Source organism: Curtobacterium sp. ABR8, assembly GCF_057812125.1.
Map to the genome: position 1 here is coordinate 1,068,552 of NZ_CM173818.1, position 112,541 is coordinate 1,181,092.

Here is a 112,541-nt window from a genome sequence, read left to right on the forward strand (position 1 = left end):
AGGGTAGTTCACGCGTCGCTGTGCACTTCCCGTCCCCGCTCGCCCACGCTCACCACACGTGAGGAAGTCCTGTGCCGTACCGCTTGCTGGCCGTCCACGCCCACCCCGACGACGAGTCGAGCAAGGGGGCGGCGACCGCGGCGAAGTACGTGGCCGAGGGGCACGAGGTGCTCGTCGTGTCCTGCACGGGCGGTGAGGCCGGCGACATCCTGAACGACCAGCTCGGCGAGCCGGCGACCAGCCGCGCGCACCGCGACATGGCCGGGTACCGCCGCACCGAGATGGCCGCCGCGCAGGCGGCCCTCGGCATCGACCACCTGTGGCTCGGCTACCACGACTCCGGTCTGCCCGACGCCGACAAGGGTGAGACCGTCCGACCCGGCACCTTCTCGACCGTGCCGCTCGAGTACAGCACCGAGGCGCTCGTCCGGGTCGTCCGACGCTTCCGCCCGCACGTGCTCGTCACCTACGACGAGAACGGCGGCTACCCGCACCCCGACCACATCCGCACGCACGAGGTGTCCGTCGCCGCCTGGACCGCCGCGGCGGACCCCGCTGCGTACCCCGGCGCCGGCGAACCGTGGTCGATCGCGAAGCTCTACTACGAGCGCACGATGAACCCGCGACGCTTCAGCACCATCTTCGAGGCGCTGCAGGAGCGCGACCCGGACAGCCCCGCGATCGAACAGCTGCGCGAGTGGGTCGAGCGGTTCGCCGACCGACCCGACCTCGCCACCACGCACGTCGACGTGCACGAGTACTTCGACCACCGCGACGCCGCGCTCCGTGCCCACGCCAGCCAGGTGGCGCCGGACAGTGCGTTCTTCTACTGGCCGAACGACCTCCTGGCCACGGTGTGGCCGACCGAGGACTACCAGCTCGTGGAGGCCCGCGTGCCGACCGAGCTCCCGGAGACCGACCTGTTCGCCGGGATCCCAGCCGACAAGGAACCGACCCCGTGAGCTCCATCGCGGCGGCACTCGCCGCCACCCCCAGTCCCAGCCCCAGCGTCGTGCCGGACGTGAACGTCACCCCGGGTGTCGTCGGCTTCATCGCCATCGCGCTCGTGGCCGTCGCGACGATCGTCCTGGTCGTCGACATGACCCGGCGCATCCGGCGGACGCGCTACCGGTCGGAGATCCGCGAGCGTCTCGAGGCGGAAGCGAACGGCACCGCGGTCGACGGTCCGGCGACGGACGAGTCGGAGCGGCGTGCGGCCGAGGACGGCCGAGCCGACGTCGGGGACGACACCGAGCGCGGTTGACGCGACCGCACGGCGGACGGGAGGCCCGGTGCCAGCTGGCACCGGGCCTCCCGTCCGTCAGCGCACCGGGTCCAGGGCGACGATGAGCACGCCGACCCACTGCGCGCCGAAGGCCACCACCGTCAGGGCGTGGAACACCTCGTGGAAGCCGAACTGGGTGGGGACCGGGTTCGGCCGCTTGAAGCCGTAGACCAGCGCCCCGATGATGTAGGCGACGCCGCCGGACAGCACGAGCACCGTCATCGGCACGCTCGCCGCGAAGAACTGCGGCAGCAGCCCGAGCGCCGCGCACCCGAGCACCAGGTAGATCGGCACGTACAGCCACCGCGGCGCGTTGATCCAGAGCACGCGGAAGGCGATCCCGAGCGCCGCCCCGGACCACATCACCCAGAGCACGACCACCATCAGGGTGTGCGGCAGGGCGCAGATCGCGATCGGCGTGTAGGTGCCGGCGATGAGCAGCAGGATGTTCGTGTGGTCGATGCGCTTGAGCACCGCCTTGACGGTCGGCCCCCACGGGAACCGGTGGTACGTCGCGGAGACCCCGAACATCGCCAGCGACGTCGCCATGAACACCGCGCTGCCGACCTTCGCCGCCGTGCTGTCGGCGAGGGCGATGAGGACGATGCCCATCGCGATGGCGAACGGGAACGCTCCGAGGTGGATCCAGCCGCGCCAGGCGGGGCGGGTGTCCTCCGTGGTCGTCGCGGCCTCTTCGGTGAACGGGACGTGGGGGAGGGTGGCGGTCTCGTGCTCGTCCTGCATGGTGCGACTGTAAGCCCCGCGCCCGAACGGATGCCACGAGTTCCGGGGGAGCCGCACTCGGGACGCTCCGACCGACGGTGCACTACGCTCGGTGCGTGACCGGCAGGGTGGGATGGGCAGGACGAGGGATCCTCTACCGCGCCTACCAGAGCCGCATCCGCCGCCAGATCGAGGGCAGCGCGAAGCCGAAGCACGTCGCCATGATCGTCGACGGCAACCGTCGGTGGGCGAAGCAGCTCGGGCTCGAGTCCGCCGCGCACGGCCACCGCGCCGGGGCCGCGAAGATCCCCGAGTTCCTGACCTGGTGCGACGAACTCGGCATCGAGGTCGTGACGCTGTACCTGCTCTCCGCTGACAACCTGACCGGGCGTGCCGGAGCGGAACTCAGCGAGCTCGTCGGGATCATCGGTGACCTGGCCGGGGTCCTGGCCGACACCACGGACTGGCGCGTCCAGCACGTCGGGTCGAACGAAGGCCTGCCCGACTCGCTCGTGTCCGCACTCGCCCGGGCCGAGGAGCGCACCGCCGGCCGGACCGGCCTCCACATCAACCTGGCCGTCGGGTACGGCGGACGCCGCGAGATCGCCGACGCCATGCGCAGCATCGTGGAATCGCACGGCGCGGGCGGCGGCACGATCGACACCCTGGCCGAGGTCCTGACCCCCGAGCTCATCGGTGACCACCTGTACACGCAGGGCCAGCCCGACCCCGACCTGGTGATCCGGACCTCGGGCGAGCAGCGGTTGTCCGACTTCATGCTGTGGCAGAGCGCGCACAGCGAGTTCTACTTCGTCGAGGCGCTCTACCCCGACCTGCGCGAGGTCGACTTCCTGCGCGCCGTCCGCGACTTCGGCCTCCGCTCGCGACGCTTCGGCGGCTGACCGACGGACGTCGCCCAGGCTGCTGACGGGCTGGCCACGTCCCGCGTCGGTTCGGCCACGGCAGCCCCGTCCCAGTAGGCTCACAGGGTTCCACCCCGCGAAAGGTGCACCACCTGTGAACATCGACGAGTACGCCGCCGGCTTCTCCGAAGACCCCGGCTACCTCGACCACGCTGCGTTCGGCCCCGTGCAGACCGCCGTGCTCGAGGAGCAGCGCGTGCTCGGCACGATCCAGGAGCACATGCGCTTCGGCGCCATGGAGACGCTCGACGAGCAGGACGCCCGCGTCCGCACCGTCGCCGCCCGGTTGGTCGGTCGCCGCGAGGACCAGGTCGTCTCGCAGACCGCCACCACCCCCGGCCTGCTGCACACCGCCTTCGGCCTGACCGGCGGGGTGCTGGTGTCGGCGGACGAGTACCCGTCGCTGCCGCTCGCGCTGGCGAGCGCCGCCTCGGCGACCGGCGGCCGGGTCCAGCCCGTCGTCATCGAGTCCGGTGTCGGGTGGATGACGCCGTCGCTCATCCAGGAGCGCCTGACCGACGACGTGACGGCCGTGGCGGTCTCGCTGGTCGACTGGCGCACCGGTTACCTGGCCGACCTCGCCGGCATCCGCGAGGTCATCGGCGACCGCCTGCTGATCCTCGACGCGATCCAGGGCTTCGGGGTCGTCGACGCCCCGTACGAGATCGCGGACGTCGTCGCGACGGGCGGCCAGAAGTGGCTGCACGCCGGCTGGGGCACGGGCTTCACCGCGTTCAGCGACCGTGCCCTGAACCGCCTGCGTCCGGCGTTGTCCGGCCCGCACGGCACCACCGGCTGGCCCGTCGACGTCCCCGCCGTGCGCCCCGGTGCCGCCGGGTACCAGATGACCCGCATCGACCCGATCGCGCAGGCCCGCCTGGCGGTGTCGCTGGACCGGCTGACCGCCGTCGGTGTCGCCGCCGTGCAGGAGCGCGTCACCGAGCGCGTCGAGCGTGTGTTCGCGATCGCGGACGAGTTCGGGCTCGAGGTCGAGTCCAGTCGCGACCCGCGCGAGCGCGCCGGCATCGTCGTGCTGCGGCCGGCCGAGGGGCGCCTGACGGCGCTGTCCGCGGCGCTGCACAACCACGGTGTCACGGCGACCACGCGGCTCGGCGTCGCGCGGGTGTCGGTGTTCGCGTCGACCACCGACGAGACGCTCGACATGTTCCGCGACGCCTGCGTCTCGTACGCCACGCTGCAGTAGCAGCGTTCCGCCAGAGCGACAGATCTCCGCGAACGGTTCGCGGAGATCTGTCGCTTTCGCGGGTCGGACGTGCAGAACGCCGCGTTGTTCACGTGACCGTAACGCCGGGGACCGCGTGTCGCTGGCGGGGTGTCGGAGGCCGGACGTACGTTGTCCCCATCGGGCACCGCGCCCGATCGAAGCGGCCACAGTCGGTGCTTCGGGACCCGCTCCACGGCCGCGTTCGAGGACATGGACCGGGCTGCTCGCGGCCCGGGGATGGAGTGGTCGTGACCTCTCAGAACGTCTCTCGCGGAACCCAGCACCAGCCCACCGCGGACTCGTCCACATCGGTCGCCCAGCGCACGTACGTGCTCGACACATCGGTGCTCCTCAGCGATCCGCGGGCGTTGTTCCGCTTCGCCGAGCACGCGGTCGTCCTGCCCGTGGTGGTCGTCAGCGAACTCGAGTCGAAGCGCAACGACCCGGAGATCGGGTACTTCGCACGGCAGGCCCTGCGGCTGCTCGACGAGATGCGCATCGAACACGAACGGCTCGACTTCCCGATCGCGCTCGGTGACGGTGGTTCCTTCCGCGTCGAGCTGAACCACTCCAACCAGTCCGTCCTGCCGTCCGGGCTGCAGCTCGGCGACAACGACTCCCGCATCCTCGCCGTCGCCTCGAACCTGCAGAACGACGGGCTCGACGTCGTCGTCGTCTCGAAGGACCTGCCCCTACGCGTCAAGGCATCCTCGATCGGCATGGCGGCGGAGGAGTACCGCGCCGAGCTCGCGGTGGACTCCGGCTACACCGGCATCGCCGACCTGCAGGTGTCCGGTGAGCAGATGGCCGACCTGTACGAGAAGGAGGAGATCCGGTCCGTCCAGCTCGACGGCGTGCCGGTCAACACCGGCGTCGTCATCCACTCCGAGCGCGGTTCGGCCCTCGGCCGCGTGCACACCGCCGGGTCCGTGGCGCTGGTGCGCGGCGACCGCGAGGTGTTCGGGCTGCGCGGCCGGTCCGCCGAGCAGCGGCTCGCGATCGACGCACTGCTCGACTCCGAGATCGGCATCGTGTCCCTGGGCGGCAGCGCGGGCACCGGCAAGTCGGCGCTGGCCCTGTGCGCCGGGCTCGAAGCGGTGCTCGAACGGCAGCAGCACAAGAAGATCATGGTGTTCCGGCCGCTGTACGCCGTTGGTGGCCAGGACCTCGGCTTCCTGCCCGGTGACGCCGGCGAGAAGATGAACCCGTGGGCGCAGGCGGTCTACGACACCCTCGGTTCGGTGGTGTCCGACAACGTCCTCGACGAGGTCGTCGAACGCGGGCTGATCGAGGTGCTGCCGCTCACGCACATCCGCGGCCGGTCCCTGCACGACGCGTTCGTGATCGTCGACGAGGCCCAGTCGCTCGAACGGAACGTCCTGCTGACGATGCTCTCCCGCATCGGGCAGAACTCCCGCGTCGTGCTCACCCACGACGTCGCGCAGCGCGACAACCTGCGGGTCGGCCGCCACGACGGCATCGCGAGCGTCATCGAGCGGCTCAAGGGCCACCCCCTGTTCGCCCACGTCACGCTGACCCGGTCGGAGCGCTCCGCGATCGCCGCCCTCGTGACGGACCTGCTGGACTCGCCCGAGCTGGTGTAGCGCCCGGCAAACCCCTCGTGAAAGCGACAGATCTCCGCGAACGGTTCGCGGAGATCTGTCGCTTCGGCGGAGGGGTCAGCGCGGAGGCGTCAGCGCTGAGGCGGACGGGTCAGTTCGGGTGGGTCATGGACAGGACGTCCAGTGCCGCGTCGAGCTGCTCCTCGGTGACCTCGCCACGCTCGACGTGCCCGAGCGCCACGACCGCCTGCCGGACGGTGATGCCCTCGGCGACGGCGTACTTCGCCACCTTCGCGGCGGCCTCGTAGCCGATGACCCGGTTGAGCGGCGTGACGATGGACGGCGAGGACTCGGCGAAGGCCCGGGCACGTTCGAGGTTCGCCTGCAGGCCGTCGATGGTCTTGTCGGCCAGTACCCGCGAGCTGTTCGCCAGCAAGCGGATCGACTCGAGCAGGGCCGTGCCCATCACGGGGATCGCGACGTTGAGCTCGAACGAGCCGGACGCACCCGCCCAGGCGATGGTGGCGTCGTTGCCGATGACCCGCGCGCCGACCATCAGGGTGGCCTCGGGGATGACCGGGTTGACCTTGCCGGGCATGATCGACGAGCCCGGCTGCAGGTCGGGGATGTGCAGTTCGCCGAGCCCCGTGTTCGGGCCGGAGCCCATCCAGCGCAGGTCGTTGTTGATCTTCGTCAGGCTGACCGCGAGCACCTTGAGCGCCCCGGAGGCCTCGACCAGCGCATCGCGCGCACCCTGGGCCTCGAAGTGGTCGACGGCCTCGGTGATGGGCAGGTCGGTGTCCGCCGCGAGCTGGGCGATGACCCGCTGCGGGAAGCCCTTCGGGGTGTTGATGCCGGTGCCGACGGCGGTGCCGCCGAGCGGGACCTCGGCGACGCGGGGCAGCGTCGCGGTCACCCGCTCGATGCCCAGGCGGATCTGGCGCGCGTAGCCGCCGAACTCCTGCCCGAGGGTGACCGGGGTGGCGTCCATCAGGTGCGTGCGGCCCGACTTCACGGCGTCGGCCCACAGCGTCGCCTTGGCCTCGAGCGAGTCGGCGAGGTGCTCGAGCGACGGCACGAGCGTGCGGAGCAGGGCCTCGGTCACGGCGACGTGCACCGAGGTCGGGAACACGTCGTTCGAGGACTGCGAGGCGTTGACGTGGTCGTTCGGGTGCACCGCGGTGCCGCCGATCTCCGACGCCAGGGTTGCCAGGACCTCGTTCATGTTCATGTTCGACGACGTGCCGCTGCCGGTCTGGTAGACGTCGACGGGGAACTGGTCGTGGTGCTGCCCACCGATGATGAGGTCCGCCGCGCCGGCGATGGCGTCGGCGACGGCGGGCTCGACGATGCCGAGTTCGCCGTTGACGAGCGCCGCCGCGCGCTTGATGCGTGCGAGCGCGACGATCTGCGCCGACTCGAGCCCGGTGCCCGAGATGGGGAAGTTCTCGACCGCACGCTGGGTCTGGGCGCGGTACAAGGCCGACTTCGGCACCCGCACCTCGCCCATGGTGTCGTGCTCGATGCGGAACTCGGTCTCGGTGGTGTCGGTCACGTCGTCGTGGTCCTTCCTGGGGTGCTCGCCGGACGCGGTCGCGTCGGGGGACTGCGCCGGTGCACGAGGTCTCCGTGGGTCACGGAACCGGCGCCGGGCGTCGCGTTCGACTGTACCGGTGCGTCGGGTGTGGGGACGTGCGGGTGCGGCGCCGAGGCGGCGTCAGGCGTTGCCGACGACCGTGTCGATGGTGACCTCGCCCGTGCCGAGGTCGTAGGTCGCGCCGACCACGGCCAGCCGACCCTCGGCGATCGCGTCGGAGACCGCACCGGAGCGCTCGAGCACCTGGCGCAGCGTGGCCTCGAGGTGGGCGGCGCCGATCGCCTCCTGCGGGAGCTCGGCGTCGGTGGCGCGGACCTTCTCGACGCTGGGGGCGATGGCGTCCACCAGGGCCTGCAGGTGCGGCGCGGGGACGGGCTCACCGGAGCGGGCGGCGGCGACGGCACCGCACCGGGTGTGGCGCAGGACGACGACGAGCGGGGTGCCGAGCGCGACGACCGCGAACTCGATCGAGCCGAGCACGACGTCGTCGACGATCTGCCCGGCGTTGCGGATGGCGAAGAGGTCGCCGATGCCCGCGTCGAACACGTGCTCGAACGGCACGCGTGAGTCGGAGCAGCCGAGGACGGTCGCGAACGGCGACTGCGAGCCCTGGAGCTCGGTGCGACGGTCGGGGTCCGTGCGGCCCATGCGGCGCTTGTCGGCGGCGAAGCGGGCGTTGCCGTCGACGAGCAGGCGCAGGGCGTCGGACGGGGTGGAGGCGGCGCGGTCGGGCATGGGGCTCCTCGGATCGGGTCGGGCGGTGTCGGGTTGCGGGGGTGTCCGGCGGTGCGGCGTCCGGCGGTCGTTACCGGGCGAACTGCTCGGCGACGGCCTTGGCCACGGTGCGGTACGACGAGTCGTCGGCGGTGCCGGAGAGCACGACGGTGTTCGCGCCGAACGTCGACACGAGCGAGTACGCGTGATTGCCGGCGTCGGAGCCTTCGTCCCGTCGGTCGTAGACGGTCCACTTCGTGCCGTCGATCACGCGGCTGCCGGTGGACGGGCGCTGGTCGAGCTGGTTCGACACCCACGAGCCGTTGGCGTCGATGCCCTGCTGCAGGCTGAGGTACTGCTTGTCCGGCGTCACGAACCCGACGGTCCAGACGTCGACGTCGTCCGAGGCCTTGTCGGAGAAGTCGGCGCGGTTCGACGTGAAGCCGCTCGGCAGGTCGGGGGCGGCCAGGGTGATGTCCCCGACGTGGGCGTCGGCCGCGATCTGCTGGTAGTCGACGGTGCGGTCGACCGTGGTGTCCGGCCGCACGACCACGGCGACGAGGAACAGGACGATGCCGAGCGATGCGATGAGCGCGATCACGAGGTTGAAGGCGGTCTGGTGCTGGCGGCGAGCGGTCCGTGCGGCGTCCTTGCGCGCCCAGGTCTCCTCCGCCGTCTCGGGGCGACCGAGCTCGGCGACGATCGGACGACCGTTCGCGTCGGTCATCGGGCGGAGCCGTCCTCGGCGCTGCTGGCCGCGCGCGCCGCGTCGAGCCGTGCACGGGCGCCCACGAGCCACTCTTCGCAGCGCGCGGCGAGGGCTTCGCCGCGCTCCCAGAGCGACAGCGAGCGCTCGAGGGTCGCGGAGCCCTGTTCGAGCTCGCTCACGACGCGCACGAGTTCGTCGCGGGCGGCTTCGTAGCTCAGCGACTGGACGTCGGTCTGCTCGGGTTCCTGCTGGGATGGCACGACCCGATCCTACCGAGCGTCCACCGACGCACGGTCCCGCCCGCTGCGCCTGGGGAGAACACCGGCCGGTAGGGTCGCGCCATGGCTGATCTCCCCGAGGGCGTGGACTGGTACCCGGCACCGGGAGCAGGATCCGGAGCGGAGCACGGCGGACGGGCGGGCCGCCCCGCGCTCGCGGTCGTCCTGCCCGGCGGCGGGTACGGCATGCACGCTCCGCACGAGGGGGAGGGGTACGCCCGCTGGCTCAACGGGATCGGCATCGACGCGGTCGTGTTCGCGTACCCGCTCGCCCCGCACCGCCACCCGGACGCCGTGGTGGCGACCCGCGCGCTCGTCCGCGACCTGCGTGCCGGACGCTGGGCGGGCCTCCCGTCCGATCCGCGGATCGTCGTGATCGGGTCGTCGGCGGGCGGGCACCTGGCGGCCCTCGTGTCGAACGCACCGACGCCGGCGGAGCGCGCCGTGTCGGACGTCGACGACCGACCCGACCTGACGGTGCTCTGCTACCCGGTGACGTCGATGACGGACCACCCGCACGTCGGCAGCACCGACAACCTGCTCGGACCGGGCGCGAGCGTCCGCGAGCGGTCCGCGGTGGACGCGGACCTGCTCGTCGACGACCGGACCCCGCCGACGTTCCTGTGGCACACGGCCGAGGACGAGCACGTGCCCGTGACGCACTCGCTGTCCTACGCACACGCGCTGGCGCGACACGGGGTGCCCTTCGAGCTGCACGTGTTCGAGCGCGGTGTGCACGGCATCGGGCTGGCCGAAGGGCTCGGGCCGGCCGAGGCGTGGAGCACGCTGGCGACGACCTGGCTGCGCGACCGCGGGTGGTGAGCAGACCGTCGGTGACCCCGACGCGTCAGGCGGCCGACCCCGACCCCGAGCCGTCCGGACCCGGCCCGTCCGGCTCGAGCGTTCCGGTCGCCGTCCCCGCGCCGAGCGTGACGTGCACCGGCGTCTGCCCGGACAGGTCGTCGGACGACCGCACCACGCCACCGTCGGCCCGCTGCACGATCGCGTAGCCACGACGCAGGGTGTCCCGCGGCGAGAGCGCTCGGAGCCTGGCGGTCAGGTGCCCGACCTCGGAGTGTCCCCGCTCGAGCCGGCGGTCGAGCAGCTCCCGCGACCGGGAGAGGTCGCGGGCGACTTCTTCCGCACGGGTGTCCACGAGCCACGCGGTGGACGCGAGTGCGGGCCGTGAGCGGAGTGCCGCGATCCGGTCGGCCTCGACCGCGAGGGTCTGCGACAACCGCAGGCCGATGCGGGCGCGGGCCTGTCGGACGTTCGCGAGCTCTTCCGCGACGTCCGGCACGACGCGCTTGGCGGCGTCGGTCGGGGTGGAGGCTCGGAGGTCCGCGACCTCGTCGAGGATCGGACGGTCGGCCTCGTGCCCGATGGCCGACACGATCGGGGTGCTCGCCGCTGCTGCTGCGCGGACGAGCCCTTCGTCGCTGAAGCCGAGCAGGTTCTGGAAGTCGCCGCCGCCGCGGGCGATGATGATGACGTCCACCGTCGGGTCGGCGTCGAGCTCGAGGATCGCCGCCGTGACCTCGCCGACGGTGCGCTCGCCCTGCACCGCGGTGTGGACGGTGCGGAACTCGACCTGCGGCCACCGGAGCTGCGCGTTGCGCTTGACGTCCTTCTCGGCGTCGGAGTCCTTGCCCGTGATCAGGCCGATGCGGTGCGGCAGGAACGGCAGGCGCTTCTTGCGTGCGGGGTCGAACAGGCCCTCTTCGCCCAGGGTGCGGCGCAGGCGTTCGAGTCGTTCGAGCAGGTCTCCGAGGCCGACGTGCTTCATCTCGACGACCTGCATGGTCAGCGAGCCGCCCTTGACCCAGTAGTTGGGCTTGACGGCCGCGACGACCCGGTCGCCCTGCTTGATGTCCGCCGGCACCCGGGACCGCACGCTCGACCAGATCGAGAACGACACCGTGGCGTCGACCTCGAGGTCCTTGAGCTTGCCGTAGACGTTGCCGCCGGCGACGTTCCACTGCGTGATCTCGCCCTCGATCCACGCGGTGCCGAGCCGGTCGATCCAGTCGCGGAGCTTCGCGCCCAGGAGTGCGACCGGCCACGGGTTGTCGGCCGTCGGCGGGCCTTGTTCGATCGCCATGTCGCTCCTTCTCGTGCGGGACGTCCATCGTGCCCGACACCGGTGACAGCGGGCGAGCGGCGGGATCTCCACAGATGGTGCCCGCGCCCAGGTCGCGCGCGTCCCGCTCACCTATCATCGGGGACGTGACGATCACCAACGGCCACACGGTCCCGCTCGCCCCGCCGCGTGTGCACGCGGCGCGTGGGCGCCTGCGGGACGAGCCGGTCGCCGGTCCGAAGAAGGTGCTGCTCGCAGCCCCGCGCGGCTACTGCGCCGGGGTCGACCGGGCGGTCGTGGCGGTCGAGAAGGCGCTCGAGCAGTACGGCGAGCCCGTCTACGTCCGCAAGCAGATCGTCCACAACGTCCACGTCGTGTCGACCCTCGAGCAGCGCGGCGCGGTGTTCGTCGACGACGTCGCCGAGGTCCCGCGCGGGTCACACGTCGTCTTCAGCGCCCACGGCGTCTCGCCGGCCGTCGTGGCAGGGGCTGCCGAACGCGACCTGCACGCCATCGACGCCACCTGCCCCCTGGTCACGAAGGTCCACCGCGAGGCCACCCGCTTCGCCAAGGCCGAGCGCACCATCATCCTCATCGGGCACACCGGCCACGAAGAGGTCGAGGGCACCATGGGCCACGCCCCCGACCGCACGATCCTGGTCAACGGACCGGACGACGTCGCGGCGCTCGACGTCCCCGACCCCGACAACCTGGTCTGGCTGTCGCAGACCACGCTGAGCGTCGACGAGACGATGGAGACCGTCCGCCTGCTGCGCGAGAAGTACCCCACGATCGCGAACCCGCCGTCGGACGACATCTGCTACGCCACCCAGAACCGCCAGGTCGCGATCAAGAAGGTCGCACCGGGCACCGACCTGGTGATCGTGGTCGGCTCCGCCAACTCGTCGAACAGCGTCCGCCTGGTCGAGGTCGCGTTGGAGCACGGCGCGAAGGCCGCGCACCGCGTCGACTACGCGGAGGAGATCCGCCAGGAGTGGCTGGACGGCGTCGCCACCGTCGGCGTCACGAGCGGTGCGTCCGTCCCCGAAGAGCTCGTCGCCGAAGTCCTCGAACAGCTCGCCGACGCCGGGTACGGCGCCGTGGAAGAAGTCGTGACCGCACACGAAGACCTGATGTTCTCGCTCCCCAAGGAGCTCCGCACCGACGCGTCGGGCAACCCGACGCGCGCGCTCGGCGGGCGTCGGGCGTGAGCGGCGCGGACGGCTGGGGCTCGGTGCCGCGACGCGAGCCGGGTCACGTCGACGACACGGCAGCTGCCGGCCAGGAGGCCCGGGGCACGTCCCCGACGACGGCCGACGGTGCCGCGAGCGGCCGGGTCCACGGCCGACCCGCCCCCGCGTACGGCGAGTACGCGCCCGAGGGATGGGTCAACCCGGTCCTGGTCGAACGGGAACGACAGGAGCGCGAGCAGCAGGAACGCGACCGCCGCCAGCAGGCAGCGAGCCAGGCCGGGCGGGACGGTGCGACCGCGTACCGGTCCGGTGCCGGCGCGCCGACCGGCACCGTGCCTCCGGGTCGACCCGGCGCAGCCGACGACCCGACCGCGGGCGGGCCGCAGCGTTCGGTGGCGACGAGTCGGTTCGGGCGCACCCCCGCCGACTTCGTCCTGACGGTCGGGCTGCTCGCCTTCGGACTCATCTCCGTCGTGCAGTCGCTCGCCGTCACGAACGTCGCTTCGACGGTCCGGCGGACCCTCGAGACGCAGTACACGGCGCTGAACGACCCGAGTGCACTGAGCGGTGCCGCGATCATCGGTGCGATCACGAACGTCGTGGTGTTCGCGCTCGTGGCGTGGTGGTCGATCCGCCGGCTCCGGGCACGGAAGCGCACGTTCTGGGTGCCGATCGTCGGCGCGGTCGTGGCCACGTTCGTGAGCACCATCGCGTTCGTCGTCGTGGTGTTCCAGGACCCGCAGTTCGTCGAGTTCATGATGCGCCAGACCGGCGCCTGACCGCAGCCAGCCGGGGCTCAGCCGGCCAGGGCTCAGCCCGCCAGGAACGCCGCGACGGCGCCGTGCAGTGCCGCCAGGTCCTCGACGTGCACGAGCTCGCGGATCGAGTGCATCGAGAGCAGTCCGACGCCGATGTCGATCGTCGGGATGCCCAGCCGGGTCGCAGCGATCGGGCCGATGGTCGAGCCGCCGGGGATCGTGTTCACGTTGACGAACGGCTGCCACGGCACCCCGGCCGTGTCGCACGCGGCGGCCCAGACGGCCTCGCCCTTCGCCTCGGTCATGTAGCGCTGGTTCGCGCTGATCTTCAGCAGCGGGCCGCCACCGGGGCGCGGACGGTTCGTCGGGTCGTGCTTCTCCGGCTGGTTCGGGTGCACCAGGTGGCCGGCGTCGCTCGACAGCAGCCACGAGGCGCGGAACGCCCGGGCGGCCTCGGAGCGGGTGGCGCCGAGGCCCTCCTGCACGCGGCTGAGGACGTCCTCGAGGAACGGACCACCGGCACCGGACGGGGTCGAGGAACCGATCTCCTCGTGGTCGAACGCAGCGAACACCGGGATGTGGTCGCCGTCGACCGGGGCGTCCACGATGCCGCGGAGGCCGGCGTGCACGCTCGTCAGGTTGTCCATCCGGCCCGAGGCCAGGAACTCGCGCTCGATGCCGAGGCGGGCGGGGGCCTGGGTGTCGGCGAGGAAGAGGTCCCACGACACGGCATCGTCTCCGAGGCGGGCGCGCAGCCACTCCACGACCGAGGTCCCACCGGCGTCGCCGTCGACCCCGACGATCGGCAGCGTGTGGCGCTGGCGGTCGATCTCCTTGCCGTCGTTCACCCCGCGGTCGAGGTGGATGGCGAGGTTCGGGATGCGGGCGACGGCGTCGGTGCTGACGAGTCGGACGCTGCCGTCGGCGTCGACGACGCGGCCGGCGATGCGGAGGTCGCGGTCGAACCAGGTGGACAGGAGTGCGCCGCCGTAGACCTCGACGTTGAGCTGCTCCCAGCCCCCGGTGCGGACGCCGGGGTTCGGCTTCACGCGGAAGCCGGGGGAGTCGGTGTGGGCGCCGAGGATCCGGAACGGGGTCGTCGCCGATGCACCGTCCGGCAGTCGCCACGCGATCACCGCACCGTCGCGGACCACCACGTACGCGCCGGGTTCGGTCGGCCAGGCGTCGAGCTCGGACAGCTCGGTGAACCCGGCTGCGACGAGGCGGTCACGGGACGCCGCTGCCGCGTGGAACGCGGTGGGCGACTCGGTGACGAACTGGGCGAACTCGGAGGCGATGGCGTCGACGGTCACCCGCCCATCGTGGCATGCGGTGTCGGCGACCGGACGCAGAACGGGGCACGTCCGTCGGACGCGCCCCGTTCCTCCCGGCCGGTGGACCCGACCGGACGGACCTGCTCAGCCCTTGGTGTGACCGGCGGAGCCGAGCACCTTCGCGGCCTCGCCCACGCGAGCCGCCATGGCGGACTCGGCGACCTTGCCCCAGGCTCGGGGGTCGTACTGCTTCTTGTTGCCGACCTCGCCGTCGATCTTCAGGACGCCCTCGTAGTTCCGGAACATCGAGTCGGCGATCGAGCGCGTGAACGCGTACTGCGTGTCCGTGTCGATGTTCATCTTGATGACGCCGTTGCGGACGGCCTCGTGGATCTCGTCGTCGGTCGAGCCGGAGCCGCCGTGGAAGACGAGGTCGAGGGGGTTCTCGCCGGTGCCGTGCTTGGCCGCGACCGACGCCTGGATCTCGCCGAGGAGCTCGGGGCGGAGCTTGACGTTGCCCGGCTTGTAGACGCCGTGCACGTTGCCGAAGGTGAGCGCGGCGATCCAACGACCCTTGTCGCCGAGGCCGAGCGCGTCGACGACCTTCTCGACGTCGTTCGGAGTCGTGTAGAGCGCGTCGTTCGTGCCCTCGTGCTCGACGCCGTCCTCTTCGCCGCCGACGACGCCGATCTCGACCTCGAGGATCGCGTTGATGTTCCGCGTCTTCTCGATCATGGTCTTCGCGATCTCGATGTTCTCGTCGAGCGGCACGGCCGAGCCGTCCCACATGTGCGACTGGAAGATCGGGTTGCGACCGGCGCGGACCTCTTCCTCGCTCGCCGCGATGAGCGGCAGGACGAAGCCGTCGAGGGCGTCCTTCGGGCAGTGGTCGGTGTGCAGCGCGACCGTGATGTCGTAGTTCTTCGCGACTTCGTGGGCGAACTTCGCCATCGCGAGGGCACCGGCGGCGCGGTTCTTGACCGTCTGCCCGGCGAAGTAGTCGGCACCGCCCGTCGTCACCTGGAGGATGCCGTCCGAGCCGGACTCCTGCAGGCCCTGGAGGACCGCGTTGATGGTCTGCGACGAGGACACGTTGACCGCGGGGTACGCGAACTTGCCCGCCTTCGCGCGTTCGATCATCTCGGCGTACTGTTCCGGCGTTGCGATGGGCACGTGGATCTCCTTCGACTTCGGTGATGTCCCCGCCGATCGTAGTCAGCCGGACTGGAGTGTGACTCGACGGCGGTCGGTAAGCTCGGGTCGTGACTCCCTCTACGGAAACCGGCTCCCTGTTCCTCCAGCCCGACCGCAACCTGGCCCTCGAGCTCGTGCGTGCGACGGAGGCCGCCGCGATCCGTGCGCAGCCGTGGGTCGGGCGCGGCGAGAAGAACCTCGCCGACGGCGCCGCGGTGGACGCGATGCGCAAGTTCCTCGGCACCGTGAACTTCGACGGCGTCGTCGTCATCGGCGAGGGCGAGAAGGACAACGCCCCGATGCTCTACAACGGCGAGCACGTCGGCAACGGCCACGGCCCGGCCTGCGACATCGCGGTCGACCCGATCGACGGCACCTCGCTCACCGCCGCCGGCCGCCAGAACGCCATCTCCGTCATGGCCGTCTCGGACCGCGGCTCGATGTACGACCCGTCCGCCGTGTTCTACATGGACAAGATCGCCGCCGGCCCCGAGGGCCGCGGCGTCCTGGACCTCGAGAAGCCGATCGGCGACAACATCCGCGCGCTGGCGAAGGCCAAGGGCAAGGACCTCGAGGACATGGTCGTCGCCGTGCTCGACCGCCCGCGCCACGACGAGCTCATCCGCGCGATCCGCGCGACCGGTGCCGGCACGCGACTGCTGCTCGACGGTGACGTCGCCGGTGGCATCGCCGCCGCCCTGCCCGGCTCGACGATCGACATGTGCGTCGGCGTCGGCGGCACCCCCGAGGGCATCATCACCGCGTGCGCGATCAAGGCGCTCGGCGGCGTCATCCTCGGCAAGCTCCAGCCGAAGGACGACGAGGAGCGCGAGCGCGCCATCGCCGCCGGCCACGACCTGGACAAGGTCCTCGACCAGGACGACCTGGTCACGGGTGACAACACGTTCTTCGTCGCCACCGGCGTCACCGACGGCGTCCTGGTCGACGGTGTCCGTCGCTCGCGCGGCGTCATCCACACCGACTCGCTCGTGCTGCGGTCGCGCTCGAACACGATCCGCCGCATCCAGGCGGACCACCGTGCGGAGAAGTGGTTCTAGGCCGGACGCTCGTCTGCTGCTTCGGGGCGTCGCCGGTCTTCCGGTGGCGCCCCGTTGCACACCCCCTTGCGTAGGCTCGACGCATGACTGCGACAACGGCACGGATCGTCGGGCTGGACACCGCGGGCATCCGCACGCTGCACGCGGAGGCGGACGGCACGGGACCGACACGCCAGTGCAGGCGCGCGCACACGAACACCACGAACCGTTGACCGCAAGAGAGGTTGAACGCTTCACGAAGCGTGGCCACGCCGAGCCCAGAACGTGGGGCGAGGCCGCTGAGGTTCGGATGAAGTCGCAAGGCACGAATTGGTCGAAAGCGAATCCAGCTGGGTCTCACGACCTCCCGAAGCTCACCGGAGCACCACAGTGAGGGAACGTCGACTAACAACCGTCGAGGAACGGCAAGTCGAGGCGCGCTTGATCGCGCCCGAGGGATTCCAGTACCCCGAGCGCTTCCAACGTGCCCTTGCACAAGACCCGCTTCCCGACATCGATCCCTTCATGTGGACGTCTGAGTACGAGAGCCAGACAAAGAACTGGGCTGACATCGTTGGGGAGCAGTATCCGACCCGTTCCCTCGTGCCCTTCGCGAAGCACCAGGACACGGACGACGTGTTCTGTTTCGACGGTGGCGACCGTTCGGGCAACCCTCCTGTCCTGATCATCCACACGTTCGCTTCGCCCGGGACGGAGTACCGGGGTCAGTGGACGTCGTTCGACGTCTGGTGGGAGGAAATGGAGGAGCACCGAGCAGTGTGGCTCGCGGAGCAGGAAGAGGACTGAGACATGCCCCGAAAGGACACGTCGATCAGCAAGGCGATGTCGCACGCGTTGCGGCACGAACCGGGTGCGTACGGGCTCGAGCTCGGCGCCGACGGAAGCGTCCCGCTCGCAGATCTCGCCGGAGCCTTGGCGCGGTCGGGCGTGGACGCAACGGTGGAAGACTTGCGCCGCATCGTCGCCGAGTCTGACAAGCAGCGCTTCGCGGTGGAGGGTGACCGGATCCGCGCACAGTACGGCCACTCGACCGACGAGCGCATCGTGAAGCCAACGATCGTGCCGCGACCGGTGCTCTGGCACGCGACTTCTCCCGCGGCGGCTGAGTCGATCCTGCGCGATGGTCTCCTGCCCATGGGGCGCCAGTACGCGCATCTGACGACTGATCGAGAGCTGGCGATGCAAGCGGGTCGACGCAAGTCTCCCGCTCCCGTCCTGCTGCGGGTCGATGCGGGTCGCGCGCACCGGGAAGGCGTCGAGTTCTCGGAAGGCCACGACCGCGTCACGCTGGCGTTGGTCATCCCGCCGCGCTACATCACCGCAGCTGACGAGGCCTGATCCACGGGGTGACGGTCAGTCCTCGTCGACGGCCCACACCAACTCCGGCGCCGTGAGCAACCGCGGCTCGTCCTCGATCGACGCCGGGTCGGCGATCACCTTCGACTCGTCGAGCAGCGACAACCGACGGGCGCTCGGCAGCACCTGCCGCTCGAGCGACCCCACGAACCGGTTGTAGTCGACGACGGAGCCCCGGATCGAACGACCGAGCTTGTCGACGTGCCCCGCCATCGTGGACAGCCGGCCGTAGAGCTCGCGCGAGACCCGGAAGAGCTCGTGCGCCTCTTGGGAGACGACGTCCTGCTGCCACGAGAACGCGACCGTCTTCAACACGGACCACAGGGTCACGGGAGAAGCGAGTGCGATGCGCTTGCGGAAGGCGTGGTCGAGCAGGCCGGGGTCGGCGGCGAGGGCGCTCGAGATGAGCGACTCGGACGGGATGAAGGCGACGGTGAGCTCGGGGGAGGCGTCGTAGCCGGTCCAGTACTCGCGCGCGGCCAGGGCGTCGACGTGCGCGCGGAGCGCCTTGACGTGCTGCCCGATGAGCGCGTCGCGGCGGGCCCCCTCGGCTCCGGTGGCGGTCGCCGGGATCTCGGCGGCCTGCAGGTAGGCGCTGAACGGCACCTTGGCGTCGACGGCGATGGTCTTGCCGCCGGGCAGGTGCACGACCATGTCGGGTCGGGCGGTGCCGGCCGAGGTGGTGACCGACGACTGCACGTCGAAGTCGACCCGCTCGAGCAACCCGGCGGCCTCGACCACGTTGCGCAGCTGCGTCTCGCCCCACACCCCGCGGGTGCTGTTCGACGACAGGGCACTGGCCAGGGTGTCGGCCGTGGCACGCAGACGTTCCTCGGACTCGGCGGCCGACCGCAGCTGCGCGGACAGGGCGCCGTACTGCTCGCTGCGGGACTGCTCGAGCTCGGCGATCTTCGTGCGCATCACGTCGAGGGTCTGCGCGACGGGGCTGAGCGCGGACAGCACCTTGGACTCGTTCTGGTTCCGGGCCGAATCGGCGCCGTGCATGCGCTGCACCAGGTGCTCGAGCTCGGCGGCGCGGCGTTCGAGGGAGTCGACCTGGCGGCGGTACTGGGCGTCCTGTGCGTCGAGGCGCTCCTCGGCGTCGCGGCGGACCTCGTCGAGCCGCGTGCGGAGCGCCTCGGCGCTCGCGCGCGCCGCTGCGGCGTCGACGCCGGCGCGCGACCGTGCGAGCGACCAGGCGACCACCGCACCGACGGCGATGCCGATCACGAGACCGATGACCAGGGCGAGGATCTGCATGTCGTGACCTTGGCAGGACCCACCGACACCGTGCCTCCCGGCACACCGACGCGCCCGCAGAACCGGCGGGACCGGCGACACGGGACCAGTGCAGCAGGCTCCGAATCCCATGTCATGACATTAGGGCAAACAGGGTGTACAGTCGTGAACGTCCGCCGATGAAGCCGCACGGAAGGTCCACCACGTCGCATGACGAATCCCGCTCCCCACGCCTACGACGTGATCACGATGGGACGCGTCAGCGTCGACATCTACCCGCAGCAGACCGGCCCGCTCGAAGACGTCACGACGTTCTCGAAGTCCGTCGGCGGCAGCGCCACGAACGTCGCCATCGCCGCCGCTCGCCACGGCGCGGACGCCGCGGTCATCACCCGCACCGGCAACGACCCGTTCGGCCGCTACATCGCCCGCGCCCTGCCGGAGTTCGGCGTCGCGAACGCCTTCGTCGAGACGGTCGAGGGGCTGAACACCCCCGTCGCGTTCTGCGAGATCTTCCCGCCGGACGACTTCCCGCTGTACTTCTACCGGGCCCCGAAGGCGCCGGACCTGATGATCACGGCGAAGTCCCTGCCGCTGCACGAGATCGAGCGGGCGAAGATCTTCTGGACCACGGTGACCGGCCTGAGCGAAGAGCCGAGCCGCAGCGCACACCACACCGCGTTCCAGGCGCGGAGCGCCGCCGACGCCCCGACAGCACTGCACACCGTGGTGGACCTGGACTACCGCTCGATGTTCTGGTCGAGCCCCGAGGCCGCGACGCGCGAGGTCGCCGTCGCCCTCGAACACGCCACGGTCGCCGTCGGCAACCGCGAGGAGTGCGAGGTCGCCGTCGGCGAGACCGACCCGGTCCGCGCCGCCGACGCCCTGCTCGAGCGCGGGGTCGAGATCGCCATCGTCAAGCAGGGCCCCAAGGGCGTGCTGGCGAAGACCCGCGACGAGTTCGTCGAGTTCCGCCCGCACCACATCGACGTCGTCAACGGGCTCGGCTCCGGTGACGGCTTCGGCGGCGCGCTGACCCACGGCCTGCTGCAGGGCTGGGGCCTCGAGCGGATCCTCGCGTTCTGCAACGCCGCCGGCGCCATCGTCGCGACGCGGTTCGAGTGCTCGACGGCGATGCCCACGAGCGACGAGATCGAGTCGTTCATCGCCAGCAACCCCGCCGACGGCACGAGCCACACGAGCACGGGTGCGACCAAGACCGAGGAGAAGACCCATGCCTGAGATCAGCCCCGCTGACTTCCAGCGCCTCCGGGACATCCGCGCCGGACAGCCCGAACTGGTGCGGTCCGTGCTCGACGCTCGGCACAAGCGCTCCCTGCTCGCCGACGACGGCAAGCTCTTCATCGTCGCCGCGGACCACCCGGCACGCGGTGCCCTGGCGGTCCGGAACGACGAGTCCGCGATGGCCGACCGCTACGACCTGCTCGAGCGGCTCGTCACGGCGCTCGGCCGCCCCGGGGTCGACGGGGTGCTCGGCACGCCCGACATCCTCGAGGACCTGGCACTGCTCGGCGCCCTCGACGGCAAGGTCGTCGTCGGGTCGATGAACCGCGGCGGACTGCGCGGGGCGACGTTCGAGATGGACGACCGCTACACCGCGTACTCGGCACAGGCCATCAAGGACTCCGGGCTCGACTTCGCCAAGCTCCTCGTGCGCATCGCCCTCGAGGACGCGGGCACGGCACCGACGCTCGAGGCCACGGCCCGTGCGGTCAGCGAGGCCGCCGCGCTCCAGCTGCCGATCATGCTCGAGCCGTTCATGTCCGCGTGGCAGGACGGCCGGGTGGTGAACGACCTGACCGCCGACGCCGTCATCACCTCGATGGCGATCGCCGCGGGCCTGGGCGAGTCCAGCGCCTACAGCTGGCTGAAGATCCCGGTCGTCGACGACATGGAGCGGGTGATGGCGGCGACGACGCTGCCGACGCTCCTGCTCGGGGGCGACCCGTCGAGCAGGCCGCTCGAGACCTACGCCAAGTGGGCCGACGCCCTCGCGCTCCCCGGCGTGCGCGGCCTGGTCGTCGGCCGCACCCTGCTCTACCCGCCGGACGGCGACGTCGCCACCGCGGTCGACGTGGCCGCGGGTCTCGTCCACACCGGCAGCGCCGGCGCCACGCACGCAGCAACCACCACACTCGAAGGAAGCAACGCATGACCACCACGGAGACCGCCACCACCACCGTCGGCCACTGGATCGGCGGCAAGCACGTCGAGTCCGCGTCGGGCAACAGCGCCCCCGTGTACGACCCGGCCCTGGGCGTCGCGACGAAGCAGGTCGCCCTGGCGAACGAGGACGAGATCCAGGCCGCCATCGCGAGCGCCAAGGCGGCGTTCCCGGCGTGGAGCAACCTGTCGCTCACCAAGCGCCAGCAGATCCTGTTCTCGTTCCGCGAGATCCTGAACCGCGACAAGGGCGAGCTCGCCGAGATCATCACGAGCGAGCACGGCAAGGTCATCGACGACGCCCTGGGCGAGATCGCCCGTGGACAGGAGGTCGTGGAGCTCGCCACGAACATCCCGAGCCTGATGAAGGGCGAGTTCTCCGACCAGGTCTCCACCGGCATCGACGTCTACTCGATCCGGCAGCCGCTCGGTGTCGTGGGCATCATCAGCCCGTTCAACTTCCCGGCGATGGTGCCGCTGTGGTTCCTGCCGATCGCGATCGCAGCGGGCAACACCGTCGTGCTGAAGCCGTCCGAGAAGGACCCGAGCGCCGCCATCTGGCTCGCCGAGAAGTTCACCGAGGCCGGTCTGCCCGACGGCGTCTTCAACGTGCTCAACGGCGACAAGCTCTCGGTCGACGGGCTGCTGACCAGCCCGGACGTCGAGTCGATCTCGTTCGTCGGTTCCACGCCGATCGCGCAGTACGTCTACGAGACGGGCACGAAGCACGGCAAGCGCGTGCAGGCCCTCGGCGGCGCGAAGAACCACATGCTCGTGCTGCCGGACGCGGACCTCGACCTGGTCGCGGACAACGCCATCAACGCGGGCTTCGGATCCGCCGGTGAGCGCTGCATGGCGATCTCGGTCGTCGTCGCCGTCGAGCCGGTGGCCGACGAGCTCATCCAGAAGATCACGGACCGCGCGGCGACCCTGCGCATCGGCGACGGTCGTCGCGGGTGCGACATGGGCCCGCTCGTCACGAAGCAGCACCGTGACAAGGTCGCCTCGTACATCGAGGTCGCAGAGCAGGACGGTGCGGTGGTTGTGGTGGACGGCCGCACCGTCCGACCCGACGGCGACGAGAACGGCTTCTGGCTGGGCCCGACGCTGATCGACCAGGTCCCCACCACGAGCCGCGTCTACACCGAGGAGATCTTCGGTCCGGTGCTCAGCGTCGTCCGCGTCGCCACGTACGAGGAGGGCCTCGAACTCATCAACTCGGGTGCGTACGGCAACGGGACCGCCATCTTCACCAACGACGGCGGCGCCGCGCGCCGCTTCCAGCGCGACGTGCAGGTCGGCATGATCGGCATCAACGTCCCGATCCCCGTGCCGGTCGCGTACTACTCGTTCGGCGGCTGGAAGAACTCGCTGTTCGGTGACCACAAGGCGTACGGCGCCGACGGCGTGAGCTTCTTCACCCGCCAGAAGGCGATCACGAGCCGCTGGCTCGACCCGTCGCACGGCGGCATCAACCTCGGCTTCCCGTCGAACAACTGACCCGCAGCATGGCGAACGAACAGCACGAGCACGACCAGTGGTTCATCCCGGCGGGCTCCCGGCCCGAGGCGGGCTGGACCGACGTCGTCGACGGTCGCATCGCAGGATGGACGCACACCGGGCTCCGGACCGGCACCCTGACGGACGGCGACCCGACCGGCACACGCGAGCTGCGCCTCCCGGCCGACGCCGTGGAGCGCATCGTCGTGCCGCTCGCCGGGGCGTTCCACGTGACCTACGCGGGCGCCGCCGGTGACGGCGAGCAGGCCCTGCAGGGGCGCGCGAGCGTGTTCGAGGGTCCCACCGACGTCCTGTACCTGGGGTCCGGATCGCAGGCGACGATCACCGGCAGCGGCCGGTTCGCGGTCGCCGAGGCGCCCACCGACACCGTCAAGCCGACCACCTACGTGGCCCGCCAGGACGTGCCGGTCGAGCTCCGCGGTGCCGGGCAGTCCAGCCGGCAGGTGCACAACTTCGGGACCCCGGCCGCCCTCGACGCCGTGCAGTTCATCGTGTGCGAGGTGATCACGCCGGCCGGCAACTGGTCGTCGTACCCGCCGCACAAGCACGACACGAACGTGCCCGGCGAGGAGTCGAACCTCGAGGAGATCTACTACTACGAGTCGGCGGTCGCACGCGGCCTCTCCGCTCCGGCCACCGCCGATCCGTTCGCGCTGCACCGGACCTACGCCTCGGACGACCGTCCGATCGACGAGTTCCGCGAAGTCCGCACCGGCGACGTCGCGCTCGTCCCGCACGGGTGGCACGGCCCCGCCGTCGCCGCGCCGGGCTACGACATGTACTACCTCAACGTGATGGCCGGGCCCGACCCGGAGCGCGTCTGGAACATCACCGACGACCCGGCGCACGGCTGGGTCCGCCAGGTGTGGGAGAGCGAGCAGCTCGACCCGCGCCTGCCCTACGAAAGGAAGCAGGCGTGACCACCACCACGCGCCGGATGACCGTCGGTCAGGCACTCGTCGAGTTCCTGGCCAACCAGTGGACCGTCGACGGCGACGTCCGCGAACGCACCATCCCGGGGATCTTCGGCATCTTCGGGCACGGCAACGTCGCCGGCGTCGGACAGGCCATCAAGCAGCTCCACGTCGAGCAGCCCGGACTGCTGCCGTACCACCAGGCCCGCAACGAGCAGGCGATGGTGCACGAGGCCGTCGGCTTCGCCCGCATGCACCGCCGCCGTGCGACCTTCGCCGCGACGGCGTCGGTCGGCCCGGGTGCCGCGAACATGCTCACCGCCGCCGCGCTCGCGACGACGAACCGCCTGCCCGCACTGCTGCTGCCGTCGGACACGTTCGCGACGCGGACCACCGACCCGGTGCTCCAGCAGATCGAACTGCCGCACGACACCTCCCTGCAGGTGACCGACGCGTTCCGTCCGCTGTCGCGCTACTTCGACCGTGTCGAGCGCCCCGAGCAGCTGTTCTCGATCGCCCTCGCGGCGATGAGGGTGCTGACCGACCCGGCCGAGACCGGTGCCGTGACGATCGCCCTGCCGGAGGACGTGCAGGCCGAGGAGTTCGACGTCCCGGTCGCGTTCCTGCAGCCGCGCGAGTGGCACATCCGTCGGCCGCTGCCCGAGCACGGGCCGCTGGCGCGTGCGGTCGCCGCGATCCGGGCGGCGAAGCGCCCCGTCATCGTCGCGGGCGGTGGCGTGCTGTACTCCGGCGCGGAGCACGAGCTCTCCGCCTTCGTCGAGGCCACCGGCATCCCGGTCGGCACCTCGCAGGCCGGCGGCGGCTCGCTCGTCTGGGACCACCCGCAGTCCCTGGGTGGCATCGGCGCGACCGGCACGGCCGCCGCGAACGCGGTCGCCGCGCAGGCGGACGTCGTGATCGGGATCGGCACGCGCTACAGCGACTTCACGACCGCGTCGCGGACCGCGTTCCAGAACCCGGACGTCACGTTCGTGAACGTCAACGTGGCCGCGTTCGACGCCTACAAGCACGGTTCGCAGCTGCCGCTGATCGCGGATGCCCGGGAGGCCCTGGTCGCGTTGACCGCGGCGCTCACGTCGACCGGGTCGTCACCCGCAGAGCCCGCGTACGTCGTCGAGGCCGCCTACGCTGCGGAGATCGCGTCGCTGAAGGCGGCGTGGGACGCAGCCGTCGACGGCGCGTTCGCGCCGTCCGGCGCGGACCTGCCCGGCCAGCCGGAGATCATCGGCGCCGTGCAGTCGGTGTCCGACCCGCGCGACGTCGTCATCCAGGCGGCCGGCTCGCTGCCCGGCGACCTGCACAAGCTCTGGCGCGTGCGGGACGCCCTCGGCTACCACGTCGAGTACGCGTTCTCGTGCATGGGCTACGAGATCGCGGGCGGCATCGGCGTCCGTCGTGGCGCCCCGGACCGCGACGCGATCGTCATGGTCGGCGACGGCAGCTACCTCATGCTGCACACCGAGCTCGTCACCGCCGTGGCCGAGGGCATCAAGATCATCGTGGTGCTCATCCAGAACCACGGGTACGCGTCGATCGGGCACCTGTCCGAGACCGTCGGGTCCGAGCGCTACGGCACGAAGTACCGCTACCTGGACGAGACGCAGTCGTTCGACAACGGCGACCCGCTGCCCGTCGACCTCGCGGCGAACGCGCGGTCGTACGGCGTCGACGTGATCGAGGTCCAGCCCGGCCCGGACAGCATCGAGGACCTCAAGGCCGCGCTGCGTCAGGCGAAGGCGAACGACCACACCACCCTCGTGCACATCAACTCGGACCCGCTGGTCTACGCGCCCGAGGGCGACGGCTGGTGGGACGTGCCGGTCGCGCAGACCTCGACGCTGTCGAGCACGCAGACCGCCCGCACCGAGTACGAGCAGCAGGTCGCCGCCCAGCGCCCGCTGCTCGGCTGAGCACCACCGTCCACCACACGCACCACACCAAGAGAGCAGACGACGACGTCATGACCGACACCGCCACCGCAACCGACGCCATCCGGATCGGCACCGCCCCCGACTCGTGGGGCGTCTGGTTCCCCGACGACCCGAACCAGGTCCCGTGGAAGCGCTTCCTCGACGAGGCGGCCGCCGCCGGGTACGAGTGGATCGAGCTCGGACCGTACGGCTACCTGCCGACCGACCCGTCGCAGCTGTCGGACGAGCTCGAGTCGCGCGGGCTGAAGCTCTCCGCCGGCACCGTGTTCACCGGGTTCCACAAGGGCGAGGACCAGTTCCAGCGCGCCTGGGACCAGGCCGTGGCGGTCGCGGGTCTGGCGGCCAAGCTCGGCGCCCAGCACCTCGTGACGATCCCGGACCTCTGGCGCTCGGACGCCACGGAAGAGGTGCTCGAGTCGCGCACCCTGACCGACGAGCAGTGGGACCGCCTCGGCAAGGGGCACGACCAGCTCGGCAAGGCGCTGCTCGAGGAGTACGGCGTCCACCAGCAGTTCCACACGCACGCCGACAGCCACGTCGGCACCTACAAGGAGACCGTGCGGTTCCTCGAGGTGACGAACCCGGAGTACACGAACCTCTGCCTCGACACCGGTCACTTCGCGTACTACGGCGGCGACAACCTCAAGCTCATCGCCGCGCACCCGGAGCGCATCGGGTACCTGCACCTCAAGCAGGTCGACACCGACCTGCTGTTCGACGTGCTGAAGAACGACGTGCCGTTCGCCACCGCCGTGTCGCAGGGCATCATGACCGAGCCGCCGCACGGTACCCCGGAACTCGCCCCGATCATCGAGGCCGTCGCGAAGATCAACCCGGACGTCTTCGGCATCGTCGAGCAGGACATGTACGGCTGCTCGGTCGACGCCCCCGGCCCGATCGCCGAGCGCACGTTCCAGCACATCTTCGGTTCCACGTCCGCCGCCCGCGTGTCCTGACCGGCCACCAACAGCCGTCCACGCAGCGTCATCTACCCCAGGAGCACCGCCATGAGCACCACTGACAACCTCCGCGTCGCCGTCGTCGGCGCGGGCGCCATGGGCAGCGACCACATCCGTCGCATCACCTCGACCATCGCCGGCGCCGACGTCGTCGCCATCGTCGACCCCGACAGCGGCCGCGCGACCGCCGCCGCGGCGAAGGCGCCCGGCGCGATCACCGCAGCGTCGTTCGAGGAAGCACTCGACGCCACCGCGATCGACGCCGTCATCGTCGCGACGCCGGGCTTCCTGCACGAGCCGGTCCTGGTGCCGGCGCTCGAGCGCGGCCTGGCCGTCTTGTGCGAGAAGCCGCTCACCACGTCGGCCGAGGACTCCCTGCGGATCGTCGAGCTCGAGCAGCAGCACGCCGACCGCCCGAGGATCCAGGTCGGCTTCATGCGCCGCTTCGACAAGGGGTACCAGGAGCTGCGTGCCCTGCGGGAGTCCGGTGCCAACGGCGCCCTGCTCGCGCTGCACCACGCGCACCGCAACCCGACCACACCGCCGAACTTCAGCGAGTCGATGCTCATCCACGACTCGGTGATCCACGAGATCGACATCATCCCGTTCATCACGGGCGAGGCGATCACGAGCGTCGAGGTGAAGAAGCCCCGCAAGAACTCGCTCGCGCCGGCCGACCTGCCCGAGCCGCAGTTCGTGCTGTTCACCACCGAGTCCGGCACCATGGCGATCGTCGAGATCAACGTGAACGCCCAGTTCGGCTACCAGGTCACGACCGATGCGGTGTTCGAGTCCGGGGTCGCCTACATCGGCCGCGAGACCTCGTTGAACCTCGTTTCGCAGGGCGTCTCCGGCCAGGGCGTCACCCCGTCGTTCGTCGAGCGCTTCGGTGCCGCCTACGACGAAGAGGTGCAGCGCTGGGTCGACGCCGCGCGGGCCGGCGGGATCGACGGGCCGAGCGCCTGGGACGGGTACACGGCGTCGGTCGTCGCCGAGGTCGCCGTGCGTGCGCAGCAGTCCGGTGCGCTCGAACCGATCACGTACGCGACCGCGAAGCCCGCCTTCTACGAGACGGCCTGATCGATGCCGAAGATCGCACTCGACCCCACGCCGTACCACCACGACCTGTCGCTGCTGGAGTTCCCGCAGAAGGTCGCCGACCTCGGCTACGAGTACCTGCAGCTCACCCCGCACAAGGACTTCATCCCCTTCTACCGGCACCCCACGGCCGACGACGACCTCGTCGACGCGTTCGCCGCGGCGTGCACGACGGCCGGGGTGCAGGTCGCATCGGTCCTGCCCGTCCTGCGCTGGGCCGGTCCGGACAAGGAGGCCCGCGAGGCCGCCGTCAAGAAGTGGAAGCGGGTCATCGAGATCACGAAGCGCCTCGGCGTGGACACGATCAACACGGAGTTCTCCGGCCGCCCCGAGCGCGCCGAGGAGTCCGAGGACCAGTTCCACTGGGCGATGGAGGAACTGCTGCCGATCATCGAGGACTCCGGCATCCGGGTCCTGATCGACCCGCACCCCGACGACTTCGTCGAGGACGGGCTCGAGGCGCTCCGGGTGATCCGTGGCCTGAACTCGAAGAGCATCGGCTTCGTCTACGTCGCCTGCCACACGTTCCACTACGGCGGCAACATGGACGAGATCATCGACGCCGCGGGCGACTCCCTGCAGCTCGTGCACGTCGCCGACGCCTACGACCACCACCGGTCGCACGGGCTGCGCTACATCACGAACCCGCCCGGCAACCCGGTCCGGGTGCACCAGCACCTGCCGGTCGGGCAGGCGGACGTCGACTTCGACGCCTTCTGGGCCGCCCTCGACCGGGTCGGCTTCACGGCGCGCGAGGACACCGTCGCGGTGTCGAGCGTCTTCGCGGAGGACGAGAACGCCGACGAGGTCTCGCGCTTCCAGCTCGACACGATCAAGAAGGGACTCACACGATGACCGACACCCTCGAGACCACGACGCCCACCGGCGCCGACCCCCGACCCGTCACGCTGCAGGCCGCGTCGCAGACCGTGACCGCCCTGTGGAACGACTCCGCCGACCCGCGCGAACTGTCGACCGCGATCCACGAGTACGGCGCCGTCGGGGCGACCTGCAACCCGGTGATCGCGTACACGTGCATCAAGCAGGACCCGGAGACCTGGGTGCCGCGCATCCGCGAGATCGCCGCCGAGCACCCGACGGCGGGGGAGTCCTGGATCGGTTGGAAGGCCGTCGAGGAGCTCTCCATCGCCGCGGCCGAGCAGCTGCTGCCCGCGTTCGAAGCGTCCGGCGGCCGCAACGGTCGCCTGTCGATGCAGACAGACCCGCGGTTCCACCGCGACGCCGACGCCCTGGTCGAGCAGGCGGTGCGGTTCTCGCAGCTCGCCCCGAACATCATCGTGAAGATCCCCGCCACCGAGGTCGGCATCGCCGCGATCGAGGAGGCCGCGTACCGCGGTGTCTCGATCAACGCGACCGTGTCCTTCACGGTGCCGCAGGTCGTGGCCGTCGGCGAGGCCATCGAGCGTGCGCTCGACCGTCGTGCCGCCGACGGGCTGCCCGACCAGGAGTTCGGCCACGTCGTCACGTTGATGGCCGGCCGCTTCGACGACTGGCTGAAGACCGTCGTCAAGCGCGACCACGTCCTGGTCGACCCCGGCATCCTCGAGTGGGCCGGCGTCGCCGCGGTGAAGAACGCCTACCGCGTGTTCCAGGAGCGTGGTTTCCGGTCGCGCGTGCTCGTCGCCGCCTTCCGCAACGCGCTGCAGTGGTCGGAGTTCCAGGGCGGCGACCTCGTCGTCTCCCCGCCGTTCCAGTGGTCGAAGGACATCAACGCGAACGCGTTCCCGTTCCGTCCGGACGCCATCGACGACGAGGTGCCGGCCGACGTCATCGCGGCCCTGCGTGCCGCGACCCCTGAGTTCGCGCGCGGCTACGACGTCGACGGCATGACGATCGACGAGTTCGACCGGTTCGGCGCCACGGTGACGACCCTGCGCCAGTTCCTCGACGCCGACGCGCAGCTCGACGCCCTGGTCCGCGACATCATCGTCCCCGCCGCATGACCGCCGGGAACACCGTCGCGCCGGACACCATCGGCGTCGGCCTCATCTCGGTCGGCTGGATGGGGCGGCTGCACTCGCGTGCCTACCGCGCCCTGCCGGACCACTTCCCCGAGCTCGGCGTGCACCCCCGGCTCGTGGTCGCCGCGGACCCGATCGAGGCCGCTCGCGACCAGGCCGTCACCCGCCTGGGCTACGAGCGGGCCGTCGCCGACTACCACGAGGTCCTCGTCGACCCGGCCGTCGACGTCGTCTCGATCTGCTCGCCGAACTTCCTGCACCGCGAGATGGCGGTCGCTGCTGCCGAAGCGGGCAAGCCGTTCTGGATCGAGAAGCCGATGGGCCGCTACGCGAGCGACTCGCGCGAGATCCACGAGGCCGTGCAGCGCGCAGGCGTCATCACGAGCGTCGGGTTCAACTACCGGCACGCGCCGGCGATCGAGCGGGCGCGCGAACTCGTCCGCAGCGGCCGCCTCGGTCGGATCACGAACGTGCGGGGTTCGTTGCTCGCCGACTACTCGTCCGACCCCGCGGCGCCGCTGACCTGGCGCTTCGAGCGGGAGCGTGCCGGTTCGGGCGTGCTCGGCGACCTGCTCTCGCACGGCCTCGACCTGGCGCAGTACGTCGTCGGTCGGATCGCCAGCGTGAGCGCCCTCGCCGAGACCTTCATCCAGGAGCGCCCGAAGCCGGCCGCGGGCATCGTCGACCGGAGCGCCGCAGCCACCGGTGCGCTCGGCCGCGTCGAGAACGAGGACTACGCCGCCCTGCTCTTCCGCTTCGAGGACGGGGCCGTCGGCACCATGGACTCGAGTCGTGTCATGCGGGGACCGCACGCCGAGTACACGCTCGAGATCTACGGCACCAAGGGCTCGGTGCGGTGGGACTTCCAGCGGCTCAACGAGCTCGAGGTGTACCTCGACGGCCAAGAGGTCGACGGCTACGCCACGCACTACGTCGCCGCGGGTGACGGCGAGTTCGCGCGCTTCCAGCCCGGCGCCGGCACGGCCATGGGCTACGACGACCTGAAGACGATCGAGGCCGCCCAGTTCATCGCGAGCGTCCGTCGCGGGGAGCAGCTCGCCCCGTCCGTCGCCGACGGACTGGCCGCAGCGTCCATCGTCGAGGCGGCGGAGGCGTCCCTCGCCGACGGTGCGTGGCACGACGTCGCGCGCGTCGACGGGCCGCTCACCTACGCGGCGGCGACCCCCGTGCTCTAGACGGTCGCGGACGACGGACGGGAGGCGCGGTGCCAGCTGGCACCGCGCCTCCCGTCTCGCTGTTATGGGCTCTCAATCCATGTTAGTTTGTCAGTACAAAGTCCCGAACTGCAGGAGGCACCATGCCGCTCGTCCGTATCGACCTCGCCACCGGCCGCACGCCGCAGGCGGTGCGCGCCATCGCCGACGCCATCCACCAGGCCATCGTCGACGTGTACGCGATCCCCGTGCGCGACCGGTTCCAGGTGATCACCGAGCACCCGGCGCAGCAGATCATCGCCGAGGACGCCGGCCTGGGGTTCGAGCGCACCGAGGGTGTCATCGTCATCCAGGTCTTCACGCAGCGCGGGCGCACCGACGAGGCGAAGACGACGCTGTACGCGGCCATCCACGACGCCCTGGCGGCGATCGGTGTCGCGTCCGAGGACGTCTTCATCGGCTACGTCGAGAACGGCCCGCAGGACTGGTCGTTCGGCTTCGGACGAGCGCAGTACGTGACGGGCGAGCTCGGCGTGCCCTCGCTCGCCTGAGCGCCCGCGCGAGCCCGCTCGTCCCGTCCCGTCCGCCCCGAGGTTCCGAAATCTCGGCATCTCGAGGCGTTCAGCGGCCATCCGTGGAACCTCGGCGTCACGCGCGCGGCGGTTCGTGGAACCTCGACGTCACGCGGACCGCGCGGACTTCCTACTTGTCGACGAGGGTGACCTCGAACGAGTAGCGGTCGGGGCGGTAGCAGTGCACGCCGTACTCGACCGCACGGCCCGAGGCGTCGTACGCGGTGCGGCTCATCGTCAGGACCGGGTCACCGTCCTCGATCTCGAGCAGGCCCGCCTCTTCGTCGGTGACCGCGCGGGCACCGATCCGCTGCTTCGCCACCCGCATCGTCACACCGCGACCGCGGAGCAGCTGGTACAGCCCGTGGTCCTGCAGGTCCTGGTCCGTGATCTCGAGGAACTCCGGCGGCAGGTAGTTCTCGAGGATCGCCATCGGGACGTCCTCGGCGAACCGCACGCGGCGGATGTGCGCCACGGTCGTGCCGGGCTCGACGCTCAGCGCGGCTGCGACATCGTCCGGAGCCGGCACGTCGTTGCGCTCGAGGAGCTTCGTCGCCGGGGCCTGCGACCCCTGGGCCAGGTCGTCGTACAGGCTCGTGAGCTCGACCTTGCGGGTCACCGGGCCGTGCACGACCTGCGTGCCGATGCCGCGGCGACGGACGAGCAGCCCCTTGTCGACGAGGTCCTGGATCGCCCGACGGATCGTCGGGCGGGACAGTCCGAGGCGCTCACCGAGCGCGATCTCGTTCTCGAGACGGGCGCCGGGCGGCATCACGCCGGAGCGGATCGACTCCTCGATGCGCGAGGCCACCTGGAAGTAGAGGGGCATGGGACCCGACCGGTCCAGGTCCATGAACAGGTCGGACGGCAGCTGGCCTTCGTTGGTCATCGCGGTCCTTCGGGGAATTGCGGGTTCGGCAGCGGTGCCGAGGGATTGTCGTGACAATACCACCGGGTACCCTGCTCCCCGGTGTGCCACTCCCGTCAGCGCTCGACGACCGCCTTCAGCTTGGCGAGGCCCTTCTCGAAGTCGCCGCCGAGGAACTCGTCCATGTTGACGAACACACCCATCACGCGCGACATCAGGTTCTGCGGGCTCGTCATCGACCACACGACCCGCGTGCCACCCTCGAGCTCTTCGAGCCGGAACACCACCGCGCTCGACGACCGGAACGGTGCGGTGAACTGCAGGTCGACGTCGACCTCGGCGGCATCGACCCGGGTGATCGCCATCGAGCCGGCGCCGGCCTTGCGGTTGCCCTTCCAGGCGTACGTCGAGCCGACCGTCCCCGGTTCACCGGTGTAGGTCCGCTGCAGCGCGGGATCCCGCCCCTCCCACGGCGACCACTCGACCCAGCGCTGCAGGTCCGCCAGGTACGGCGTGATCTCCGCGGCGCGAGCCGTGATGACGGTCTCGCGTTCGATCGTGGTGGGCGCAGCCATGCGCTGAGCGTAGTGTCGCGGGCGAGGCCGCGACAGGGACCTTCGGCTCGGCCGGCTCGGCCGGTCCGATCAGCTCAGTCGGCGAAGACCATCGGGCGGTTCGACAGGCGCGGCTGCGGCGTCGACGCCTTGGGCTTCTCGGCGCGGGCCCGGACCGGGGCGATCGTCACCCGGGTCGCCGCACCCAGGGCCTCGACCGTGTCGGTGCCGTGGTGGCCGGCAGCGTGGATGACGATCGCAGCACACGCCTCGGCATCGGCCGCGGCGTCGTGGTGCTGGAACCCCTCGAACCCGGCGGCCATCGCGGCGACCGGCAGTCGGTAGGAGTCGAGCGTGTAGGTCTTGCGGGCGACCGCGAGCGAGCACATCGAGTGGTGCTCGGCGAGGTCGATGCCGGTCGCGGAACACCCACCGGCGATGACGCCCATGTCGAACCGGGCGTTGTGCGCCACCAACACGTCACCCTCGGCAAACGCCACGAGGTCGGGGTACTGCTGCTCCCACGTCTTCGCCCGGACGACGTCCTCGGCGACGATCCCGTGAATCCGGGTGTTCCACTCGAGGAACGCGTCGTGTCCGAGGGGCGGGCGGATGAACCACGACGCCCGGTCGACGACCCGGCCCGCGCGGACCTTGACGAGTCCGACGGAGCACGCACTGGCGGGCGAGCTGTTCGCGGTCTCGAAGTCGATCGCGGTGAAGTTCAACGGCACGGTTCCGATCGTCGCACGGGGCGCCGACATCGCCGGAAGCCGCCTCGGCGTTGCGGCCGGACGCTCAGCGGCGGCGTGCCGACCGGGAACCGCTGCGCCGACGTCGTGCCGTCGCGCGCCACGTCGCCGTCCGACGCGCACGTTCGCGCTTCCAGTAGGGCGCGAGCAGCGTACCCACCATCTCGAACGCCACCGCGACGCCGTCCAGTCGCCAGCGCAGCGGCAGGCTCTCGACGTGTTCGGTGAGTCCGGCGGTCAGGTCGCCGGTGACGACCGGGAACCCGAAGTCCCGGGGGAGGGGGATCCCGCGGAACCGGTCCTCTTCGGCGTAGTCGATGGTGTCGTCCTCGGGGTCGTAGACGACCAGGACGTCGGCCTCGAGCTCGGCCATCGCATCGTGCAGCTGCTCGAGCTCAGCGCGAGAGGCCTGCTCGAGGGCGGCGAGGGTCTCCGGGGCGAAGCGCTGCCGCAGCGCCGGCGCTCCCATGCCCACCGAGTGCACACCGCGCTCGTCGCGTTCGAACCACATCGACGTCCTCCTGTCCCGTCGCCCGGTCCGGACGACGGGGACCACGCTGCCAGATGCCGTCGGGGCGCGTTCCGCGCGGTAGCGTGCGCGCATGGGGAACGACGGAGACGATCGGCCGCTCGTGCTGGTGCTCGCCGGGGCCGGCTACGGGCAGCAGGCGCCATTGCTGTGGTGGTCACAGGCCATCGCGTCGGCGGCCGGGTGCGAGGTCGTGGCGCCGGCCTGGACCATCGACGACGACGCCGGGGCCGACCCGGTGGCGTTCGTCGAGGCCGCGATCGGGGCTGCGCTGGACGATCGCCTGCCCGACCTGGTCACCGCGAAGTCGTTCGGGTGCTTCGCCCTGCCGTGGGCGATCCGGAACGACGTCCCCGGGGTCTGGCTGACGCCGGTCCTCACACACGACGACGTGGCCACGGCGCTCGCCGCCGCCACCGACGCGCACGACGCGATCGGGGGTGGAGACGACACCATGTGGCGGCCCGAGCGGGTCTCGGGGACTGCTGCGCGCCTCCAGACCGTCGACCGTGCCGACCACTCGCTGCAGGTGGCCGGTGACTGGCGACGCTCACAGCGGTTGCAAGCCGACGTCTTCGACGTCGTCGAGGGTCGCATCGCCGCCCTGCGGCCCCGGATGGGCGGGTCGCCACCGCTGGACCGACGGACGGACTGGAGGCCCGGGTCGGCTCCGGCAGGTCGCCGCCGGTAGGCTGTGCTTCCGTGGCTCTCACCATCGGAATCGTCGGTCTCCCGAACGTCGGCAAGTCGACCCTGTTCAACGCCCTCACCAAGAACCAGGTCCTCGCCGCGAACTACCCGTTCGCGACGATCGAACCGAACGTCGGCGTGGTGAACCTGCCGGATCCGCGACTCGACCAGCTCGCCGAGCTGTTCCACTCGGAGAAGACCGTGCCCGCGCCGGTGTCGTTCGTCGACATCGCCGGCATCGTCAAGGGTGCGAGCGAGGGTGAAGGACTCGGCAACAAGTTCCTCGCCAACATCCGCGAGGCCGACGCCATCGCGCAGGTCGTCCGCGGCTTCACCGACGACGACGTCGTGCACGTCGCCAACAAGGTGTCCCCGAAGGACGACCTCGAGGTCATCAACACCGAGCTGATCCTCGCCGACATGGAGACGATCGACAAGGCGCTCCCGCGGTACGAGAAGACCGTGAAGCTCAAGCAGGCCGAGCCGATCGTGCTCGAGACCGCTCGCGAGGCCCGTGCCGCGCTCGAGCAGGGCACCCTGCTGTCCGCGACGAAGATCGACCTCGCGCCGATCGCCGAGCTCGGACTCCTGTCCGCCAAGCCCTTCATCTTCGTGTTCAACGTCGACGAGGCGATCCTGACCGACGACGCCCGCAAGGCCGAGCTGGCCGCGCTCGTCGCCCCGGCCCAGGCCGTGTTCCTCGACGCCCAGGTCGAGTCGGAGCTCATCGACCTCGACCCCGCCGACGCCGCCGAACTGCTCGAGTCGACCGGTCAGACCGAGTCGGGACTCGACCAGCTCGCCCGCATCGGCTTCGACACCCTCGGGCTGCAGACCTACCTGACGGCCGGTCCGAAGGAAGCCCGCGCGTGGACGATCGGCAAGGGGTGGAAGGCGCCCCAGGCTGCCGGCGTCATCCACACCGACTTCGAGAAGGGCTTCATCAAGGCCGAGGTCATCTCGTTCGACGACCTGGTCGAGACCGGCTCCATCGCCGAGGCCCGCGCTGCCGGCAAGGCCCGCATCGAGGGCAAGGACTACGTCATGCAGGACGGCGACGTGGTGGAGTTCCGGTTCAACAACTAGCAGGCCTGGGACGACGCGGATCTAGCGAGATTCAGCGTTCGCAGTCCGCAAGGAGTCCGCAGAATCTCCGGCAACGGCTCGCATGAGACCCGCAATTGCGGACCGGGGGCGGTCCTCCGCGTTCGGCCACAGGTGGCTGTATGTGTTCAGCGTGACCGACGCGGACCGATAAAATTGGCAGCGGTGAGATCGTGAGGGGCACCCCCTGGGTGCTGCTCGGTGTTGGTAGCGACCATCAGGGGTGTTAGTCGTCGGGCTCGGGTACGTCTTCGGTCCATCGGTCTTGCCACGACGAGTCGTCGCTGCCGTCGTAGTGCGACCACTGGTGACCAGGGCGCAGCGTGCACCGTGTCCCGTACGGTCGGGCTCGTTGCGTGGCGTATACGCGTGTCCCTCGTCGGACCAGGTGACGCGCTCAGGTGATTCGTCGAGGTAGTCCATGCTCGGCTCCCTCAGTCTCGGTCGTGCGTGGCGCCGTCCAGTACCTGGTTGATCTCGGCCATGGTGGCGGGGTGCAGTGGTGGGCCGGGGCGTCGGTTGGTGCGGTGTGCGCTGGGCCCGTCGTTGTCTGTGCTGCTCGGTAGCATCTGAGTTCCCTTCACCTACCAGCAGAGGAGCATTCACATGCCCACAGAACATGAAGTAGCCGAAGCCAAGCGCAGCACTCAGAAGGTGCTGTTCGAACGGATCGAGAAGGCGGCTGGGAACAGCAGCCTGCAGTTCCCGCAGCTCGAGTCCCTCGCTCGTGCCTACCGATACGTCGCAGGTGGCTCGCAGCCCGGTGGCAGTGAGTCGTCCACGAAGTAGCTATACGAAGGCCGGGCACCTCACGGTGTCTGGCCTTCATCGCGTTCAGGAGGCGGGCCGGATCTCAACGTCGGCGGTGTCGCCCTTGCTGGCGTTGCAGTGCCGGTGCATCGGCTGCAGCTGCTGGCCAGCGAGGCGGCCGCCGTTCGCGAGCTCGTCGGGGTGGTCGGCGGTGAACGAAATGCGGTCCGTGTCGGGCAGCGTCGTGTCGATCGCGTTGCCGCACCACCAGCAGGGCAGGTTCTCGGCAGCCGTGCGGCGCTTCAGCGCAGCCTGCGCACGACGGTAGGCGCGGTGGCCGTGGCCGTTGCGGACCGTGCTTGTCACGGTTCGACGGGCAGGTAGGCGACGGCGCCGTCGGTGAACATGACGTCGATGCCGATGATCTGCCCGGCTGCCCGCTTCACGTCGAAGCGGTCGAGCTGGGGGGGGCTTTGTAGCCGTGCGCCTTGAGGTGTGCGCGGACTTCGGTGAGTGTCATCGGTGCGGTCCCTCGATGGTCTCGGCCTGATGGGGTTCCCCGTGCTCGCGCCGAGATCGTTGGTTCGCTGTGCGGCCGGTCCCAGAGCGGGGTGCGGGACCGGCGGCTAGGTGCGGTGCTGGTACGTGTCGGCGGGCACGAGGAAGTGGTGGGGGTGACTACGCTCGGCTCATGCAGAGCAGCATCACAGTCAATAGCGTCGAAATGTCGATGCGGGGGGAAGCCAAGCCTTGATGCTTGGGCAGTCATCGAGCGCATCGTCGAATCAGGCGATGTGCGTCAGCTTCGTGTCAGCGGTACCGATGCGTCCGGTACGCCCTTCACGACCGCGCACCTGATCACTCCGGTGAGCACGTACGTCATCCACCTTGTTCACGGCGAGCAGGAGTTCGGCGACACCGAGTTCTTTGAACGGCTGAAAGACAACACTGGAGCGCTCGCCGTGGAGTACGGGCTGCTGGACGCGCCGAGTTCGGAGGATTCGGGGGATTCGCACGAGTCAACCTCCTGAGCCATCGCTCCGCTACGGTCTTTCCATGGTTGCTTGGATCGCTCTGGCGCTGAGCGCCCTATCGCTGGTGTACTCCGGCTGGAACGAGGTCACTAAGCGGCGGCTGCAGTACGAGGCTCGCTTCGTGCACTCGATAGCGGAACGCGATGAGGACGCCGACTGGAACGCCGCTCGCGAGCTCACCCTCGAGAACGTCGGCTCGGGCAATGCCCACGACGTTGTCCTGGTCTTCGAGTATGACCCCACCAGCGTCGGCTTTGGCGACTTCAAGTGGTCGAAGATCGCAGCTGGTGCAAGCGTCACCCAGATGCCTACGGCAGCGCTTCCCGACGAACTCTCCATGATGGTTGTGGGCCACCAGCTGCGCGACCGCTCGCCGTGGTGGCGCCGGGAGATCCTCATCGCGACTGTCTATTGGTCGACACCCATGGGGAAAGCTCGCCGTCAGCGGATCACTCGGTCGCGTCGGTCGATGCGGTGGTGAAGAGAACCGCGGTTGTTGTCGCAGGCGCGATGTGCTGCGGGTGGGTGCAACCGCCATCTGGTCGGAGCCAACCCGAAGTGACTCCGACAGCCCCATTCCAGGGCGCTCATGGAAGAAGCCCCGACCGGTGAGGATCGGGGCTTCTTGTTGACACAGCTCAGAAGGAAATGATTTCGCGCGAATCTCGAATCAGGATCAGTTCGTTCATCCGCGCCTCGATCGCCGGATCTCCAGCGATGTCAGCGAGCCACTGCTCGACGCCAACGCAGACGTCCTCGCAGAAGACGTCGACTTTCAGCATCACCCGAGTGCCAGTCCGGACACGGTGTCGTCCCACGTCCTCAGTCGGGAGAACGAAGATGATCCTGTCCAAGGTCTCCCGCGCCCTCTGCTGAGAAATGTCGTCGCCGCCTTCATGTAACAGCGCGCACCGCAAGGCGTAGGTGTCTGCGGCGCTGAGCCACCACCATTCATCCCGGGTAGGCCCGAAGTCCGGATCGTAGTACTTCGGCTCCAGGTACTTACGGCACCAGTCCTTGTACCGGGTGCTTCCTTGCACTGCGGGGTTCTCGAGCTTGGAAGCGATGTCGGGGAGCGTCAGGGCGAGCGCTAGCGCCGCGTAGTAGTTCTTGTCACTGATCGCACTGCGGACCGCGTCGACGAATCGCTTCATGACCCGACGTTAGTCCCGATTGGCATCGTTCTTCCACCGGCAAGGAGTGATCGTTGACGGGATTTCCGCGAAGCAGAAGCCCGCCATCTCGGGCGGGCATGCGGTGTCGACGCAAGTCGATCAAGAAGCCCGGCGATCCTTGTCAAGTCACTTCTCAGGGCATGTCGCGGGTGCGCTCGTCACCGCCGGTAGCCCACCGCTCATCAACCCGGGGCCAGACCACGGACCCCCTTGGGTTCCTTCGGGAGGTCGAGGAGGGCTCTCGCTCCGACACAACAAAGCATTGCCCCTCGATGCGAGGGGCAAGGCTTTCCCTAGTTCTGGGGGCCGCGCCCTCGCCCGCGAAATTAGTAGAGTCTGATGGACTCCAAGGGGGAACCACCATGTACGAAAACTCCGGCACGAGCGGTCTCGGCAGCCTCATATTCATCATACTGATCATTGCCGTCAGCTTGACGATCTCGTTTGTCTTGATCCGCGCAGCCGTTACGCAGGGCATGAACGCGCACTACAAGACCGTCCGCCGGTACGAGGCGACCGGGGAGTGGCGGTACATGACAGACGGCAAGCGTGGGCCGCGCCCGGCCGACCCGTCTTCGGGCGACACCCCGGCGTAACACGCCCGCTGCGAAGCATCACCTCTGGGCGGGGTCGGCGAGGTCGGACTGCGAGAACCCGATGTCCTCGCGAGTAGCGCGGATCAGTTCCGTGGCACGGCCGATTCGCGTCGTCACTTCCGTCACGATCATCGACTGTAGGTGGACCGCGGCGGCTTCGGGCGGGAATCGAAGGGCTAGATTCAGACCGTCCGAGCGCCCGAGGAGGCCCCATGTCGTACGTCGTCGACTTCGTGAACGTGTCCACGGTGGGTCTGGAGTCCTCGCCGGTCGCCGACGCACTCGCCGGGCTCCGGGCCAACGAGGCGCGGTACTTCGCGAACAAGTACGACCACGTGTTCACCACGCACGCCGCGGGTGATGTGCCGGATCTGGTCGCCTATGTGCGACGGGTGCTCGAAGAGGAACGCGGGCTGGTCATCGCGTCGCCGCCGCTCGAAGCGACGGAAGCCCTGGTCGGGGGCGTGCGCTGGACGTACGTGTTCTACGAGTCCGGTCTGGCGATCAACGTGCTGTACACGCTCGAACCCGGCGGCAAGCGTGCGGTCGGCTTCAAGCTCTCGGACGGCATGGAGGTGCCCGAGGAGCTCGCCGACAAGTTCAAGTTCGCGCGGCAGAAGTCGAAGCTCGCCGGCACGATCCGCGGCTCGTTCTTCGTCGTGAAGGGCGAGTACTGACGTCGGTCCGCTCGAACGGTGCGAAGTCCCGTGCATGGTGCGACGGTCACGGCCCCGCACCATGCACGGAACCTCGCACCGAAGCGTGGCGCCGCATGCGCCACGCACGACGAAGCGCCGCCGAGTAGCCCGGCGGCGCTTCGCGTTCGTCCTGGTGGAGCCTAGGCCGCGAGGGCCATCTCGCCCGCCTGCACGGACTGAGCCTGCAGCAGGGTGCGGCTGGCCTCGCCCGCCCAGGAGCGGCCGGGGACGGTCCAGCCGGCCTCGCCGACGGCGTCCAGACGGGTGCCGCGGGTGACGAAGGTCTGCAGGTCGTCGGCCGCGATGCGGACGAGGTACTCGCGCTGCGAGCGGTCGTCACGCACGGGGAACTCGGCGATGCGGTCGGGGGTGATCGTCGGGGCCGCGAGTGCGGTCCCGAACACGGTGATTCGTTCGTTGCTGGTCATGGTGCTGTACTTCCTGGTCATTCGGCGCCAGGGCGACTCGGTGTCGGCGGACGTCTCAGTCCGGCGCGACGCATCGAGTGCGGGGCGCGCACGTCGAGTTTCAACGTGCTGCTGATCCGTTCGGATCGAGCGGTGGTCTCGCTTGGAATGCGACTCGGGTGAGTCGGTGTCGAGACGTTGGTGTGCGCGAGTCAGATGGGTTCGCGGCAGTGCACCAACCAAGAACTATACGCACTCGAAGTGAAGAAGTCCAGCGACGGCCGGAAAGACGATTCAGGACGCCAGGAACGCGTCCCAACGGGTGCCACCGGCAGCCACGTTCCCGGAGTTGTCAAGTCGTGCAGCGGCGGAGGCCGGCTTGCGGGACGCCTGCGCGTGGATGAGCTCGTCGAACGAGCCGGAGAACCCGAGGCGGGGCAGTGCGGTGGCGACGGCGTGCAGGTCGTCGGTGGACCACCGGGAGAACCCGGCACCGGAGACGTCGAGCGAGGTGGCGACCTCGAGCAGGTGCCCCTCCACGTCCATCGCGGGGTCGACGGAGGTCCACATGTGCCGCTCGATGACCTCACCGACGCGTCGAGCGCGGGCTGCGTCCCACCCGGCGCCGAGGGCGAAGACGGAGCCCACGGCGCCGCCGGCGTCTTCGAACGGTACGGCGTGGGCGTCGAACGACGGTGTCACGCCGAGGTCGTGCAGCATCGTGGCGACGAAGAGCAGCTCGCGGTCGGGCTCGAGGTCGATGGTCGGGGCGAGCAGGACCGCCCACGCCCACGAGCGCAGGCAGTGGTTCACCAGCGCGGGCGAGGACCAGGTGCGGACGACGTCCAACGCCCGTGCGGCGACGGGGGAGGGCGGGGTGAGCAGGGCTTCGACGTCGAGCGACATGGCACGACAGTAGCGGTGCGGCGGAGCCGTAACGGCTCGGAAACGTGCCGGGCCCGAGCCGGAAACAGCGCACCGTTAGCTTTCGGATCACTGAGTACCCGCTCAGCACCCGACCTCCTCCCGAAGGACCTGCACCCATGCAGCACCGCCTCCGGCTGCGCCCCCGCGCGACGATCGTGTCCTCGACACTCGTCGCCGCCGGGGCGATCGGCCTCGCCGCCCTGACCGCCGCACCGGCACAGGCAGCACCGACCGCGACGACCGCTACCATCGACGCCCCCACCACCGCGACCGTCGGCACCGCGTTCGACGTCGACCTGACGATCCCGGCGACGACCGACGTCTACGCGTACGAGATCACGCTCGACGCCGACGCGGACTCCGTGGCGTACGTCGACGACAGCGTCAGCGGTCCCGACGGCGGGTTCGACAGCGTCGAGCAGGACGGCGACGCCCTGACGGTCGTGCACACCCGCCTCGGGACGTCCCCGGCACTCAGCGGCGACCTCGCTGCCTCGATCGGCCTGACGCCGACCGCGCCGGGCAGCGTCGACCTGGCGGTCACGAGCATCACGCTCGTCGGCTCCGACGGCACCTCGACGACCCTGACCGACCCGGCGAGCACCTCGATCTCGATCGCTGCAGCGGCGACGGCCACGCCGACGCCCACCCCGACGGCCACGCCCACCCCGGGCGCCACCGCCACGGCCGACCCGGGCACCGGCGCGGGCGACCCCGACCCGACGGCCACGGCCGGCCCGAGCGACCCCTCCGACCCGACCAACGGCGCCACCGCCGTGGCCGCAGCGGGTGGCGACCGTCCGACCGGCGGCGAACTCGCCTGGACCGGCGCCGACGTCGCCCCGTGGATCGCCGCGTCGCTGGCCCTCCTCGCCGCCGGCGGGACCCTGATCACCCTGCGTGCGCGCCGCGCCCGCCGCGAGCGCACCGGAGCAGCCGAATGACCGCCAAGAAGCCGGCCACAAGCAAGCAGGTCGCGGCAACGCCCACGACCAGCCGGAAGCGCACCGCCGTCGCGGGCGCCTCGCTCATCGCCCTCGTCGGCACCGTCCTCGCCGCGACCCCCGCGATCACGGCAGCAGCCGCTCCGGCAGCCGTGGACGCCAGCCCCGCCGCGATGCTCGCGCCGTACTACACGGACCTCGACCTGACCGGCGACGACCAGGTCACGAAGTCCGACCTCGCGGTGCTCACCGACCACCTGGGCACGACGAGTGCCAGTGACGACTGGGCGACGGTCAGCGCCGCGGACACCGACGCCGACGGCACGATCACCGTCGCGGACCTCGCGGCGCTGTCCCAGCGGATGATCTACGACGACGGCCCGTTCACGCTCGTCGAGGCGTCCACCATCGACATGCAGGCCGCCATGAACGCCGGGGTCACCACCTCGGTCGCCATCACGCAGGACTACCTCGACCGCATCGCCGCGTACGACCGCACCAAGGTCGACACCGCGTCGACCGGCCGTGCGCTCAACTCGATCGTCACGACGAACGCCGAGGCCCTCGCCGCGGCGAAGACGGCGGACGCCGAGCGGGCCGAGCACGGCATGACGAGCATGCTGCTGGGCGTACCGATCGCCGTGAAGGACAACTACGACACCAAGGACATGCCGACCACCGGCGGCTGCGGCTGCTGGGACGACAACCAGACCGACACCGACGCCACGATGGTCGCCGGCCTGCGCGGTGCCGGTGCGGTGATCCTCGCCAAGGCCAGCCTCGACGAGTTCGCCTACGGCTTCGTCTCGGAGTTCTCGTCGAACCAGCCCGCCGGTTCGTCGTTGCTGGTCGCCAGCCCGTACAACACGGCGCAGAGCGCCGGCGGCTCCAGCGGCGGTACCGGTGCGGCGATCGCGGCGAACCTGGCCGGCATCGGGTTCGGCACCGACACCGGTGGCTCGATCCGCATCCCGTCCACCTACAACCAGCTCGTCGGCATCCGTCCGACGGTCGGCCTGGCCAGCCGCGACGGCATCATCCCGCTCGCGCTGTCGCAGGACACCGGCGGGCCGATCGCCCGGTCGGTGACCGACGCAGCCGTCGCGCTCGACGCCGTGACCGGTGTGGACGCGGCCGACCCCGTCACGAGCGCGCAGTCCGGCAAGGTGCCCACCTCGTACACGTCGTCGCTCGACGCCGACTCGCTCGAGGGCGCCCGCATCGGCTACGTCACGAGCATGGTCGGCACGAACGCCACGGCCAAGCGGCTGTTCGACGCGTCCGTCGCGAAGCTCGAGGCCGCCGGCGCGACCGTCGTCCCGATCACCGCGACGACCGCGTTCAACCGGGTCCTGTCCGAGGGCAGCGGCAGCACGAACGAGTTCAAGCACGACCTGGAGGAGTACGTCGCGAAGCACCTCGACCCCGACGTGACCGCCCGGTCGCTGCAGGGCATCCTGGCCTCGGGCGAGTACGTGCCGAGCCGCAAGTCGACCTACGAGTCCCGCGACCTGATCACCGACGCGCAGTACCAGGCGTGGGCCGGGCCGACGGGTTCGCACACGACGCAGCTCGCCACCGGCAAGCAGCTCGTCACGCAGATGCTCGACGACCAGGACCTCGACTCGCTGATCTACCCGTCGGGCACGCCGTACGGCACGCAGTCGACGAACATGCGTCTGAGCCCGAACACCGGCATGCCGGCGATCACCGTCCCCATGGGGCAGGCGACGGCGGCCGACGGCACGATCGCCGGCGCCGGCGTGAACCTCGAGTTCCTCGGCCGCTCGTTCGACGAGAGCACGCTGATCGGCCTCGGTTACGCATTCGAGCAGGAGACGAGGGCGCGCACCACGCCCGCGCTGTACCCGGCGCTCGGTTGAGCTGAGCGGGTCGCGTGACGCGACCAGAGAGATGACGGGAGGCCCGGTGCCAGCTGGCACCGGGCCTCCCGTCCGCCTGTTCCGTCAGTTCAGGGTCGGGGTGTCCTCCGGCACGACGCCGTCGGCGTACAGGTCGGTCGCCAGGTCGCGGAGCGCGCGCAGCGCGACGCGCTGCGTGAGCGGACCGTAGGAGATGCGGGCGACGCCGAGCGCTTCGTACTCGGCTGCGGGCAGGGCACCCGGCAGACCGATGACCGACAGCTTGCCGCGGCCGAGGCCGGCGACGAGCTGCTCGACGACGTCGCGCTGGATCGCGCCGGGCACGAAGACGAGCGCCGCGCCGTTGTCGAGGAACGCCTTGCCGCGTGCGATGGCGTCCGCGATGCTCTCGTCAATCGGACGGTCGCCGCCGCGGGCGATCGCGTCGGTGCGGGCGTTCAGCTGGAAGTCGACGCCCTCGGCCCGGGCAGCGGCCGTGATCGCGGCGACCCGGGCGACGGCCTCGTCGAAGGGGCGCAGACGGTCCTCGACGTTGGCGCCGACGATGCCGGAGGCGATCGCGCGCCGGATGGTCTCGGCGGGGTCCTCGTACCCGTCGTCGAGGTCAGCGGTGACCGGCAGGTCGGTCGCGGCGGCGACGATCGCGGCGCCCGACAGTGCGAGGTCGAGGGGCATCCCGCCGTCCTCGTACCCGTACGACGCGGCGATCGAGTGCCCGGCGGTCGCGATCGCCTTCGTGCCGGGCAGGTCGCTGACGACCTTCGCGGTGATCGCGTCCCACACGTTCACGACGCGGAGGATCTCCGGGGCTTCGTGCAGCTGCTTGAGGGTGGTGGCCTTGTCGGCGATGCTCGTGCTCATGGGACCGACAGTAGGCGGGGCGACGCCCCGCGTCCCAGGGTGCGCGGAAGACGACGCTCGATGACAGCCGGGCTCGCGCCGGGCCTCCCGGTCGGTGCATGCTGGGACGCATGGCGAGCGACGAGCAGGACCCGGTCGGCACGCTCCGCGGGGTCCGGACGAGCATCAAGTGGACGCGGTACGCACCCGACGTGCTGCCGCTGTTCGTCGCCGAGATGGACCACGACGTCGCGCCGGAGATCCGGCAGGCCCTGATCGAACGCGTGTCGCAGTCCGACCTCGGCTACCTCGACGGACCCGGACCGCTCGCGCCGGCGTTCGCGCAGTTCGCCCTCGACCGTTGGGGCTGGGAGATCGACCCGTCCCGGATCCACCTGGCCACCGACGTCAGCGTCGGCATCGTCGAGTCGCTGCGACTCGCGCTGCCCGACGGCGGCCGCGTCGCGATCACGCCGCCGGTGTACCCGCCGTTCTTCGAACTCGTCGACGAGGCCCGATGTCAGGTGGAAGAGGTCCCGCTGCTCGAGCAGTGGGGGCAGTACCGGCTCGACCTCGACGGACTCGAGCGGGCGTTCGCCAGCGGGGTCGGCGTCTTCCTGCTCTGCAACCCGCACAACCCCGTCGGCCTGGTGCACGACCGGGCCGACCTGCTCGCGATCGCCGAACTGGCCGCGAAGTACGACGTCCTCGTCATCTCCGACGAGATCCACGCGCCCCTGACGCACCCGGGCGTCCAGTTCACCCCGTTCGCGGCCGTCGCCGAGCCGGTCGGTGCCCGCAGCGTCTGCGTGACCTCGGCGAGCAAGGGGTGGAACCTCGCCGGTGTGAAGTGCTCGATCATCGTCGCCGGCGACGACCGGACCGCCGCGCTCCTCGACACCCTGTGGGAGGAGGTCGCCTGCCGCACGAGCATCCTCGGGCTGCACGCGAACCTGGCGGCGTTCACCGTCGGGACCACCTGGCTCGACGAGGTGGTGTCCCAGATCGTGGCCAACGACCGGCTGCTCGCGAAGCTCCTCGCCGAGCACCTGCCCGGTGTCGTCTACACACGGCCGCGCGCCGGGTACCTGGCGTGGCTCGACTTCCGCGGGATCGGGCTCGGTGACGACCCGGCCGTACCACTGCGTGAGCACGCCTACGTCGCGCTGAACTCCGGGCTCGGGTTCGGGAGCGAGGGGCGTGGGTTCGTGCGCCTCAACCTGGCGTGCTCACCGGAGACGCTGCGCGAGGCCGTGTTCCGCATCGCCTCGGCGTACCCGTCGAGTGCGCAGGAGGGGCTGGTCTGGCACGTCGCGTGAGCGCGTGGGTCAGTCGATGTACTGGTTGCGCCCGACGACGCGGATCTGCAGGTCGTCGGTGCGGTCCATCGCCAGGATCTCGCGCGCCACGAAGCCGAGAGCCGGCCAGCGGCCGACCTCGGTCACCATGAAGCCGTCGATGAACACCTGCCACGCGCCGCGCTCACGGACCGCCTGCACCTCGTACGTCGCCATGCGGCGAGCGTACCGAAGCGGGCCGGTCCGCTCGAACGTCAGTGCAGCTCGAGTGTCATGTGGACGTCGGCACGGACGTAGGGGCTCGGCACGAGCTCGTCCTCGCGCAGGTGCCGGAAGCCGAACGCCTCGTACAGGTGCACGGCGCTGGCCAACTGCGCGTTGCTCTCGAGGTCGATGCGCTGCGCGCCGAGCTCCCGGGCGCGGTCGAGTGCGGCGGCGATGAGCTTCCGACCGGTGCCGTGCCCCTGGTGACCGGGCGCGACGGCCATCTTCACGAGCTCGAACACCCCCGGAGTCGTCGGCACGATGCCGATGCACCCGATCACCTGGTCGTCGAGTCGCGCGACGAAGACGGCGCCGCCGGGCTCGACGACGTGACCGACGGGGTCGCCGAGGAACTTGCGGTCCTCGTCCTCGTCCTCGAGCGCGAAGAACTGCGTGATCCAGGCCTCGTTGAGGACGCGGAACGCCTCGGCGTCGGCGGGGGTGGCGAGGTCGGCGATGGTGACGGTGGAGGTCGCTTCGGGCATGGCTCCATCCTGCGATCCGGATGGGGTCACGTCCAATACTCGTTCGCGTTGATCGATACGCTGCATGCATGGATCGGGAACCGGACGTCGACCTCCGCCAGCTCCGTGCGTTCCTCGCAGTGGCTGACGAACTGCACTTCGGCCGCGCTGCCGAGCGCCTCCGCATCGCGCAGCCCGCGCTGTCCCAGCAGATCCGCCGCACCGAACGCGAACTCGGCGTCGACCTGTTCGTCCGCACGAGCCGCAGCGTCGCCCTCACCGCCGCCGGCCAGACGCTGCGGGGGCGTGCGCGGTCGTTGCTCGGGCAGGTGCGCCGCGACCTCGACGAGACGGTCCGGGTCGGGCGGGGCGAGGCCGGCCGGCTCGACGTCGGCTTCGTCGTGTCGGCGCTGCCCCTCGGGCCGATCGAGCGGGTACAGGCGTTCCGCGAGCGCTACCCCCTGGTCCGGGTGGACCTCACCGAGGGGTACTCGTCGACGCTCCTCGCCCGGATCGTCCGGGGCGAGCTCGACCTGGCCGTCGTGCGCGACCCGGATCCGGAGCCCGCCGTACGGCTGCTGCCGTTCCGGACCGAGGCGTTCGTCGCGGCGGTTCCACGCGGACACCGGCTCGCCGATCGTCGAGCCATTAGTGGCACCGAGCTCGTGGACGAGCCGTTCGTGTTCTTTCCCGCCGTGGCCGGTTCGCTCGCGACCGAGCGCAACCTCGCACCGGTCACCGCCGGCGGTCGACGACCCACGGTCGTGCAGGAGGCCACGACCTGGGCCACCGTCCTGCACCTGGTGGGGGCGGGACTCGGCGTGACCGTCGCTCCGGAGAGCGCCGCGCTCGCCGCACCGGACACCGTCGTGCTGCTGCCGCTGACCGACAGCGATCACCTTAGCGAGTTGTCGTGGGCGATGCGCGCCGACGACGACCGCGAGATCCTGCGGAACTTCGTCGAAGCCGACTGAGCGACGCCGACTGAGCGACGCCCGGCGGGAAGCGCTCCGCTCAGCCGAGCGCGAGCGCGAGCACGGGTGCCCGGTGGTCGCCGAGCTCGTCGACGTGCCACGGTCGTGCGCCGCGCAGGGTCAACCCGAGCTGCACGAGCACGAACCCGACGTGGGGCTCGACGTCCGGGTCCCACGGCCCCTCGACCCCGAGGCCGAACGCACCGAGCTCGTCGTCGGCCTCGTCGCGAAGGGTCAACCGCCAGCGTCCGTCGCCGAGCTCCTCGACGACGGCCCAGCGGGCGGTGCCGAAGCGGCTCACGCCGACTTCATGATGTCCGCGGTGAAGTTCTGCACGCGCTGCAGCAGCGAGGCGCCGCGCATCGCGATGGTCGCCGGCGGGTTGAGGTGCGGGGGCGCGGTGCGGATGAGCATCGAGCACCCGAGGTCCTCGCAGATGTAGGTGCCGATGGTGTTGCCGTTGCGTCCGGCCTCGCCCGCACGGGGCGCCGAGAACAGCCGCACCTGCGTCGCCGGCTGCGGGGAGTGGCAGAACGAGCACATCGCGGCGATGCCGGCGCGGAGGGACCCGCCCGCGGACCGGACGATGATGCCCACGGGGCGGTCGTCGATCCAGGACACGATGTACCCGCGGCGGGCGGCCTGCGGGTCGCGCCAGCCCAGGAACTCGCGCTCGTCCCAGAGCATCTCGTGCAGGCCGGGGATCGGCAGCTGCTCGAGCTCGTCGGGGGTGGCGTTGACGAACGAGGATCGGATGTCGGCTTCGGTCAGTGGCTTCACGGTCCGATCACCATATGCCTCGCCTCCGACACGTGCTCGCTCAGGAGAGACGTGCGGGCGACGGCGCGGTCGCGGATCGCCCCGCTCAGGAGAGACGTGCGGGCGACGGCGCGGTCGCGGATCGCCCCGCTCAGGAGAGACGGGAGGCGCGGATCGCCCCGAGCGCGCTGCTCTCGTCCGCCACCAGGACGGCCCGGCGCAGGGCGTCGCGTCCGACGCGTCGGGCTGCGGCGTCGTCGGCGGCGAACTCCACGAGGACGCGCGTCGAGCGCGCCATGGCGCGCGCACCGGGCACCCACGGGACCGCACGCTCGATCGATTCGGCGACCGCGACCGCCGCCGCGTGGTGCTGGGTCAGGTGGGCGCGCTCGTGGGCGACCACGGCCTCCAGTTCGTCCGTCCGCAACCGGTCTGCCAAGCCGGTGCTGACCAGCACACCGCCGCTCCGCCCGGGCACCGCGCAGGCCAGGGCGTGGTCCGCGTCGACGACGGCCACCGGGGTGCCGTCGATCTCGCGGTGCGGCGCGACGCCGGAGCGCATCGCCTGGCGGACGGCCTCGTGCTCGGGCCCGGGGCGGACGCGGACGGCGACGACGAACGCGATGACCGCGAGCAGTGCGACGCCGACGTTGAAGCCGTGGGTGGGGGAGCCGTCGCCGCCCAGGAGGTCGGTGAGCGGGCGGTCGGCGAGCACGACGAGGGCGATGCCGGCGACGAACCCGACCACGCCGAGCAGCACGGCGAGCGACCAGCACACCAGAGCGGTGCGCGGGCGGTCGATGGTCCAGGCGGAGCGGGTCAGCACCCTCGGGGCGAACACGACCACCAGCAGGGCGAGGACGATGAGCGCGATGCCGGCGACGACCACGGAGCGACCCCGGTCAGGAACGTGCGCGGGCGTCGAGGGCGCGGCGCAGGGCCTCGAGGTCGTCGGAGGCGAGCGAGCCGGTGAACTGCAGCAACGCTGCTTCACGGTCGGCCGAGGCGGCGAGCGCACTCGACATGAGGGACGCGGTCTGCTCGTCGCGACTGTGCACGGCGCGGAAGCTCAGCGGGGCGTCGTCGTGCTCCTGCCGCTCCACCTGCCCCTTGCGGCCGAGCCGGTCGAGGACGGTGAGCACCGTGGTCAGTGCCGGACGGGGCTCCGGGAAGGCGTCGAGCACCTGGCGGGCGGTGAGACCGTCGGTCACGGAGCGGAGCGCGTCGAGCACCGCTTGCTCGAGCTGCCCCCTGGGGCGTGATCGCTGTCCGGCCATCTCCGCATTCTACGAGATGTCGAAGGCCGGCACGCGACACACGTTCGTAACGCGGCCTCGGTATGCTCGGCGCGGACAACTGAACACACCGGCCGCTCATCCGTCGCGGGAGACGCCGTGCAGTGCCCACGGGTACATCGTGCCCTCGGGCGCACGCACGGCACCGAAGGAGCAATCCCCCCGTCAATCTCTCAGGTCCCACACCGCAGCGGACAGGCCACTCTGAAAAGCAGACGCTCAGTCGTCTCGCCCACGGTGAAAGCCGCCGGACCTCACGGGCCGCGGTGAAACTCTCAGGCCCATGACAGAGGGGGAGTTCCACCCGGCGATCGTCGCCGGGTCCTGCTGATGCCAGGAGAACTCCGCCATGAGTCCGACGCCACTGCGTTCGTCCCCGCTCGAACCCGCGCACGAAGCCGCCGGTGCGACCTTCACCGACTTCGCCGGGTACCGCATGCCCGTGCGCTACTCGTCCGACCTCGCCGAGCACCACGCCGTCCGGCAGTCGGCCGGGGTCTTCGACCTGTCGCACATGGCCGAGATCGGGGTGACCGGTCCGGACGCCGTCGCCTTCCTCGACCACGCGCTCGCCGGTTCCTTCGGCGCGATGCCGCTCGGCCGCGCGAAGTACTCCCTGCTGCTCGCCGAGGACGGCGGGATCCTCGACGACCTCGTCGTGTACCGCACCGACGACGACGTGTTCCTCGTCGTCGCGAACGCCTCGAACCGCGAGGTCGCCGTCGCCGCGCTGTCCGAGCGCACCGACGGCTTCGACGTCGCGGTGTCGGACGACTCGGACAGCACCGCACTCGTCGCGATCCAGGGCCCAGCGGCCGCCGGCACGCTCGACGCCCTCGTCGTCGCCGACCGCCTGCAGCCGGAGAGCCCCCTCGACGACCTCGGCTACTACCGCGCCCTGCACGCCGTGTTCGACGGCTCCGAGGTGCTCGTCGCCCGCACCGGGTACACCGGCGAGGACGGCTTCGAGCTGTACTGCGCCCCCGAGGTCGCCCCGGCGATCTGGGACGCGCTGCTCGAGGCCGGCGCCGACCGCGGTGTCGTCCCCGCCGGACTCGCTGCACGCGACACCCTGCGGCTCGAGGCCGGCATGCCGCTGTACGGGCACGAGCTCAGCACCGACGTGCGCCCCGCCCAGGCCGGACTCGGCCGCGTGGTCGCGAAGACCGGTGACTTCGTCGGCGCGGCCGGTGCCGCACCGTCGGACGACGCCCGCGTGCTCGTCGGGCTCGTCACCGATGGGCGCCGCGCCCCACGTGCCGGCTACGACGTCGTGCACGACGGCGCGGTCGTCGGCACCGTCACCTCGGGCGCCCTATCACCGACCCTCGGCCACCCGGTCGCGATGGCCTTCGTGGACCCGGCGCTCGCCGCCGAGGGACAACTCCTGCACATCGACGTCCGCGGAACGGCCATCCCCAGCACCGTCACCGCGTTCCCCTTCTACCGCCGCGCCTCGAAAGGCTGATGTCATGACCGACCAGACCGCACTCCAGTACACGGCCGACCACGAGTGGCTCCTCGTCGAGGGCGACACCGTCACCGTCGGCATCACCGACCACGCCGCCGAGCAGCTCGGTGACGTCGTCTACGTCGAACTCCCCGCCGTCGGCACCGCCACCACCGCCGGCGCGCAGATCGGCGAGATCGAGTCCACCAAGAGCGTCGGCGAGCTCTTCGCGCCGATCGAGGGCGAGGTCATCGCGGTCAACGACGCCGTGGTCGACGCCCCCGACACCGTCAACCAGGACCCGTTCGGCACCGGCTGGCTCGTGAAGATCAAGGTCGAGGGCACCTCGTTCCCCGAGGACCTGATGGACCACGACGCGTACCGGGCGTCCATCGCATGACCGGCCCCGACGACCAGCAGGTGTCCCAGAACCTGCAGACCTCCTTCGCCGACCGCCACATCGGCACCACCCCGGCCGACCAGCAGACCATGCTCGACACCGTCGGCCAGACGTCGCTCGACGCCCTGGTCCGCGCCGCGATCCCCGAGTCGATCCACGCGGCACCCGTCACCGACTCGGTGATCCCCGCCGCCGTCGGTGAGACCGAGGCGCTCGCCGAGCTGCGGGCGAAGGCCGGACGCAACACCGTCCGCCGCGCCATGATCGGCCTCGGCTACCACGGCACCCACACGCCCGCCGTGATCCAGCGGAACGTGCTCGAGAACCCGAGCTGGTACACGGCCTACACGCCGTACCAGCCGGAGATCTCCCAGGGCCGGCTCGAAGCGCTCATCAACTTCCAGACGATGGTCTCCGACCTGACGGGCATGGCCACCGCCGGTGCCTCCATGCTCGACGAGGGCACCGCCGTGGTCGAGGGCATGCTCCTCGCCCGCCGCGCGTCCAAGGTGAAGGGCGACGCGTTCCTCGTCGACGACGACCTGCTGCCGCAGACCCGCGCGCTGCTCGACCACCGCGCGGACGCCGTCGGCATCACGCTGCGTGCGTTCGACCCCGTCGCCGGACCGACCGACGAGCAGCTCGACGGCGCCTTCGGCGTGATCGTGCAGTACCCCGGTGCCTCCGGCCGGATCGTCGACCCGTCGTCGATCATCGAGCGCGTCCACGCCGGGGGCGGCATCGCCGTCGTCGCGGCCGACCTGCTCGCCATGACCCTGCTCGCCAGCCCCGGCGACCTCGGCGCCGACGTCGCCGTGGGGACGAGCCAGCGCTTCGGCGTCCCGCTCGGCTTCGGCGGCCCGCACGCCGGGTACCTCGCCGTCCGTGCCGGACTCGAGCGCCAACTGCCCGGACGCCTGGTCGGGGTGTCCTTCGACGCCGACGGTGCGATGGCCTACCGCCTCAGCCTGCAGACCCGCGAGCAGCACATCCGCCGCGAGAAGGCGACGAGCAACATCTGCACCGCGCAGGTCCTGCTCGCCGTCATGGCCTCGATGTACGCCGTGTACCACGGACCCGAGGGGCTGCGGTTCATCGCGAACCGGGTCGCCCGGACGACGTCGGCGCTCGCCGCGGTCGCCCGTGACGCCGGCCTCCAGGTGGTGCACGACGCGTACTTCGACACGCTCACCCTGCGGGCCACCGGTCGCGCCGGGGCGCTCGTCGCCGCAGCGCAGGACGCGGACTTCCTGCTGCACCAGGTGGACGAGGACGTGTTCCAGCTCTCCGTCGACGAGACGACCACGCCCGACGACGTCGCCCGACTGGCGGGCGTGTTCGGGGCGGTGGACGTGACCGTCCCCGCGACCGAGGCTGCCGTGCGTGACGCGGCCACGAGCCTCCCCGCCGGGCTGCAGCGCGAGAGCGAGTACCTGACGCACCCCGTGTTCAGCGCACACCGCAGCGAGACCCGCATGATGCGGTACCTGAAGCACCTTGCGGACAAGGACTACGCGCTCGACCGTGGCATGATCCCGCTCGGCAGCTGCACGATGAAGCTCAACGCGGCGACCGAGATGGCGGCCGTGACGTGGCCGGAGTTCGCGAACATCCACCCGTTCGCGCCGCGCGGCGATGTCGAGGGCTACCTCGACATGATCGGTGACCTGGAGTCCTGGCTGGCCGAGGTCACCGGGTACGACACCGTGTCCTTGCAGCCGAACGCGGGCAGCCAGGGCGAGCTCGCCGGCCTCCTCGCGATCCGCGGGTACCACCAGGCCAACGGCGACGCCGAGCGCACCGTCTGCCTCATCCCGTCGAGCGCGCACGGCACGAACGCCGCGTCGGCGGTCCTCGCCGGCATGAAGGTCGTCGTGGTCGCGTGCGACGAGAACGGCAACGTCGACCTCGCCGACCTCCGCGCGAAGACGGAACAGCACGCCGACACCCTCGCGGCGCTGATGATCACGTACCCGTCGACCCACGGCGTGTACGAGCACGACATCCGCGAGATCTGCGACGCCGTGCACGACGCCGGCGGCCAGGTCTACGTCGACGGCGCGAACCTCAACGCGCTGCTCGGTCACGCCCGCTTCGGCGACTTCGGCGGCGACGTCTCGCACCTCAACCTGCACAAGACCTTCTGCATCCCGCACGGCGGCGGCGGACCGGGTGTCGGTCCGGTGGCAGCGAAGGCGCACCTCGCGCCCTACCTGCCGGGGCACCCGTTCGCGCAGCAGGCCGACCGCCGGCCCGGCTCGACCGCGGCCGACGCCGACGGCCGACTGGCGCACGCCGGTGGCCCGGTCAGCGCGGCCCCGTACGGCAGCCCGAGCATCCTGCCCATCACGTGGACCTACGTCCGGTTGATGGGGCTCGAGGGCCTCACCCGTGCGACCGAAGCCGCCGTGCTCGGGGCGAACTACATCGCGGCACGACTGCGCGACGCGTTCCCGGTGCTCTACACGGGCGACGACGGGCTCGTGGCGCACGAGTGCATCCTCGACCTGCGGCCCCTGCGCGACACCACCGGCATCACCGTGGACGACGTCGCGAAGCGTCTGGTCGACTACGGCTTCCACGCCCCGACCATGTCGTTCCCGGTCGCCGGCACCCTGATGGTGGAGCCGACGGAGAGCGAGGACCTGGCCGAGCTCGACCGCTTCGTCGACGCCATGCTCGCGATCCGGGCCGAGGCCGCGGCGGTCGAGCGCGGGGAGTGGCCGGCGGACGACAACCCGCTCGTGCACGCCCCGCACACGGCGTCGTCGGTGATCTCGGGGGAGTGGGCGCACGCCTACACCCGCGAGCAGGCCGTCTACCCGCTGCCCGGCATCAGCGGCCGCAAGTACTGGCCGCCGGTCCGCCGGATCGACCAGGCGTACGGCGACCGCAACCTGGTGTGCGCCTGCCCGCCGGTGGAGGCGTTCGCGTAGCGACCCGCGTCCTCGACGCACCACCGAGACGACGGGAGGCCCGTGGCGGATCCGCCACGGGCCTCCCGTCATCCCTCGGTCAGGTCACGCGACCGGCGTGACGGGCAGGTGCTCCGCCCACCACGCGAGGACATGCTCGAACCGCTGCACGCGGTGCCACGGCGAGCCGGAGCGGGAGAGCTCGTGGCCCTCGCCCGGGAACACGAGGAACGACGCGTCGACCCCGGCGCGCCGGAGCGCGACGAACTGGCGCTGCCCCTGCTCGATGGGGCAGCGCCAGTCCGCTTCCGAGTGCGCGACCATGAACGGGATCGTGACCTGCGCGGCGTACGTCAGCGGGCTCCGGCGACGCTGCTCCTCGGGGTCGGCGCCGACGTAGGCGTCGGCGAAGTACCAGCCGATGTCGGAACTGCCCGCGAACGAGTCCCACGCGTTCACGGCGCGTTCGCTCCACGCGGCGACGAACCGGTCACCGTGGTGGGCGGCGACCCAGCTCGTCATGAACCCGCCGTACGAGCCGCCCATGATGCCGACGCGGGCCGCGTCGAGGTCGGGGCGCTCGAGCGCTGCGTCGAGCAGGGCGAGCACGTCGTCGACGTCGACGGTGCCCATCGCACCGATGACCGCGCGGCCGTGGTCGAGGCCGTGGCCGGCAGACCCGCGCGGGTTGCCGAGGACGACGGCGTACCCGGCACTGGCGTACACCTGCGCCTCGTCGAAGAAGGCCCAGGTGTCCTGGCCGAACGGTCCGCCGTGCACCACCCGGAGGACGGGGTGCGGGCCGTCGCCCTCGGGCAGGACGACCCAGCCGTGCACCGGGGTGCCGTCGGCAGCGGTGCCCGTGAGCTCCTCGATGCGGCGGACACCGGGGACGGACGCCTCCGTCCGGAGCGGAGCCGCGTAGTCGGTGAGGACCGTCGGCAACGCATCGTCGGATGCCGTGAGGTCGACCACGTGCACCTCGCCGGGCGAGTCCGTCGTGGCCGCCGTGGCGACCAGGACGTCCCCGTCGACGTCGAAGCCCGAGACGACCAGACGGCCCCCGAGGACGACGCCGAGCTCGTCGAGCTGGAGCGGCGCCGTCGTTCCGGCGGGGACACGACGCACGGTGACGGTCCCGCGGTCGAGCACCGCGACGAGGACGTCTCCGCGGTGGAGCACCGGCGTGCCGGTGACGTCGACCGTCTCGCGGGCGGTGAGCCGGATCGGTTCGGAGCCGTGCGCCGCGACCCAGAGGCCCTCGGGCTCGGCGACCAGGCGTCCGTCGAGGTGCGACGCCCCGACGTAGTACACGGTGCCGTCCGGGGCCGTCGCGATCGCGCTGACGGAGCCCTCGGTCCGGACCGCGAGCGTCATCGTGCCGTCGGACGCGTCGACGCGGTACAGGTCGTCGTCGTGGTTCTCTCGTGCACCGAGGTCACGCGGGGCCACGACGAGGAGGGCGCCGCCGTCGGGGTACCAGGCCGGAGCGGAGACCGAGCACGGCGCACTCGTCAGCGGGGCGTCCACCGGCGCCGCGGCGGGGTCGGTGACGTCGACGACCACGATCTGCTGCAGCTTGTCGAGCAGGTACCCGGTGCCGTCGACGTGGAAGTCGAGCCGGGAGACGAGCCGCGGCGCCTCGGCGTCCGGGGCCGGACGACGGTCGGCCCCGGGGACCGTCGAGCCGTAACGGCCCGGTTCGGGGAAGCGTGCGGTGACCGCGACGCGCGTCGAGTCGGGCGACCAGACCGGGTCGCCGGCGCCGAGCGGCAGGGCGGTGACGACGCGGGCCTCGCCGCCGTGCACCGGCGCCACGGCGAGCTGCGGGTGCGCGACCCCGCGGTCGTCCTCGACCGACCGGAGGAACGCGAGCGCCCGCCCGTCGGGCGACAGGACCGGTGACGAGTCGCGGTCGCCGGAGGTCCAGCGGACCGCGCCCGCAGCGGTCACGCGCTCGATGGTGCTGCGGGAGGCGTCCTGCTCGAGGTCCGGACGGGAGACCGCGACGAAGGCCGCTCCGGCGTTCCCGGGATCACCGCTCACGGAGGGGGAGGAGGGGACGTGGAGATGGGGGATGTCGTTCGCGAGCACGTGTTCACGGTACGGCTGGTGGACGGTGGATGCCCGGGTCCTGAGGGGGACTCGGCACAGGTGTTCCTTGCACAGAACTGTGTCGCAGTGCAACGAATTTCATGCAGATGCAACAAAAGCGCGAGGGCGTTCAGCGAGCGCGCGAATCTTGCATCCTCTCGCAAGGATCGTGCAAGTTGGTTACCGGCTTGTAACCGTTCGCTCCAGGGTTTGGAGGCTGCTGTCCACCTTGCCTACAGTGCAGATGTCAAACGCGCCCGGGCGACACCGCTGTGCCCTGCGCGTCCCATGCACCAGGAGGAACCTTGATCAAGAAGCGCGCCGGGCTTTCCGCCCTCGCCGTGCTCGGGGCCACAGCACTCGCCCTGACCGCCTGCTCCAGCAACAGCTCCGACGGGGGTGGCTCGGGCTCGGCGAACGCGTCCGGGATCGTCACCACCAACGGCAGCGAACCCCAGAACCCGCTGATCCCGTCGAACACCACCGAGACCGGTGGCGGCAAGATCATCGACTCGCTCTTCGAAGGCCTCGTCTCGTACGACGCCGACGGCAAGCCGGTCAACGAGGTCGCCAAGAGCATCGACACCGATGACTCGAAGACGTTCGACATCACGCTGAACACCAACTACACCTTCACGAACGGCGAGAAGGTCACGGCCGAGTCGTTCACCAAGGCGTGGAACTGGGCAGCCCAGAAGTCGAACGCCCAGGGCGCCAGCTACTTCTTCGAGAACATCGAGGGCTACAACGCCGACAAGGACTCGGAGCTCACGGGCCTCAAGGTCGTCGACGACGACGAGTTCACCGTCACGCTCAAGTCGGCCCAGTCGGACTTCCCGCTGTCGCTCGGCTACTCGGCCTTCGTGCCGCTGCCGTCCTCGTTCTACGACGACACCAAGGCGTTCGGTGAGAACCCGATCGGCAACGGTCCGTACAAGCTCGACGGCAAGAAGGCCTGGACGCACAACCAGTCCATCAAGCTCGTCACCAACAAGGACTACGAGGGCAAGCGCAAGCCGAAGAACGGTGGTCTGACGATCACGTTCTACGCCTCGCAGGACACCGCGTACTCCGACGCGCAGGGCGGCAACCTCGACGTCCTCGACGCCGTGCCGGACAGCGCCTTCAAGACCTACAAGTCCGACTTCCCGGACTCGAACGTCAACCAGCCGGCCGCCATCTTCCAGGCGATCTACCTGCCGTACTACCTCGACCACTGGAAGGGCGAGGAAGGCACGCTGCGTCGTGAGGCCGTCTCGATGGCCATCAACCGCAAGCAGATCACCGACAAGATCTTCGACGGCACGCGCACCCCGGCGAAGGACTTCACGTCGCCGGTCATCGCGGGCTGGAACGACGACCTCGACGGCTCCGACGTCCTGGACTACAACGAGTCCGAGGCCAAGAAGCTCTGGGCCGAGGCCGACAAGATCTCGAAGTACGACGACACCCTCACCATCACGTACAACGCCGACGGTGGGCACGAGGCGTGGGTGACCGCGGTCACGAACTCGATCTCGAACACGCTCGGCATCAAGGCCGAGGGCAACGCGATCCCGACGTTCCAGGAAGCCCTGGACCTCCAGACGAACGACAAGCTCACGGGCGGCAGCCGCACCGGTTGGCAGGCCGACTACCCGTCGCTGTACAACTTCCTCGGCCCGACCATGGGTGAGGGCTCGTCGAACAACTACTCGCGGTACGACTCCAAGGAGTACAACGAGCTGCTCGCCGAGGGCCGTTCGGCCGCCACGGTCGAAGAGGGCAACAAGGCCTTCGACCAGGCCCAGGAGCTCCTGTTCAAGGACCTCCCGGAGATCCCGCTCTGGTACTCGAACGTCACCGGCGTCTGGAACGCGGACAACGTGTCCAACGTGAAGTTCGGTTGGAACTCGGTGCCGCTGTACTACGACATCGAGGTCAAGAACTGATCTAGGTCTCCCAGAGACCAAAGCGCGAGCAGGTATCCTGCCTCGCGACCACCGGACGGGGGTTCGGGGACCGCACAGGTCCCCGAACCCCCGTACCTCGGCGGCAACACCTTCCCCCACCACATCGGGCGCCGCCGCCCGAACCGGACATCCGTGCCGACCCTCGGAACGTCCACCCCTCACCACAATGAACCTGATCGACATCGCTCCGGACCGGGCAGGGATCTGATGCTCTGGTACCTCGGCAAGCGCCTCCTGCAACTCATCCCCGTGTTCTTCGGGGCCACGTTCCTCATCTACTTCATGGTGTTCTCGCTGCCCGGCGACCCCATCGCAGCGCTGTTCGGCGACCGCCAGCCGTCGCCGCAGGTCATCGAGACCCTGCGCCAGCAGTACAACCTGGACAAGCCGTTCATCGTCCAGTACCTGCTCTGGATCGGCGGCGTGTTCCGCGGCGACCTCGGCGTGACCTACTCGGGCCTGCCGGTCAGCCAGCAGCTCGCCTCGGCGTTCCCGATCACCGCGCGCCTGGCGATCCTCGCGCTCGTCTTCGAGGCCGTCGCCGGCATCGTCGTCGGCGTCATCGCGGGTCTGCGCAAGGGCAAGCTGTTCGACGCCACCGCGCTCGTCGTGTCGCTCCTGCTCATCTCGGTGCCGACCTTCGTCGTCGGGTTCGTGCTGCAGTACGTGTTCGGCATCAAGCTCGGGTTGTTCCGGGTCACGGTGTCCGGACAGGCGCCGTGGGACGAGCTCGTCCTGCCGGCGATCGTGCTCGCGTCGGTGTCCTTCGCCTACATCGTGCGGCTCACCCGCGCGAGCGTGGCCGAGAACACCACGGCGGACTTCGTGCGCACGGCGACCGCGAAGGGCCTGCCCCGTCGTCGTGTCGTCGGCGTGCACATCTTCCGGAACTCGCTCATCCCCGTGGTGACCTACCTGGGTGTCGACATCGGCAACCTGATGGTCGGCGCGATCGTGACCGAGGGCATCTTCAACATCAACGGTGTCGGCGGCACGGTGTTCCGCGCCGTCAAGCTCGGCGAGGGCCCGACGGTGGTCTCCTTCGTCGCCGTGATGGTCATCATCTTCATGCTCGCCAACCTCCTGGTGGACCTGCTCTACGCCGTCCTGGACCCGAGGATCCGCTATGCCAAGTAACGCCGCACCGCGCTCGGCGACGCACTTCGTCGCCCCGCTCGAGGAAACGCCCCTGCAGGCGATCGACCAGGTCAACGAGGACGAGAAGACCCGTTCCCTCTGGACCGACGCCTGGGAGTCCATGCGGACCCGCCCGACGTTCTGGATCTCCTCGATCCTGATCCTGCTGATCATCGTCGTCGCGGTCTTCCCGGGCCTCTTCGCCCATGTCGACCCGCGTGCGTCGAACCTCGACAACAGCGACGGCGGACCCGAGGCCGGGCACATCCTCGGCTTCACGCGTCAGGGCTCCGACGTCTACGCCCGCGTGATCTGGGGCGCCCAGAACTCGCTCATCGTCGGCATCGTCGCGACGGTCCTGGTGTCGCTCGTCGGCATCGTGATCGGCGCGTTGGCCGGCTTCTACGGCGGCTGGCTCGACACGATCGTGTCCCGCATCGGTGACATCTTCTTCTCGATCCCCACCGTCCTCGGTGCGATCGTGATCATGTCGGTCATCCCCGCGCGGAACGCGATCACCGTCGCGCTCGTGCTCGCGGCGTTCGCATGGCCGCAGATCGCCCGCATCATGCGTGGTGCCGTGCTGAGCGCCAAGCAGGCCGACTACGTCATGGCGTCGGCGGCCCTCGGCGTCAGCCGGTTCAAGACGCTCGTGCGCCACGTCATCCCGAACTCGCTGGCCCCGGTCATCGTGGTCGCGACCGTGTCGCTCGGCACGTTCATCGTGGCGGAGGCGACCCTGTCGTTCCTCGGCATCGGACTGCCGCCGTCGGCCCTCAGCTGGGGTCTCGACATCGGAACGGCGCAGACGTCGATCCGCACCAACCCGTCGACGATCTTCTGGCCGTCGGCAGCGCTGTCCATCACCGTGCTCGCGTTCCTGCTCCTCGGTGACGTGGTGCGCGACGCGCTCGACCCGAAGGCGAGGGCCCGCCGATGAGCGAGACGCTGACCAACCCCACCGGCCGACGCACCAACGCCGGCGGTGCCCCGCTGCTCGAGATCCGCGACCTGCAGGTCGGGTTCAAGACGCAGTCCGGTCTCGTGCAGGCCGTGCGGAGCGTGGACCTCACCCTCGAGCAGGGCGAGCGCCTCGCCATCGTCGGCGAGTCGGGCTCCGGCAAGTCGACGAGCGCCCAGGCGATCATCAAGCTGCTGCCCGGCACCGGCCAGGTCACCGGCGGATCGATCAAGTTCAACGGGCGTGAGCTCGTCGGGCTGAGCGACAAGGAGATGTCCGAGATCCGCGGGAAGGAGATCGGCTACGTCCCGCAGGACCCGATGTCGAACCTCAACCCGCTGTGGTCGATCGGCTTCCAGGTCGAGGAGGCGATCCGTGCGAACGGCATGGCCACCGGCAAGAAGGCCGTCCGCGACCGTGCGATCGAGGTCCTGAAGGAGGCGGGCCTCGGCGACGCCTCGAACCGTCTCAAGCAGTACCCGCACGAGTTCTCCGGCGGCATGCGGCAGCGCGTGCTCATCGGCATCGGTCTGTCGAGCCGCCCGCAGCTGCTCATCGCCGACGAGCCGACGAGTGCGCTCGACGTCACCGTCCAGCGGGTCATCCTCGACCACCTCGAGAGCCTGACCCGCGACTTCGGCACCTCGGTGCTGTTCATCACGCACGACCTCGGCCTCGCCGCCGAGCGGGCCGAGAAGCTCGTCGTGATGTACAAGGGCCAGGTCGTCGAGGCCGGTCCCTCGAAGGAGATCCTGGCGAACCCGCAGCACCCGTACACGCAGCGCCTCGTCGCCGCGGCGCCCTCGCTCGCGAGCCGCCGCATCCAGTCGAAGGTGCAGCACGAGCGGGTCGAGATCGCCGACGCCGGCAGCGACGACGCCGAGCTCATCGCCCGGGCGCAGGAGCGCGAGCACCGTCCCGCCGAGGACCTCATCGTGGTGAAGAACCTCGAGAAGGTCTACAAGCTGCGTGGCAAGAGCCTCGCCACCCGCGAGCTCAAGGCCGTCGACGACGTGTCCTTCGCGATCCCGAAGGGCACCACCACGGCGCTCGTCGGCGAGTCCGGTTCGGGCAAGTCGACCGTCGCCAAGCTGGTGCTGCAGCTCGAGAGCATCACGAGCGGCACCGTGCAGTTCGACGGCATCGACATCGGCGCGCTGAAGGGCAAGGACCTCTTCGACTTCCGCCGCCGCGTGCAGCCGGTGTTCCAGGACCCGTACGGCTCCCTGGACCCGATGTACAACGTCGGGAACACGATCGCCGAGCCGCTCGCCACGCACAAGGTGGGCGACAAGGCATCGCGTCGGGCCCGCGTGCTCGAGCTGCTCGACCAGGTCGCGCTGCCGAAGTCGATGGTCAACCGCTACCCGAACGAGCTCTCCGGTGGGCAGCGGCAGCGCATCGCCGTCGCCCGCGCGCTCGCGCTCAAGCCGGAGGTCATCGTCCTCGACGAGGCCGTGTCCGCGCTCGACGTGCTCGTGCAGGGGCAGATCCTCGACCTGCTGACGGAGCTGCAGACCGAACTGGGCCTGACGTACCTGTTCATCACGCACGACCTCGCGGTCGTCCGCCTGGTCGCGGACAACGTGTGCGTCATGCGCCAGGGCAAGATCGTCGAGAAGGCGACGACCGACGAGGTCTTCGCCGCCCCGAGGGAGCAGTACACGAAGGACCTCCTGGCCGCCATCCCCGGCGCCGGGTTCGAGTTCGGACGCTGATCCTGCTGGACACCACGAACGAGGCCGGTCGTCCCGTCGTCCTCCGCGCTGGTCGCGGAGGCGCCGTGGCGGCCGGCCTCGTCGCCGTCCTGGGCCTCTTCCTGCTGGTCGACGCGGCGGTACGCGGCAGCTGGATCGTCGTGCTCGACGCCGTCGGTCCGATCGCCGTGCTGGTCTGGGTCCTGTGGGTGCTCACCTACCGACCGTGCATCCGCATAGACGACACGGCCGTCACCGTCGTCAACCCGCTCCGCCGCACGGTGGTGCCGTGGCACGCGGTCGCCGACGTCACGCTCCGCTGGCAGATCGTCATCGAGACGGTCGCCGGCCGTCGCCTGCAGTGCTGGGGCGGCCCGTCGCTGCCCCGGCCGAAGCCGGCCCGGCGCGGTGAGCGTGCGGTGCTGCGCCAGCCGGACGAGATGGTCGTGCTGCTCGACCGCTGGGCGGAGCGGCGTGACGTCGCCACGGGCGGCGACGTCGTGCGTGGCTGGGACCGCCCCGCCGTGGTCGTCGGGGCGGTCGCCCTGGCGCTCCTCGTGGTCTCGCTGCTCAGCCTGTGGCTGGGAGCCTGACGCGGCTCGCGATCGCGACCACAGACGGACGGGAGGCCCGGCGCACGACGTGCGCCGGGCCTCCCGTCCGTCTGCTGGTCACGTCCACCACGTGACCAGCGTCCTCAGACGACCGCGCCGACCCGCTCGGTGAGCAGGTGCTCCTGGTCGGTCTGGATGCAGGCGACGCCGCGGCCGCGCACGTCCTGCAGGCGCGGGTCCACCGTGCGGCACTGCTCCTGCCGGCCCTCGTCGAGGAGCTGGTAGAGCGGGCAGCGGGTGCGGAACCTGCAGCCGTCGATGCGCTCGGTGGGGGAGGGCAGGTCGCCGTCGAGCAGGATCCGACCGCGGGCGGCCTCGGCGGACGGGTCCGGCACCGGCACGGCCGACAGCAGGGCCCGCGTGTACGGGTGCTGCGGGTCGGAGAACACCTCGTCGCCGTCGCCGTACTCGACGATGCGCCCGAGGTACATGACCGCGACGTCGTCGGCGATGTGCCGGACGACGGACAGGTCGTGCGCGACGAACAGGTACGACAGGCCGAGGCGGTGCTTCAGGTCCTCGAGCAGGTTGATGACACCCGCCTGCACCGAGACGTCGAGCGCGGACACCGGCTCGTCGAGCACCAGGATCTTCGGCTCGACGATGAGCGCGCGGGCGATGCCGATGCGCTGCCGTTGGCCACCGGAGAACTCGTGCGGGTACCGGTCGATGTAGCTCGGCTCGAGCCCGACGAGTTCGAGGACCTCGCGGACCCGTCGCCGGATCTCGTCCTTCGCGACGCCGTGCACCGTCAGCGGCTCACCGATCACCGAACCGATGTCGAGCCGGGGGTCGATCGACGCCATCGGGTCCTGGAACACGACCTGGATGTCGCGGCGGATCGCCAGACGGTCCTTCTTCGACAGCGACGCCGTGTCGACGCCGTTCACCCGGATGGTGCCCTGCTGGGCGCCGGCGAGCTCGAGGATCTCCATGATCGTGGTGGTCTTGCCGCAGCCGGACTCGCCGACCAGGCCGAGCACCTGCCCGCGCTTGAGCGTCAACGAGATGCCGTCGACCGCGTGCACCTCGCCGATCTGCCGGCGGAAGAGCGCGCCCTTGGTGAGCGGGAACGTCTTGACGACGTCGGTGAGCTCGAGGACGACGTCGTCGCCGTGGTCGATCGTCGCCTCGGGGACGTCCTCGGGCCGGGGGAAGATCTCCGACCGTTCGAGGGTGCCGGCGGCGATCTCGTCGCGACGGATGCACGCGGCGGTGTGGTCGACGAGCACGGCGGGTGCGGAGACCGCTGCGCCGGTGGCGATGTCGGCGACCGTGTCACCGCCGGCGTTCGTGATGGCGCCGGCACCGGCCTGCGTGATGGTCGGGGCGATGAGCGCCGGTTCGCCGTCGCGGCAGGCGTCGATCACGGCGGGGCAGCGGTCGGCGAACGGGCAGCCGGTCGGCTTCTGCGTGAGCAGGGGCGGGCGGCCCTCGAGCGGGACGAGCCGTTCGGTGCGGGCCGCGGTCATGTTCGGCATCGACCGGAGGAGCCCGATCGTGTACGGCATGACCGGCTCGCGGAAGAGCGGCTCGACCGGTGCCGTCTCGACGATGCGGCCCGCGTACATGACGGCGACGCGGTCGGCGTTGCCGGCGACGACCCCGAGGTCGTGCGTGATGAGCACGACGGCCGCGCCGGTCATGTCCTTCGCCGTCTGCAGCACGTCGAGGATCTGCGCCTGGATGGTGACGTCGAGCGCGGTGGTCGGCTCGTCGGCGATGATCAGCTTCGGGTCGTTCGCGATGGCGATGGCGATCATGGCGCGCTGGCGCATGCCGCCGGAGAACTCGTGCGGGAACGCGTCGAGGCGTCGTGCGGGGTTCGGGATGCCGACGACGCGCAGGAGCTCCTCGGCGCGGGTGCGGGCGGCGTGCTGGGTGAGGGAGCGGTCGTGCAGTCGCAGCCCCTCGATGATCTGCTGGCCGATCGTGTACACGGGCGTCAGGGCGGACAGCGGGTCCTGGAACACCATCGCGATGTCGCGGCCGCGCAGGCGGGACATCTCACGGTCGTTCTTGCCGAGGAGTTCCTGACCGTCGAAGCGGATGCTGCCCTCGACGTGGGCCGATGACGGGAGCAGGCCCATCACGGCCATCGAGGACACCGACTTGCCCGAGCCCGACTCGCCGACGATCCCGAGGAACTCGCCGGGGGCCACCGTGTAGTCGACCCCGCGGACGGCGTGGACGGGCTTGGTCTTCGGGTTGAACGTGACCGACAGGTCGGACACGGTCAGCAGCGGCTCAGTCACGGTTGGCTCCGGAGGTGGGGTCGATGGCGTCGCGCAGGGCGTCGCCGAGCAGGCTGGTCGAGAGCACGGTCGCGACGAGGGTCGCGGCGGGCAGGACGAACAGCCACGGGCGGGTGACGGCGGACTGGCTGCCCGCGGCGAGCAGTGTGCCGAGCGAGACGTCGGGGATCTGGATGCCGAAGCCGAAGAAGCTCAGCGAGCTCTCCGCCAGGATCGCGGCCCCGACGCCGAGCGTCGCGTCGATGATGAGCAGGGACGCCACGTTCGGCAGGATGTGCCGTCGGATGATCGTGAACGCCGGCACGCCCATGAACCGGGCGGCCTTGACGTAGTCGCGTTCGCGCAGGGACATCGTCTGGCCGCGGATGACCCGGGCCATGACCATCCAGCTGAACACCGCGAGTCCCACGATGAGCGCCACCCACGTCAGGTTCTTGAAGACCGGGCTGAGGAGGACGAGCGCGTAGAACGACGGGATCACGAGCAGCAGGTCGATGACCCACACGAGTACGCGGTCCACGGTGCCGCCGAAGTAGCCGGCGATCGCACCGACGATGCCGGCGATCAGCGTGGCGGCCGGACCGGCGATGAGGCCGATGAGCAGCGACTTCTGCAGGCCGACGAGCGTCTGCGCGTAGATGTCCTGGCCGATGTCGTTCGTGCCGAACCAGTGCGCGGCGCTCGGCGGCATGCCGAACGCCAGACCGTCGGAGTCGACGGCGTTCCAGTGGTACAGGTGCGGGCCGATGAAGGCCCACAGCAGGATGAGCAGCAGCGCGCCCCCGCCGATGCGGGCGCGCCAGGTGCCGAACACCTTGCGCCAGAGCGGCGTGCGGCCGCCCTTGACCTCGATGACGTGTGCCGGGACACCGGCGTTGCCGTCACCGGGGTCACCGGCGGTGGTCGTGGTTGTCGGGTCGAGAACAGACACGGGTCACACCCTCACTCGCGGGTCGAGCGCGGCGTAGAGCAGGTCCGCGAGGGTTCCTGCGATGAGCACGAGGATCGCCGTGAAGAGGATCGTGCCCGATGCCGCGTTGATGTCGTTGTTGGTGATGCCCTGGACGAAGTACTCGCCCATGCCGTGCCAGCTGAAGACCAGCTCGGTGATGCTCGCGCCCGTCAGGATCAGCCCGAACGAGTACGCGAAGAACGTCGACATCGGGATGAGGGCGACGCGGACGCCGTGGCGCATGATGGCCGATCCGCGCGTCCGGCCCTTCGAGCGCGCGGTGCGGATGAAGTCGTTCGACAGCACGTCGAGCATCGCGGATCGCTGGTACCGCGAGTACGTGGCGACGGCGCCGATGGTCAGCGAGATCGTGGGTAACAGCAGGTGGATCAGCCGGTCGCCGAGCACCGGGAAGAACCCGTTCACGCCCGGCGTGTACTCACCCGTGAACCGGATCACCTGGGTGCCGAGGCCCTGGTTCATCGCGGTCGCCAGGATCATCAGGACGACGGCGATGACGAAGGTCGGGGTGGCGAGCACCGCGAACGACAGGTACGTCGAGACCTGGTCCGACGTGCGGTACTGGCGGACGGCGTTCCACACGCCGAGCAGCACCCCGAGGATCGCGCCGAGCAGCGTGCCGATGACCAGCAAACGCAGGCTCGTCCCGGAGCGGGCGACGATGTCGGCCGTGACCTCGGTGCCGCGCGTGCTCATGCCGAGCGACCCGTGCGTGACGAGGTTCGACCACCAGGTCCACGTCCGGACGATCAGCGGGGTGTCCGGATCCGCGCCGAGCTTCCGCAGGGACGCGTCGATCGTGCCCTGCGGTACGGCCGGGTTGCGGCCCAGGAACCGGGCAGCCGGGTTCAGCGTGGTGCTGGCGAGGATGTAACCGAGGGTCGTCGCCACGATCGTCAGGACGATGTAGTTGACGATCCGCTTTGCGATGAAGGCAAGCATGTACTGGGACCTCGTGGGGTGCGGCCATCCGTCCGGACGGCGTTGTCGGTGGCGACAGGTTAGCCGTTCGCGGCGGGCGGGTGGGACATCGGAAGTGACGCTATGCAACATTCGTTACGAGCATGTTTCGATTCCCCACATCAACCCTTGTGGTGCCTTCGGATGTGACTAGGGTTCTCAACCAACAGGCGTGGCGGCGGGGGTCGTCGCGTTCCAGCGCGAAGAGCGCGAACCACAACGAAAGGGAATCCTCGCCATGCGAAAGAGGATCAAGGGCATCGCCGTGCTGGCCACCGCTGCGGCTGCGGCCGTCGTGCTGGCCGGCTGCTCCGGCGGTGGACAGGCGGGCAACAGCAGCTCCGCAGTCGCCGAGTCGTCGCTGAAGTCGACCGGCTGGACCGTCGCGGACCGCGCGGACGTCAAGGACGGCGGGTCGATCACCCTGCCGATCGACACCGCACCGGCGAACTTCCAGATCAACAACCTCGACTCCGGGACCGTCGACGACCAGACGATCTCCGGGACCTACCTGCCGAGCTTCATCCAGTTCAAGGAGAACGGTGAGTGGGAGGCGAACAAGGACTTCGCGACCTCGGTCGAGCTGACCAAGGACTCGCCCCAGACCGTCGAGATCAGGATCAACCCGAAGGCCGTGTGGTCCGACGGCACCCCGATCAGCGCGAAGGACGTCATCGCCAACTGGAAGGCGCTGAACGGCACGAACAAGGCCTTCGCGCCCCTCGCCACCAACGTGTGGGAGGACGTCGACTCGGTCAAGCAGGGCTCGGACGAGCGCGACGTCATCATGACGTTCTCGAAGACGAACGCCGACTGGGCGAGCGTCCTCGGCACCATCTACCCGTACTGGGCGGTCGACACCCCCGAGCACTTCAACACCGCCTGGGCCAAGGGTCCGTACGCCGCTGACGGCAAGACCTACGTCTCCGGTGGCCCGTACATCGTGAAGTCCTTCGACGCCAACGGCGGCGTGCTCACCTTCGAGAAGAACCCGAAGTGGTGGGGCGACGAGGGCAAGCTCGACACCATCGTCTTCAAGACGGTCTCGCGTGACGGTGTCGCCCAGGCATACGGCAACAAGGAACTCGACGCGTTCAACCTGAACGGCAGCGCCGACAACCTCAAGACGGCGAACTCGCGCTCGGACTCGAAGATCGAGCGCTCGCTCGGCACCACGCAGCGGCAGATCACGCTGAACGGCACGTCGGACGTCTTCAAGGACCAGGACGTGCGCCAGGCGTTCGCGCAGGCCATCAACCGCAAGGTCCTCGCCCAGGCGATCCTGTCGCCGGTGAAGAGCCCGGGTGACGTGCTCAACAACCTGACGTACCTGCCCGGTCAGGACGGCTACCAGGACGACGTGACGAGCGTCTACGGCTACAGCACCGACAAGGCGAAGTCGAAGCTCGAGGACGCCGGCTGGAAGGTCGGTTCGGACGGCTACGCGACCAAGGGCGGCAAGGAACTCGACGTCCGCTTCGTGATCCCGTCGGACAACCCGAACTCGGCGAACGTCGCGCAGCTCGTGCAGCAGCAGACGAAGCTCGCCGGCTTCAAGGTCACGATCGACACCGTGCCCTCGGACGACTTCTTCACGAAGTACATCACCACCGACGGCCGTGACTTCGACGCCACGTACTTCGCGTGGCAGGGCACGCCGTTCCCGATCTCGTCGCTCAAGTCGATCTACTACCCCGCCGACGCCGGCCAGAACTACACCGGTGTGACGGACGACTCGCTCGGCGCGGCATGGGACAAGGCGAACGCCGAGCTCGACCCCGATGCCCGCATCAAGGACGCGCAGGCGATCGACAAGAAGATCGTCGCCGTCGCCGGCACCATCCCGCTGTTCGCCGAGCCGTACGCCTGGGGTGTCCGCAAGGACCTCGTGAACTACGGTCCCGCGCAGTTCCAGCAGTACTCGGTCAAGTGGCAGGACGTGGGCTACACCAAGTAGTCCCGCGGTCGCACGACCCGCAACGACACCCCCGACGTCGCACGACGTCGGGGGTGTCGTTCTGCGTCGGCGGGGGAGTGGACGTCGGGATCTACAGCCGGGCCGCCGCGAGCGACGCCGCGATCCCGAGCACGACGAACGCCAGGATCGTCCAACCGTGCACCCGGTGGGTGATCGGCGCCGCGACGACGGTCGCCGGAGGCGGGCCGTCCTGCGGTGCCGGTGCGGGCACGAGGGCCAGCACCAGCGCGGCCGCAGCGTCGACGTCGAGGTGATCCGGGCCTCCCGGTCGGCCCTGGACCTGCGCGGTGAGCCGCGCGGTCGGGCGGGTCGCGATCCACACGCGGCGGACGCCCTCGCTCGAGACGACCTCGATGCCGTACTTGGTGCGCACCTCGGTGACGCGCGACCACGTGTAGGTGCTGGTGCGGCGGACGTCCACGATCCGCAGGTGCTCGGGCGTCAGCTCGATGCGCGGACGCCAGAGCGCGGCCCAGGCCACGAACGCGATGCAGATGCTCGGGATCGGCACGAGCCAGGGGTTGCTGCCACCGAGCAGCGCCAGGGGGACGAGCGCCACCGCGACGACCCAGAGGACGAGGGCGAGGCGGCGAAGACCCGGGGCGACGATGGTGGTGTGCACCGGACGAGGTTACGAGATGCCTCCCCGGGAACGCCCGGGGAGCGGGTGTGACACACCAGCGCGTATCTCCGGACGACCCGATTCCCCGGGGAGGCGGATCCTGTTCGGACCTCTCGTGCCGACAATGGTCGTCGCCCCCAGTTCGGGTGTCAATACCCCATGGCGACGGATTCGGGAAACCCCCACGCCGGGAACGGCGTCAGCCGCGGGATCCGGTCACGAGACGAGCAGTTCGATCTGTTCGCGGATCGTCTCGGCCTTCGGGAACCGGAGGCCGACCAGGCCGACGTGCCGCCAGCGCACGACCCCGTCCGGGCCGATCACGAACACCGACCGGCGCAGTCCGATCCCCGGCGCACGCACGCCGTAGTCGCGGATCACCGAGCCGGCGGTGTCGCTCAGCAGGGGGAACGTGAGCGAGGAACCGCGCGCGAACGTCTCGTGCGAGTCGAGCGCCTGCGGGCTGATGCCCCACACCACGGCGCCGAGGTCGTCGAACTCGTCGAGCTCGGCCTGGTAGCTGCAGAGCTGTGCGGTGCACACGGCCGTCGCGTCGCCGGGGTAGAAGGCGAGCACCACGGTCCGGCCGATCTCCGACGACAGGTCGTACTCGTCGTCGGTCCGTACCCCGTCGCGGACGATCATGCCCGGCAGGGTGAACGTCGGCGCGGACTCGCCGACCTCGGGGATGCTCATGTGCTCACGGTAGGGGTGCGTCTAGGAGAACAGCTGGGGGAACGCGTTCGCGACCCAGGGGTAGCCGATGAACACTGCGGCGTCGAGCAGGCAGTGCGTGACGATCAGGGGCATCAGTCGGCCCCACTTCGTGTAGATCCAGCCGAACACGATGCCCATCACGGCGTTGCCGACGAACGCGCCGAAGCCCTGGTACAGGTGGTAGCTGCCGCGCAGCAGTGCCGTCGACAGGATCACCTGCCAACGGCCCCACCCGAGTTCACCGAGCCGGGCGTAGAGGTACCCGATCACGATCACCTCTTCCTGCAGGCCGGAGCGGATCGCCGACAGCAGCAGGACCGGCACCGTCCACCAGTAGGAGTTCAGGGCGGCCGGGTCGACGTCCACCGTGATGCCGAGGGCGCGCCCGGCGAAGTAGAGGGCGAGCCCCGGGATCCCGATGCAGAGTGCGATGAGCGCCGGGCCGCCCAGGTCGGGCTTCACGCGGAAGCGGTCGATGCCGAGCCGAGCCAGGTGCGGGCGCGAGGTGCTCCACAGCAGGAAGCAGACGAGCGCGACCGGCGCCAGGTCCACCGCGATGCCGAGCAACTGCCGGGCCAGGTCGACGTACTGCACCGTCGTCGTCGACGTGTTGAGCGCCGTCGACTGCTCACCGAGCGGGGTCGTCTGCGACAGGTCGTCGATGATCTGCAGGATCGAGTACAGCGCGCTCGCACCCAGCGACAGGAGCAACACGATCGTGATCTCGGCCCACGTTCGCCGTCGGCTCATGCGGAGTACTCCTGTCGGTTGCGAACTACCGGTAGACTGGCGTGTCGGGCGTTCTGCCCACGGGTGCGGTGCTGAATCACTGGCCCGACACTCTCCCAGAAATTGAAGGATGTCCTGTATGGCGCTCGCCACCCGGTCCGACCTGCGCAACGTCGCCATCGTGGCACACGTCGACCACGGCAAGACCACCCTCGTCGACGCGATGCTCACGCAGACCAACTCGTTCGACGCCCACTTCGAGGGCGAAGACCGCATGATGGACTCGAACGACCTCGAGCGCGAGAAGGGCATCACGATCCTCGCGAAGAACACGTCGGTGCTCTACAACGGCAAGCACGCGACCGAGTTCGGCGCGGACGGCCCCATCACCATCAACGTGATCGACACCCCCGGTCACGCCGACTTCGGTGGCGAGGTCGAGCGCGGCCTGTCCATGGTCGACGGCGTCGTGCTGCTGGTCGACGCGTCCGAGGGCCCGCTGCCCCAGACGCGCTTCGTGCTCCGCAAGGCGCTCGCCGCCAAGCTCCCGGTGATCCTGCTCGTCAACAAGACGGACCGCCCGGACTCCCGCATCGACGAGGTCGTCTCCGAGTCGCAGGACCTGCTCCTCGGCCTGGCGTCCGACCTGTCGGACGAGGTCGACGACCTCGACCTCGATGCGATCCTCGACGTCCCCGTGGTCTACGCCTCGGGCCGTGCCGGTGCCGCGTCGCGCAACAAGCCGGCCGACGGTTCGCTGCCCGACAACGACGACCTCGAGCCGCTGTTCGAGGCGATCCTGCAGCACGTCCCCGCGCCGAAGTACGACGACCAGCACCCGCTGCAGGCCCACGTCACCAACCTCGACGCGTCGCCGTTCCTCGGTCGCCTCGCGCTGCTGCGCATCTTCCACGGCACGATGAAGAAGGGCCAGACGGTCGCGTGGGTCAAGCGCGACGGCACCGTCGCGAACGCCCGCATCACCGAACTCCTCATCACCAAGGCGCTCGAGCGCTACCCGGCCGAGTCGGCGGGCCCCGGTGACATCGTCGCCGTCGCCGGCTTCGACACGATCACCATCGGTGAGACGCTGACCGACCCCGAGGACGTCCGTCCGCTGCCGACCATCACGGTCGACGACCCGGCGATCTCGATGACGATCGGCACGAACACCAGCCCGCTCGTCGGCAAGGTCAAGGGCCACAAGCTGACCGCCCGCATGGTCAAGGAGCGCCTCGACCGCGAGCTCATCGGCAACGTCTCGCTCAAGGTCCTCGACATCGGTCGCCCCGATGCGTGGGAGGTCCAGGGCCGTGGTGAGCTCGCGCTCGCCATCCTGGTCGAGCAGATGCGTCGTGAGGGCTTCGAGCTCACCGTCGGCAAGCCGCAGGTCGTCACGAAGCGTGACGAGAACGGCAAGCTGCAGGAGCCGTACGAGCACATGACGATCGACACGCCGGAGGAGTACCTCGGCGCGATCACGCAGCTCATGGCGGCGCGCAAGGGCCGCATGGAGAACATGACGAACCACGGCACCGGCTGGGTGCGCATGGAGTTCATCGTCCCGTCGCGTGGCCTGATCGGCTTCCGCACGTCGTTCCTGACCGAGACCCGCGGCACCGGCATCGCCAACGCGATCTCGCACGGCTACGACGAGTGGGCCGGCCCGATCCAGACCCGCATCAACGGCTCGATCGTGTCCGACCGCTCGGGTGTCGTCACGCCGTTCGCCATCACGAACCTGCAGGAGCGGATGACGTTCTTCGTCAACCCCACCGAAGAGGTCTACGAGGGCATGGTCATCGGCGAGAACTCGCGCGCCGACGACATGGACGTCAACATCACGAAGGAGAAGAAGCTCACGAACATGCGTTCGGCGAACGCCGACTCCTTCGAGTCGATGACGCCGTCGCGCCAGCTCTCCCTCGAGGAGTGCCTGGAGTTCGCGCGCGAGGACGAGTGCGTCGAGGTCACCCCCGACGCCGTCCGCATCCGCAAGGTCGAGCTCGACGCGCAGGCCCGCCAGCGCTCGTACGCCCGCCTGAAGCGTCAGGACGCGTAGCAACAGCACGACCTGAGGAGGTCGGGGGTTACGGTGGATGCCGTGACTCTCGACCTCCTCTCGCTGTACCAGGACCTGCACGCCCACCCCGAGCTCGGTTTCCAGGAGCACCGCACCGCGGGCATCGTGGCCGACCGGCTCGCCGAGATCGGTGGCATCGAGGTGACCACCGGCGTCGGCGGCACCGGGGTCGTCGGCGTGCTGGCGAACGGCGAGGGCCCGGTGGTGTGGCTCCGCGCCGACATGGACGGCCTGCCGGTCCAGGAGCGCACGGGTCTGCCCTTCGCCAGCCAGCACCGCGGTACCGACGAGGACGGCAACGACGTCCCGACGATGCACGCCTGCGGCCACGACATCCACGTCACCTGGCTGCTCGGCACGCTCGAGCGCCTGGCGGCGACCACGGGCGACTGGCACGGCACGGTCGTGGCGGTCTTCCAGCCGGCCGAGGAAGTCATCTCCGGCGCCCGCGCGATGGTCGAGGACGGCCTGGTCGACCGGTTCCCGAAGCCCGACGTGGTGCTCGGTCAGCACTCGGCTCCGGCGCCGGTCGGCATCGTCGCGATCGGTTCCGGTCCGGTGATGGCGTCGAGCGACCGACTGACGGTCACGTTCAACGGCCGCGGGGCCCACGGTTCCGCACCGCAGGCGTCCCTCGACCCGGTCGTCACCGCCGCGTCCGCCGTCGTCCGGCTGCAGACCGTCGTGTCGCGCGAGGTCTCGCCGAGCGACGCCGGGGTCGTCACCGTCGGCAGCTTCCACGCCGGCACCCGCGCCAACATCATCCCCGACCAGGCCGTCATCGAGATCTCGACGCGTGCCCGCAACGAGGAGACCCGCGCGCGGATCATCGCGTCGATCGAGCGGATCGTCCGGGCGGAGAGCGACGCCGGTGGCCTGCCCGAGCCGACGATCGTGCGGTCGCCGGGCGCCGAGGTGACGGTGAACGACGCCGAGTCCGCCGCTCGGGTGTTCGCGGCCGTGAGCGCTGCCGTGCCGGGAGCGCGCGAGCTCGAGATCGGGCTGGCGATGGCGTCGGAGGACGTCGGTCAGCTCGCGACGGCGGCGGGCGTCCCGCTCGTGTACTGGTTCACGGGCATCACCGACCCGGAGCTGTTCCGCCGTGGCGAGGACATCCCGAGCAACCACTCGCCGTTCTACGCCCCGCAGGCCGAGACCGCGATCCCGGTGGGCGTCGACGCACTGGTCGCCGCGACGCGCGCCTACGTCGCCTGACGGACGGGAGGCGCGGGGCGGCCCCGCCGCGCGGGTGACCGGTCCGGGGACAGGACGTTCACAGCCAACTCGCGCCGTGCCTCCCGGCTCACCCGTTACCGTCGGCGCATGCGTTCCCTCCGTACCCCGCTGATCGCCGCCGTCGCCGCCGGCATCGCCCTGGCCGGACTCACCGGCTGCTCGTCCGACTCCGTGAAGCAGGCGACGAACCTCGGGTCCTCGGTCGCCTCGACGGTCGCGGACGGCGTCGCCGGCATCGACGGCAAGGCGATCCAGGACGGCATGTCCTCGGTCGCGGGCGGCATCGACGGCGCGCTCGACACGGCGCTCAAGGGCGCGAACGTGACCTCCGACGGCAAGGTCCCCGACGGCTTCCCGTCGTCCGACGTGCCGCTCGTCGACGGCACGGTGCTCGGCGGGGGAGCGGGACCGAACGGCTCCGGGTGGGTCGTGCAGGTGCGTGCCGGGTCGGTCGACGACTTCACCGCCGCTGCCCAGCAGCTCGCCGACGCCGGGTACACCGAGTCGGCGAAGCGCGCCGACTCGTCGAGTGCGTTCGGGATGTTCCGCAGCGACGGGTACCGCGTCGTGCTCACGTTCTCGGACGGCGACGACGGCGTCACCGCGACCTACATCGTCACGGCCCGCTAGTCCCGTACCCTTGGGGGCGATGTCGAAGGCCTCCGTCACGCGCCCCGAGCGCGTCCTGTTCGTGCACGCCCACCCCGACGACGAGACCCTGTCGTCCGGTGGGACGATCGCCACCCTGCTCGAGCTCGGCGCCGAGGTCACCGTGTTGACGGCGACCCGTGGTGAGCGCGGCGAGATGCTCACCGAGCGCCTCGCGCCCCTCGCCGGTGACGCGCAGCGCGTCGCCGCACACCGCGAGACCGAGATCGACGCGGCGCTCGCGGCCCTCGGCGGCCCCGTGCACCTGTGGCTCGGCGGTCACGGGGCGCGTCCGACCGACCTGCCGGAACGCCGGTACGTCGACTCCGGCATGCAGTGGGGACCGGACGGCCGGGCGATCGCCGCCGCCGACGCCCCCGCCGACTCGCTGACCGCCGCAGACCTCGGCGAGGTCGTCGACGACGTCCGTGCCGCGATCCGCTCCACCGGGGCGGACGCGGTCGTGAGCTACGCCGACGACGGCGGGTACGGACACCCCGACCACGTGCGCGTGCACCACGCCGCCCGGTACGCGGCCCGGGCGGAAGAGGTCGCGTTCTCGATGATCGTCGCCCCGGACGACGCAGAGGCCGACGTCACCGTCGACGTCCTGCCGGTGCGGGCGAAGGTGCGCGCCGCCGTCGAGCAGTACCGCTCGCAGGTGACGGTCGACCCGGTGGACCCCGCCGACCCGACGGCGCTGTCGTGGGTGATGCCGCACGGCGTCCGCCAGCACGCCCCCGCGGTCGAGGCCTTCCGGCACGACGCCGACCCGCAGCCCCCGGCACCGCAGACCTACGCCGAGATGTCCGGCCAGGGCAAGGTCGCGGCGGTCGCCGTCGCGCTCGTGCTCGGGCTCGTCACCGGTGGACTCGGCACGGTGACGCACCAGCAGACCATCGGTGCCGCCGCGTTCCCGATCGGCATGGTGATCACCACGCTGCTCGTGGTCGGGCTCACGGTGGGCATCCGGCTGCTGTACCGGTCGCGGGCCATGGTCGCCGCGATCGGCATCGGCATCCTCGTCGCCACGCAGGTGCTCGTCTCGGTCGGTGGGCAGGGCTCGCCGCTCGTACTGGCGAACGCCGCCGGGTACGTCTGGACGTTCGCACCCGCCGTCATCGCCGCCCTGGTGCTCGCGTGGCCGGACCTGTCGGGGCTGCGGTCCCGGACGGCCCCGGGCCGCGAGTAGACTCGAACCCGCTCGTCGAAGGGAGCACCCGAACCGTGACCTACGTGATCGCCCAGCCCTGTGTCGACGTCAAGGACCGCGCCTGCATCGACGAATGCCCCGTCGACTGCATCTACGAGGGCGACCGGTCGCTGTACATCCACCCCGACGAGTGCGTCGACTGTGGTGCGTGCGAGCCGGTCTGCCCGGTCGAGGCCATCTACTACGAGGACGACCTGCCCGACGAGTGGGCCGACTACTACAAGGCCAACGTCGAGTTCTTCCAAGAGGTCGGCTCGCCCGGTGGTGCCGCGAAGGTCGGTGTGATCCACAAGGACCACCCGGTCGTCATGGCCGAACCGCCCCGCGGCTGAGCCGGACACGCACGTGGCGCTCGACCTGCCCGACTTCCCCTGGGACCAGCTCGTCCCGTTCAAGCAGCGTGCGGCGGAGTACGAGGGCGGCATCGTCGACCTCAGCGTCGGTTCGCCCGTCGACCCCACGCCCGAGGTCGTCCGACGGGCACTCGCCGACGCCACCGACGCGCACGCCTACCCGCAGGTCGCCGGCACCCCGGCCCTGCGGCAGGCCATCGCCGACTGGTACGGCCGCCGACACGGGGTGACCCTGACCGAGGCGCACACGCTGCCGACGATCGGCTCGAAGGAGTTCATCGCCGGGCTGGCGCTCTGGCTCGGCATCGGCGACGGCGACACCGTGGTGTTCCCGGCGGCCGCCTACCCGACCTACGAACTCGGGGCCGCCCTGGTCGGCGCGGACGCGCTCGCCTCGGACGACCCGGCGGCGTGGCCGTCGACGACGAAGCTGGTGTGGCTGAACTCACCCGGCAACCCCGACGGCCGCGTGCTCTCGATCGACGACCTGCGCGTCGCGGTCGCCCGGGCCCGTGAGCTCGGCGCCGTGATCGTCGGCGACGAGTGCTACGCCGAGCTCGGATGGGACCCGGAGTACGCGACCACCCCGACCCCGACGATCCTCGACCCCCGTGTCGTCGGCGACTCGGTCGACGGCGTGCTCAGCGTGTACTCGCTGTCGAAGCAGTCGAACCTGGCCGGGTACCGCGCGGCCTTCGTCGCCGGTGACGCCGAGATCCTGGCCGACGTGCTCGCCGTCCGGAAGCACGCCGGGCTCATGCCGCCCCTGCCCGTGCAGGAAGCCATGATCGTGGCGCTCGCGGACCAGACCCACGTGCAGCAGCAGAAGGCCCGCTACCGTGCGCGCCGGAACATGCTCCGACGGGCACTCGAGGGTGCCGGCTTCCGCATCGACCACAGCGAGGCCGGGCTGTACCTGTGGGCGACCCGCGGCGAACCCGCGCTCGACACCGTGTCGTGGTTGGCCGACCGCGGGATCCTCGTCGCGCCGGGCACGTTCTACGGTGTGGCCGGGGGACAGCACGTCCGGGTGGCCCTGACGGCGACCGACGAGCGCATCGCGGCTGCGGCACAGCGGCTCGCTAGCAGCCGACGGCTCGGCACCGCCCAGCCCGGAGCGCAATCGGTGGTTCCCACCAAGTCGTGACCTCCGAGGTGTGCACGAGCGACAGACGCCGCGATTAGGCTGTCATCGTGACTGACACTGCCAACGACGCTCAGAAGACGGCCACACCGCCCACGACGCCCGTGCCCGTGAGTCCCGCCGCCGAACAGACGGGCGAGACCGCGACGCTGACGTACCCGGGTGGCAGCGCGGAGTTCCCGATCCTGCCGAGCGTCGACGGCGCGTCCACGATGGACATCTCGACGTTCAAGAAGCAGACCGGCATGAACACGCTCGACTACGGGTTCGTGAACACCGGGTCCACCAAGAGCGCCATCACGTACATCGACGGCGACCAGGGCATCCTGCGGTACCGCGGCTACCCGATCGACCAGGTCGCGTCGAACTGCACGTTCCTCGAGGTCGCGTGGCTCCTGATCTACGGCGAGCTGCCCAGCGAGTCCGAGCTCGCCGACTTCGACGCCCGCATCCGTCGGCACACCCTGCTGCACGAGGACCTCCGTCGCCTGTTCGACGCGCTCCCACACTCGGCGCACCCGATGTCCGTGCTGTCCAGCGCCGTCAGCGCCCTGTCGACGTACTACGAGGACGACATGGACGTCGACGACCCGGAGAAGGTCGAACTGCAGACCGTGCGGCTGCTCGCGAAGCTGCCGGTGATCGCCGCCTACGCGCACAAGAAGTCCATCGGCCAGGCGTTCCTGTACCCGGACAACGGTCTGTCGTTCGTCGACAACTTCCTGCGCCTGAACTTCGGCACCATGGCCGAGACGTACCAGCCGAACCCGGTGCTGTCGAAGGCCCTCGACCGGCTCCTCATCCTGCACGAGGACCACGAGCAGAACGCCTCCACGGCGACGGTGCGCATGGTCGGCTCGACGAAGGCGAACATGTTCGCGTCGATCTCCGCCGGCATCAACGCCCTGTACGGCCCGCTGCACGGCGGCGCGAACGAGGCCGTGCTCGAGATGCTGCAGCAGATCAAGGACTCCGGCGAGCCCGTGCAGCGCTTCGTCGAGCGGGTGAAGAACAAGGAACGCGGCGTGAAGCTCATGGGCTTCGGACACCGCGTCTACAAGAACTACGACCCCCGCGCGAAGCTCGTCAAGGAGTCGGCGGACGAGGTCCTCGAGTCCCTCGGCGTGCAGGACGACCTGCTCGACATCGCGAAGGAGCTCGAACAGATCGCGCTGAGCGACCAGTACTTCATCGACCGCAAGCTCTACCCGAACGTCGACTTCTACACCGGCATCATCTACAAGGCGATGGGCTTCCCGCCGCGCATGTTCACGGTGCTGTTCGCGATCGGCCGCCTGCCCGGCTGGATCGCGCAGTGGCGCGAGCTGAACAACGACCCGCTCAACAAGATCGGCCGCCCGCAGCAGCTCTACGTGGGTGCCCCGAAGCGGGATCTCCCCACGCGCTGACGCGCTCGGTGACGGACAGGAGGCACGGTGCCAGCTGGCACCGTGCCTCACTTCCGCAACGGGGGCACGCTGAGCCCGTCGCCTCCTCGCTGACGCCTCGGGCTCAGGGCCGCTTGCGGTGGCGGCGAATCGCGGTCCCGGTGAGCAGGATGGCCGCGAAGAGCGCGACAGCACCCAGAGCGTTGCTCGTCCACAGTCCGGCCGTCGCCGGCGACGTCGTGATGACGACGCCGAAGGCGACCAAGCAGATGCTGACGACGATCGCGACGAGTACGCGCATCGATTCGCTCCGATCTGTTCTGGTCTCACACACAACGAGGGTTCCGTGAACCGTTGAAGGGGTAGACGCGGAGTGACTTCGATCCGCATCGGATCCCGTTGGTGGTCACCGCCCACGTCGCGGCGGCGATGATCGCTCCGGCCACCACGCAGAACGTCCCCGCGCTGATCGCGCAGACGGCCGCGCCGAGTGCCCAGCCGGCACCGCTGATGATCGCGGATTGATCAGTCGCGTTGAAGGAGACGTACGTTCCGTACTCGTCGCTGCCCGCACCCAGACGCGCTCGGGGATCGCTCCGCACGAGGTCGAACGAGAAGCCGTCTCCGAGCTCGACGGTCGTCGTGCGCGCGCCGTCGCTCCCGACGCGCTCGTCGGCGACGTACCCGCCTGCGCGGGCTTCAGCAACGGCGACGTCGAGCTGCTCTGACGTGATGTTCGCCAGCGGTTGCGACATCGAGGGCTCGGCCGTGCTCCTCAGTACTGCGCGGCCCTCTGCGTGTGCAGACGGAGCGATGAGCACGCTCGACGTGATGATTGCGACAGCTGATCCGATCGCCGTACCGGTGGTGCGAAGTGACATCTTCTTCCCCTAGATCTCGAGACGTCGCGACAGTGCGGCGCCGATCCCACCGTAGGGGCGACGATGTGTGAAGCACAAGAGGTCACATATCAGGCGATCGAGCCGGTATCCAGAGGATGACTACGCGTGCAGCGCGGTGTTGAGCTGGATGCCCTCGCCCGCGCGCTGCAGGGCCTCGACCGCACCGGACAGGCTGTTGCGGCGGAACAGGACGTTCGGGGCGCCGGAGAGCTCCGCCGCCTTGACGGTCTTCGGCGTGCCGTCCGGGTTCGGGACGGCACCGACCAGGACGACCTTCGTGCCGGCCGTGACGTACAGACCGGCCTCGATCACGGAGTCGTCGCCGAGCGAGATGCCGAGGCCCGCGTTCGCGCCAAGCAGTGCGCGGTCGCCGAGGGAGACCCGGTGCGTGCCACCGCCGGAGAGCGTGCCCATGATGGACGCCCCGCCGCCGATGTCGGTGCCGTGTCCGACGACGACGCCCTGCGAGACACGGCCCTCGATCATGGCGTCGCCGAGGGTGCCTGCGTTGAAGTTCACGAAGCCCTCGTGCATGACGGTCGTGCCCGGCGCCAGGTGCGCGCCGAGGCGGACGCGGTTGGCGTCGCCGATGCGGACGCGGTCGGGCACGACGTAGTCCAGCAGGCGTGGGAACTTGTCGATGGCGTGCACGGCGATGCCCGCGCGCTGCAGCGACGGGCGCAGTCGGGTCAGGGTCTCCGGGTGCACCGGCCCGGCGTTCGTCCACGCGACGATCGGCAGGAAGCCGAAGACCCCGTCGAGGTTGATGGTGTTCGGACGCACGTGCAGGTGGCTGAGCAGGTGCAGGCGCAGGTACGCGTCCTCGGTGCTGGTCGGTGCGGCGTCGATGGTGACCTCGGTGGTGACGGCCTCGATCCGGACCTCGCGGCGGGGGTCGTCACCCACGTGCACCTGCAGTTCCGCGGGGAACTCCGCGTCGGTCGGCAGCGCGCCGAGGTGCGTCTCCGGGTACCAGGTGTCGAGCGTCGTGCCGTCGGCGGCGATCGTCGCGAGGCCGTGGCCCCAGGCGTGCGTCGGGCGGTCGGCGGCGGTCGGGTCGGTGGCAGCGGTCGTGTCGGTCACCGCACCAGGGTACCGACGCCTTGGACGCGAGCACCGGACCGACCGGACGGACGCTGCGGACCGGCACCGTGCCTCCCGGACCGCCGTGCCGTCGGCCAGCGCGACGCAAGCGGCGGCCGATAAGGTGACCGCATGCCGGAGCAGCTCGACCTCACCGCCTCGTCCATCGACATCACCCGTGCCATCTGCGACATCGAATCGGTGTCGGGGAACGAGCAGGCCCTCGCCGACGCGATCGAGGCGGTGCTCACGCCGCTGTCGCACCTCGAGGTGATCCGCGACGGTGACGCGATCGTGGCACGCACGAACCTCGGGCGCGAGCGCCGCGTCGTGATCGCCGGGCACATCGACACCGTGCCGCTCAACGACAACCTGCCGACCGAGTTCCGCACCGCCGAGGACGGCACCGAGATCCTCTGGGGTCGCGGCACCGTGGACATGAAGGCCGGCTGCGCGGTCCAGCTCAAGCTCGCGTACGACCTGGTCGAGCCCTCCGTCGACGTCACCTGGGTCTGGTACGACCACGAGGAGGTCAGCGACCTGCTGAACGGCCTCGGTCGTCTGGCCCGGACCCGTCCGGAGCTGCTGGCGGCCGACTTCGCGATCCTGGGGGAGCCGTCCGGCGCGCAGATCGAGGGTGGCTGCAACGGCAACCTCCGCGCCGAGATCCGCACGTTCGGCAAGCGCTCGCACAGCGCCCGCAGCTGGATCGGCGACAACGCGATCCACAAGACGGCACCGATCCTGGCGACCCTGGCCGCCTACGAGCCCCGCACGGTCACGGTCGACGGGCTCGAGTACCGCGAGGGCCTGAACGCCGTCGGCATCAGCGGCGGCATCGCGGGCAACATCATCCCGGACGAGGCGATGGTGCACGTGAACTACCGCTTCGCGCCCTCGCGTTCCGCCGACGAGGCCGTTGCCCACATCCGCGAGCTCTTCGACGGGTACGAGGTCACGATCGTCGACCTCGCCGCCGGTGCCCGACCGGGTCTCGACGCCCCGCTCGCGCAGGACTTCGTGGCCGCGGTCGGCGGTCCGGAGCCCCGTCCGAAGTACGGCTGGACCGACGTCGCGCGCTTCTCGGCACTCGGCGTGCCCGCGGTCAACTACGGCCCCGGTGAACCCGTCTTCGCCCACCACGACGACGAGCAGGTCCCGGTCGCGCAGATCACCGCGGTCGAGGCCGGCCTCCGTCGGTGGCTGACGGCCTGACGACGGCCGGGGTCCCCCGGCCGACCCCTGCACGCACCCGCTGGCGCGCCCGGTACCGGGTCGTGCCGTGGTGGGTCCGCATCACGGTCGTCTACGTGCTCGCACGGTTCGTCACCGGACTGATGATGCAGGCGTTCGCGAGCGTGCAAGCAGCGAACTCGTTCACCGTCCAGCACCCGACGTACCTGTCGTTCGCGTCCATCTGGGACGGTGCCTGGTACCGCGTGATCGCGACCGGTGGCTACCCGTCGACCCTGCCCGTCGACGCGGCAGGGCACGTGACCGAGAACGCGTGGGCGTTCATGCCCGCGTACCCGTTCCTGGTGCGCGGCCTCATGCTGCTGACCGGTGCGTCGTTCGAACTCGTCGCGGTGTCGGTGTCCTTGCTCGCCGGACTCGGCGCTGCGCTCGTGTTCCGCCGCCTGATGGGGCGCTTCCTCGACCCGGCCCGGGCGACCTTCGCCACCGTGCTGTTCTGCGTCGCGCCCGTGTCGGCGATGTTCCAGGTGGCGTACGCCGAGTCGATGGGGCTGTTCCTGCTGCTCGTCGCGCTCCTGCTCATGGTCGACCGGCGGTGGTGGACGATGCTGCCCGTCGTGCTGCTGCTCGGCATGACGCGGCCGACCGGGCTCGCCTTCTCGTTGCTCGTCGTCCTGTTCGTCGGCGCATGGGCGATCCGGCCCGCGTGGGTGCGGTCGTCGGAGCCGCTCACCCTGCGCCGGCTCGTGCCGCCCGCCGTGGTCGCGGTGGTGTCCGGGTTGGTGGGCCTGGCGTGGCCGGCGATCGCCTGGGCCGTCACCGGGGTGCCGAAGGCGTACACCGACACCGAGCTCGCCTGGCGGTCGTCGTACATCGGGTGGCAGGAACTCGTACCGTTCGCGCCGTGGATCCAGGGCTTCGGCTGGTGGTTCCACCAGCCGGCCGGCGGGATCCTGCTGGCCGCCGTGGTCGTCGGCTTCGCGGCGTTCGTCTGCATGCCCGCGGCACGTCGGATCGGGATCGAGCTGCGGCTCTGGGGCATCGCCTACGTCGTGTACCTGCTCGCCGTGTTCTTCCCGCAGTCGAGCACGTGGCGGATCCTGGTGCCGATCGCCCCGCTGCTCGGCATCGTGGCGCTGCCGCGGTCACGCGTGTACCGGGTGGCCGTCGTGGTGGCCTTCGTCGGATTGCAGTGGGTCTGGCTGTACTCCTGCTGGTGGATCGACGGCTACGACTGGACCCCGCCGTGATCGGCGCGGCGCTCCCGGGCCTGGGCGCGAGCCAGGAGTCGTGCAGCGGGGCCGCTCCGCTCGCGCTTCGGCACCGTCGCTGACATCGGTTCGGGGTCACCCGGCCGCCAGTTCGCCGCCGCCACGACCATCGCGTTGACGGTGGCGATGAACGGCACGGCGAAGAACGCGCCGACGACTCCGGCGATCGTCGTGCCCGCCGTGACCCCGAGGACGACCCCGAGCGGGTGCACCTTCACGGCGGTGCCCGTCAGGAACGGGTGCAGCACGTGGCTCTCGAGCTGCTGCACCACGACCACGATCCCGAGCATCACCAGCGCGGGCACCCACCCGTTGAACACCAGGGCGATGAGCACCGCGACCGCACCGGCGACGACCGCGCCGACGACGGGGACGAACGCACCGAAGAACACGATGACGCCGATGGGGATCGCCAGGGGGATCTGCAGGGCGAGCGCGCCGATGGTCACACCGAGGGCGTCGGTGACGGCGACCACCAGCTGGACCCGGATGAAGCTCGTCAGGGTCTTCCAGCCGGCGTGCCCGGCGACGTCGATGCGTGCGCGGGCACGGCGCGGGAAGAGCCGGACGACCCAACCCCAGATGCGCGGACCGTCGATGAGCACGAACAGCGTCGTGAACACGATGATGAAGAGCCCCTCCAGCACGTGGACGGCGCCGGTCCCGGCGGCCTGGAACCCGGACAGGATCGTCGAGGCGTGCGCCTGCAGGTAGTCGAAGCCGTTCGACACCCATCCGTCGACGTCCTTCGCCGTGATCCCGAACGGCTCGCTGTCGAGCAGGGTCCGGAGCGACTGCACGCTGTGGTGGAGTCGGCGTTCGAGGGACGGCAGGTCGGACCGCACCTGCTCGGTGACGAGCAGCGCGAGGCCGCCGAGTGCCAGCACCAGGGCCACCAGGCTCGACAGCACCGCCGTCCACTTCGGCCACCGGTGCCGCTGCAGGAACGACGACATCGGCATGAGCAGCGCGCAGACCAGCAGCGCGATGAGGAACGGCACCACGATGTCCTGCAGCAGCACGACCAGGGCCACGAGGACCGCGAGCCCGGCACCCACGACGAGGATGCGCCAGGTGAACGCCGCGCCGATCCGCAATCCGGCGGGCACGGCGTCGTCGGACCGCGCGGACCGCGCGGCCCGCTCGGGTCGTCCGCTGGGGGACTGACGGCGCGTGGAGCGGATGTTCGGCATCCGCCAAGGTTACGAACGCAACCCGCGAAGATCCGCCGATCCGACACCCCCAACCTGGGCGGTTTCGCAGTTGCCCCATCAATACGAGATAATGAGCGGGCATGTACTGCACGAAAGGGGACATCTGATGGCAGCCATGAAGCCGAGGACCGGTGACGGGCCGATGGAGGCTGTTAAGGAGGGTCGACTCATCATCGTGCGGGTTCCGCTCGAAGGAGGAGGCCGCCTGGTCGTCTCGGTCAACGATGCCGAGGCCAAGGAACTCCATGACGCACTCGCTGAGGTCGTCTCGGCCTCGTAGTCGAAAGCACCAGAACGACGGGCCCGGAGCGTGTACGCGCCGGGCCCGTCGTCTGCGTCCGGCAGGATGGCGTGGTGCCGAGGACCCACATGCCGATCCGCCGCGTCGAGGAGTACTGCGACCCGGACCCGATGCCGCGCGACGTCTGGCCGGCGACGCTGCCCCCGGTGCGGCAGCTGCTCGACGAGGGGCTCGACCTCGACCCCGTGACGGTGTTCGTCGGCGACAACGGTGTCGGCAAGTCGACCCTGATCGAGGCCATCGCGCTCCGCTTCGGGATGTCACCGGAGGGCGGCTCCACCCTGGCGAACCACTCGACGCGTCCGTCCGAGTCGGACCTGTGGGAGCACATCGTCCTCCGCCGTGACTTCGGTGCGCCCCGCGGCGGCTTCTTCCTGCGCGCCGAGACCATGCACGGCTTCTTCACCTACCTCGAGGACCACCCGAACCACTCCCGCCCGGAGCCGGTGTTCCACGAACGCAGCCACGGGGAGGCGTTCCTCGACTTCGTCATCGACCGCGCGCAGTGGCCGGGACTCTGGATCCTCGACGAACCCGAGTCGGCGCTGTCCTTCTCCGGGTGCCTGACGCTCATCGCGCTGCTGCGGTCGATCGTCGACAGCGGGGTCGGACAGGTCGTGCTCTCGACGCACTCGCCGGTGCTGGCGGCGTTCCCGGGCGCGACGATCCACGAGGTCGGCGAGTGGGGGTTCCGGCGCACCGAGTGGGAAGAGCTCGACCTGGTGCGCAACCAGCGCTCGTTCCTCGAATCACCCGAGCGGTACCTCCGGCACCTCGAGTGACCGACGGCGAGGGTGACGCAGCGTGCGCTACGCGGTGACCTTCGTCAGCTGCAGCAGCCCGTCGCCCGCCGGCGAGAGCGCACTCCGCACCGCGCCCGACGTCGACACCTCGGTGAGCAGCAGCCGGAAGTCGGTGGTCGCCCGGTCCCGCTTGACGGGATCGGCCACGCGTCCGCGCCACAGTGCGTGCGGCACCAGGACGGTCCCGCCGAGGCGCGCGAGCCGCAGTCCGTGTTCGACGTACTCGATGACGTGCTCGGGGTCGGCGTCGACCAGGACGACGTCGTACGACGCCTCGTTCATCCGGGGGAGCACCTGGTTCGCGCGGCCCGGGATGAGCCGGATCCGGGCGGGGGCGGTGCCGGCGCTGATGTAGGCGTCACGGGCGAACTGCTGGTGGTCGACCTCGACGTCGATCGTGGTCAGGGTCGCGTCCGGCGCGCCGCCGAGCAGGTACAGCCCGGAGACTCCCAGGCCCGTCCCGATCTCGATGATGCTCGTGGCTCGGGACGCTGCAGCGATGACGCCGATCTGCGCGCCGATCGCGGGCGAGATCGCCTCGACACCGAGCTCCAGGGAGTGCTCACGAGCGCGGGCGATCGCCTCGGACTCCGAGACGATGTCCTCGGCGAACTTCCAGTTCGACTCTTTCTCTGACACGCACACTCCGTTCGGATGACAACTCTAGGGGTGCATCCGAGCCGCACGGGTTAGGCTCGCTCACGTGAACATCCCGCTCGACAAGATCCTGATCATCGGGATCATTGCCGTGCTCTTGCTCGGGCCCCAGCGCCTGCCGATGTACGCCCAGAAACTGGCCGAGTTCGTGAAGGCCGTCCGCCGGTTCGCCGACACCGCGAAGGAGCGGATGCGCGACGAGATGGGCCCAGAGTTCGACGACATCGAGTGGCAGAAGCTCGACCCGCGACAGTACGACCCCCGCCGGATCATCCGCGATGCACTCCTCGACTCCGGCGGCGCCAGCAGCGCCGCAGCGGTCCAGACCGCGCAGGTGACCGCGTCAAAGGTGCGTGCGACGGCTCCCGTCGTGCCACTGGCCGTGGGGGAAGCGCCACCCTTCGACGCGGAAGCGACCTGACGCCCGTCACGTGACCACACGGCGGACGGGAGGCCCGGTGCCAGCTGGCACCGGGCCTCCCGTCTTCCTGTGGTGCTGACTACCGCCAGTCAGCTACCGCAGGTCGGCGAGGAACCGGTCCGTCCAGGCGAGCGCCGGTGCGCTCGGGACGGAGCTGCAGGTCGGCGACGCCGTGGTCGAGGCGCAGGGCGTGTCCCGGTCGAGCGACCAGGAGTGGATCCCGGCGAGGCCGTTCGCCTTCGCGTAGGCGGACAGGGTGTCGACGTCGGCGAGGGTGAAGACCTCGTCGGTGGTGTCGTTGACGCCGATCATCGGGGTGACCTCGATCTTCGACGACGCGATGCCGTACGTGTGCTGCAGGTTCGTGACGGCCTGGATCGCCGACTTGCCCATCTGGCAGGTGGAGCCGGACAGCACGCAGTTCGCGGCGGTCGCGCGGCCGAAGTCCATCGTCATGAGGTTGATCGTGTAGTTCGTCAGGGTCGACGCCTTGATCGCCTTCACGGTGGCGTCGCCGGTGCTGTTCAGCCCGCCGTACGAGCCGTCGCTGGCGGCCAGGGTCGCGAGCGTGAACGAGAAGCGCATGCCCGGGTACTTCGCCTGGGCGAGGGCAGCGGCGCTCACCAGGTTCTGCACGTCCGCGGCGGACTGGCCGCTCTCGATGTCGAAGTCGACGCCGATCATGTGCGGGGTGGCGTACCGGGCGATGAAGTTCTGCAGCGCCGCGCCCGAGCACTTGAACGAGCCCGCCGCGCCGCCGGTGCTCACGATGTAGTCCACCCCGGCGGCATCGAGCTTCGGGATGTTGGCGTTCGCGAAGGCATCCGCCGCGACACCGCCCCAGTTCTCGCTGCCGCACGTGCCGGTCGCGAAGGCGAGGGTGATCGCCTTGAGACCGGGCTCGCGGGTGGACACGAGGCTGTTGCTCGAGCCGACGACCGGGATGCGGGTGCCGGTGACGGCGGTGTTCATCACGTTCGTGTTCCAGTCGAGGTTCACGGTGATGTCCTTGTACGGGCTGAACACCAGTCCCTTGGCGGTGCCGCCGCTCCCGCCCGTGCCCGGGGTCGTCGTCCCCCCACCGGGAGGCGTGGTGCCGCCGCCGGAACCGGTGCAGGCCCCGGCGGAGGTCCAGGGCTGGCCGCTGCCCGTCGCCCCCGAGTGGGTCGCCGGGTCGTCGCCCTGCGTCCACCAGTTCGCGGTGTAGTTCGTTCCGTTCTCGCTGACGGTGGCTCCGCCGTTGTAGGCGGTGCCGGCGCTCCAGGTGGTCGCGCAGGTCGTCGCGGCGAGGGCTGGCGCTGCTGCGAGCGAACCTCCGGCGACGATGACGGCGGCGATGGTGGCCACGAGGCCCGATCGCACGCGGGTGTTCTGGTTCACACGGTTCTCCTGTCCTCGGCCGGACGTCCTCGTCCGACGGGTGGAGCCCTGACGGTCACATTCCGCAAGGGCATTGTGCAATGCCCTTGCATAATGCTCCGGGGTGGAACGACCTGTCCATGAACGAACGTACAGGCGTGCGTCAGGTGGACGGGCGAGTGCCCGAGTCGTCAGTCGCGGGTGGCGACGATCGTGTAGGTCAGGGGGATCCGGTCACGATCGACGTCCGGCCACGCCCACGAACCGTCGCCGGTGTCCTCCATGCGGGGACTGAAGCGCCAGGGCAGGGTGCGCCCTTCGTCGAGGCGGCGGAGTCGGAGACCCGCGCCGAGCAGGGCGTTCACGATCTCGGACAGCGGGTGCGGCCACTCGAACGTCCGGGTGTTCGCGACGGTGCCGTCGCCGGCGTAGGTCCCGGCGTCGTCCCACTGCTGCGCGGTGCCGTCCGGGAAGTACCGGTACCGGGTGACGAGCTCGTCGGCGGTCTCGTCGAGGGCGTAGAGCGCGGGGTGGCCGTCGCGGATGAAGAACACGCCGCCCGGGCGCAGCAGGCCGGCGACCTGTGCGGCCCAGCGGTCGAGGTCGGGGAGCCAGGTGATCGTCCCGATGCTCGTGTAGACGACGTCGAAGTCGCCGGTGACCGCAGCGCGGGCGTCGAGCACGTCGGTCTCCACCCAGGTGACGTCGAGGCCGAGCCGCGTCGCGAGGCCGGCAGCGGACGCGAGTGCCGCGGGGGAGAAGTCGACCCCGGTGAGCCGGGCGCCCTCGCGGGCGAGCGACACGGTGTCGGTGCCGATGTGGCACTGCAGGTGGCATACGTCGAGCCCCCCGAGCGATCCGTTCGGCAGCCAGGGAGTCAGCGCCGGCAGGTCGTCGCGCACGACGTCGGAGCGGTGCGTCGGGTCGGACAGCTCGTCGATCGCGTAGGCACCCTCGTGGATGGGGACCCGGTCGTCCCAGTTCGCCCGGTTCGTGTCGCGGGCGCGGTCCCAGTCGACGGTGACGTGATCCATGCTCATGGCAACGAGCCTAGGACAGCGACAGGCCGAGCTTCCGTCCGGCCAGGCCGCGCCCCATGGTCGTGATGCCGTCGGCGATCGCGGCGAGTGCGACGGCCGCGGGGTCCTCCGGCGCGGCGAGCACGACCGGCAGGCCGGTGTCTCCGCCCTCGCGCAGCGGCACGGACAGCGGCACGCTGCCGAGCACCGGGACGGGGGCGTCTTGGCCACGGGACAGCCGGGCCGCGGTCTCGGCGCCGCCGCCCTCGCCGAACAGGTGCAGGACCGAGCCGTCGGGCTGCACGAGGCCCGCCATGTTCTCGATGACCCCGATCACCCGCTGGCCGGTCTGCCGAGCGACGATCCCGCTGCGCTCGGCGACGTCGGCTGCGGCGGCCTGGGGGGTCGTGACGACGAGGACCTCGGCGTGCGGCAGCAGCTGGCCGACCGAGATCGCGACGTCGCCGGTGCCGGGGGGCAGGTCGAGCAGCAGGACGTCCAGGTCACCGAAGAACACGTCGGTCAGGAACTGGTTCACGGTGCGGTGCAGCATCGGGCCGCGCCAGGACACCGCGGTGGAGGCGTCGTCGACGAACATGCCGATCGACACGACCTTCACGTCGTGGGCGACGGGCGGCAGGATCATGCTGTCCACGCGGGTCGGACGCGGCGCGACACCGTGCTCGTCGGTGAGCCCCATCAGCCCGGGGATGCTGAAGCCGTGCACGTCGACGTCGACGATCCCGACCCGCAGGCCCCGTCGGGCGAGCGCCACGGCGAGGTTGGCGGTGACCGTCGACTTGCCGACACCGCCCTTGCCGCTCGTGACGGCGATGACCCGGGTGAGCGAGTCCGCCGTGAACTGGATGCCGTTCGGCCGGCCGGCGCGCAGGCGCTCGGTCAGTGCGGCACGCGTCGCGGGGGCCATCACCGAGACGTCGACGGCGACCGACGACACTCCGTCGACGGAACCCGCGGCGACGCGCACGTCGCGCTCGATGGTGTCGGCGGCGGGGCACCCCACGATCGTGAGCTGCAGGTCGACGCGCACCGCGCCTCCTGGCTGCACGTCCACCCCGCGGATCATGTCGAGTTCCGTGACGGGCCGACGGATCTCGGGGTCGATCACGCGGCCGAGCGCAGCGAGGACCGCCGTGCCCAGCTGCTCGTCCGCGGCGGCCGCGTCAGCCACGGGTGGAGCTGCCGGGCTCGTTCGCGTACCCGGCGTCGTCGGCGTCGCGCCGGTCGAGTTCCTCGAGCAGCGACCGGAGCTCGGCGCGGATGAAGTCCTTGGACGCCATGTCGCGCATCGCCAGCCGGAGCGCCACCACCTCGCGCGCCAGGTACTCGGTGTCCGCCAGGTTCCGCTCGGCGCGCTGCCGGTCCTGCTCGAACTGCACGCGGTCGCGGTCGTCCTGCCGGTTCTGCGCGAGCAGGATGAGCGGCGCGGCGTACGAGGCCTGGAGCGACAGCACCAGGGTCAGCGCGGTGAAGCCGATCGCTGCCGAGTCGAACTGCCACGGCTTGGGCGCGAGGGTGTTGTAGCCCATCCAGACCACGCAGAACAGGGTGAGGCCGATGAGGAACCACGGCGTGCCCATGCCACGTGCGATGCCCTCGGTCGCGCGACCGAACGTGTCACCGCGTCCGCCGCGGCGCCGGGTCGGGAGCACGCGCGTGCGCATGCCCTTGGGGGAGTCGAGGCGGACGTCGGAGCGCTCGCGATCGCGACGGTTCTCATCCGTTCGGGCCACGGGTGGTCCTCCTTCCCGTCGTCACGGGTGTCTTGCGCGGGCGTTGGCGTGGAAGCGGTGAGGGTTCCCCCTCGCCCTGACTTCGCCAGTCGTCCGGCAGGACGTGGTCGAGGACATCGTCGATCGTCACCACCCCGACGAGGCGGTGGGCGTCGTCGACCACGGGGACGGACAGCAGGTTGTAGGTCGCCATCACGCGGGTGACCTCGGCGGCGCTCGCGTCGACCCGGACCGGTTCGGTCTGCTGGTCGATGAGCGTGCCGAGCCGTTCGTTCGGCGGGTAGCGGAGCATGCGCTGGAAGTGCACCAGCCCGAGGAACCGGCCGGTCGGCGGCTCGTACGGCGGCAGCGTGACGCACACCGCGGCACCGAGCACCGGGGCGAGGTCGTGGCGGCGGACGAGCGCGAGTCCCTCGGCGACGGTCGCGTCGGCGGAGACGATGACCGGCTCGGTGGTCATCAGACCACCGGCGGTGTCCGGCTCGTACTCCAGGAGCATGCGGACGTCCTGCGCCTCCTCCGGCTCCATGAGCTGCAGGAGCGCCTCGCTCCGTTCGTCGGAGAACTGCGCGAGCACGTCGGCGGCGTCGTCGGGCTGCATCTGGTCGAGCACGTCTGCCGCGCGGGCGTCCTCGAGCCGCGACAGGATCTCGACGCGCTCCTGGTCGGGCATCTCCTCGAGCACGTCGGCGAGCCGGTCGTCCGGGAGTTCCTCGGCGACCTCGAACCGGCGTTCCTCCGGCAGGTCGAGCAGGGTGCTCGCCAGGTCGGCGGGCACGAGGTCGGAGTACGCGGCGATGACGTGCTCGGCGGACTGGGCCTCGCCGGGGAGCTCGTCCTCGGTGACCTCGTTCCACGTCGCGAACGTCGTCGGGCCCTTGCCGAACGGCGACGGCGTGGTCTTCGGCTTGCGGAGGAAGAGCTGCGCGACCTCCCAGTCGCCCTGCCCGCGGTCCTCGATCGCGACGTCCTCGATGGTGGCGCGGATCCGCTGGTTCTTGATGAGCACCTTGCGGCCGAGCATCTCGGCGATCACCCGCACCTCGCCGCCGCGCTGCTCGAAGCGGCGCATGTTGACGAGCCCGGTGGTGATCACCTGGCCGGCACCGATCGAGGTGATGCGGCCGACGCTGACGAAGATGCGGCGCTTGCCCGGCACCTCGACGATCAGCCCCACGACGTGCGGGGGATCGGCCCGGCGGTAGACCACCAGGACGTCCCGGACCTTGCCCACGCGGTCGCCCGCGGGGTCGAAGACGGAGCACCCGGCGAGGCGGGCGACGAAGACCTTCGTGGCGCTCACCCGACCCAGCGTAGTCGGTGTGCGTGGTGGCGCTTCCCCGGCGGTGCACGTGCGATTGCAAGGTGTGCGGTGAATGATGGCTGTGTGAGCAATCAGAGTCCCTTCGCCGGCAGGACCGCCCAGGCCTTCCCGACGCTGCCCAAGGGCGACGTCCTCGGCACGTACGACAGCTACCCCGACGCCCAGCGCGTCGTGGCGAAGCTCGCCGACGCCGACTTCCCGGTCAACCAGCTCTCGATCGTGGGCAACGACCTGAAGACCGTCGAGCGTGTCACCGGCAAGATGACCTACGGCCGTGCGGCGATCGCCGGAGCGCTGTCCGGGCTCTGGCTCGGCATCTTCTTCGGCATCGTGCTCACCCTGTTCTCGCCGAGCGCCGGCGGCCTGATCCTCGCCGCAGCGATCATCGGCGCCGCGTTCGGCATGCTCTACGGCATCGTCTCGTTCGCGATCACGAAGCGCCAGCGCGACTTCACGAGCGTCCACCAGGTGCTCGCCACGAACTACCAGATCGTCGTCAACCCGCAGCTGACCGGCCAGGCGCAGCGGATCCTCGGCGAGCACGGCGCGACGCCGTCGACGCACTGGAACGAGCAGCCCCAGCAGGGCGCGCCCGGTGCGCCCGTGCAGGGACAGCAGCCGTGGCGTCCCGCCCCGCCGCAGCAGTCGCCGTACGGCGGACACGCCACGCCCCACCAGCAGCCGGGAGGCCCGCAGCAGCCCGGCACGTCGGCCCCCGGCGGGCAGCCGGATGCGCCCACCGCCCCGCCGCGGTACGGCACGAACGACGGGCCCCGGTACGGGGAGAACGCGGACCCGGCAGCCGCCGCCCCCGCCGACCGACCCACCTCGGGTGGGCCGGCGATCCCCGAGCGTCGTCCGCAGGACCCGCCGCAGTACGGCGAGCGGGTGCCCGGTGCGACGCCGCCGGCACCGTCGTCCCCGTCGTCCCCGAAGGGCGACGACCGCGCCTGACGCGTGTGGGCTCGGCGTGCTCGGGCTCGGTGTGCTCGGGCTCGGTGTGCTCGGGCTCGGTGTGCTCGGTCTACAGGACCTTCGAGTAGCAGATCGACAGCGGGGCACCGACGTACGGGCCGAAGTTGGCGATGCGCGTGAAGCCCTCGCGCTCGTAGAACCCGACGGCGCGCTTCTGCTCGTTCCCCGTCTCGAGCACGAGCGCGGGTGACCCGAGGTCGAGCGCGGCCTCTTCGAGCCGGCGCAGCAGCGCGGCCGCCACGCCGGAGCCGCGGGACTCCGGCCGGACGTACATCCGCTTGATCTCGGTGATGCCGTCGGCGACGACCCGGAGCCCGCCGCACGCCAGGGGGGTGCCCGCCTCGTCGCGCGCCACGAAGAACACGGCGATGGAGTCGGCCGTCGGCTTCTCGCCGGGTTCGGTGTCGCCCCCGTAGGCGCGGTCGATCTCCAGACGCTGCGCGGCACGGAGTCGCTGCGCGTCCGGGGAGTCGAAGTGCTCGACCTCGATCGAGAACTGCGGCGTGCGGGCGTCGGTGGAGGCGTCGGGCGTCGTCACCCGCTCAGGCTAGCGGCCGGAGCGAGCGATCCACCCCTCCACTTCCGAGGGGGTCCGGGGGATGCCGACCGACAGGTTCTCGGCGCCGTCCTCGGTGACCAGGATGTCGTCCTCGATCCGGACGCCGATGCCGCGGAACTCCTCGGGCACGGTCAGGTCGTCCTGCTGGAAGTACAGGCCGGGCTCGATCGTGAACACCATGCCGGGCTGCACGACGCCGTCGATGTACATCTCGCGACGGGCCTTCGCGCAGTCGTGCACGTCGAGGCCGAGGTGGTGGCTCGTGCCGTGCACCATGTAGCGGCGGTGGAACTGGTTGTCCGGCTCGAGGGATGCTGCTGCCGAGACCGGCAGGAAGCCCCACTCGGCGGTCTTGCGGGCGATGACCTCCATCGCGGTGGCGTGCACCTGGCGGAACGTGATGCCCGGCTTGACGATCGCGAACGCGGCGTCCGCCGCCTCGAGCACGGCGTCGTAGACCATGCGCTGGACGGGGGAGAACGTGCCGCTGACCGGCAGGGTGCGGGTGATGTCGGCCGTGTAGAACGAGTCGACCTCGACCCCGGCGTCGATGAGGATCAGGTCACCCGGCTGGACGGCGCCGTCGTTCCGGGTCCAGTGCAGGATGCAGGCGTGGTGGCCCGAGGCGGCGATGGTGTCGTAGCCGACCGTGTTGCCGTCGGCGCGGGCCCGGCGGTTGAAGGTGCCCTCGACGATGCGTTCACCGCGAGGATGCGCGAGGACGGCGTCGAAGTCGGCGATGACGTCGTCGAAGCCGTGCTTCGTGGCCTCGACGGCCTTGCGGAGCTCGTTGATCTCGTACGCGTCCTTCACCAGGCGCTGCTCGGACAGGTCACGGGCGAGGACGTCGTCGGTGGCCGGCGCGTCGTCGGTCTCCGGTGCGCCGCCGACGGCGCTGCCGAGTCGCGCGTCGAGGGTGCGGGTCAGGTCGTCGTCGGCCTCGCGCACCAGCAGCGCCGAGGCGTCGAGCCCGTCGGCGACGGCCGGGAAGGCACCGAGGTCGGCCGTGGCCAGCCCGAGGTCGGCGGCGACGGCGTCGAGCGAGGGACGCGGGCCGACCCAGAACTCGCCGATCTCCGGGTTCGCGTAGAACTCCTCCGAGTCACGACCGGCCGTGGCGCGGAAGTAGAGCGTGGCGTCGTGCCCGGAACCGTTCGGCGTCATCACGAGGACGGAACCGACGACCGTGTCGGTGCCCCACCCGGTCAGGTGGGCGAACGTGGAGTGCGGGCGGAACGGGTAGTCGCAGTCGTTCGAGCGGACCTTGGCCTGGCCGGCGGGGACCACGATCGTGCGGCCCGGGTGCAGCTCGGAGATGCGCGCACGACGCTCGGCGGCGAAGGCGGCCTGCTCGCGGGGCGCGGGGATCGTCTGCTCGCGGTCGGCCCACTGGGACCCGATGAAGTCCTTGAAGGTCGAGGACCCGGGGGTCGTGGAACGGTTGCTCGTCGCGCGGGGAGTCGTGTCGGCCATGGCTCCATCATCGCACCGCGCTGCCCCGGCGTCCTCTGCGGCCCCGCACCTGTGGATAGCATTGTCGACGTGCCCGACCCGTTCATCGACCTGCACGCGCACTCGAGTGTCTCCGACGGCACCGAGCGACCCGCGGAGCTCGTCCGAGCGGCCGCGGCCGCCGGCCTGGACGCCGTCGCGCTGACCGACCACGACACGACCGCCGGCTGGGCCGACGCGTCGGAGTCCGCACGTGCGCTGCCGCTGACGCTCCTGCCGGGTCTCGAGCTGAGCACGCGCATCGGCTTCCGCAGTGTGCACGTCCTCGGCTACCTGGTCGATCCGCAGGATCCCGGCCTGGTCGAGGAGACCGACCGCATCCGCGACGGCCGCCTCTCGCGTGCGCACCGCATGGTCGACCGCATCGGTGCGGACCACCCGATCACCTGGGCCGACGTGCTGGCGCAGGCGAGTCCCGGGGCCACCATCGGCCGCCCGCACATCGCCGACGCGCTCGTCGCCCGGGGCCTCGAGTCCGACCGGAGCGCGGCGTTCCGCGGCATCCTGCACCCGGCGTCCGGTTACTACGAACCGCACGAGGCGCCGTCGCCCCTGCGCGGCGTCGAACTCATCCGACAGGCCGGCGGCGTGCCGGTCATCGCACACCCGGCAGCCTCGTCGCGGGGGATCGTCATCGACGAGCCGATGCTCCGCGACCTCGTCGACGCCGGGCTCGGCGGGCTCGAGGTCGACCACCGTGAGAACCTCGCGCACGGCAAGCGCACCCTGCTCGACTGGGCGTCGCGCTACGGCCTGTTCGTCACCGGCTCGAGCGACTACCACGGCACCGGCAAGCCGAACCGGCTCGGCGAGCACCGCACCGCTCGGGCCGCGTTCGACACCATCCTGTCCGAGGCCACCGGCAGCGCCCCCGTGGTCGGCCCCGGCTCACGCCTGTCCTGACCCCAGTCTCGTCACCGTCGAAGCGACAGATCTCGCACGGCGCGGCCTGACCGCTCCGCGAGAGCGACAGATCTCCGCCGACAGTTCGCGGCGATCTGTCGCTTTCGCGGGCGCAGTCGGCGGGTGGACACGACGAAGGGCCCGTCGCGTCAGCGACGGACCCTTCGGTCTGGAGGCGCTACTCGCCGTCCGACGAACCCTGCGGTGCCGAGGCGGTCGCCGAGGCATCGCCGGTGCCGGCACCGCGACGGCGGCGACGGCGGCGACGCTTCGCGGCGCCGTCCGTGGTCCCGCCCTCGGTGGCCGACGTGTCGTCGGTGGGCGCGGAGGTCGGAGCCGCGGACTCGGAGCCAGAGGCCTGCGAGGCGGGCTGCTCCGCGCCTCCTGACCGGGTGCGGCTGCGCGACCGCGAACGCGAGGCGTCACGCGGACCGGAGGCCGGGCGGTCGCTGCTGCGCTTCTCGGCGGGGGCACCCGCCGACGCCGCGTGCGACGAGGCACCGGGCAGACGGCCCTTGGTGCCCTTCGGGATGTCGAGCTCCTCGAACAGGTGCGGCGACGACGAGTAGGTCTCGACGGGCTCGGGGATGCCGAACTCGAGGGCCTTGTCGATCAGCGTCCACTTGTGCAGGTCGTCCCAGTCGACGAACGTGACCGCGATGCCGGTCTTGCCGGCGCGGCCGGTGCGGCCGGCGCGGTGCAGGTAGGTGTCCGGGTCGTCCGGGATCGTGTGGTTGATGACGTGCGTGACGTCGTCCACGTCGATGCCGCGAGCGGCGACGTCGGTGGCGATGAGCACGTCGCGCTTGCCGGCCTTGAAGGCGGCCATCGCGCGCTCGCGCTGCTCCTGGTTGAGGTCACCGTGCACCGCTGCGGCGTTGAACCCGCGGTCCTTGAGCTCCTCGACGAGCTTCGCCGCCGCACGCTTCGTGCGGGTGAAGATCACGGTCTTGCCGCGGCCCTCGGCCTGGAGGATGCGGGCGATGACCTCGTCCTTGTCCAGGGAGTGCGCGCGGTAGATGAGGTGCTTGATGTTGGCCTGCATGAGGCCCTCGTCCGGGTCGGTCGCCCGGATGTGCACCGGACGGCTCATGAACCGGCGGGCGAGGGCGACGATCGGCGCGGGCATCGTCGCCGAGAACAGCATCGTGTGCCGCACCTCGGGGATGGCCTGGAAGATGCGCTCGATGTCCGAGAGGAAGCCCAGGTCGAGCATGCGGTCGGCCTCGTCGAGGACGACTTCCTGCACGTGGGACAGGTCGAGGAGTCGCTGGCGCTGCAGGTCGATGAGTCGCCCGGGCGTGCCGACGACGATCTGGGCACCCGCCTTGAGCTGCTCGATCTGGCCCTCGTACGCCTTGCCGCCGTAGATCGCCGCGATGGTCGTCGGGCGGTTCGAGGTGGCGACCTCGAGGTCCTCGGTCACCTGGACCGCGAGCTCGCGGGTCGGGACGACGACGAGTGCCTTGACGCCGGGTGCCGGGTCGGCCCCGAGACGCTGGATGAGGGGGAGGCCGAACCCGAAGGTCTTGCCGGTACCGGTCTTGGCCTGGCCGATGATGTCCTGGCCAGTGAGGGCGAGCGGGATCGTCTGCTGCTGGATCGGGAAGGGCTCGAGGATGCCCTTGCCCGCGAGCGCGTCGACGATGTCCTGCTCGATGGAGAGGTCTGCGAAAGTCAAAGAATCACCTTAGTTCTGGTGGAAGTCCCGGCCAGTCTACCGATGGGCGGGTGGAGCGGGGCGCGAGGCGGTTCCCGCTATGCTCTCCGGGTGGTGTCGTGGTGGAACCGGAAGCGCGCGGCGCAGCTCGCAGCAGCGTGGCTCGCGTCGCGGAACCCGCGAGGCGCAGCCCAGGTCAAGCGCCTGGCGCTCGACGACGTCACCCCCGAGCTGGACGTGTACCTCGGCCAGGCCGCGTACCTGCAGCTCTCCGTCTACGAGACGATGGGTCGCGCCGGTGCCTCGGCGCCGACGCTGTCCGGGCGCCTGGTGACCGGCGTGCTCGCGACGACGGCCCTCGACCGGCACCGCACCATCGTCGCCGAGATCGAGCGCAACGGTTCGGACCCGGCGGCTCTGATGGCGCCGCACCGCGAGGCGATCGACCGGTTCCTCGAACGCACGAGCGGTGCCGACTGGTACGAGTCGATGCTGACCGGCTACGTCACGGCCGGCATCCTGAACGACCTGTTCGGCAACCTGCTGCGCTCGCTGCCGAACGACGTGCGGCAGCGGCTGCGCTCCGTGTTCGACGCGCGTGAGGAACCCGCGGTCGTCGAGGAACTGACCGCCCGGATCGAGGACGACCCCGAGGTCGGTTCGCGCCTGGCGATGTGGGGCCGACGGCTCGTCGGGGACACCCTGCTGGTGGCGCGGTCGGCCCTGGCGTCGCACGCGCGCGAGGACCAGGAGCGGCTCGAGCCGGTCTGGACGGAGCTCATCGCCGCGCACACACGCCGGATGGACGCGCTCGGCCTGACGGCCTAGGCCCCGCGGGCCTTGAGTCGTTCGTAGTACTCGACGTCGCTCTTGTCGCGGCGCGTCCCGAGCAGCCACTCGACGACGAGGGCGACGACGCCCGCACCGACCAGGGCCACCACCCAGATCCAGGTGGCGTCGTACTGCCAGCCGGCCCAGGTCAGTGCCTCCCACAGGACGGCAGCGGCGATGCCGCCCACGGCGGGCCCGATCAGGACGCCACGACTGGCGCGCCACGGCAGGACCACGTGCGCGATCCCACCGATGATCAGGCCGCCGAGGACGGCGAAGAGCAGTTCCACGTCGTCAGGCGACGAAGCCGATGCGGCGTGCCTCTTCCGCGCCGACCTCGACGTACGCCAGGGCGGCGACCGGCACGATGAAGCGGCGGCCCTTCTCGTCCTGGAGCGACAGGTGCGTCGCCTTCGACGCGAGGGCCTCCGACACGGCCTTCTCGATCTCGTCGGCGGTCTGGGCGGTCTCGAACGCGATCTCGCGCGGGCTGTTGATGATGCCGATCTTGATGTCCACGAGCACAGCGTATCCGAGCGGTCCCGGAGGACATCGGACGTTCGCCGCGGGCGCACTCGACGGCCGGGGTGCACGCCGCGCCCGCGCCCGGCCGGGTGGTGTCGGCGGTCGTGGGTACCGTACGAGCGTGCCGCAGACCACGCTGACGCCAGCTCCCGCAGACGCCGGCGTCGCACGTGCCCTGGTCGACGACCCGTCCCAGGCGGCCGTGCTCGCGTTGCCGGACGGTCGACACGCGGCGGTCATCGGGGCGCCCGGCACAGGCAAGACGACGACGCTCGCCCGGCTCGTCGCCGACCGGTTGCACCGACCGGACGCGATCAGTCCCGACGGGCACGCCACGGTGCTCGCGCTGACCTCGGCGCGGACCGCTGCCACCGCGCTGCGTGACCGACTCGCGGCCGCCGTCGACCGCGTCGTGCCGGGTGCGCTCGCCCGGACCGTGAACTCGCTGGCCTTCCAGATCGTCGCGCACGCCGCCGCCGTCCAGGGGCAGGAGGCGCCGACGCTGCTCACCGGTGGTGAGCAGGACCGCATCATCGCCGACCTGCTCGCCGGCCACGAGCTCGACGGTACCGGTCCGGACTGGCCCGAGCCGATCACCGCGGTGGTGCGCGAGCGCGCCGGGTTCCGGACCGCGCTGCGCGACGTCATGATGCGTGCGGTGGCGGCGGGTGTCGAACCCGAGGACATGCGCGAACTCGCCGACGAGGGCGGTCGACCCGAGTGGCGGGCCATCGGCGACTTCGTCGACGAGTACCGGGCGTCGGTCACGGCGTTCCGTGCGACCAGCCTCGACTCCGGTGAGCTCGTCGCGTTCGCCACCGCCGCCGTGCTGCGGGGGGAGCTGCCGGCGAGCATCGCGGCCCTCGGGCTGATCGTGGTCGACGACACCCAGGAACTCGTCGAGGGCGAGGTGGCGCTGCTCGGCGCGCTCGCCCGGTCCGGCGTGCAGGTCGTCGCGTTCGGTGACCCGGACATCGCCGCCTCGGCGTTCCGCGGCGCCGAACCGGACGTGCTCGGTCGCCTGGCGGTCCGGCTCGGCGTGGACCGGGTCGACGAACTCGTCCTGGGCACCGTGCACCGGTACCCCGCGCCGATCCGGTCGCTGGTCTCGGGGATCACGGGTCGCATCGGCACGGCGGCGGCCGGTCGGCAGCGCGCAGCGACGGCGAGCGACGAGGACGCCCGAGCCGACGCCGTCGTGCACCTCGAGGCCGCGAGCCGGTCGGCGCTGCTCGTCGCCATCGCCCGACGGCTCCGTGAGCACCGCCTGCTCGACGGTGTGCCGTGGCACCGGATGGCCGTCGTCACCCGCAGCGGCGCCGCCATCCCCGAGCTCGTGCGTGCCCTCTCGGTGGCCGAGGTCCCGGCGACCGCCGGCGCCGCGCCCGTCCGTCCGCGTGACGACTCGGCAGCGCGCGCGCTGCTCGACGCCGCGGCGGTCGCCCTCGGGGTGCTGCCGCTCGACGCCGCCCTGGCCACGGCGTTCGCCACCGGCCCGCTCGGCGGCCTCGACACCCTGGCGATGCGCCGGCTCCGACTCGCCCTGCGGCGCGAGGAACTCGCCGGGGACGGCACCCGCACCGCCGACGAGCTCCTGATCGACGCGCTCGGCGCGCCGGAACGTCTGGCCACCCTCGACGCCGGCTTCGCCAGGCGGGCGACCCGACTCGCGCGCAGCCTGGTTCAGGCGCACGCCGACGCCGAGGCCGGGTCGAGCATCGAGGAGATCCTCTGGGGGCTCTGGGAGCGCAGCGGCCTCGCGAAGTCGTGGGGTGGGCAGTCCGCGGCCGGCGGGGTCGGAGCAGGCGAGGCGGACCGGCACCTCGACGCCGTCGTCGGCCTGTTCACCGCCGCCAAGCGGTTCGTCGAACGCACCCCGGACGCGCCGGCGCGGGTGTTCGTCGACGACCTGCTCGGCGCCGACCTGCCCGAGGACTCCATCGGCCCCGACCGCACGGCCGGCCGCGTCCGGGTGCTCACCCCCTCGGCGACGATCGGCCTCGAGTGCGACGTCGTCGTGGTGCTCGGCCTGCAGGACGGCGTGTGGCCGAACACCCGGGTGCGCGGCAGCCTGCTCGACCCCGACGGGCTGGTCCGGGCGGCATCGGGCGTCGAGCGCTCGCCGATCGACGACCGGGCCGCGGTCGTCGCCGACGAACTCCGCCTGTTCGCCCGTGCCGTCTCCCGCGCCACCACACAGGTCGTGATCGGCACCGTCGCCAACGACGACGAGTCCCCGTCGCCGTTCGTCCGGCTGGTGCCGGTGCCGCCGGACCGGCAGCCGACCGTGCACCCGCTGTCCCTGCGGGGGCTGGCCGGCTCCCTGCGCCGACGGGTGGTGCTGTCCGGCGACCACGAGGCCGCCTCGGCACTGGCCCGCCTCGCCGAGGCCGAGGTCCCCGGTGCGGCGCCGGACGACTGGTACGGCCTCGCCGAACCGACCACCGACGAGCCCCTGGTCGACCTCGACGCCGATCCGGCCCCCGAGGTCGAGGGCGGCGAACCCGTCGCGCCGACCGTGTCCGTCTCGCCGTCGCGCATCGGCACGTTCGAGGAGTGCCCCGTGCACTGGTTCGTGCAGACCTTCGGCGGCGGCGCACCGAGCCCGGCCATGGGGATCGGCACGATCGTGCACGAGGCCATGGAGCACGCGACCGAGATCGACGTCGAGTCGCTGTGGGAGCGGGTCGAGGCCCGGTGGGACGAACTGACCTTCGAGTCGCCGTGGGTCGCCGACCGTGAACGCGCGCGCACCCGGCGGATGATCGAGGGACTCAGCGACTACCTGCGGACCTTCGCCGGGGCCGGCCGCCGACTGCTCGGCGCCGAGACCTCGTTCGCCCTGGTCACCGGCCCCGCCCGGATGCGCGGCAGCATCGACCGCATCGAGGTCGACCCCGAGGGCCGCGTCAGCGTGGTGGACCTGAAGACCGGCCGGTCGATGCCGAGCGAGAAGAGCGACATGCCGGAGCACCCGCAGCTCGGCGCCTACCAACTGGCGGTCGAGGACGGCGCGGTCGAGGGGGTGCCGGCCGGCTCGGTGATGACGGACGCCCGACTGGTGTTCGTGCAGAACCCACGCGGTGGGCACGCCTACTCGGAGCGGACCCAGCACGCGTTCGACGCCGAGGCACGCGACGCCTACCGGGAGCGCCTGCACGGGGTCGCGCGCGGCATGGCCGGGCGGACGTTCCTGGCGAACGTGGACGACCACTGCGAGAAGGCCCGGACCGGCGTCGAGTGCCGCATCCACGTGGTCGCGGAGGTGACCTGGTGACCGACACGACGGACACGACCGACGTGACCGACACGACCGACGTGACCGACACGGCAGGGACTGTCGCGCCCGCGATCCGGCACGGCGCCGACGCCATCGCCGACGCCCTCGGCCGCCCCCGCCCGACCGCGCAGCAGCGCGCCGTCATCGAGTCCCCGCTCGCCCCCGCCCTGGTCGTCGCCGGCGCCGGCAGCGGCAAGACCGAGACGATGGCGTCGCGCGTGGTCTGGCTCCTGGCGAACGGCCTCGTCCGCCCCGACGAGGTCCTCGGCCTGACGTTCACCCGCAAGGCCGCCGGTGAGCTCTCGGTCCGCATCAACGACCGCATCCGTGCGCTGGAGGACGTCGGCCTGATCACCCCGGGCGACGCCTTCGAAGCGCCGACGGTGTCGACCTACAACGCGTTCGCGAACGCCGTCTTCCGCGAGAACGCCCTGCTCGTCGGCCGCGACGGCGAGTCCCAGGTCCTGACCGAACCCTCCGCCTGGCAGCTGGCCCGCCGCGTCGTGGTGGCCGCGCGTGACGACCGGCTGGCCGGACTCGACCGCGACGTCGACACCCTCACCGCGGCCGTGGTGGCGCTCGCCGGTGCGACGTCCGAGCACCTCGTCGAACCCGAGGACCTCCGTCGTTTCGCCGTCGAGTTCTCCGACCTGCTCGAGCTGCCCGGCAACCGAGGCAAGCCGTACAAGGCGATCACCGACGCCGTCGCCGCGATCGGTGCACTGGAACCGCTCGCCGACCTGGTCGCGGAGTTCCGGCGGCAGAAGGTCGACCGGGGCTTCGTCGAGTTCTCCGACCAGATCGCCCTGGCGCTCGCCGCGGCCGAGTCCGCGCCGCGCGTGGTCTCGGACCTGCGGCAGCGGTTCGGCGTCGTGCTGCTCGACGAGTACCAGGACACCTCGGTGGTGCAGACCCGGTTCCTCGCCCGGCTGTTCCGCGGGCACTCGGTGATGGCAGTGGGCGATCCGCACCAGTCGATCTACGGGTTCCGCGGTGCGAGCGCCGCGAACCTCGCCCGCTTCCCACGCGACTTCGGGGGAACCGAGCCCGACGCGGCGCGGCCCGTCACGTTCGCGCTGTCGACGAGCTGGCGGAACCCGGTCGACGTCCTCGCGGGGGCGAACGCGATCGTGGCTCCGTTGTCCGAAGCGTCCGAGGTCGACGTCGAGCGCCTGTCACCGCGGCCCGGCGCCGACACCGGGACGGTCCGTGCGGTGTTCCCGGAGACCCTGCCGGAAGAGGCCGACGAGGTCGCCGCGTGGTTCCAGGACCACCGGAAGCGGAACCCGACCGGGTCGATGGCCCTGCTGCTCCGTGCCCGCAAGGACCTGGCGTCGTTCACCGCTGCGCTCGGTGCGCGCGCGGTGCCCTTCCACGTGCTCGGGACCGGCGGCCTGCTGCAGCGTCCCGAGATCGTGGACCTCGTCGCCTGCCTGCGGGTGCTGCACGACCCGGCCGCCGGCAACGACCTCATCCGGTTGCTCGCGGGCGCCCGGTGGCGGGTGGGCGCGGCGGACGTCGTCGCCCTGCACCACCTCGCGCGCTGGCTGTTCCAGCGCGACCACACCCAGCAGCGCCTCGACGACGAACTGACGGCGGCCTTCCGCGCCTCGGTCGCTGCGGGGGAGCACGGCTCGATCGTCGACGCCCTGGACTTCGTGGCGACCGCACCGGACGACCACGGTGCGCTCGAGGGCATCACGCCCGCCGGTCGCAGCCGGATGCGGGCGCTCGGCGCGCAGCTCGCGATGCTGCGGTCGCGGGCCGGCAGCGACCTGGTCGACTTCGTGACGCTCGTGGTGCAGGAGATGCGGCTCGACATCGAGGTCGCGGCGCACGAGCAGGGCAGCGGGGCGTACCTCGACGCCTTCATCGACGAACTCGCCGGGTTCGTGTCCACCGACGACCGCGCCGACCTCGGGTCCTTCCTGGGGTGGATCGACGCCGCGGCCCGTCGTGACGACATGGGCCCGCGCTCCGAGGAACCCGAAGCGGGCACGGTCCAGATCCTGACGATCCACGGGTCGAAGGGCCTCGAGTGGGACGCCGTCGCGGTGCCGCGCATGGTCGAGGGCGGGCTGCCCGCACGGCCGCAGGAAGGCTCGTCCGGGTGGCTCGGCTTCGGCCGTCTGCCGTACGAGTTCCGGGGGGACGGCGCCGAGCTGCCGAACCTGGCGTGGCGCGGGCAGGAGACCCAGAAGGACGTCACGACCGCGATCGACGCCTTCAAGGAGCAGGTGAAGGCCCGCAACGAGGACGAGGAACGCCGACTCACGTACGTCGCGCTGACCCGTGCCCGCCACGACCTGCTCGTGTCCGGCTCGTTCTGGGCCGGCGGCGTGCGCCCCACGGAGCCGAGCCGGTACCTGCACGACCTGGTCGAGGCCGGGGTCGTCGACGACACCGCGATCCCGGAGACCACCGTGCACGACGAGAACCCCCTCGGCGAGGACGGTGCGACGCAGCTCTGGCCGCACGTGCCGTTCGGACATCGGGCGCCCCGGGTGCTCGCGGCGGCCGAGCGGGTGCGGAACGCCAACCCCGGCGCCTCCGGCCGGTACGCCGCCGACATCGACCTGCTGCTCGCCGAACGACGCGCGACCCGGAACGCGAAGCACGCGGTCGTGGTCCCGCACCGCGTGCCGGCCTCCGGGTTCAAGGACTACCTGACCGAGCCGGACAAGGTGGCCGAGCGCCTGCGTCGGCCGATGCCGGAGCGTCCGTACCGCGCGACCCGGCTCGGCACGCTGTTCCACCAGTGGGTCGAGCAGCGCGCCCGGACGGGCGGGTCGCTCGAGACCCTCGACGTGTGGGGCGACGAGCTCGACCTCGACGCCGACGACCTGGTCGACGCCTCGCCCGACGCCGTGGTCACGGACGACGACGCCCGACGGCTGGCCGACTTCCAGGCGACCTTCGCGCGTTCTCGGTGGGCCGGTCGCACGCCAGTGGAGGTCGAGCGGGAGATCCACATCCCGTTCCTCGGGCACAGCGTCGTCTGCAAGCTCGACGCCGTCTACGAGATCGACGGGCGGGCCGAGGTCGTGGACTGGAAGACGGGCAAGGCGCCGTCCGGTGCCGACGACCTGGCCCGCCGGACCCTGCAGCTCGCCCTGTACCGGGTGGCGTACGCCGAGTTCACCGGACGGCCGCTCGACCAGGTCGACGCGGTGTTCTACTTCGTCGCGGACGACCTCGAGGTGCGTCCGACCGAGCTGCTGGACCGCGCCGGACTCGAGCGGGCCTGGACGGCCGCGATCAGCTGACGGGCGGCCGGGTCGCGGCCGGTCGGCGGACGTGATCGCCCGGCGGACGTGACCGCTCGGCGGAGCGCCCCGCGCCCGTCCGGCGACGCACCGGAGGCCCGGAGCGGGTCCGCCGGGACCGGCACCGGGCCTCCAGACGGTTGCGTGCACCGCGACCCACGCGACCGGCGTGGACCGCTCTGCGGGCGGGCGGCGTCAGCCGTGGCGGCGTTCGGTCGACGACAGCAGCTGCTCGACCTCGCCGATCTCCATCGTCTCGGGCGACACCGACTGCAGCGGCTCCGCGCTCGGCGCGTGCACCGCGTCCACCAGTCGGTGCATCATCGCGACCGCGTCGTCGACGACCTCGGTGCTCTTCGCCTGCACGCCGTGCAGCAGCCAGTGCGCCGTCTCGAGTTCGTGGTGCACGCGAGCGCGCTGGGCGAGCTGGCGGTCGCGTCCACCGCCGTTCGCCTCGTAGGCGCTCAGGACGGTGTCGAAGGCGTCGCGTCGGCCGGCGAGCACCCAGGCGAGGTCCTTCGCCGGGTCGCCCAGCCGGAGCTCGCCCCAGTCGAGGATGCCGCTGACGGCATCGCCGTCGACGAGCAGGACGCCGGTGCCGATCGAGCCGTGCACGACGGTGGGGGTGAACTGCCACAGCTGCTGGTCGCGCGCGGCGCCCTCCCACCGTTCCACCAGCGCGGCGGGCACGAGCTTGGTGGCGACGGCGCGGTCCATCACGGACACGGCGGAACGCAGCACCTCGAACGGGGTGAGCGACGGCAGGCCGGCGTCGGAGACGAAGCTCGTGGGCAGCTGGTGGATCGCGGCGACGGCGCGGCCGACACTGGTGGCGAGCTCAGGTCGCTCGGCGAGTAACGCGAGCGTCGGGTGCACGCCCGGCAGGCGGGTCGTGACGATGGCGCGGGTCGATCCGATCGGCGCCTGTCCGCGGTACTCGGCGACCCCGAACGGGAGGCGCGTGCGGATCCCGGCGCTCAGCGCACGGATCGCGACGAGGTCGGCCGACTGCCGGGCTTCCGCCCGCTGGTTCCGGGGACGTCGGATGACCGTCTCGACGCCGTCGGCGTCGCGGAGGAGAGCCGACTCGTAGTCGCCGGCCGCGGCCGAGCCGAGCGTGCGCGTGCCCGTGACGAGGAGACCGGGCACGGCCGTCGTCGCCAACGCGGCTAGAGTGAACTGGGATCCCGCCATGCCCCTCAGGGTAGGTGCGTGGCGCCTGCACCGGTGCACGCCACGCTGTTCCCGAAGCCTTCCCAGCACGCCATGCCCGCAGGTCGTCCCTGCACCTGAACCGAGGAGCCCTCTGCCGTGACCGTCGAGTTCGCCTCCCGGCTCCCGCTGTCCCGCAACGAACTCGACCGCGACGCCGAGTTCCGCTCGACGCCGGACCTCGACCGGGTCCTGCGTGAGGACCCCGCGACCCGGTACCTGCCGGTGCACGGGTCCGAGATGCTCCGGAACGCCGACGGCACCCTGCGCTTCGTCACCGCGTCCGAGATCCCGGCCGGAACCGTGACCCTGTACCTCGGCCGCGCGGTCGCCGATGCTGCTGACGCTCCCGCCGGCACCCGCTTCGTCGCCGCCCTCGTCGACGACGGCACCGCGGCGGCCATCGAGCCGTCCGACGACGCGTGGGAGAGCCTGCGCATGTTCGGCACCGAGCTGTCCCCGCGTGACCAGGGCCTGGCCGTCGAGGCGGTGGCGATGGCGAACTGGCACGCCGTCCACGGCTTCTCGCCCCGCACCGGGTCGGCGACCGACGTCGTCACCGGCGGCTGGGTCCGCCGCGACCCCGAGGGGCACGAGCACTTCCCGCGCACCGACGCCGCCGTCATCGTCGGTGTCGTCGACGCCGACGACCGCATCCTGCTCGGCTCGAACGCCGCGTGGGACGCGAACCGCTACTCGCTGCTCGCCGGGTTCGTCGAACCGGGCGAGTCGCTCGAGGACGCCGTCCGCCGCGAGGTCTTCGAGGAGTCCGGCGTGCACGTCGAGGAGCCCGAGTACCTCGGCTCGCAGCCGTGGCCGTTCCCCGCGTCGCTGATGGTCGGCTTCCGCGCCCGCGCGGTGGACGGCGACCCGTCGACGGCGCGGCCCGACGGCGTCGAGATCCTCGACGTGCGCTGGTTCTCGCGTGAGGACATCCGGGAGCGCGCGGGGGACACCCTGCTGCTGCCCGGCCGGACGTCGATCGCCCGCGCCATCATCGAGGAGTGGTACGGCGGGCCCCTGGACCTGCCGTGAGCAACGCTGGTCGTGGGCCGGTGTCGGCTGGCGCCGGTTCCGCCGGTCCGGCCGGTTCGGCCGGTCCGGGTGTTCCCGCCGAGGTCCGTCCGCCGTCACCCGATGAACTGCTCGCCGCCCTCGACGCGGAGCAGCGCACCGTCGCCCGGACCCTGCTCGGCCCCGTCGCGGTGCTGGCGGGAGCCGGAACCGGCAAGACCCGGGCGATCACCCACCGCATCGCCTACGGGGTCGCGACCGGCACCTACGCGCCGAACCACGTCCTCGCGCTGACGTTCACCACCCGCGCTGCCGGTGAGCTGCGGTCGCGACTCCGCTCGCTCGGCGCCGGGACGGTGCAGGCCCGCACCTTCCACGCCGCGGCGATGGCGCAGCTCAGCTACTTCTGGCCGGACACCGTCGGCGGGCACGCCCCGAAGATCGTCGAGTCCAAGGGGCGGATGATCGCGCACGCCGCCGACACCGTCGGCATGTCGGTCGACACGCCGGTGCTGCGCGACCTGGCCGCCGAGGTCGAGTGGCGCAAGGTGCAGATGCTCTCGCTCGAGGAATACGAGGCCGCCGCCGCCGAACGCGTCATGCCGCGTGACACCTCGCCGCGCCGGGTGATCGACCTGATGAAGGCGTACGAACGCCTCAAGGACGACCGCCGACAGCTCGACTTCGAGGACGTCCTGCTCGCCACGCTCGGCATGGTGGAGTCGGAGCCGCGGGTGGCGTCGTACGTGCGGCAGCAGTACCGGTTCTTCGTCGTCGACGAGTACCAGGACGTCTCGCCCGTGCAGCACGACCTGCTGCGCGCCTGGCTCGGCGGCCGCGACGACCTGTGCGTCGTCGGTGACGCCAGCCAGACGATCTACTCGTTCGCCGGTGCCTCGAGCGACTACCTGCTGGGGTTCGGCTCGGAGTTCCCGCGCGGCTCGGTCCTGCGACTCGAACGGAACTACCGCTCCACCCGCGAGGTCGTGCACGCCGCCAACGCGCTGATGCGCGGACAGCCGGGCGCCCTCGACCTGGTCGCCCAGACGCAGGAACCCGGACCCGACCCCTTCGTGGTGCCGTGTGTGCACGACGGCGACGAGGCGCAGACCATCGCCCGGCGGATCGCGGAACTCGTCGCCGCGGGGGCGAAGTACGGCGACTGCGCGGTGCTGTTCCGCGTCGGCGCGCAGTCCGCGGCGCTCGAGTCCGCGCTGGGCCGCAACGGCATCCCCTACCGCGTGCAGGGTGGCACGCGCTTCTTCAACCGCCCCGAGGTGAAGCTCGCGGTGCACCACATGCGCGGTGAAGCGATCCGGCAGACCGACGACGAACTGACCCGCCGTGTCCGTCTCGTGCTGCAGGTCAGTGGGTGGACGCCGACCGCGCCCGAGGGCACGGGCGCCGTCCGTGACCAGTGGGAAGCCCTGCAGGCGATCATGGGCCTGGCCGAGGACGCCCCCGCCGGCACGACCATGCAGCAGTTCACCCAGGACCTGGTGGACCGTGCGGCGACCCACCACGAGCCCGAGGTCGACGCCGTCACCCTGGCGACCCTGCACTCGTCGAAGGGCCTGGAGTGGCCCAACGTCGTGATCGCCGGCGCCGCCGAGGGGCTCCTGCCGATCTCCCACGCCACGACCGACACCGAGGTCGACGAGGAACGACGCCTGTTCTACGTCGGACTCACCCGTGCCCGGCGAACCGTGACCATCACGTGGTCGCGACAGGGCTCCACACGTGGGGGAGCCCGTGCTCCGAGTCGGTTCCTGGCAGCGCTCGGCACGCGCACCGCGGATGGAGCGGCACCGACCACCGGCTGACGGCCAGGTCGTCGCGGTCGAAGACCACCTGGTCGGGGTCGGCGCGTTGCGTCCGCAGGGGCAGGCGCTGCACGAGCAGTCGAGTCGTGGCAGCGGCCACCGCGGCGGTCCGCCAGGGTGACAGGGGCGACGGCGGTCGTCCCCACAGCTGCGACGCGATCGCCGGCCACGCCGGGTCGTCGTCCACGCGAGCGAACTCCGCGCACTGGAGGCACGGGCCGGCCCCCGGCACGACGAACGGCCCGAGGCGGATGCGTCCGTCGCCCACCACGACCGCCAGGTGCGGCACGCCCCTGCGGGTCCAGGCGGCGCGGAGCGCCGGGTCGACGACGTGGTCGGCGACCACCACGGCGAGCCGGGGCTCGTGCTCCGGCAGGACGACCGGGCCGCCCCGCGGGGACGACGTCCGGGCGACGGTCACGCCCTCACCGCTCAGGTGGGCCGCGATCGTGTCCGCGAGCCCGCCGGACCCGTGCACCTCGATCCGTTCGAGCGGTTCGGGCAGGACGTCGATCACCGCGGGGGACGCCGCACCGAGCACCCGCGCGGCGACGTCCGGTGGGCAGCCCGACGTGACGGCGAGGCCGCTCAGGGCCTCGCGCCCCGTCTCACGCCGGAGGGCGCTGAGGAACCGCTCTTCACCCGTGGTCGGGACGGCGACCACGGCACGGGGCGGATCGACCCCGAGCTGCACCGTCGCCGGGTCGCGCCAGACGAACTCGAGTGTCGGATCGATGCGGATGCCCATGACCCCACGCTGCCCGAGTCGGGGACGGGCGTGGGGTCGGGAGGTGGATCTGTGGAGAACTCGTCGGTGGCGGCGTCAGCGGGGCTGGTCGCCGGGGTGGTCCCCGTCGGTTCCGGTCTCGTCGGTGCCCGTCCCGCTGTCGTCGGTGCCCGGGGCGCCGTCGTCGATCCGACCGGACTCGTCCTCGTGCGGGCGGGAGCCGGTGGCGTCGTTGAGCAGGTCCTCGAGCGCCTTGTCGAACGCGTCGTCCTCGTCCGTCTGCGCGGGGTTCCGCAACCGGGCGACCAGGGCGTCCGGTGCGTCGACGTCGTCGGACGTGGGCACCAGGTCGAAGTGCGACCAGAGGGCGTCACGCTGCTCGGCGCCGAGCTCGTCCGTGACCCGCTGCCACATCGCGGCGGCCTCGCGCAGCCGGCGGGGGCGCAGCTCGAGGCCGACGAGCGTCGCGAAGGCCGACTCGGCGGGTCCGCCGGCCGCCCGGCGACGGCGGACCATCTCGGCGATGGCGCCGCTCTTCGGCAGCCGGACGGTGGCGGCGGCGGTCACCGTGTCGACCCAGCCCTCGACGAGGGCGAGCATGGTCTCGAGTCGTGCCAGCGCGGCGTCCTGCTCGGGCGTCCTCGGCGGGATGAGCGCACCGGAGGCGAGCGCGTCCCGCAGCTGCTCCTGGTTGGTCGGGTCGATGTCCGCCGCGAGCTCCTCGACGCGGTCGAACGGGATGTGGATGCCCCGCGCGTAGTCCGTGATCGACGAGATGATGTGCAGGCGCAGCCACCGCGCGGAGCGGAAGAGTCGCGCGTGGGCGAGTTCGCGGACCGCCAGGTAGATGCGGACCTCGTCCTCGGAGACGTCGAGTCCCTCGGCGAACTCCGCCACGTTCTGCGGCAGGAGTGCAGCGACCTGCTCGTCCAGCAGGGGCACGCCGACGTCGCCGCCGGAGACGACCTCCTTCGACAGCTGGCCGACGACCTGGCCCAGCTGGATGGCGAACAGCGCACCGCCGACGCCGCGCATCGCCTTCGAGACGTCGCCGAGCATCGCCTTGAGCTCTTCGGGAGCCCGCTGGTCGATGGCCTCGGTCA

111 protein-coding genes and 2 riboswitches (1 of these 113 only partly in view) are annotated in these 112,541 nt (G+C 70.8%); of the genes, 62 read left to right on the forward strand and 49 right to left on the reverse strand.

The window, feature by feature from the left end:
- The first annotated feature begins 71 nt into the window (after window positions 1–71).
- Window positions 72–962 (forward strand): mycothiol conjugate amidase Mca, encoded by an 891-nt coding sequence (gene mca / locus ACXKZB_RS05220; RefSeq protein ID WP_488825023.1) that lies wholly within the window; start codon window positions 72–74, stop codon window positions 960–962.
- Window positions 959–1,264 (forward strand): hypothetical protein, encoded by a 306-nt coding sequence (locus ACXKZB_RS05225; protein ID WP_111084812.1) that lies wholly within the window; start codon window positions 959–961, stop codon window positions 1,262–1,264. Before mca ends, ACXKZB_RS05225 begins: the two co-directional genes overlap by 4 nt.
- Before the next feature lie 57 nt (window positions 1,265–1,321).
- On the opposite strand, the gene trhA is transcribed toward ACXKZB_RS05225, so the two are convergent.
- Window positions 1,322–2,029, reverse strand: a complete 708-nt coding sequence (gene trhA, locus ACXKZB_RS05230; protein WP_488825025.1) for a PAQR family membrane homeostasis protein TrhA — start codon at window positions 2,027–2,029, stop codon at window positions 1,322–1,324.
- Window positions 2,030–2,124: 95 nt separating this feature from the next.
- Here trhA and ACXKZB_RS05235 point away from each other — a divergent pair, with 95 nt between their 5' ends.
- The 3 genes from ACXKZB_RS05235 to phoH2 all read left to right on the forward strand — a co-directional run bounded on the left by ACXKZB_RS05235 (window position 2,125) and on the right by phoH2 (window position 5,760).
- Window positions 2,125–2,910 carry an isoprenyl transferase gene (locus ACXKZB_RS05235; protein ID WP_185021406.1) on the forward strand — a complete coding sequence of 262 codons (786 nt, stop codon included), beginning with the start codon at window positions 2,125–2,127 and terminating at the stop codon, window positions 2,908–2,910.
- Between the two features lie 115 nt (window positions 2,911–3,025).
- Window positions 3,026–4,135, forward strand: coding sequence for an aminotransferase class V-fold PLP-dependent enzyme (locus tag ACXKZB_RS05240; RefSeq protein ID WP_396290371.1), 1,110 nt, complete (start codon window positions 3,026–3,028; stop codon window positions 4,133–4,135).
- A gap of 263 nt (window positions 4,136–4,398) precedes the next feature.
- Window positions 4,399–5,760, forward strand: coding sequence for an RNA 5'-3' helicase PhoH2 (gene phoH2, locus ACXKZB_RS05245; protein WP_488825027.1), 1,362 nt, complete (start codon window positions 4,399–4,401; stop codon window positions 5,758–5,760).
- Between the two features lie 109 nt (window positions 5,761–5,869).
- Here the strand turns inward: phoH2 and ACXKZB_RS05250 are convergent, their stop codons facing one another.
- From ACXKZB_RS05250 to ACXKZB_RS05265, 4 genes are all read right to left on the reverse strand, one after another.
- Complete coding sequence (locus tag ACXKZB_RS05250) at window positions 5,870–7,273, reverse strand: class II fumarate hydratase (protein WP_488825029.1); 1,404 nt, start codon at window positions 7,271–7,273, stop codon at window positions 5,870–5,872.
- Between the two features lie 162 nt (window positions 7,274–7,435).
- Window positions 7,436–8,050, reverse strand: a complete 615-nt coding sequence (locus tag ACXKZB_RS05255; protein ID WP_123313279.1) for a carbonic anhydrase — start codon at window positions 8,048–8,050, stop codon at window positions 7,436–7,438.
- A gap of 70 nt (window positions 8,051–8,120) precedes the next feature.
- Complete coding sequence (locus tag ACXKZB_RS05260) at window positions 8,121–8,756, reverse strand: DUF4245 domain-containing protein (protein WP_222659890.1); 636 nt, start codon at window positions 8,754–8,756, stop codon at window positions 8,121–8,123.
- Entirely contained in the window at window positions 8,753–8,998 is a 246-nt protein-coding gene (locus tag ACXKZB_RS05265) for an exodeoxyribonuclease VII small subunit (protein ID WP_111084805.1), read from the reverse strand. The genes ACXKZB_RS05260 and ACXKZB_RS05265 overlap by 4 nt, the downstream gene beginning before the upstream one ends.
- A gap of 81 nt (window positions 8,999–9,079) precedes the next feature.
- Here ACXKZB_RS05265 and ACXKZB_RS05270 point away from each other — a divergent pair, with 81 nt between their 5' ends.
- The gene (locus ACXKZB_RS05270) at window positions 9,080–9,838 is read left to right on the forward strand and encodes an alpha/beta hydrolase (RefSeq protein WP_488825032.1); all 759 of its coding nucleotides are present in this window, start codon (window positions 9,080–9,082) and stop codon (window positions 9,836–9,838) included.
- A 25-nt stretch (window positions 9,839–9,863) separates the two neighbouring features.
- Here ACXKZB_RS05270 and xseA read toward each other — a convergent pair whose 3' ends face one another.
- Window positions 9,864–11,117, reverse strand: coding sequence for an exodeoxyribonuclease VII large subunit (gene xseA / locus ACXKZB_RS05275; RefSeq protein WP_488825034.1), 1,254 nt, complete (start codon window positions 11,115–11,117; stop codon window positions 9,864–9,866).
- Window positions 11,118–11,242: 125 nt separating this feature from the next.
- Here xseA and ACXKZB_RS05280 point away from each other — a divergent pair, with 125 nt between their 5' ends.
- Both ACXKZB_RS05280 and ACXKZB_RS05285 read left to right on the forward strand, forming a co-directional pair.
- Window positions 11,243–12,307, forward strand: a complete 1,065-nt coding sequence (locus ACXKZB_RS05280; RefSeq protein WP_260233085.1) for a 4-hydroxy-3-methylbut-2-enyl diphosphate reductase — start codon at window positions 11,243–11,245, stop codon at window positions 12,305–12,307.
- Window positions 12,304–13,068, forward strand: coding sequence for a DUF6264 family protein (locus tag ACXKZB_RS05285; RefSeq protein ID WP_488825036.1), 765 nt, complete (start codon window positions 12,304–12,306; stop codon window positions 13,066–13,068). The genes ACXKZB_RS05280 and ACXKZB_RS05285 overlap by 4 nt, the downstream gene beginning before the upstream one ends.
- Before the next feature lie 32 nt (window positions 13,069–13,100).
- On the opposite strand, the gene ACXKZB_RS05290 is transcribed toward ACXKZB_RS05285, so the two are convergent.
- Window positions 13,101–14,360, reverse strand: coding sequence for a M18 family aminopeptidase (locus ACXKZB_RS05290; RefSeq protein ID WP_488825038.1), 1,260 nt, complete (start codon window positions 14,358–14,360; stop codon window positions 13,101–13,103).
- A gap of 105 nt (window positions 14,361–14,465) precedes the next feature.
- A complete protein-coding gene (gene fbaA, locus ACXKZB_RS05295) occupies window positions 14,466–15,494 on the reverse strand; it encodes a class II fructose-bisphosphate aldolase (RefSeq protein ID WP_488825040.1) in 1,029 nt (342 codons plus the stop codon).
- Between the two features lie 89 nt (window positions 15,495–15,583).
- Between fbaA and glpX the strand changes: the two genes are divergently transcribed.
- The 4 genes from glpX (at window position 15,584) to ACXKZB_RS05315 (ending at window position 17,911) form a co-directional block, all read left to right on the forward strand.
- Entirely contained in the window at window positions 15,584–16,573 is a 990-nt protein-coding gene (gene glpX, locus ACXKZB_RS05300) for a class II fructose-bisphosphatase (protein WP_123673052.1), read from the forward strand.
- Between the two features lie 83 nt (window positions 16,574–16,656).
- A complete protein-coding gene (locus ACXKZB_RS05305; RefSeq protein ID WP_488825042.1) occupies window positions 16,657–16,785 on the forward strand; it encodes a hypothetical protein in 129 nt (42 codons plus the stop codon).
- Window positions 16,786–16,993: 208 nt separating this feature from the next.
- On the forward strand, window positions 16,994–17,359 hold the full coding sequence (locus ACXKZB_RS05310) for an SMI1/KNR4 family protein (protein ID WP_146249715.1): 366 nt from the start codon (window positions 16,994–16,996) through the stop codon (window positions 17,357–17,359).
- 3 nt (window positions 17,360–17,362) lie between these two features.
- Window positions 17,363–17,911 carry an RNA 2'-phosphotransferase gene (locus tag ACXKZB_RS05315; protein ID WP_488825044.1) on the forward strand — a complete coding sequence of 183 codons (549 nt, stop codon included), beginning with the start codon at window positions 17,363–17,365 and terminating at the stop codon, window positions 17,909–17,911.
- A 15-nt stretch (window positions 17,912–17,926) separates the two neighbouring features.
- Here ACXKZB_RS05315 and ACXKZB_RS05320 read toward each other — a convergent pair whose 3' ends face one another.
- Entirely contained in the window at window positions 17,927–19,189 is a 1,263-nt protein-coding gene (locus ACXKZB_RS05320) for a DNA recombination protein RmuC (RefSeq protein ID WP_488825046.1), read from the reverse strand.
- A 189-nt stretch (window positions 19,190–19,378) separates the two neighbouring features.
- On the opposite strand from ACXKZB_RS05320, the gene iolC reads away from it, so the two are divergent.
- From iolC to ACXKZB_RS05375, 11 genes are all read left to right on the forward strand, one after another.
- Complete coding sequence (gene iolC, locus ACXKZB_RS05325) at window positions 19,379–20,410, forward strand: 5-dehydro-2-deoxygluconokinase (RefSeq protein ID WP_488825047.1); 1,032 nt, start codon at window positions 19,379–19,381, stop codon at window positions 20,408–20,410.
- The gene (locus ACXKZB_RS05330; protein ID WP_488825049.1) at window positions 20,403–21,344 is read left to right on the forward strand and encodes a class I fructose-bisphosphate aldolase; all 942 of its coding nucleotides are present in this window, start codon (window positions 20,403–20,405) and stop codon (window positions 21,342–21,344) included. The genes iolC and ACXKZB_RS05330 overlap by 8 nt, the downstream gene beginning before the upstream one ends.
- Window positions 21,341–22,852: a CoA-acylating methylmalonate-semialdehyde dehydrogenase gene (locus tag ACXKZB_RS05335; RefSeq protein WP_222659909.1), complete on the forward strand. Its 1,512-nt coding sequence runs from the start codon at window positions 21,341–21,343 to the stop codon at window positions 22,850–22,852. The genes ACXKZB_RS05330 and ACXKZB_RS05335 overlap by 4 nt, the downstream gene beginning before the upstream one ends.
- 8 nt (window positions 22,853–22,860) lie before the next feature.
- A complete protein-coding gene (gene iolB / locus ACXKZB_RS05340; RefSeq protein WP_488825051.1) occupies window positions 22,861–23,793 on the forward strand; it encodes a 5-deoxy-glucuronate isomerase in 933 nt (310 codons plus the stop codon).
- Between the two features lie 17 nt (window positions 23,794–23,810).
- Window positions 23,811–25,718, forward strand: coding sequence for a 3D-(3,5/4)-trihydroxycyclohexane-1,2-dione acylhydrolase (decyclizing) (gene iolD, locus ACXKZB_RS05345; protein ID WP_488825952.1), 1,908 nt, complete (start codon window positions 23,811–23,813; stop codon window positions 25,716–25,718).
- A 50-nt stretch (window positions 25,719–25,768) separates the two neighbouring features.
- Window positions 25,769–26,695 carry a sugar phosphate isomerase/epimerase family protein gene (locus tag ACXKZB_RS05350; protein ID WP_173169472.1) on the forward strand — a complete coding sequence of 309 codons (927 nt, stop codon included), beginning with the start codon at window positions 25,769–25,771 and terminating at the stop codon, window positions 26,693–26,695.
- 51 nt (window positions 26,696–26,746) lie between these two features.
- A complete protein-coding gene (locus ACXKZB_RS05355; protein WP_488825053.1) occupies window positions 26,747–27,778 on the forward strand; it encodes a Gfo/Idh/MocA family protein in 1,032 nt (343 codons plus the stop codon).
- Window positions 27,779–27,781: 3 nt separating this feature from the next.
- Window positions 27,782–28,651 (forward strand): sugar phosphate isomerase/epimerase family protein, encoded by an 870-nt coding sequence (locus tag ACXKZB_RS05360; protein ID WP_123938993.1) that lies wholly within the window; start codon window positions 27,782–27,784, stop codon window positions 28,649–28,651.
- Window positions 28,648–29,760 (forward strand): transaldolase family protein, encoded by a 1,113-nt coding sequence (locus ACXKZB_RS05365; RefSeq protein ID WP_488825056.1) that lies wholly within the window; start codon window positions 28,648–28,650, stop codon window positions 29,758–29,760. Before ACXKZB_RS05360 ends, ACXKZB_RS05365 begins: the two co-directional genes overlap by 4 nt.
- On the forward strand, window positions 29,757–30,974 hold the full coding sequence (locus tag ACXKZB_RS05370; protein ID WP_488825058.1) for a Gfo/Idh/MocA family protein: 1,218 nt from the start codon (window positions 29,757–29,759) through the stop codon (window positions 30,972–30,974). Before ACXKZB_RS05365 ends, ACXKZB_RS05370 begins: the two co-directional genes overlap by 4 nt.
- Before the next feature lie 122 nt (window positions 30,975–31,096).
- The gene (locus tag ACXKZB_RS05375; protein WP_123313298.1) at window positions 31,097–31,504 is read left to right on the forward strand and encodes a tautomerase family protein; all 408 of its coding nucleotides are present in this window, start codon (window positions 31,097–31,099) and stop codon (window positions 31,502–31,504) included.
- A gap of 151 nt (window positions 31,505–31,655) precedes the next feature.
- Here the strand turns inward: ACXKZB_RS05375 and ACXKZB_RS05380 are convergent, their stop codons facing one another.
- The 4 genes from ACXKZB_RS05380 to ACXKZB_RS05395 form a co-directional block, all read right to left on the reverse strand.
- A complete protein-coding gene (locus ACXKZB_RS05380; RefSeq protein WP_123313299.1) occupies window positions 31,656–32,414 on the reverse strand; it encodes a GntR family transcriptional regulator in 759 nt (252 codons plus the stop codon).
- A 95-nt stretch (window positions 32,415–32,509) separates the two neighbouring features.
- A complete protein-coding gene (locus ACXKZB_RS05385) occupies window positions 32,510–32,968 on the reverse strand; it encodes an SRPBCC family protein (protein ID WP_488825061.1) in 459 nt (152 codons plus the stop codon).
- Window positions 32,969–33,042: 74 nt separating this feature from the next.
- Window positions 33,043–33,681 (reverse strand): exonuclease domain-containing protein, encoded by a 639-nt coding sequence (locus ACXKZB_RS05390; protein ID WP_488825062.1) that lies wholly within the window; start codon window positions 33,679–33,681, stop codon window positions 33,043–33,045.
- 64 nt (window positions 33,682–33,745) lie between these two features.
- Window positions 33,746–34,210: a hypothetical protein gene (locus ACXKZB_RS05395; protein ID WP_488825064.1), complete on the reverse strand. Its 465-nt coding sequence runs from the start codon at window positions 34,208–34,210 to the stop codon at window positions 33,746–33,748.
- 91 nt (window positions 34,211–34,301) lie between these two features.
- Between ACXKZB_RS05395 and ACXKZB_RS05400 the strand changes: the two genes are divergently transcribed.
- The 3 genes from ACXKZB_RS05400 to ACXKZB_RS05410 all read left to right on the forward strand — a co-directional run bounded on the left by ACXKZB_RS05400 (window position 34,302) and on the right by ACXKZB_RS05410 (window position 36,811).
- On the forward strand, window positions 34,302–34,919 hold the full coding sequence (locus ACXKZB_RS05400; protein WP_488825065.1) for a hypothetical protein: 618 nt from the start codon (window positions 34,302–34,304) through the stop codon (window positions 34,917–34,919).
- 11 nt (window positions 34,920–34,930) lie between these two features.
- Window positions 34,931–36,004 carry a redox-regulated ATPase YchF gene (gene ychF, locus ACXKZB_RS05405; RefSeq protein WP_488825067.1) on the forward strand — a complete coding sequence of 358 codons (1,074 nt, stop codon included), beginning with the start codon at window positions 34,931–34,933 and terminating at the stop codon, window positions 36,002–36,004.
- A 624-nt stretch (window positions 36,005–36,628) separates the two neighbouring features.
- Window positions 36,629–36,811, forward strand: coding sequence for a hypothetical protein (locus tag ACXKZB_RS05410; protein WP_139196588.1), 183 nt, complete (start codon window positions 36,629–36,631; stop codon window positions 36,809–36,811).
- Between the two features lie 45 nt (window positions 36,812–36,856).
- On the opposite strand, the gene ACXKZB_RS05415 is transcribed toward ACXKZB_RS05410, so the two are convergent.
- The gene (locus ACXKZB_RS05415; protein WP_488825070.1) at window positions 36,857–37,138 is read right to left on the reverse strand and encodes a hypothetical protein; all 282 of its coding nucleotides are present in this window, start codon (window positions 37,136–37,138) and stop codon (window positions 36,857–36,859) included.
- Window positions 37,139–37,638: 500 nt separating this feature from the next.
- Between ACXKZB_RS05415 and ACXKZB_RS05420 the strand changes: the two genes are divergently transcribed.
- Together ACXKZB_RS05420 and ACXKZB_RS05425 are read left to right on the forward strand one after the other, a co-directional pair.
- Window positions 37,639–37,803, forward strand: coding sequence for a hypothetical protein (locus tag ACXKZB_RS05420; protein WP_488825072.1), 165 nt, complete (start codon window positions 37,639–37,641; stop codon window positions 37,801–37,803).
- 25 nt (window positions 37,804–37,828) lie between these two features.
- Window positions 37,829–38,287, forward strand: coding sequence for a hypothetical protein (locus ACXKZB_RS05425; RefSeq protein WP_488825073.1), 459 nt, complete (start codon window positions 37,829–37,831; stop codon window positions 38,285–38,287).
- A 157-nt stretch (window positions 38,288–38,444) separates the two neighbouring features.
- On the opposite strand, the gene ACXKZB_RS05430 is transcribed toward ACXKZB_RS05425, so the two are convergent.
- On the reverse strand, window positions 38,445–38,960 hold the full coding sequence (locus ACXKZB_RS05430) for a hypothetical protein (RefSeq protein WP_071405731.1): 516 nt from the start codon (window positions 38,958–38,960) through the stop codon (window positions 38,445–38,447).
- Between the two features lie 383 nt (window positions 38,961–39,343).
- Here ACXKZB_RS05430 and ACXKZB_RS05435 point away from each other — a divergent pair, with 383 nt between their 5' ends.
- Window positions 39,344–39,577, forward strand: coding sequence for a hypothetical protein (locus ACXKZB_RS05435; RefSeq protein WP_488825075.1), 234 nt, complete (start codon window positions 39,344–39,346; stop codon window positions 39,575–39,577).
- 212 nt (window positions 39,578–39,789) lie between these two features.
- The gene (locus tag ACXKZB_RS05440) at window positions 39,790–40,254 is read left to right on the forward strand and encodes a DUF8821 family protein (protein WP_488825076.1); all 465 of its coding nucleotides are present in this window, start codon (window positions 39,790–39,792) and stop codon (window positions 40,252–40,254) included.
- Window positions 40,255–40,415: 161 nt separating this feature from the next.
- On the opposite strand, the gene ACXKZB_RS05445 is transcribed toward ACXKZB_RS05440, so the two are convergent.
- Together ACXKZB_RS05445 and ACXKZB_RS05450 are read right to left on the reverse strand one after the other, a co-directional pair.
- Window positions 40,416–40,703, reverse strand: coding sequence for a hypothetical protein (locus ACXKZB_RS05445; RefSeq protein ID WP_131845315.1), 288 nt, complete (start codon window positions 40,701–40,703; stop codon window positions 40,416–40,418).
- A gap of 273 nt (window positions 40,704–40,976) precedes the next feature.
- Window positions 40,977–41,588 carry an HD domain-containing protein gene (locus tag ACXKZB_RS05450; RefSeq protein ID WP_488825077.1) on the reverse strand — a complete coding sequence of 204 codons (612 nt, stop codon included), beginning with the start codon at window positions 41,586–41,588 and terminating at the stop codon, window positions 40,977–40,979.
- Window positions 41,589–41,725: 137 nt separating this feature from the next.
- Here ACXKZB_RS05450 and ACXKZB_RS05455 point away from each other — a divergent pair, with 137 nt between their 5' ends.
- Both ACXKZB_RS05455 and ACXKZB_RS05460 read left to right on the forward strand, forming a co-directional pair.
- A complete protein-coding gene (locus ACXKZB_RS05455) occupies window positions 41,726–42,553 on the forward strand; it encodes a hypothetical protein (RefSeq protein ID WP_488825078.1) in 828 nt (275 codons plus the stop codon).
- Window positions 42,550–44,436: an amidase family protein gene (locus ACXKZB_RS05460; RefSeq protein ID WP_488825080.1), complete on the forward strand. Its 1,887-nt coding sequence runs from the start codon at window positions 42,550–42,552 to the stop codon at window positions 44,434–44,436. Before ACXKZB_RS05455 ends, ACXKZB_RS05460 begins: the two co-directional genes overlap by 4 nt.
- A gap of 84 nt (window positions 44,437–44,520) precedes the next feature.
- Here the strand turns inward: ACXKZB_RS05460 and ACXKZB_RS05465 are convergent, their stop codons facing one another.
- Window positions 44,521–45,297 carry an isocitrate lyase/PEP mutase family protein gene (locus tag ACXKZB_RS05465; protein WP_488825081.1) on the reverse strand — a complete coding sequence of 259 codons (777 nt, stop codon included), beginning with the start codon at window positions 45,295–45,297 and terminating at the stop codon, window positions 44,521–44,523.
- 110 nt (window positions 45,298–45,407) lie between these two features.
- On the opposite strand from ACXKZB_RS05465, the gene ACXKZB_RS05470 reads away from it, so the two are divergent.
- A complete protein-coding gene (locus tag ACXKZB_RS05470; protein ID WP_488825082.1) occupies window positions 45,408–46,595 on the forward strand; it encodes a MalY/PatB family protein in 1,188 nt (395 codons plus the stop codon).
- Between the two features lie 9 nt (window positions 46,596–46,604).
- Here ACXKZB_RS05470 and ACXKZB_RS05475 read toward each other — a convergent pair whose 3' ends face one another.
- Window positions 46,605–46,790, reverse strand: a complete 186-nt coding sequence (locus ACXKZB_RS05475; protein ID WP_488825083.1) for a hypothetical protein — start codon at window positions 46,788–46,790, stop codon at window positions 46,605–46,607.
- A gap of 38 nt (window positions 46,791–46,828) precedes the next feature.
- Complete coding sequence (locus ACXKZB_RS05480) at window positions 46,829–47,323, reverse strand: GNAT family N-acetyltransferase (protein ID WP_488825084.1); 495 nt, start codon at window positions 47,321–47,323, stop codon at window positions 46,829–46,831.
- A gap of 68 nt (window positions 47,324–47,391) precedes the next feature.
- Between ACXKZB_RS05480 and ACXKZB_RS05485 the strand changes: the two genes are divergently transcribed.
- Window positions 47,392–48,276 (forward strand): LysR substrate-binding domain-containing protein, encoded by an 885-nt coding sequence (locus tag ACXKZB_RS05485; RefSeq protein WP_488825085.1) that lies wholly within the window; start codon window positions 47,392–47,394, stop codon window positions 48,274–48,276.
- 40 nt (window positions 48,277–48,316) lie between these two features.
- Here the strand turns inward: ACXKZB_RS05485 and ACXKZB_RS05490 are convergent, their stop codons facing one another.
- The 4 genes from ACXKZB_RS05490 to ACXKZB_RS05505 form a co-directional block, all read right to left on the reverse strand.
- The gene (locus tag ACXKZB_RS05490; RefSeq protein ID WP_123294124.1) at window positions 48,317–48,577 is read right to left on the reverse strand and encodes a hypothetical protein; all 261 of its coding nucleotides are present in this window, start codon (window positions 48,575–48,577) and stop codon (window positions 48,317–48,319) included.
- The gene (locus tag ACXKZB_RS05495; protein ID WP_123673093.1) at window positions 48,574–49,056 is read right to left on the reverse strand and encodes an FBP domain-containing protein; all 483 of its coding nucleotides are present in this window, start codon (window positions 49,054–49,056) and stop codon (window positions 48,574–48,576) included. The genes ACXKZB_RS05490 and ACXKZB_RS05495 overlap by 4 nt, the downstream gene beginning before the upstream one ends.
- 130 nt (window positions 49,057–49,186) lie before the next feature.
- Window positions 49,187–49,924, reverse strand: a complete 738-nt coding sequence (locus ACXKZB_RS05500) for a M48 family metalloprotease (RefSeq protein ID WP_123313316.1) — start codon at window positions 49,922–49,924, stop codon at window positions 49,187–49,189.
- Window positions 49,925–49,937: 13 nt separating this feature from the next.
- Window positions 49,938–50,312 (reverse strand): BlaI/MecI/CopY family transcriptional regulator, encoded by a 375-nt coding sequence (locus ACXKZB_RS05505; protein ID WP_111084962.1) that lies wholly within the window; start codon window positions 50,310–50,312, stop codon window positions 49,938–49,940.
- A 96-nt stretch (window positions 50,313–50,408) separates the two neighbouring features.
- Window positions 50,409–50,528, forward strand: a riboswitch (glycine riboswitch).
- Window positions 50,529–50,630: riboswitch (glycine riboswitch) on the forward strand.
- 49 nt (window positions 50,631–50,679) lie between these two features.
- Between ACXKZB_RS05505 and gcvT the strand changes: the two genes are divergently transcribed.
- Genes gcvT through gcvP form a run of 3 tightly spaced genes read left to right on the forward strand, consistent with a single transcriptional unit; the run spans window position 50,680 to window position 55,116 of the window.
- The gene (gene gcvT / locus ACXKZB_RS05510; protein WP_488825087.1) at window positions 50,680–51,798 is read left to right on the forward strand and encodes a glycine cleavage system aminomethyltransferase GcvT; all 1,119 of its coding nucleotides are present in this window, start codon (window positions 50,680–50,682) and stop codon (window positions 51,796–51,798) included.
- 4 nt (window positions 51,799–51,802) lie between these two features.
- Window positions 51,803–52,180: a glycine cleavage system protein GcvH gene (gene gcvH, locus ACXKZB_RS05515; protein ID WP_123313318.1), complete on the forward strand. Its 378-nt coding sequence runs from the start codon at window positions 51,803–51,805 to the stop codon at window positions 52,178–52,180.
- A complete protein-coding gene (gene gcvP / locus ACXKZB_RS05520; protein WP_488825088.1) occupies window positions 52,177–55,116 on the forward strand; it encodes an aminomethyl-transferring glycine dehydrogenase in 2,940 nt (979 codons plus the stop codon). Before gcvH ends, gcvP begins: the two co-directional genes overlap by 4 nt.
- A gap of 84 nt (window positions 55,117–55,200) precedes the next feature.
- On the opposite strand, the gene ACXKZB_RS05525 is transcribed toward gcvP, so the two are convergent.
- Window positions 55,201–57,189 (reverse strand): S9 family peptidase, encoded by a 1,989-nt coding sequence (locus tag ACXKZB_RS05525; protein ID WP_488825089.1) that lies wholly within the window; start codon window positions 57,187–57,189, stop codon window positions 55,201–55,203.
- 305 nt (window positions 57,190–57,494) lie between these two features.
- Between ACXKZB_RS05525 and ACXKZB_RS05530 the strand changes: the two genes are divergently transcribed.
- The 5 genes from ACXKZB_RS05530 (at window position 57,495) to ACXKZB_RS05550 (ending at window position 63,529) form a co-directional block, all read left to right on the forward strand.
- Window positions 57,495–59,120, forward strand: coding sequence for a peptide ABC transporter substrate-binding protein (locus ACXKZB_RS05530; RefSeq protein ID WP_123313321.1), 1,626 nt, complete (start codon window positions 57,495–57,497; stop codon window positions 59,118–59,120).
- Window positions 59,121–59,348: 228 nt separating this feature from the next.
- Window positions 59,349–60,278 (forward strand): ABC transporter permease, encoded by a 930-nt coding sequence (locus ACXKZB_RS05535; protein ID WP_123313322.1) that lies wholly within the window; start codon window positions 59,349–59,351, stop codon window positions 60,276–60,278.
- Entirely contained in the window at window positions 60,268–61,218 is a 951-nt protein-coding gene (locus ACXKZB_RS05540) for an ABC transporter permease (RefSeq protein WP_111084969.1), read from the forward strand. The genes ACXKZB_RS05535 and ACXKZB_RS05540 overlap by 11 nt, the downstream gene beginning before the upstream one ends.
- On the forward strand, window positions 61,215–62,957 hold the full coding sequence (locus ACXKZB_RS05545) for a dipeptide ABC transporter ATP-binding protein (RefSeq protein WP_488825090.1): 1,743 nt from the start codon (window positions 61,215–61,217) through the stop codon (window positions 62,955–62,957). The genes ACXKZB_RS05540 and ACXKZB_RS05545 overlap by 4 nt, the downstream gene beginning before the upstream one ends.
- Window positions 62,958–63,022: 65 nt before the next feature.
- Window positions 63,023–63,529, forward strand: coding sequence for a PH domain-containing protein (locus ACXKZB_RS05550; protein WP_488825091.1), 507 nt, complete (start codon window positions 63,023–63,025; stop codon window positions 63,527–63,529).
- Between the two features lie 104 nt (window positions 63,530–63,633).
- Here the strand turns inward: ACXKZB_RS05550 and ACXKZB_RS05555 are convergent, their stop codons facing one another.
- Genes ACXKZB_RS05555 through ACXKZB_RS05565 form a run of 3 tightly spaced genes read right to left on the reverse strand, consistent with a single transcriptional unit; the run spans window position 63,634 to window position 67,720 of the window.
- Window positions 63,634–65,805: a dipeptide ABC transporter ATP-binding protein gene (locus ACXKZB_RS05555; RefSeq protein WP_488825092.1), complete on the reverse strand. Its 2,172-nt coding sequence runs from the start codon at window positions 65,803–65,805 to the stop codon at window positions 63,634–63,636.
- On the reverse strand, window positions 65,798–66,736 hold the full coding sequence (locus ACXKZB_RS05560; RefSeq protein ID WP_488825093.1) for an ABC transporter permease: 939 nt from the start codon (window positions 66,734–66,736) through the stop codon (window positions 65,798–65,800). The genes ACXKZB_RS05555 and ACXKZB_RS05560 overlap by 8 nt, the downstream gene beginning before the upstream one ends.
- A gap of 3 nt (window positions 66,737–66,739) precedes the next feature.
- The gene (locus ACXKZB_RS05565) at window positions 66,740–67,720 is read right to left on the reverse strand and encodes an ABC transporter permease (protein WP_111084974.1); all 981 of its coding nucleotides are present in this window, start codon (window positions 67,718–67,720) and stop codon (window positions 66,740–66,742) included.
- Between the two features lie 256 nt (window positions 67,721–67,976).
- On the opposite strand from ACXKZB_RS05565, the gene ACXKZB_RS05570 reads away from it, so the two are divergent.
- Complete coding sequence (locus ACXKZB_RS05570) at window positions 67,977–69,695, forward strand: ABC transporter family substrate-binding protein (RefSeq protein WP_488825094.1); 1,719 nt, start codon at window positions 67,977–67,979, stop codon at window positions 69,693–69,695.
- Between the two features lie 91 nt (window positions 69,696–69,786).
- On the opposite strand, the gene ACXKZB_RS05575 is transcribed toward ACXKZB_RS05570, so the two are convergent.
- From ACXKZB_RS05575 to ACXKZB_RS05585, 3 genes are all read right to left on the reverse strand, one after another.
- Complete coding sequence (locus ACXKZB_RS05575; protein WP_488825095.1) at window positions 69,787–70,338, reverse strand: hypothetical protein; 552 nt, start codon at window positions 70,336–70,338, stop codon at window positions 69,787–69,789.
- A 216-nt stretch (window positions 70,339–70,554) separates the two neighbouring features.
- Window positions 70,555–71,034, reverse strand: a complete 480-nt coding sequence (locus ACXKZB_RS05580) for a peroxiredoxin (protein ID WP_123294109.1) — start codon at window positions 71,032–71,034, stop codon at window positions 70,555–70,557.
- A gap of 21 nt (window positions 71,035–71,055) precedes the next feature.
- Window positions 71,056–71,805 (reverse strand): CPBP family intramembrane glutamic endopeptidase, encoded by a 750-nt coding sequence (locus ACXKZB_RS05585; RefSeq protein WP_488825097.1) that lies wholly within the window; start codon window positions 71,803–71,805, stop codon window positions 71,056–71,058.
- A gap of 118 nt (window positions 71,806–71,923) precedes the next feature.
- Between ACXKZB_RS05585 and typA the strand changes: the two genes are divergently transcribed.
- The 7 genes from typA to ACXKZB_RS05620 all read left to right on the forward strand — a co-directional run bounded on the left by typA (window position 71,924) and on the right by ACXKZB_RS05620 (window position 79,870).
- Window positions 71,924–73,846 (forward strand): translational GTPase TypA, encoded by a 1,923-nt coding sequence (typA, locus tag ACXKZB_RS05590; RefSeq protein ID WP_488825098.1) that lies wholly within the window; start codon window positions 71,924–71,926, stop codon window positions 73,844–73,846.
- A 42-nt stretch (window positions 73,847–73,888) separates the two neighbouring features.
- Window positions 73,889–75,082, forward strand: coding sequence for an amidohydrolase (locus tag ACXKZB_RS05595; protein WP_488825099.1), 1,194 nt, complete (start codon window positions 73,889–73,891; stop codon window positions 75,080–75,082).
- Window positions 75,083–75,190: 108 nt separating this feature from the next.
- Complete coding sequence (locus tag ACXKZB_RS05600; RefSeq protein WP_488825101.1) at window positions 75,191–75,733, forward strand: hypothetical protein; 543 nt, start codon at window positions 75,191–75,193, stop codon at window positions 75,731–75,733.
- Window positions 75,734–75,752: 19 nt separating this feature from the next.
- Window positions 75,753–76,943 carry a PIG-L family deacetylase gene (locus tag ACXKZB_RS05605; protein ID WP_488825102.1) on the forward strand — a complete coding sequence of 397 codons (1,191 nt, stop codon included), beginning with the start codon at window positions 75,753–75,755 and terminating at the stop codon, window positions 76,941–76,943.
- Window positions 76,944–76,978: 35 nt separating this feature from the next.
- Window positions 76,979–77,296, forward strand: coding sequence for a ferredoxin (gene fdxA, locus ACXKZB_RS05610; RefSeq protein WP_069711637.1), 318 nt, complete (start codon window positions 76,979–76,981; stop codon window positions 77,294–77,296).
- A gap of 13 nt (window positions 77,297–77,309) precedes the next feature.
- Window positions 77,310–78,464, forward strand: a complete 1,155-nt coding sequence (dapC, locus tag ACXKZB_RS05615) for a succinyldiaminopimelate transaminase (RefSeq protein WP_488825103.1) — start codon at window positions 77,310–77,312, stop codon at window positions 78,462–78,464.
- A gap of 107 nt (window positions 78,465–78,571) precedes the next feature.
- Window positions 78,572–79,870 (forward strand): citrate synthase, encoded by a 1,299-nt coding sequence (locus ACXKZB_RS05620; RefSeq protein ID WP_488825863.1) that lies wholly within the window; start codon window positions 78,572–78,574, stop codon window positions 79,868–79,870.
- A gap of 103 nt (window positions 79,871–79,973) precedes the next feature.
- On the opposite strand, the gene ACXKZB_RS05625 is transcribed toward ACXKZB_RS05620, so the two are convergent.
- From ACXKZB_RS05625 to dapD, 3 genes are all read right to left on the reverse strand, one after another.
- Window positions 79,974–80,150 (reverse strand): DUF308 domain-containing protein, encoded by a 177-nt coding sequence (locus ACXKZB_RS05625; RefSeq protein WP_396290422.1) that lies wholly within the window; start codon window positions 80,148–80,150, stop codon window positions 79,974–79,976.
- A 25-nt stretch (window positions 80,151–80,175) separates the two neighbouring features.
- Window positions 80,176–80,604 (reverse strand): hypothetical protein, encoded by a 429-nt coding sequence (locus ACXKZB_RS05630; RefSeq protein WP_488825105.1) that lies wholly within the window; start codon window positions 80,602–80,604, stop codon window positions 80,176–80,178.
- Between the two features lie 246 nt (window positions 80,605–80,850).
- Entirely contained in the window at window positions 80,851–81,834 is a 984-nt protein-coding gene (dapD, locus tag ACXKZB_RS05635) for a 2,3,4,5-tetrahydropyridine-2,6-dicarboxylate N-succinyltransferase (protein WP_488825106.1), read from the reverse strand.
- 132 nt (window positions 81,835–81,966) lie between these two features.
- Between dapD and dapE the strand changes: the two genes are divergently transcribed.
- A complete protein-coding gene (gene dapE, locus ACXKZB_RS05640; RefSeq protein WP_488825107.1) occupies window positions 81,967–83,049 on the forward strand; it encodes a succinyl-diaminopimelate desuccinylase in 1,083 nt (360 codons plus the stop codon).
- Window positions 83,034–84,278, forward strand: coding sequence for a hypothetical protein (locus ACXKZB_RS05645; RefSeq protein ID WP_488825108.1), 1,245 nt, complete (start codon window positions 83,034–83,036; stop codon window positions 84,276–84,278). Before dapE ends, ACXKZB_RS05645 begins: the two co-directional genes overlap by 16 nt.
- Here ACXKZB_RS05645 and ACXKZB_RS05650 read toward each other — a convergent pair.
- Window positions 84,257–85,492: an AI-2E family transporter gene (locus tag ACXKZB_RS05650; protein WP_488825109.1), complete on the reverse strand. Its 1,236-nt coding sequence runs from the start codon at window positions 85,490–85,492 to the stop codon at window positions 84,257–84,259. The two genes, ACXKZB_RS05645 and ACXKZB_RS05650, sit on opposite strands and share 22 nt — an antisense overlap.
- 127 nt (window positions 85,493–85,619) lie before the next feature.
- On the opposite strand from ACXKZB_RS05650, the gene ACXKZB_RS05655 reads away from it, so the two are divergent.
- Together ACXKZB_RS05655 and ACXKZB_RS05660 are read left to right on the forward strand one after the other, a co-directional pair.
- Window positions 85,620–85,793 (forward strand): DUF3117 domain-containing protein, encoded by a 174-nt coding sequence (locus tag ACXKZB_RS05655; protein ID WP_123673120.1) that lies wholly within the window; start codon window positions 85,620–85,622, stop codon window positions 85,791–85,793.
- A gap of 74 nt (window positions 85,794–85,867) precedes the next feature.
- A complete protein-coding gene (locus tag ACXKZB_RS05660; protein ID WP_488825111.1) occupies window positions 85,868–86,596 on the forward strand; it encodes an AAA family ATPase in 729 nt (242 codons plus the stop codon).
- 27 nt (window positions 86,597–86,623) lie between these two features.
- On the opposite strand, the gene ACXKZB_RS05665 is transcribed toward ACXKZB_RS05660, so the two are convergent.
- Entirely contained in the window at window positions 86,624–87,256 is a 633-nt protein-coding gene (locus ACXKZB_RS05665) for an O-methyltransferase (protein ID WP_123294100.1), read from the reverse strand.
- A 64-nt stretch (window positions 87,257–87,320) separates the two neighbouring features.
- Between ACXKZB_RS05665 and ACXKZB_RS05670 the strand changes: the two genes are divergently transcribed.
- Entirely contained in the window at window positions 87,321–87,695 is a 375-nt protein-coding gene (locus tag ACXKZB_RS05670) for a twin-arginine translocase TatA/TatE family subunit (protein WP_123313339.1), read from the forward strand.
- A gap of 93 nt (window positions 87,696–87,788) precedes the next feature.
- Here the strand turns inward: ACXKZB_RS05670 and ACXKZB_RS05675 are convergent, their stop codons facing one another.
- From ACXKZB_RS05675 to ACXKZB_RS05695, 5 genes are all read right to left on the reverse strand, one after another.
- A complete protein-coding gene (locus tag ACXKZB_RS05675; protein ID WP_488825112.1) occupies window positions 87,789–89,075 on the reverse strand; it encodes a carbohydrate-binding protein in 1,287 nt (428 codons plus the stop codon).
- A 170-nt stretch (window positions 89,076–89,245) separates the two neighbouring features.
- A complete protein-coding gene (locus ACXKZB_RS05680; protein ID WP_488825113.1) occupies window positions 89,246–90,094 on the reverse strand; it encodes a class I SAM-dependent methyltransferase in 849 nt (282 codons plus the stop codon).
- A gap of 10 nt (window positions 90,095–90,104) precedes the next feature.
- Window positions 90,105–91,265 carry an Mrp/NBP35 family ATP-binding protein gene (locus ACXKZB_RS05685; RefSeq protein ID WP_488825114.1) on the reverse strand — a complete coding sequence of 387 codons (1,161 nt, stop codon included), beginning with the start codon at window positions 91,263–91,265 and terminating at the stop codon, window positions 90,105–90,107.
- Window positions 91,258–91,758 carry a DUF1003 domain-containing protein gene (locus ACXKZB_RS05690; protein WP_111085044.1) on the reverse strand — a complete coding sequence of 167 codons (501 nt, stop codon included), beginning with the start codon at window positions 91,756–91,758 and terminating at the stop codon, window positions 91,258–91,260. Before ACXKZB_RS05690 ends, ACXKZB_RS05685 begins: the two co-directional genes overlap by 8 nt.
- Before the next feature lie 52 nt (window positions 91,759–91,810).
- A complete protein-coding gene (locus tag ACXKZB_RS05695) occupies window positions 91,811–93,130 on the reverse strand; it encodes a magnesium transporter MgtE N-terminal domain-containing protein (protein WP_123313343.1) in 1,320 nt (439 codons plus the stop codon).
- Between the two features lie 84 nt (window positions 93,131–93,214).
- Here ACXKZB_RS05695 and ACXKZB_RS05700 point away from each other — a divergent pair, with 84 nt between their 5' ends.
- Window positions 93,215–94,105 carry a YflT domain-containing protein gene (locus ACXKZB_RS05700; RefSeq protein WP_488825115.1) on the forward strand — a complete coding sequence of 297 codons (891 nt, stop codon included), beginning with the start codon at window positions 93,215–93,217 and terminating at the stop codon, window positions 94,103–94,105.
- Window positions 94,106–94,175: 70 nt separating this feature from the next.
- On the opposite strand, the gene ACXKZB_RS05705 is transcribed toward ACXKZB_RS05700, so the two are convergent.
- A complete protein-coding gene (locus tag ACXKZB_RS05705; RefSeq protein WP_123313345.1) occupies window positions 94,176–94,664 on the reverse strand; it encodes a GNAT family N-acetyltransferase in 489 nt (162 codons plus the stop codon).
- 9 nt (window positions 94,665–94,673) lie between these two features.
- The gene (locus ACXKZB_RS05710) at window positions 94,674–96,158 is read right to left on the reverse strand and encodes an aminopeptidase P family protein (protein WP_488825116.1); all 1,485 of its coding nucleotides are present in this window, start codon (window positions 96,156–96,158) and stop codon (window positions 94,674–94,676) included.
- A 69-nt stretch (window positions 96,159–96,227) separates the two neighbouring features.
- Between ACXKZB_RS05710 and ACXKZB_RS05715 the strand changes: the two genes are divergently transcribed.
- Window positions 96,228–97,100 (forward strand): PHP domain-containing protein, encoded by an 873-nt coding sequence (locus ACXKZB_RS05715; protein WP_396290434.1) that lies wholly within the window; start codon window positions 96,228–96,230, stop codon window positions 97,098–97,100.
- A 178-nt stretch (window positions 97,101–97,278) separates the two neighbouring features.
- Here the strand turns inward: ACXKZB_RS05715 and ACXKZB_RS05720 are convergent, their stop codons facing one another.
- Entirely contained in the window at window positions 97,279–98,781 is a 1,503-nt protein-coding gene (locus tag ACXKZB_RS05720) for a DEAD/DEAH box helicase (RefSeq protein WP_340197369.1), read from the reverse strand.
- A gap of 93 nt (window positions 98,782–98,874) precedes the next feature.
- Here ACXKZB_RS05720 and ACXKZB_RS05725 point away from each other — a divergent pair, with 93 nt between their 5' ends.
- Window positions 98,875–99,588, forward strand: coding sequence for a ferritin-like domain-containing protein (locus tag ACXKZB_RS05725; protein WP_260233092.1), 714 nt, complete (start codon window positions 98,875–98,877; stop codon window positions 99,586–99,588).
- On the opposite strand, the gene ACXKZB_RS05730 is transcribed toward ACXKZB_RS05725, so the two are convergent.
- The gene (locus ACXKZB_RS05730; protein ID WP_123313349.1) at window positions 99,585–99,881 is read right to left on the reverse strand and encodes a hypothetical protein; all 297 of its coding nucleotides are present in this window, start codon (window positions 99,879–99,881) and stop codon (window positions 99,585–99,587) included. The two genes, ACXKZB_RS05725 and ACXKZB_RS05730, sit on opposite strands and share 4 nt — an antisense overlap.
- 4 nt (window positions 99,882–99,885) lie before the next feature.
- On the reverse strand, window positions 99,886–100,110 hold the full coding sequence (locus ACXKZB_RS05735; protein WP_111084998.1) for a DUF3107 domain-containing protein: 225 nt from the start codon (window positions 100,108–100,110) through the stop codon (window positions 99,886–99,888).
- 127 nt (window positions 100,111–100,237) lie between these two features.
- Here ACXKZB_RS05735 and ACXKZB_RS05740 point away from each other — a divergent pair, with 127 nt between their 5' ends.
- Together ACXKZB_RS05740 and ACXKZB_RS05745 are read left to right on the forward strand one after the other, a co-directional pair.
- Window positions 100,238–103,393 carry a PD-(D/E)XK nuclease family protein gene (locus ACXKZB_RS05740; protein WP_488825118.1) on the forward strand — a complete coding sequence of 1,052 codons (3,156 nt, stop codon included), beginning with the start codon at window positions 100,238–100,240 and terminating at the stop codon, window positions 103,391–103,393.
- On the forward strand, window positions 103,390–106,662 hold the full coding sequence (locus ACXKZB_RS05745) for an ATP-dependent helicase (RefSeq protein WP_488825119.1): 3,273 nt from the start codon (window positions 103,390–103,392) through the stop codon (window positions 106,660–106,662). Before ACXKZB_RS05740 ends, ACXKZB_RS05745 begins: the two co-directional genes overlap by 4 nt.
- Window positions 106,663–106,857: 195 nt before the next feature.
- Here ACXKZB_RS05745 and ACXKZB_RS05750 read toward each other — a convergent pair whose 3' ends face one another.
- Entirely contained in the window at window positions 106,858–107,856 is a 999-nt protein-coding gene (locus tag ACXKZB_RS05750) for a phosphotransferase (RefSeq protein ID WP_488825120.1), read from the reverse strand.
- Between the two features lie 117 nt (window positions 107,857–107,973).
- On the opposite strand from ACXKZB_RS05750, the gene nudC reads away from it, so the two are divergent.
- Window positions 107,974–108,909 carry an NAD(+) diphosphatase gene (nudC, locus tag ACXKZB_RS05755; protein WP_488825122.1) on the forward strand — a complete coding sequence of 312 codons (936 nt, stop codon included), beginning with the start codon at window positions 107,974–107,976 and terminating at the stop codon, window positions 108,907–108,909.
- Window positions 108,906–110,711 (forward strand): ATP-dependent helicase, encoded by a 1,806-nt coding sequence (locus tag ACXKZB_RS05760; protein WP_488825123.1) that lies wholly within the window; start codon window positions 108,906–108,908, stop codon window positions 110,709–110,711. The genes nudC and ACXKZB_RS05760 overlap by 4 nt, the downstream gene beginning before the upstream one ends.
- On the opposite strand, the gene ACXKZB_RS05765 is transcribed toward ACXKZB_RS05760, so the two are convergent.
- Together ACXKZB_RS05765 and ACXKZB_RS05770 are read right to left on the reverse strand one after the other, a co-directional pair.
- A complete protein-coding gene (locus ACXKZB_RS05765; protein ID WP_148061776.1) occupies window positions 110,602–111,459 on the reverse strand; it encodes a hypothetical protein in 858 nt (285 codons plus the stop codon). The genes ACXKZB_RS05760 and ACXKZB_RS05765 overlap by 110 nt on opposite strands.
- Window positions 111,460–111,534: 75 nt before the next feature.
- Window positions 111,535–112,541: the 3' portion of a zinc-dependent metalloprotease gene (locus ACXKZB_RS05770; RefSeq protein WP_488825124.1), read on the reverse strand. It continues 436 nt past the right edge of the window; only the last 1,007 of its 1,443 coding nucleotides appear in the window; its start codon lies off the right edge, out of view; the stop codon is at window positions 111,535–111,537.

What these genes read in the sequence shown, in the direction of transcription:
- ACXKZB_RS05680 (WP_488825113.1), bottom strand. Translation starts at nt 90,094, where the DNA reads ATGAGCATGGATCACGTCACCGTCGACTGGGACCGCGCCCGCGACACG.
- ACXKZB_RS05565 (WP_111084974.1), bottom strand. Translation starts at nt 67,720, where the DNA reads ATGCTTGCCTTCATCGCAAAGCGGATCGTCAACTACATCGTCCTGACG.
- xseA (WP_488825034.1), bottom strand. Translation starts at nt 11,117, where the DNA reads ATGGCGATCGAACAAGGCCCGCCGACGGCCGACAACCCGTGGCCGGTC.
- ACXKZB_RS05440 (WP_488825076.1), top strand. Translation starts at nt 39,790, where the DNA reads ATGTCGTACGTCGTCGACTTCGTGAACGTGTCCACGGTGGGTCTGGAG.
- ACXKZB_RS05350 (WP_173169472.1), top strand. Translation starts at nt 25,769, where the DNA reads ATGACCGACACCGCCACCGCAACCGACGCCATCCGGATCGGCACCGCC.
- ACXKZB_RS05395 (WP_488825064.1), bottom strand. Translation starts at nt 34,210, where the DNA reads ATGTGGTTCGAACGCGACGAGCGCGGTGTGCACTCGGTGGGCATGGGA.
- ACXKZB_RS05255 (WP_123313279.1), bottom strand. Translation starts at nt 8,050, where the DNA reads ATGCCCGACCGCGCCGCCTCCACCCCGTCCGACGCCCTGCGCCTGCTC.
- ACXKZB_RS05445 (WP_131845315.1), bottom strand. Translation starts at nt 40,703, where the DNA reads ATGACCAGCAACGAACGAATCACCGTGTTCGGGACCGCACTCGCGGCC.
- ACXKZB_RS05765 (WP_148061776.1), bottom strand. Translation starts at nt 111,459, where the DNA reads ATGGGCATCCGCATCGATCCGACACTCGAGTTCGTCTGGCGCGACCCG.
- ACXKZB_RS05475 (WP_488825083.1), bottom strand. Translation starts at nt 46,790, where the DNA reads ATGGCGACGTACGAGGTGCAGGCGGTCCGTGAGCGCGGCGCGTGGCAG.
- ACXKZB_RS05400 (WP_488825065.1), top strand. Translation starts at nt 34,302, where the DNA reads ATGGGGAACGACGGAGACGATCGGCCGCTCGTGCTGGTGCTCGCCGGG.
- ACXKZB_RS05320 (WP_488825046.1), bottom strand. Translation starts at nt 19,189, where the DNA reads ATGCAGATCCTCGCCCTGGTCATCGGTCTCGTGATCGGCATCGCCGTC.
- ACXKZB_RS05370 (WP_488825058.1), top strand. Translation starts at nt 29,757, where the DNA reads ATGACCGCCGGGAACACCGTCGCGCCGGACACCATCGGCGTCGGCCTC.
- ACXKZB_RS05470 (WP_488825082.1), top strand. Translation starts at nt 45,408, where the DNA reads ATGGCGAGCGACGAGCAGGACCCGGTCGGCACGCTCCGCGGGGTCCGG.
- ACXKZB_RS05365 (WP_488825056.1), top strand. Translation starts at nt 28,648, where the DNA reads ATGACCGACACCCTCGAGACCACGACGCCCACCGGCGCCGACCCCCGA.
- ACXKZB_RS05260 (WP_222659890.1), bottom strand. Translation starts at nt 8,756, where the DNA reads ATGACCGACGCGAACGGTCGTCCGATCGTCGCCGAGCTCGGTCGCCCC.
- ACXKZB_RS05690 (WP_111085044.1), bottom strand. Translation starts at nt 91,758, where the DNA reads ATGCGCACGCGCGTGCTCCCGACCCGGCGCCGCGGCGGACGCGGTGAC.
- ACXKZB_RS05455 (WP_488825078.1), top strand. Translation starts at nt 41,726, where the DNA reads ATGCAGCACCGCCTCCGGCTGCGCCCCCGCGCGACGATCGTGTCCTCG.
- ACXKZB_RS05380 (WP_123313299.1), bottom strand. Translation starts at nt 32,414, where the DNA reads ATGACCAACGAAGGCCAGCTGCCGTCCGACCTGTTCATGGACCTGGAC.
- ACXKZB_RS05540 (WP_111084969.1), top strand. Translation starts at nt 60,268, where the DNA reads ATGCCAAGTAACGCCGCACCGCGCTCGGCGACGCACTTCGTCGCCCCG.
- iolD (WP_488825952.1), top strand. Translation starts at nt 23,811, where the DNA reads ATGACCGTCGGTCAGGCACTCGTCGAGTTCCTGGCCAACCAGTGGACC.
- ACXKZB_RS05330 (WP_488825049.1), top strand. Translation starts at nt 20,403, where the DNA reads ATGCCTGAGATCAGCCCCGCTGACTTCCAGCGCCTCCGGGACATCCGC.
- ACXKZB_RS05630 (WP_488825105.1), bottom strand. Translation starts at nt 80,604, where the DNA reads ATGTCGCAACCGCTGGCGAACATCACGTCAGAGCAGCTCGACGTCGCC.
- ACXKZB_RS05435 (WP_488825075.1), top strand. Translation starts at nt 39,344, where the DNA reads ATGTACGAAAACTCCGGCACGAGCGGTCTCGGCAGCCTCATATTCATC.
- ACXKZB_RS05385 (WP_488825061.1), bottom strand. Translation starts at nt 32,968, where the DNA reads ATGGCTGCGCCCACCACGATCGAACGCGAGACCGTCATCACGGCTCGC.
- ACXKZB_RS05335 (WP_222659909.1), top strand. Translation starts at nt 21,341, where the DNA reads ATGACCACCACGGAGACCGCCACCACCACCGTCGGCCACTGGATCGGC.
- typA (WP_488825098.1), top strand. Translation starts at nt 71,924, where the DNA reads ATGGCGCTCGCCACCCGGTCCGACCTGCGCAACGTCGCCATCGTGGCA.
- ACXKZB_RS05605 (WP_488825102.1), top strand. Translation starts at nt 75,753, where the DNA reads ATGTCGAAGGCCTCCGTCACGCGCCCCGAGCGCGTCCTGTTCGTGCAC.
- ACXKZB_RS05625 (WP_396290422.1), bottom strand. Translation starts at nt 80,150, where the DNA reads ATGCGCGTACTCGTCGCGATCGTCGTCAGCATCTGCTTGGTCGCCTTC.
- ACXKZB_RS05315 (WP_488825044.1), top strand. Translation starts at nt 17,363, where the DNA reads ATGCCCCGAAAGGACACGTCGATCAGCAAGGCGATGTCGCACGCGTTG.
- ACXKZB_RS05750 (WP_488825120.1), bottom strand. Translation starts at nt 107,856, where the DNA reads ATGGCGGGATCCCAGTTCACTCTAGCCGCGTTGGCGACGACGGCCGTG.
- ACXKZB_RS05650 (WP_488825109.1), bottom strand. Translation starts at nt 85,492, where the DNA reads ATGCCGAACATCCGCTCCACGCGCCGTCAGTCCCCCAGCGGACGACCC.
- ACXKZB_RS05710 (WP_488825116.1), bottom strand. Translation starts at nt 96,158, where the DNA reads ATGGCCGACACGACTCCCCGCGCGACGAGCAACCGTTCCACGACCCCC.
- ACXKZB_RS05460 (WP_488825080.1), top strand. Translation starts at nt 42,550, where the DNA reads ATGACCGCCAAGAAGCCGGCCACAAGCAAGCAGGTCGCGGCAACGCCC.
- ACXKZB_RS05360 (WP_123938993.1), top strand. Translation starts at nt 27,782, where the DNA reads ATGCCGAAGATCGCACTCGACCCCACGCCGTACCACCACGACCTGTCG.
- gcvH (WP_123313318.1), top strand. Translation starts at nt 51,803, where the DNA reads ATGACCGACCAGACCGCACTCCAGTACACGGCCGACCACGAGTGGCTC.
- ACXKZB_RS05480 (WP_488825084.1), bottom strand. Translation starts at nt 47,323, where the DNA reads ATGCCCGAAGCGACCTCCACCGTCACCATCGCCGACCTCGCCACCCCC.
- ACXKZB_RS05430 (WP_071405731.1), bottom strand. Translation starts at nt 38,960, where the DNA reads ATGAAGCGATTCGTCGACGCGGTCCGCAGTGCGATCAGTGACAAGAAC.
- trhA (WP_488825025.1), bottom strand. Translation starts at nt 2,029, where the DNA reads ATGCAGGACGAGCACGAGACCGCCACCCTCCCCCACGTCCCGTTCACC.
- dapE (WP_488825107.1), top strand. Translation starts at nt 81,967, where the DNA reads ATGCCGGAGCAGCTCGACCTCACCGCCTCGTCCATCGACATCACCCGT.
- ACXKZB_RS05545 (WP_488825090.1), top strand. Translation starts at nt 61,215, where the DNA reads ATGAGCGAGACGCTGACCAACCCCACCGGCCGACGCACCAACGCCGGC.
- ACXKZB_RS05425 (WP_488825073.1), top strand. Translation starts at nt 37,829, where the DNA reads ATGGTTGCTTGGATCGCTCTGGCGCTGAGCGCCCTATCGCTGGTGTAC.
- ACXKZB_RS05450 (WP_488825077.1), bottom strand. Translation starts at nt 41,588, where the DNA reads ATGTCGCTCGACGTCGAAGCCCTGCTCACCCCGCCCTCCCCCGTCGCC.
- ACXKZB_RS05535 (WP_123313322.1), top strand. Translation starts at nt 59,349, where the DNA reads ATGCTCTGGTACCTCGGCAAGCGCCTCCTGCAACTCATCCCCGTGTTC.
- gcvP (WP_488825088.1), top strand. Translation starts at nt 52,177, where the DNA reads ATGACCGGCCCCGACGACCAGCAGGTGTCCCAGAACCTGCAGACCTCC.
- ACXKZB_RS05485 (WP_488825085.1), top strand. Translation starts at nt 47,392, where the DNA reads ATGGATCGGGAACCGGACGTCGACCTCCGCCAGCTCCGTGCGTTCCTC.
- ACXKZB_RS05600 (WP_488825101.1), top strand. Translation starts at nt 75,191, where the DNA reads ATGCGTTCCCTCCGTACCCCGCTGATCGCCGCCGTCGCCGCCGGCATC.
- iolC (WP_488825047.1), top strand. Translation starts at nt 19,379, where the DNA reads ATGACGAATCCCGCTCCCCACGCCTACGACGTGATCACGATGGGACGC.
- ACXKZB_RS05585 (WP_488825097.1), bottom strand. Translation starts at nt 71,805, where the DNA reads ATGAGCCGACGGCGAACGTGGGCCGAGATCACGATCGTGTTGCTCCTG.
- ACXKZB_RS05655 (WP_123673120.1), top strand. Translation starts at nt 85,620, where the DNA reads ATGGCAGCCATGAAGCCGAGGACCGGTGACGGGCCGATGGAGGCTGTT.
- ACXKZB_RS05505 (WP_111084962.1), bottom strand. Translation starts at nt 50,312, where the DNA reads ATGGCCGGACAGCGATCACGCCCCAGGGGGCAGCTCGAGCAAGCGGTG.
- iolB (WP_488825051.1), top strand. Translation starts at nt 22,861, where the DNA reads ATGGCGAACGAACAGCACGAGCACGACCAGTGGTTCATCCCGGCGGGC.
- ACXKZB_RS05375 (WP_123313298.1), top strand. Translation starts at nt 31,097, where the DNA reads ATGCCGCTCGTCCGTATCGACCTCGCCACCGGCCGCACGCCGCAGGCG.
- ACXKZB_RS05465 (WP_488825081.1), bottom strand. Translation starts at nt 45,297, where the DNA reads ATGAGCACGAGCATCGCCGACAAGGCCACCACCCTCAAGCAGCTGCAC.
- gcvT (WP_488825087.1), top strand. Translation starts at nt 50,680, where the DNA reads ATGAGTCCGACGCCACTGCGTTCGTCCCCGCTCGAACCCGCGCACGAA.
- ACXKZB_RS05305 (WP_488825042.1), top strand. Translation starts at nt 16,657, where the DNA reads ATGACTGCGACAACGGCACGGATCGTCGGGCTGGACACCGCGGGCATC.
- ACXKZB_RS05270 (WP_488825032.1), top strand. Translation starts at nt 9,080, where the DNA reads ATGGCTGATCTCCCCGAGGGCGTGGACTGGTACCCGGCACCGGGAGCA.
- ACXKZB_RS05570 (WP_488825094.1), top strand. Translation starts at nt 67,977, where the DNA reads ATGCGAAAGAGGATCAAGGGCATCGCCGTGCTGGCCACCGCTGCGGCT.
- ACXKZB_RS05355 (WP_488825053.1), top strand. Translation starts at nt 26,747, where the DNA reads ATGAGCACCACTGACAACCTCCGCGTCGCCGTCGTCGGCGCGGGCGCC.
- ACXKZB_RS05410 (WP_139196588.1), top strand. Translation starts at nt 36,629, where the DNA reads ATGCCCACAGAACATGAAGTAGCCGAAGCCAAGCGCAGCACTCAGAAG.
- ACXKZB_RS05580 (WP_123294109.1), bottom strand. Translation starts at nt 71,034, where the DNA reads ATGAGCATCCCCGAGGTCGGCGAGTCCGCGCCGACGTTCACCCTGCCG.